The sequence below is a fragment of the Lysobacter enzymogenes genome, from assembly GCF_900106525.1.
GTDB lineage: Bacteria > Pseudomonadota > Gammaproteobacteria > Xanthomonadales > Xanthomonadaceae > Lysobacter > Lysobacter enzymogenes.
This window is the reverse complement of sequence record NZ_FNOG01000004.1, coordinates 221714-334297: the sequence shown is the minus strand read 5'-3', so window position 1 is coordinate 334297 and position 112584 is coordinate 221714. Positions and strand designations below refer to the sequence as shown.

Below are 112584 nucleotides of genomic sequence, written 5' to 3'. Positions count from 1 at the left end.
TACAACGACATGCGGACCTCGAACCGGGGCAGCGCATGGCCAGTTGGAGTCGCGTTTTCGCACGCGCCTTGGCCGACGGTCCTGCGTCGTTCCTGCATTCGGGCGATTGGGTGCTGCTGGGGGCGCATGTGGTAACCGACGACTGGCGCTTCGAGACTGGGCCCCTGCGCGGAATGGAGCCTTATCGCTATCGTTGGGTCGAGAACCTGCGTGAGGCGCTGCGCGAGGATCCCTTGATCTACCTGGACTGGTGGCGTCCGCGCCGCGAAGTACTGAACCTGCGCGCATTGACCGAGGCCGACGAGGGGAGAATCGCATGGTGGCGCAAGAAATCCAGAGAGGGCGCCTTGCCGCCGGTGCTGCTGTGGTATCTCAGTTGCCTGGAGGCTTACGTCATTGTGGATGGACATGCGCGATTGCGGGCTGCGTTGCTGGAAGAGCGTGCGCCGGACCTGTTGGTCGCCCACTCGGTGTACCAGCAGGCTCATGAACGCGATCCCGAGGCCCAGCAACGCGTTCTGGGCACCGTCGCCCGGCACGCGGAGGATCTGGCGCTGGGACTTCCGGGGCGCCGCCCCATCGCCACGGATTCCCTCAACGACCTGCTGATTTCGGCGTTCGATAATCGGCCATTGTTGTTTGCGTGCACCTACGGCTGGGCGACCCGGCGTAGCGAGGCGCAATGGATGGACGAGATCGGCGCGAGACTCCTTGCGCTCGGGCGCGGCGACAGCGTGCAGGATTTCCGCCGCTGAGACGGCGCGCGCCGATCGCGATCTTCTTGAAGAGTCCATGGCGCCGGAGGCTCCGGCGATAGCCGATGGCACGGAACGTCGATGGCGGCTCGGCGCGTGCAGCGTCGGCGCAGCGGGCCGTGTTCCGCTGAATTCACGCTCCCCGGCCCGACACGTTGGAACCGATGTGCACTGTGGCGCCGCGCCATCCGCGGGCTCCATCTCGCGTCCTTCCCAGCGGCCGCCGGCCGCGCCACTCGGAGCGTTCCATGCCCATCGACATCTACCGCGGCGACAGCCGCACGCCGCAGCAGATCCACGCCGCCGGCGGTTTCAATCCGCGCGTGGTCACCACCGCTGCCACCGGCCGCGGCATCATCACCCGTTGCATCGCGCCGCGCACGCCGGCGCCGCAGTTGCCGCCGCCGGCGAGCCAGTCGTCGCTGCAGACGCTGCTGAACACCAACACGGTGAAGCTGATCGACGTGCTGCGCGACATCAAGGTCGAGAAGAACGAGCGCACGGTGCACGTTTCGACCGACAGTTCGCCCCAGTGCGGCGGCTATTCCAGCAGCTATGTCTACCGGATGTCGTTCACGCTCAACGTGCAGGCCGCCGGCACCGGCGCGGTGACGGCGGTCGGGAACAATCCGACCCTGCTGCAGAGCCGGGTCGGCGCCAACGTGTTCTTCGACGGCGCCACGTTGGCGGCCTCGAACCTGTTCGGCATTTGCGGCGGCATGGCCGATCCTGGCGTGGAGCTGGCGTTTCTGACCTCGATTCCGCTGGCCTACATCACCCATTACTGCGTGCCGGGCACCGACGACCCGGGCACCGGCAACCGGCCTTGGGTAGCGTTCTGAGGCGACGGCTGCGGCGGCGGGAAGGCTTCGGCGTTCCCGCCGCAATCGCACGACGAACGCGGCACGGCGCCCAGCGGAAACCCCGGCGAGCGCACTGCGGCCCGCACCGGCCCATCGCCCGCGTCGCGGGCCGTGCGCGAGGCCGCGCGGCGGGCTAGGATGGCGCGCGCCGCAGCGTCGCGGCGCATCGCCACGCCGGAGCGCGCATGCCATCGGATCTGCCCATGCTGGTGTGCAAGGTCGTCCTGCCCGACGGGCCGGTCGCCTATGTGACCCTGACCCCGCAAGACCAACTCGGCGCGCGCGGCATCGCGCCGCAGGAAATCGTCGGCCAGATCATCGATCCCGAGCGCCCCGGCATCGCGCCGGACAACTTCGCCCGCAACCGGTTGTTCGTCGAGTTCCTGCACGCGGTCGTCGCCCGTCATGGGCCGTCGCTGCCGGCGCTGATCGCTGAGGCGCAGCGACAGGGCGACGGTTTGGTGGTGATCGTCGACGGCCGCGCCGAGACGCCGGGTGATGCGGTGCCGCCGGAAGACATCGTCGGCGCGTTCCAGGTTGCCGATGGCCGCATCGTCGCCGACGGTTATCGGCCGAACCCCAATCACCGCATCCTCAACGCGCGCGGGTTCTTCCAGCTGGATCCGCAGTTGCAGCAGCATTTGCTCGAAGATCTGGCGGCGAGCGTGGCGGAAGCGGGCGAGTGAGATTCGCGGCCGCAACTGGCTGACTGACGCCGCTGCGCGCGCTAGCGATGGAAGTCGGGCGCGGCCGTAGTCATCGCCGCCGCCTCGGCCACCAGCCAATCGCGCAGCGCGACAATGCGCTCGTCGTCGTCGCGCTGCGCACTGTGGACGACGCGATAGGCGTAACCGCGCGGCATCGGCACGGCAACGTCGAACAGCCGCACCAGCCGGCCCTGGGCGAGATCGGCGTCGATCAGTTCCAGTTCGACCAGCCCTACCGCATGCCCGTCGAGCGCGGCCTGGACCACGTGCGCCGAATCGGCGAACCCCAGGCAGGCGTGGGCGTCGAACGCTGCGGCGTCGATGCCGGCTGCGGCCAGCCACTGGTTCCAGGCCGGCCAGACCATTTCGCCGCTGCGCCAGACCACGTGGCTCAGGCACAGGCCGCGTTCGAGCAGATCGCGCGGTTGCGGCATTGGCGCGGCGCGCTCAAGCAGGGCGGGGCTGGCCACTGCGACGATGGTCGGCGCGAACAGGCGCTCGCTGCGCAGGCCGGCGTCGTTGCCGGCGCCGAAGCGGATCGCCAGGTCGATGCCGTCGGCGTCGAAGTCGCGCAGCTCGTCGCTGACATCGAAGCTCAGCGCCAGATCCGGATGCGCGGCCTTGAACCGCGGCAACCGCGGCAGCAGCCAGTTGCTGGCCAGGCGCGCGCTCAGCGACAGCCGCAGCGGGCCGTCGCCGCGCTCCAGCCGCTGGGCGCGGCCGAGCGCGCGCTGCAGCGTGCCCAGCGCCTCGACCGCGGCGCGGTGCAACTCGGCGCCGGCGGCGGTGAGCTGGATGCTGCGGCTGTTGCGCACGAACAGGGTCACGCCCAGTTGTTCTTCGATTTCCTTGATCTGGTAGCTCACCGCAGCCGGCGTCAACCCGACTTCCTCGGCGGCGCGAGTGAAGTTGAGATGCCGCGCGGCGGCGTCGAAGGTGCGCAGGGCGCGGGTGCCCGGCAGGGAGCGTGGCATCGATCTTCAAGCGAAATTCAACGGTGGGCCGAGAAGTACTCGTTTCCCTGCGCGCGGTCAATCTTCGATAGTCCACGGCATCGTCCTCCCGGAGTGTTCCGATGTCCGTTTCCACCACTACCGCAACCGCCGGCTTCGCCGCCGTGGCCCAGATCGACGGCCGCGATGCCGATGCCGCCGCGCTGGCGCCGCTGGCCTTCGCCGGCCACGCCCATTTCACCGCGATGCAGGTCCGCGACGGCCGCGTGCGCGGGCTCGATCTGCATTTGCGCCGGCTGCGCGAGGCCTCGCTGCAGCTGTACGGCCGCGCCGTGCCCAACGACGTCGTGCTGGGGTATCTGCGCGAAGCGCTGCGCCATTCGCCGGCCGATCTGTCGCTGACCGCGACCGTATTCCAGCCGGCCGGCGAGTTCACCGCCGGCGACGACGGCGCCGCGCCGCGCGTGTTGGTGCGCACCGCGCCGCCGTCCGACGGGCCGCGCGGGCCGTTGGCGCTGATCGCGGTGGAGCACGAGCGGGTGTTGCCGCAGCTCAAGCACGTGGGCGAAATCGCCAAGACGTATCACTTGCGCCGCGCGATCGCCGCGGGCTTCGACGATGCCGCCTTCCTCGACCGCGCCGGCCGTTTCAGCGAGGCGACGATCTGGAATCTGGCGTTCTGGGACGGCGCGGCGGTGGTGTGGCCGCAGGCGCCGATGCTGGTCGGCACCACTCAGGGCATCGTGCGCCGCCAGCTCGAACGCCAGGGCGTGCCGCAGCGCGAGCAGGCGTTGACGCAGGCCGATCTGCCGGCGCTGCAGGGCGCGGCGGTGATGAACTCGTGGACGCCCGGCGTGGCGGTGAACCGCATCGGCGAGACCGCCTGGGCGCCGGCGCCGGAGTTCCTGCGCCTGCTGCACGCTGCCTTCGCCGCCGAGCCCGCGCAGGCGCCGTGAGCGGCGTCCGCGCCGGCGGGGCATGACCCGGCGCGGCCGCTGCGGTATCGTCGCCGGCATCGCCGCCGTGTCGCGCGGCCGCTTCCGCCACGGGAAACCGCATGCTCCGCGCCGCCTCGCTGTTGTCGCTGTCCGTCCTCCTGAGCGCCGCCTTCGCCGCGCATGCGCTCGAACCGGCGGTGCCGGCGCCGGCCAAGCCCGCCGATGCCGCACCGGCCGCCAGCGCCACCGCGCGCGCGGTGTCGGCGGGCATCCTCGCCGGCATCCGCCAGGGCGCGCAGCAGGATCGCAGCGCCAAGCCGGCGCAGATCCAGTGCGTGCAGGCCATCGCCCCCGACGCGGTGGCCGCGCCGGTGCAGCAGGTGATCGAGGCCAGCCTCGGCGCCGAGGACCGCGCCGCGCTGGAAACCTTCTACGCCAGCGCGCTCGGCGCCAAGTACCAGGCGGCGATGCTGGTCAACGCCGATCCGGACAAGGCTTTCACCCCGGACGAGTGGGCGCGGGCCAAGGCGGTCATGGATTCGCCGGCGTACAAGAAGCTGCGCGCAGCGACGGTGTCGTCCAATCCGCTCGCGGCGCAGAAGATCGGCGGCGTGCTGAATCCGCTGCTGGGCGGCTGTTTCAAGGACTGAGTTCTTCCGGCGGGTTTTTTCCGGCTGGATATTCGCGGGCCGATCCTTCACGGACCGGGCTCGCGACGAACGATCGTGCGAGGACTCATCGCGTTCTCGCCATGGCGCCGCACCGCGCGCCACCGCCCCCGCGGCGCGCGCGAACGTGACGGCCTGTGCGGCTTGGCATTGCATGCGCGTCGCCCTTGCATGCGGCCGCGCCGGCCTCTGGCAGGCTGGCCCTCGGCTCCGGTGCGGGCGCGTCGCGTTCGCAGTGCCGTACTCCCCCCGTCGTACCGAACCGGACAAGGAGGTCGCTCTCAAGCCGCCGCGTTGCGGGCCAGGGACGGTTGCGCGCGGTTCCCATCAGGAGACGCAAATGAAGATCGGTTCGCGGATGAAGTCGGCGCTGCTGGCGTTCGCTATCGCAGGGTCTTTCAGCTTCGGTGCGGTGGCGGTGCAGCCCACCTTCGTCGACGGCAAGTGCGTGAGCCCGGAAACCGGCTGTACGTGCCGGGCCGGTTGCACTTACGGTGGCGACCGCCATAGCTGTTGCATGATTCCGTAAGTGCTGCGGCGCGAAGCGCTCCGCCGCGGCGGAGCGCTTCGTCGCAATGATCGCCAGGACAACGGAAGTCCGACTGTAGGAGCTGCGCAAGCTGCGACCGCGAAACCTCGCTTGCGACGCACGCCGGATGTCGCGGTCGCAGCTCGCGCAGCTCCTACAGTCGGATACGCGGCTTGCGCGGGTCAGTGCGGCGTTTGCGCCAGGCAGTAATCGCGCAGTTCGTCCGGCGCCAGGCCGGGCGCGAACAGGAAGCCCTGGCCGATCAGCACGCCCAGTTCGCGCAGGAACGCGCGCTGGCGCTGGGTTTCCACGCCTTCGGCCACCAGGCCCAGGCCGAGGCTGCGGGCGATGCCGGTCACCGCCTGGCAGACCGCGACATCGGACTGGTTGTCCGGCACGCCCTGCACGAACAGTTGGCTGAGCTTGAGCCCGTGGATCGGCAGGCGGCGGATGTAGTTGAGCGCGCTGTAGCCCTCGCCGAAATCGTCGATCGACAGGCTGACCCCGAGTTCGCGCAAGCGGGCGAAGGTGCGCACGGTGTCGGGCGCGTCTTCGATCAGCACGCGCTCGGTGAATTCCAGCTCCAGCGCGCTGCCGGGCAGGCCGTGCGCGGCCAGCGCGGCGGCGACGGTGTGGCCGAGGTCGTCGCCGAGGAACTGGCGATAGGAGACGTTGACCGCGATGCGCTCGATGGCCAGGCCCTGGTCGCGCCATTGGCGCAGCTGGCGGCAGGCTTCGTGCAGCACCCAGCCGCCGATGCCGACGATGTCGCCGGTGGTTTCGGCGTGGTCGATGAAGCGGTCCGGGCTCATCTCGCCGAGCGAGCGGTTGCGCCAGCGGATCAGGGCCTCGGCGGCGACCACGCGGCCGTCGTGCAGGTTCACCTGCGGCTGGTAGACCAGGTGGAACTCGTCGTTGTGCACGGCCCGGCGCAGGTGGGTTTCCAGTTGCAGGCGATGCAATTGCTGTTCGGCCAGTTCCGGGGTGAAGGCCTGCCAGCTGTTGCGGCCGCGGCGCTTGCTGTCGTACATGGCCACGTCGGCGCTCTGGATCAGCTGCTGCGCGGTGCGGCCGTCCAGCGGCGACTGGGCGATGCCGATGCTGGCGGTGATGGTGAATTCCTCGCCGTCGACGCGGAAGGTGTCGCCGAAGATCGCCAGGATCGCGTCGGCCAGGCGCTCGGCGTGGGTCGGGTCGCCGTCGAGCGAGCACACCACCAGGAATTCGTCGCCGCCGAAGCGGGCGATCTGGGCGCGGTCGCCGACCGCGTGGCGGATGCGGCGCGCGGCCGAGGCCAGCAGGCGGTCGCCGGCGGCGTGGCCGAGGATGTCGTTGACCACTTTGAAGCGGTCCAGGTCGATGTACAGCACCGCCAGCGGCGCGTGCGGGAACGCGTCCAGTCGGCGTTCGAGTTCGTCCTGCACCGCGTCGCGGTTGAGCAGGCCGGTGAGCGGATCGCTGCGCGCCTGGATGCGCAACTGCTCTTCTTCGAGCTTGCGTTCGGTGATGTCCTGCAGGGTGCCGGTCAGCACTTGCCGGACCACGTCGCCGACGCCGGCGTCGGCGATCGCGCGCACCCAGAACACGCTGCCGTCGGCGCGCAGGCCTTGCAGCTCCAGGTCCAGGCTACGGCCGCCGGCGAGGGTGCGTTCGAGCGTGTTGCGCAGGCGGTGGCGGTCCAGCGGCAGCAGGCAGCCGATCAGTTCCTCGATCCGGGTCGGCGCGGGGTCGCGGCCGAGGATACGCTGGGCTTCGAAGGTGAGATACAGCCGGTCGCGGCCGGCGTCCCATTCCCAGCCGCCGATCTGGGCCAGGGCCTGGGCGCGGTCGAACAGGGCGCTGTCGCGCTTGAGTTCGGTGATGTTGGAGAACAGCGCGAACACCTGGTGCGGGCGGTCGCCGCCGGGCGGGAACTGCGGTACGGCGGTGATCGACAGCCAGATCAGTTCGCGGCGCACGCGGTGGTAGAGGCCGAGCACGGTGCTGTTGACCACCGCGCCGCTGTCCAGCGCCAGCCGCGAGGGGTAGTGCTCCGGCGGCAGTTCGTGGCCGCGTTCGTCCACCACCATCCAGTCGCCGGAGCGCAGTTCCTCGGCGATGCTGTCGCCGTTGTGCAGCGACAGCAGGCGCATCGCCGCGCTGTTGGCGTAGACGATGCGCAGCGCGTCGTCCTGCACGATCAGGCCGCGGTCGATGGACTCGACCAGCTCGCGGAAGCGCAGCTCGCTCTCTTCGCGGCTGCTGAGGTCGCGCGCGACCGCGATGATCCGGCGCGCGCCGTCGTGGATGAAACCGGCCGAATGCACTTCCACCGGGAAGCGGGTGCCGTCGCCGCGTTTGTTGGTGACCTCGATGATGTAGCTGCCGCCGCGGTTGAGGGTTTCCCACACCGGCGCGAGGTGGTCTTCGGGCAGCTCCGGGTTGAGCACGTGGATCGGCTGGCCGACGATGTCCTCGCGCAGGCGCCGGTGCGCGCCCATGCCGTTGCGGTTGATCTCCACCACCGTGCCGTCTTCGTCGAGCACGGTGACCAGATCGGGGATGGCGTCGAAGGCTTCGCGGTACAGCGCGGCGTGGTGGCGCTCGCCGCGCAGCGCGTCGGCGGCGCGTTCGAGTTGCGCGCGCAGGTGCGCGGGCAGTTGCGGATCGTCCAGCGCGGCTTGCATCGCGGCCAGCGCGTCGACCGGCGCCGCGTCCGCGGCGCCGCGGTCGCTGTCGGCCGCGGGCGCTTGCGGCTTCACGCCGCCGCCAGGGCCTTGCCGACCTTGCTGCCGGTCTCGCGGCCGAGCAGGGCGGCCAGCCAGCGGCCGGTCTCGGCCAGCGCGGGCAGGTCGACGCCGGTGTGGATGCCCAGGCCGTGCAGCATGTAGACCACGTCCTCGCTGGCGACGTTGCCGCTGGCGCCCTTGGCGTAAGGGCAGCCGCCGGTGCCGGACACGGCCGAGTCGACCACCGCCACGCCTTCTTCCAGGCAGGACAGGATGTTCGACAGCGCCTGGCCGTAGGTGTCGTGGAAATGCACCGCCAGCGCGGCCACCGGCACTTCGCTGGCCACCGCCTTGAACATCGCGCGGGCCTTGCCCGGCGTGCCGACGCCGATGGTGTCGCCGAGGGAAATTTCGTAGCAGCCCATCTCGTGCAGCGCGCGCGCCACCCGCACCACGTCGCGCACCGGCACCTCGCCCTGGTAGGGGCAGCCGAGCACGGTGGAGACGTAGCCGCGCACCGCCACGCCGTCGGCCTTGGCGCGCGCCATCACCGGCGCGAAGCGTTGCAGCGATTCGTCGATGGAGGCGTTGATGTTGGTGCGGTTGAAGGCTTCCGAGGCGGCGGTGAACACCGCGATCTCTTCCACGCCGACCGCGCGCGCGCGCTCGTAGCCTTGTTCGTTGGGCACCAGCACCGGGTAGTGCACGCCGGGCTTGCGCTGGATGCCGGAAAACACCTCGGCCGCGTCGGCCAGCTGCGGCACCCACTTGGGGCTGACGAAGCTGGTCGCCTCGATGCTGCGCAGGCCGGTGGCCGAGAGGCGGTCGATCAGGGCGATCTTGTCGGCGGTGGCGATCTGCGCCTTTTCGTTCTGCAGGCCGTCGCGCGGGCCGACTTCGACGATGCGCACGCTGGCGGGATAGGGCAAGGGCTGGCTCATGGGGAATCCTGGCGGGCGGCCTTGGCGCGTTCGAACACCATGGCCTTTCTGTCGGTGTCGTACAAGAGATCGGGGTGTTGCGCGAGGGTATCGCGCAGCTGCTCGGGATCGCCCTGGACCAGGGCGAAGCGGTCGTCGAGCTTGCGTCCGGCGAGCTCGCCGCGGGCGATCGCGTCGAGCGCGCGTTGCGGGTCGGGCAGCCACGCGTCCAGGCCGCCCTGGGCATTGAAGCGGTACAGCACCAGGAACATCGAACCCTTGGGCGCGGTGGCGGTGAGGCTGCCGGTGTCGGCGCCGATCGCGCGCTGGGCTTGCTCGGGCGTGAGTGCGATGTAGCGGTCGCGGCCGATGGTGAAGCCGGTCAGGTCCAGCGTCGTCGGCTTGTCGCCCATGCCGGGCCAGTCGGTGCTGCGGCAGCGCGCGTCGACGTGCACGGTCTTGTGCGCGTTGCCGCCGGCCTTGACCGTCCAGGCGCCGGCCAGATCCGGGTCGCAGCGCAGCTCGGCCACCGGCGCGCGCTCGAAGGCGACGCAACCGCCGAGCAGGCTCAGGCAGGCGAACACTGCGGCGGCGCCGAGCCGCGGCAGGACGGACGCGCGAAGGCGGAAGGGCGAGGCGTTCATGGCGGGCCGTGGCCGGGAAGAGGGGACAAACGTCCTTAACGGCAAAGAATACTGCGATCCGGTCGCCGCAGGGCCGCCCCGGCGGCCGCCAGAGCGGCCGGGCCCGCCAGCGTCGCGACTCAGCGCGCGGCCGCGGGAATGCGCTCGAACCGGTAGAGGGTCTTGCCGCCCGGGAACAGCTCGGGATGCGCGCGCAGTTGCTTGCGGATGCTGCGGGCGTCGCCGTTGAGGAAGTCGGCAGACTGCTCCGGGTCGCTCGCCTGTTGCTGGTTGCGCTGCGCGACCCAGCGCTTGAGCGCATCGCCGTCGCCGGCGTCCACGGTCAGCGAGCCTGCGTCGGCGCGATAGCGCATCAGCACGACCAGATGCGGAAAGCGCGCCTGGGCCTGTTCGGTGTCGGAATCGCGCGCTTGCTTGGGGCCGAGCATCAACGTGCGCCAATCGACGAGGCGCAGGCCCAGGTAGCGCTGTCCGTCGGCCTTGAACACCGCCAGATCCACTTGGCGCAGGTACTGCTTGGGCGGCAGGTAAGCGCGGCAGTGCGCGTCGATGCGCAGGCGCTGCTCGCCGTCGCGGCCGAACAGCGCGGGGTCGGTGATCGGCGCACGCTCGAAGCCCTCGCCTTCGACCAGGCCCCAGTCGCCGACCAGCGCCGGGTCGCAGGGTTGCGCGGCCGACGGCGGATTCTCCGCGGGCAGGCAGCCGCCGAGCGCCGCGGCCAGGCACAGCGCTGCGAGCGGGGCGCACAGCGCGCTCGCGCAACGGCGCAATCGATCGAAACCTGCTGGGCGACGATGCATGGAGCTTCCCTCCTTAGAAATGCGCGAATCCGCCGCCGGGACTCGGCGGCGGCGTCCGGCGCTTCCGGCCGGTGTGCGAATCGTCCCTGCGCTCAGGCGTTCAAGCGCTTTCCAGCGTCGCCAACACCGCGTCGGCTTCGACGAAGTCGCCGGCGGCGGCGCGGATTTCGGCGATGACGCCGGCGCGCGGCGCCTTCAGGCTCAGCTCCATCTTCATCGCCTCGATCACCATCACTTCCTGGCCGGCCTCGACGCTGTCGCCCGGCGCGGCCTTGACCACCACCACGCGGCCCGGCATCGGCGCGTTGACGCTGTGGCCCGAACCGCCGGCGGCGGCGCTTTCGTGGCGGTACACCGGCACCGCCTCCAGGCGCAGGCGGCGTTCGCCGTCGTGCACGACCACGCGCGCGCCGTCGCCGAGCGTGCGCAGGCGGCGCATGCGGCCGTCGATGCGCAGGCTCAGCTCGTCGCCGTCCAGGCGCGCGCCGCGCACGTCCACCGCGGCCTCGCCGAGGCCGTCGATGCGGTAGTCGCCGGCGCTGCCGTGCGCCGACAGTTCCAGGCGCTGGTCGCGGCGCGCGAACGCCAGGCTGCGGCGGCCGCCGTGGCCCAGGCGCCAGCCGTCGGCGATGGCCCAGGGCGAGGTCGGGTCGTTGGATGCTGCGGCGTCGATGCGGGTGTTGCGCTCCTGGGTCAGCAGCGCCGCCACCGCGGCGCCGGCCAGCAGGTCGGCGTCGGCGGCTTCGTCGGCCGTCGCGGCCGACATGAATTCGTCGAGGTGGCGGTCGAGATAACCGGTGTCGATGGTGCCTTCGACCACCGCCGGATGCCGCGCCAGCCGCTCGAGGAATTCGATGTTCGACTTCGGCCCGGCGATCTCGCTGTCGGCCAGCGCCGCGCGCAGCCGCGCCAGCGCGCGCGGGCGGTCGCTGTCGAACACGATCAGCTTGGCGATCATCGGGTCGTAGAAGATCGTCACCGTGTCGCCTTCGATCACGCCCGAATCCAGGCGCACATGCGCGTCGGCGGCCGGCAGGCGCAGGCGCTCGAGCTTGCCCGAGCCGGGCAGGAAGCCGGCTTCCGGGTCTTCGGCGTACAGGCGCACCTCGATGGCGTGGCCGCGCTGGACGATGGCGTCCTGCGCCAGCGGCAGCGCTTCGCCCGCGGCCACGCGCAGCTGCCATTCGACCAGATCCAGGCCGGTGACCAGTTCGGTCACCGGGTGCTCGACCTGCAGGCGGGTGTTGATTTCCATGAAGTAGAACGCGCCGTCCTGGCCGACGATGAACTCGACCGTGCCGGCGTTGACGTAATCGATGGCGTGGCCGGCCTGGACCGCGGCGGCGCCCATCTGCGCGCGCTGTTCGGGGCTCAGGAACGGCGAGGGCGATTCTTCCAGCACCTTCTGGTAGCGGCGCTGGGCCGAGCATTCGCGCTCGTTGAGGTGGATTACCTGGCCGTTGTTGTCGCCGAAGATCTGGATCTCGATGTGGCGCGGGCGCTCGACGTAGCGCTCCAGCAGCACCCGGTCGCGGCCGAAGGCGTTGCGCGCTTCGCGCTGGCAGCTTTCCAGGTTGGCGGCGAACTCGCCGGCCTCGCGCACGATGCGCATGCCCTTGCCGCCGCCGCCGTGGGCGGCCTTGATCATCAGCGGATAGCCGATGCGGTCGGCTTCGCGCTGGAGCAGGGCGGGATCCTGGTCTGCGCCGGTGTAGCCCGGCACCACCGGCACACCGGCGGCCTGCATCAGTTCCTTGGCGCCGGCCTTGCTGCCCATCTTGCGCATCGAGGCGGCCTTGGGGCCGATGAAGGCGATGCCGGCGGCCTCGACCGCGTCGGCGAAGTCGGCGTTCTCGCTGAGGAAGCCGTAGCCCGGATGGATCGCCTGCGCGCCGCTGAGGCGGGCGACTTCGAGGATCGCATCGCCGCGCAGATAACTCTCGGCCGGGCGCGGCCCGCCGATGGGATAGGCCTCATCGGCCTGGCGCACGTGCTGGGCATCGGCGTCGGCTTCGGAATAGACCGCGACGGTGCGGATGCCGAGCTTGCGGCAGGTGCGGATCACCCGACAGGCGATTTCGCCGCGATTGGCGATCAAGATCTTCTCGAACATGGGCACTTCGCAGGTCGGTGCGCGCACGCGCGCGTGGAAGGGAAGACGAACCGCCGCGACGGCGGACCGGCGCGATAGGGGGATTTTCACCGATGCGGCCGCGGCTGTCGCCTCATGGCGCCGGCGGGGGACGCGGTTTGCGCGACCGAAGCCCCGATTAGGCGGTTTGGTGGCCGCTTGGGCGTGCCATACGGTGCGGTGTTGGGTGGGGCGGTGTTTGGCGCTCGATAGGCCTGCGGCCCCGCACGATCGCTGTTGCCTTTGTTCTTGCCCTTGGCCTAGCTCTTGTCTCTAGCTCCCCCCGCCGCCCCGAACTCGCCACAGGCAAGCGTAGACCCGATAGGGCGGCGCACAGGATGTGCGCCGTGCGCCACCCAGGCCATGGATGGCCTGTGTGGCGCATCCCTGCGAACGCACTGAACCTTAGTGGCTCTTGATTCGAAAACAGGGAAAGCGCCTTTCTTTGGTTACTTTCTTTGGCAAGACAAAGAAAGTGACCCGGCCGCTTGCGGACGGAAGCTGTTGATCTTGGCTTGTCATCACGCGTCGCAACGAGAGAAGCAGGAGCCAAGTCAAAATGGATTCCGGCTTTCACCGGAATGACGGCGTGGGAGCTTCGGGTCTTCGGGCGAGTTCGGCGGAGCCACGTCGCTGCGGTTGGTCGCGACTTGCGTCGCTCCTACAGGGAGATACGAAACTCGCCGGAGACCCTGTAGGAGCGACGCAAGTCGCGACCGCGAAATCACAGCTACGGTCTTGGCTTCGTCGTAGTTGCGTATTCGCAGTCGCGGCTCGCGCCGCTCCTGCAGTCGGATACGAAACCGACCGCAAACCCCGCAGGAGCCGAGCAAGCCGCAACCGCGACAACGCGGCCGCGGCGAAAGCACAACGCCGCGCAAACTCAGCCCACCCACCCCGGCGACCGCTTGTCCAAAAACGCCGACAACCCTTCCTGCCCCTCCGCCGACACCCGCAACCCCGCGATCAACGCCGCGTTGTCGGCATCGAGCCTGGCCCCGTCGCGCTCGCCCGCCACCCGCCGCACCAGCGCCTTCGCCGTCGCCGCCGCATGCGGCCCCGCCTTGAGCAGCAAACCGGTCTGGCGCGCAACCGCCGCGTCCAGCGCATCGGCCGCCACCACCTGATGCAGCAGCCCGATGCTCTGCGCCACCGCGGCGTCGAAGATCTCCGCGCTGGCGAACCAGCGTCGCGCCTGGCGCGCGCCGATGGCCTCGATGACGTATGGCGAGATCACCGCCGGCAACAGGCCGAGCTTGCTCTCGGTCAGGCCGAACTTGGCCTCCGGCACGCCGATGGCGATGTCGCAGCAGGCCACCAGGCCGACGCCGCCGCCGAAGGCCGCGCCGTGGACGCGGGCGATGGTCGGCTTGGGCAGCTCGTTGAGGGTGCGCATCAGCCGCGCCAGCGCCAGCGCGTCCTCGCGGTTCTCGGCCTCGCCGGCGGCAGCCATGCCGCGCATCCAGTTCAGGTCGGCGCCGGCCGAGAACGAGGCGCCTTCGCCCTCGATCACCACCACGCGCACGCCTTCGTCGGCGCCGGCGGCTTCCAGGGCGCCGGTCAGGGCGGCGATCAGCACGGCGTCGAAAGCGTTGTGCAGGTCGGGGCGGTTCAGGCGCAAACGGGCGACGGGGCCGTCGCGCAGGCTCAGCAGCGGATGGTTCATCGGGTCGGGGGAGTTTGTGAGAGTTGGCCGAATGATACCGTTCAGCTTGTTCCCTCCGCCCCTGTACGGCGGTCGGTGCTAGAATGAGAACAATTCCCATTTGGGACGCCACCTTTTTCGTGGAAGCCGCCCCTTTGAAGCTGTCCGAATTGCCGCACCGCACCGCGGCCACGGTCGAGACCGTCGACGACCAAGCGCCGAACGACACCATCGCCAGACGCCTGCGCGAGCTCGGCTTCGTCGCCGGCGAACGGGTGGAAGTGATGGCCGCCGGCCCCGTCGCCGCCGAGCCGCTGCTGGTGCAGATCGGCTACACCCGCTTCGCCCTGCGCCGCAGCGAAGCGGCGCGGGTGCGGGTGACACCGCTGGAGAACGGGGCATGAGCGCCGCCGCCCCCGCGATGAGCGCGCCGCGCGAGGCCGCCGACCAGCACCTGCGCGTGGCCCTGGTCGGCAATCCGAACTGCGGCAAGACCGCGCTGTTCAACCAGCTCACCGGCAGCCGGCAGAAGGTCGCCAACTACGCCGGCGTCACCGTCGAGCGCAAGGAAGGCCGCCTGCACGCGCCTTCGGGCCGCCATTACGCAGTGCTCGATCTGCCCGGCGCCTACAGCCTCAGCGCCGCCAGCCTGGACGAAGCGGTCACCCGCGACGTGCTGCGCGGCTTCTATCCGGGCGAACCGGCGCCGGACGTGCTGCTGTGCGTGGTCGATGCGACCAACCTGCGCCTGCACCTGCGCTTCGTGCTGGAACTGCGCGAGCTCGGCCGGCCGATGATCGTCGCGGTCAACATGATGGACGCGGCCAAGCGCCGCGGCATCGGCATCGACCTGGCCGCGCTGGAAAGCGAGCTCGGCGTGCCGGTGGTGGCGACCGTCGCGGTCAAGCGCGGCGGCGCGCGCGAGCTGGTGGCCACGCTCGACCAGGTCGCCGCCGCTCCGCACGAGCCGCACGCGCGCTTGGCCGAAGGCGCCGACCTGCACGCAGAAACCCGCCGCCTGCTGGATCTGACGGTCAGCATGCCCACCCGCACCGCCAAGATCGACGACGCGCTCGATCGCTGGCTGCTGCATCCGGTGCTGGGCCTGTTGTCGCTGGCGGTGGTGATGTTCCTGATCTTCCAGGCGGTGTACGCCTGGGCCACGCCGCTGATGGACGGGATCGAGGCCGGCACCGCCTGGATCGGCGAACACACCGGCGCGCTGCTGCCCGACGGGCCGCTGCGCAGCCTGCTGGTGGACGGCGTCATCGCCGGCCTCGGCGGGGTGATCGTGTTCCTGCCGCAGATCCTGATCCTGTTCGCCTTCATCCTGGCGCTGGAGGAATCGGGCTATCTGCCGCGCGCGGCGTTCCTGCTCGACAAGATGATGGCCGGCGCCGGCCTGTCGGGGCGCTCGTTCATTCCGTTGCTGTCGAGCTTCGCCTGCGCGATCCCCGGGATCATGGCCACGCGCTCGATCCAGGATCCGCGCGACCGCCTCGCCACGATCATCGTCGCGCCGCTGATGACCTGTTCGGCGCGGCTGCCGGTGTACGCGCTGCTGATCGGCGCGTTCATCCCGCAACAGAAGGTGTGGGGCGCGTTCAACCTGCAGGGCCTGGTGCTGTTCGGCCTGTACATGGCCGGCATCGTCAGCGCGCTGATGGTGTCGTGGGTGATGAAGAAGTGGCGCCGCGACAAGAGCGAGCACCCGCTGTTGCTGGAGCTGCCGTCCTACCGCATCCCGCACCTGCGCGATCTGGCCATCGGCCTGTGGGAACGCGCCTGGATCTTCCTGCGCCGGGTCGGCGGCATCATCCTGGCGCTGACCATCCTGCTGTGGTTCCTGCTGTCGTTCCCCGGCGCGCCGGAAGGCGCGACCCAGCCGGCGATCGACTACAGCTTCGCCGGCCGCATCGGCCACGCGCTGTCGGCGGTGTTCGCGCCGATCGGATTCAACTGGCAGATCTGCATCGCGCTGATCCCGGGCCTGGCCGCGCGCGAAGTGGCGGTGTCGTCGCTGGCGACGGTGTACGCGCTGTCGGCGGCCGACGACGACGCGGCCGCGCAGGCGCTGACCCCGATCATCACCGACACCTGGTCGCTGGCGACCGCGCTGTCGCTGCTGGTGTGGTTCATCTACGCGCCGCAATGCATCTCCACCCTGGCCACGATCCGGCGCGAGACCGGTTCGTGGAAGCAGGTGGCGATCAGCGCCGGCTATCTGTTCGCGCTGGCGTACCTGGCGTCGTTCGCGACCTACCAGATCGCCGTGGCGCTGGGCGCGGGCTGAGGAGGATGCGATGAGCGCCGGTCTGTTCGCGCAATACGTGGTGATCGCGATCGCGGTGTTGGTCAGCGCGGTCGTGGTCGCGCGCAAGCAGTTCCCCGGCGGCGTGCGCCGCCTGCGCATCGCCTGCGCGCTGCCGCTGGTGCGCGACGGGCGGCCGGCGTGGATGCGCGCGCTGGGCAAGCGCATCGCGCCGCCGGCGCGCGCGGGCGGGCCGAATTGCGCGGGGTGCGATAACTGCGGGCCGTCGGACTGAGACGCTTTCGTCGGCGCTGGGATGCTTCGCCGACGATAGGGTGGGGCGGCTGGGGTAGGCGGGGTTCGCGGTCGGCGCAGTGTCGCGGTCGCGGCTCGCGCCGCTCCTACAGTCGCAAACGAGACTAGCCGAAGCCCCTTTAGGAGCGGCGCGAGCCGCGACCGCGACACTGCGATTACGTCGAAACCCGCGGGTCGATTACCGCAACGCTAAACCCCGCGCGCGCACCCGGCCGAACTCACCCCGCGCGGCTTTGCAGATAGCTCAAAGCCTCGCCCAGATAGCCGCGCGCCTCTTCCAGATGCTCCGGCGCGCACTCTTGCTCGAACCGGCTGGCGCCGTCGGCGAAGCGCACATACGCCTCGATCTCCTGCTCCTCTTCCCACAGGAAATCCAGGATCACCACGAAATCGTCCGCGCCGGGATCGTTGAAGCGCGCCGCGCCGCGCAGCGGCGTCAGCAGGCGCAGCATCTCGTGGTAGTTCTCCGAGGCCTGCAGCATGGCGATGCGCAAGGTGCGGCGCAGTTCGTCGTACTCCACCGGCGGCATGCCGGTCCAGGCGTCCTCGCGCCAAGCCTTGATGACCTCGGCCACGCTGGCCGCTTCCAGGTCGGACAGGATTTCCGGCGGGACGTGGCTGCCGCCGCTCATCTGGCGGCGGTCGAACCAGGACTGCCAGTCGGCGAAACCCGAGGGTCGCGCCGGCACGGAGCTCATGAAGGCTTCGTACTGCTCGTGGCTGAGGGTGAAACGGGCGTACAGCGATGCGGGTTCCGACATCGGCGGGATCCTTTCCTATGACACCGGCGCGTCGCCGCTCAGCGGCGCAGCCGGCCTTTGCCGGCGGCTTTGTAGCCGACCGCTTCGAACGCTTCGACCGACAGCGTGAAGGTGCGCTCTTCCCCCGAAAACAGCGCGCCTACGCCGACGACCTGGCGGGTGATCTCTTCGCCGCGGTCGTTCTTGATCGACAACACCATCGAATACTCCCAGGCGCCGTCGCTGGGCGGATGGCGGATGGTGCCTTCCACGCGCAGCGGCGAAAACCGTTTCGCCGCCAGCGCGTTGGCGTCGGAATCGAAGCGCAGGTGGTGCCGGCAGGCCGGGCACACGCTGGCCGATTCCAGGATCGTCGCCTTGCAGTGCGGACAAACGCGCGTCGCCCCGGGCATGCCCTGGCGTTGCGCGCTCATGAGTCGGCGCCGGTCTCCGCCTTGCCGTTCTTGTCGCCCTTGTCGCTCTTGCCGTCGCCCTTGTCGTTGCGCGCGACCGACTTGCCGCTGTCTTCCCAGCCGAACTCGACCTGGCCGCGCACGCGCGCGCCGGCGGCGACGGTGACGGTGCCGGCCTTGACGTCGCCGACCACCACGCCGGTCTCCAGCAGCTCCACGCGCTGGGCCGAATCGATGTTGCCTTCCAGCTCGCCGGCGATCACGACCTTGCGCGCGCGCACGCCGCCGTTGACCTTGGCGCCGAGCTCGACGGTGAGGTCGCCGTCGACCTGCACATCGCCCTTGAAGCGGCCGGCGATGCGGATGTGGCCGGCGCCGTGGATCTTGCCTTCGATGGTCAGGTCGGAGGCGATCAGCGATTCCTTGACCTGCTCGCGCGCCGGCTCGAGCGGACGCTGCGGCGCGGGCTGCGGCGCCGGCGCGCTGATCGGCGCGGGAGCGGCCGCGGCGGGCTGGCCGAAGCTGAACTCGGTGGTCGCGTCGGGCTCTTTCTTGAGCGCGGTTTCCGGTTGCAGCGGCGGCAGCGGCGTGTCGCGCTTGGGTGGGGCGGGCTGGTTGAAAATGGCCATAACGCGGTGTTCCTCAGGTCGGGGGATCAGGTGATGACACGCGTGAACTTTGGAGCCTAACACGCTGATACGAAGCGCCCACTGTGATGAATATCACCGAATCGGCGTGCCTGCGAAGGCTCGTGCGAATTCAGTTTCGAGCCTTCGCGGCAGGCCTTGCGGCGCATGCGTGCGCGCGTTCGCGGCGCGCGCGAGAACGCGCGCACGAACGACAGTGATTAAGAAATATTTCAGATCGATGAATGCGGCGACGCCGGCGCGCGGCGTGCCCGATCAGCGCAGCAAGAAGCCGGCGACGGCCACCGCCGCCAGGATCTGGGCCAGCCGCCACAGCTTGCCGGCGCCGGCGCGGACCTGGGCCATCGGCACGCCGAGGCGGCGCGACAAAGCGAAGTCGTGCAGCGGCAGCACCGTGGCGGCGGCGATGGGGATCAGCGGCGCCGCCGAGTCGTAGGCCAGCAGCGACGACGGCGTCACCGCTATCGTGGCCAGTGCGCCGATCAGGAAACACAGCATCGCCGGCACCGGCGCGGCGCGCGAGCGCGCCTGCACGAAGCCGATCACGCAGGCGATCAAGGCGGCCTGGAACGGCAGCCAGTACGCGCAGGCCGCGCAGGCGGCGAGCAGGACGATCGTGTACGCGACGAACGGATCCCAGCCCATGCGCTGCGTCATCCAGCGGCGCGAGCGGACCAGCCCGATCCAGCCCAGCGCCGCGGCCATCCAGGCGGCGAAGAGCACGGCGATGTTGCGCGGGATGTCCTGCAACGGCGCCGGGTCGTAGGCCATCAGCAGCCACACGAACCAGGCCGCGGCCAGGTAGTACAGCGGAATGCGCACCGCGGCGATGGCGATGCGGCGCGGGTCCAGGCGCTCGGGATCGCAGGCGCGCAGCCAGAAGCCGACGGCGCTGGGGTCCAGCCGCCGCTCCAGCCATTCCGGGCCGACCCGCTGCAGGCGCAGCAACAGGCCGCGCAGGCGGCTGGGCAGCGAGGGGATCAGCGCGATCAGCGCGCGCCGCGGCCAGAACGCCGGCCGCTGCAGTTCGCCGAACAGCCAGCGGTCGACCAGCCGGTCGTGGGCGTTGCGGTACTCGCCGAGGATGCGTTCGAACGCGACGCTGCGCGCGCCGCGATCGCTGGCGACGGCCAGCCAGTGGCGCAGGCGCGGGTCGGGGTCGTACAGCGCGCCCAGGTCGAAGTAGTCGGCGATGGCGTCGGTCGCCGCCGGCGCCAGCGGCGGTTCGTGCTGGGCCAGCGCGTGCGCGACCGGCGCGCGCAGCGCGTGCTTGAGGTCCAGCGAGTACAGCGGTTCGCAATCGCGCAGCCAGCGTTGCAGGTCGACGGCGAGGCGGCGCTGCGCGAAATCGAACAGTTCCTCGAGGAAGGCTTGCAGGTCGAAGTAGCGCGCTTGCGGTTCGGCGGGGTCGGCGTTATGCGGCTCGTGCGAAGCGGGCTGCGCATCGTGGCGCGACTCGGGTGCGGGCTGAGACGGCGCATCGCGCGCGGGCGCTGCGGGCGGCGTCGGCGCAGCAGGGTGGGGCTGTGTCTGCGCGATCGCGCTGGGCGGCGCGCTGTCGTCTTCGTCCGCGGCGGCGAGGGCGAAGGCGACAGCGCGCTGCGCGGCGATGCGCAGGCACTGCTGATACGCCTCGTTGAGCGCCTGGAACCCTTGCGGGTCGTCGTCGGGCCGGCAGCGCTTGAGTTCGCGCGCATAGGCGCGCTTGATCTCGCGCTCGTCGCTGCCCGGCGACAGCCCCAGTCGCTTGAACGGCGTCACGGGCGATCGGTTCCGGCCAGGGCGGCGACGACGCGCACGAGCACGGCGAAGCCCATCAGCAGGAAGATGACCGTGCTCGCATCCAGATCGATCGGGTGGCGGCCGCGCTTGCCGGGCTTGGGATTGGGATCGAACTCGATCTCGCGCAGATCCACGCCGCGTCGGCGGGTCTGCGCGCGCAGTTCGACGATGCGCGCCTGCAGCCCGGCCGAACGCTCGTGCACGGTGTCCAGGTCGAAGAAACGCAGCATCGCGTCCAACTGCGGCAGGTACAGCGGCGCGCGCGCGCTCAGGCAGGCGATCAGCGCCGGCGCCAGCGCGTGCTTGCGTTCGAGCTGGTACAGCGCCGGGTGCTTGGCGAGCCAGTGTTCGAGCTCGGCGACGGTGTCGGTTTCGGCGCGGCGGTAGAGCTCGTCGAGGAAACGCTTGGCGTCGAACTCGGCCTCGCGCGCCGGCTCGCGCGCAGGTGCCGCGGCGGCCGGGACGTGCGCCGGCAGCGGCGCCGGTTCGGGCGCGCGCGGAGCCTTCGCTGCTGCGGGTGCAGGCGGTGCGGATGGCGCGGACGCCGCAGCGGGCGCGCTCGGTGCCGGCGGCTGTGCCGGCGCCGGAGCAGGTGGCGCCGAGGCCACGAACGGCGTCCTGGGTGCGGCCGGCGCGAACGGCGCCGGCGCGGCGGGCGCTTGCGGCGCGGCGGGACCGTCCGTGGGTGCGACCGGGACCGGCGGCGGCCGCGGCGCTGGCGGTATCCGCAGCCGTTGCGCGGTCTCGCCGTCGGCCTCGATTTCGTCCTCGTCAGCGTCCTCGCGCTCGTCTGCGGCGGCATCCGCCGCGAGCGCGAGCGCGGCCGCGGCCGCAGCGCGTCGGCGCGCCCATTCCAGGCAGTGCTGGTAGGCCTCGTTCAGGCGCTGGAAGCCGGCCGGATCGTCGTCGGGCCGGTTCGCGCGCAGCAGCTTGGCGTAGGCGCGCTTGATCTGCGCCTCGTCCGCGTCCGCGGACAGGCCCAGCACGGCGAACGGGTTCACGCGCCGCCGGCCTGCGCCTCGACCGCGTCGAGGAAGTGGGCGAAATCGCGGCGGTGCTCGGCGATCAGCGCGTCGTCCTGCAGGTCGAGCACGCCGCGGAAGCGGACCAGCGCCACCTGCACCTGTTCGCGCGCCCACAGCAGTTCTTCGTACAAGCGCTCGGCGCGCGCGATCAGCGCCACGTTCTCCTGGTGCTCGCGCGGATGCACCTTCAGCGCCGCCAAGGCCTGCAGCCGTTCGCGGATCTGCTCCGCGCTGAGCACGCCGGGGTTCTTCTCCAGGATCACCTCGCGCTTGAGGCCGCTGGCGACCGCTTCGGCCTCGACTTGCAGCAGGCCGTTGATGTCGTAGGTGAAGCGCACATCGATGGGATTGTCCTGGCGCGCCTTGGCCGGCAGCTCGATGGTGATCGCGCCCAGCCGCACGTTGTTCTCCACCCGCGGGCTCTCGCCCTGGTAGATCTCCAGCTCGACCTTGCGCTGGCTGTCGTGCACCGGGAAATAGCGTTCCACCCGGCTCACCGGCACCGTGCTGTTGCGGTGGATGATCGGCGAGAACAGGCCGCTGACGAAGCGCCCGTCGACTTCCTGGCCGGTGCTCACGCCCAGGCTGTGCGGGCTCACGTCGGTCAGCACCACCTCTTCCAGGCTCTGGTCGCGCGCCTTCATCCCGGCCGCGACGCAGGCGCCGTGGGCGATGGCCTCGTCCGGGTTGAGGTGGCGCAGCGGCAGCCGGCCGAACATGCGCGAGACCAGCTTGGCGCACAGCGGCATGCGCGAGGCGCCGCCGACCAGGACGATCTGGTCGAGTTGCGACGGGGTCAGCTTGGCGTCGCGCATCGCCCGCTCCAGCGGCGCGCGCAGGCGCTGCACCAGCGGTTCGCACAGGCGGGCGAAGCCGTCCTCGTCCAGGCGCCAGGCGCGCGCCTGGCCGGCGAGGGCGAGCTCGAGCTGGGCCTCGCCGCTGCCGGCGAGCTGCTGCTTGAAGGCTTCGATGCGCCGTTCCAGCACCGCCAGCTCGCCCAGCGGCAGCGCGCTGGCCGACAGGCCGTGTTCGCGCAGGAAGCCGTCGAGCAGGGCGCGCGAGAAATCCTCGCCGCCGAGGAAGTTGTCGCCGGCGCTGGCGTGCACTTCCATGACCCCGTCGAACAGCTCCAGGATCGACACGTCGAAGGTGCCGCCGCCGAGGTCGAAGATCAGGTAGCGGCCGCCGTCGTCGCTCTGCTGCAGGCCGTAGGCCAGCGCCGCAGCGGTGGGTTCGTTGATCAGCCGCTCGACCTTGATCCCGGCCAGCTCGCCGGCGATGCGGGTGGCCTTGCGCTGGCTGTCGGAGAAGTAGGCCGGCACGCTGACGACCGCCTCGCGCACCTTCTCGCCGAGCTCGGCTTCGGCATCGGCGATCAGCGACTTGAGCACCAGCGCCGACAGTTCCTCCGGACGCAAGCGGTGCGGGCCCAGCGTGGTGACCCGGTCGCTGCCCATCCAGCGCTTGAACGCGGCCACGCTCTGGCGCGGGTGCGAGACCAGGCGCTCGCGCGCGGCCTGGCCGACGATGATGCTGCCGTCGTCGCCCAGGCTCACCGCCGAGGGCGTCAGCAGCGAGCCCAGCGCGTTGCGGATCAGCCGCGGACCGTCCGGCGCGTACACGCCGATCAGCGAATGCGTGGTGCCCAGGTCGATGCCGACGATCATGCGAAGCCACAGTCCCTTGCGATGGAGCGCACAGAATTACATGCGGAACACGCCGAAGCGAGTGCGCTCTTCGATCGGCGCGTTGAGGCTGGCCGACAGACCCAGGCCGAGCACGCGGCGGGTGTCGGCCGGGTCGATGATGCCGTCGTCCCACAGCCGCGCGGTGGCGTAGTAGGGGTTGCCCTGGCTCTCGTACTGATCGCGGATCGGCGACTTGAAGCTGTCTTCTTCCTCGGCCGACCACTGCTTGCCCTGCGCCTCGATGCCGTCGCGGCGCACCGTGGCCAGCACCGACGCGGCCTGCTCGCCGCCCATCACGCTGATGCGCGCGTTCGGCCACATCCACAGGAAGCGCGCGCCGTAGGCGCGGCCGCACATGGCGTAGTTGCCGGCGCCGAAGCTGCCGCCGATCACCACGGTGAACTTGGGCACGTGCGAGCACGCCACCGCGGTGACCATCTTGGCCCCGTCCTTGGCGATGCCGGCGTTCTCGTACTTCTTGCCGACCATGAAGCCGGTGATGTTCTGCAGGAACACCAGCGGGATGCCGCGCTGGTTGCACAGCTCGATGAAGTGCGCGCCCTTGAGCGCGCTCTCGGCGAACAGGATGCCGTTGTTGGCGACGATGCCGACCGGATAGCCGTGCAGGTGGGCGAAGCCGGTGACCAAGGTCTTGCCGTACCTCGCCTTGAACTCCTGCAGCTCGCTGCCGTCGACGATGCGCGCGATCGCCTCGCGGATGTCGAAGGGCTTGCGCGTGTCCTTGGGCACGATGCCGTATAGCTCTTCGGCCGGGTACAGCGGCTCGCGCGCGGGCTGCGCGGCGACCGGCAAGGTCTTCTTGCGGTTGAAGGTGGCGACGATGTCGCGCGCGATCTGCAGCGCGTGGCGGTCGTCCTGGGCGAAATGATCGGCCACGCCCGACACCGAGGTGTGCACGTCGGCGCCGCCGAGCGCTTCGGCGTCGACCACCTCGCCGGTGGCGGCCTTCACCAGCGGCGGGCCGCCGAGGAAGATCGTGCCTTGTTCCTTGACGATCACCGACTCGTCGCACATCGCCGGCACGTAGGCGCCGCCGGCGGTGCAGCTGCCCATGACCACGGCGACCTGCGGGATGTTCTCCGCGCTCAGCCGGGCCTGGTTGTAGAAGATGCGGCCGAAGTGCTCCTTGTCCGGAAACACCTCGTCCTGCAGCGGCAGGAACGCGCCGCCGGAGTCGACCAGGTACACGCAGGGCAGGCGGTTCTCGCGCGCGATCTCCTGCGCGCGCAGATGCTTCTTCACCGTCATCGGGAAATAGGTGCCGCCCTTGACCGTGGCGTCGTTGGCGACGATCACCACTTCCAGGCCCTGCACCCGGCCGATGCCGGCGACCATGCCGGCGGCCGGCGCGGCGTCGTCGTACATGCCTTCGGCCGCGAGCGGGGCGATTTCCAGGAACGGCGAGCCCGGGTCGAGCAGGGCGGCGATGCGGTCGCGCGCGAGCAGCTTGCCGCGCTCGGTGTGCTTGGCCCGGGCCTTGTCGCCGCCGCCGTGGGCGGCGCGTGCCAGCCGCGCGTCGAGTTCTTCGACCAGGGCGCGGTGGTAGGCGACGTTGTCGCGGAAATCCTGCGAGCGCGGGTCGAGCTGGGAAGTGATCGCGGGCATTGCGGGCACGGCCGGAAGCGGGAGACGCGGCATCAAAACACAAAGCGCCAGCGCCGGCCAATGGCCTGTGCGGGCGAAGCCGCGGCAAACGCCGGCGTATGCGCACACAATGCGACATGCGCGCTTGGTTTGCGTGAGCGGCGAGCGCGGCGGAACGCGCGTCGGGCTCGGGTCGCCTCGAAAGACGCGTTTCCAGCGGCGCGGCCCGCGCCGTTGTAGGAGGGGCTTCAGCCCCGACGCTCTTGTTTCAGTTCGCTGCGGCCTGAGCTCATCGGGCTGAAATCGCTCTCACAAGAGCGGGCGCCCCATTCAAGTATTCATTCGGTTCGCGGCGATCGGAACGAAGAGCGTCGGGGCTGAAGCCCCTCCCACACTCGAGCCGCCGCACAAAAAGAAAGGCCCGCACAAGGCGGGCCTTTCAGCGAACGAGAGCGCAAGCAGATTAGTGCTTGGCTTCTTCCTTCTTCGCAGCGTCGGCAGCGGCGCCGGCCTTGTCGGCGACGTTCTGCGCGGCAGCGGCGGTGGCGTCGGCAGCCTTGGCGGCAGCGCCGGCGGCGCCGGCAGCGGCGGCGTCGGTCGCAGCGGCGGCGGCATCGCCGGCCTTGGCAGCGGCGTCGCCAGCGGCGGCAGCGGCGTCGGTCGCAGCGCCGGCAGCGGCGTTGGCGGCGTCGGTCGCGGCAGCGCCGGCAGCGGCGGCGCCTTCGGCAGCGGCGGCGCCGGCCGAATCAGCGGCCTTGGCGGCGTCGGCACCGGCCTGCTCGGCGGCGGCCGAGGCTTCGGCAGCGGCGTCCTTGGCTTCTTCGGTCTTCTGGGCGCAAGCCGACAGAGCCAGAGCGGCAGCGGCGAGCAGGACGTAGAGATGGGTCTTCATGAGCTGTCTCCTGAGGAGTTGTCTGAGAAAAACGCTAGGTGGAGCTGTCAGGCAACGCCAGTGCTCGCAGCGGTCCGGCAAGCCGGCTTCGATCGTTCACTGACCTTACGGAAAAAGCCGCCGGAGAACCGGCGGCTTTCCCGTTCGACGCGGTTGCCCGCGCCGGAACTGCAGTATCGCTTGCGCGATATTACTTCTTCGCTTCTTCCTTGGCCGCTTCCGCCGGGGCGGCAGCGTCCTTGGCGGCGTCGGCAGCAGCGCCGGCGGCGTCAGCAGCGCCCTTGGCGGCGTCGGCAGCGGCGTCGGCAGCGGCCGGGGTCGCAGCGTTGGCAGCGGCGTCGGCCGAGGTGGCGGCGGCGTCGGCGGCGGTGGCAGCGGCGTCGGCCGAAGCAGCGGCGGCGTCGGCGGTGGCGGCGTCGCCAGCGGCGGCGGCGGTGTCAGCGGCAGCCTGGGCTTCGCCCGAAGCGGCAGCGGCGTCGGCAGCGGCAGTGTCGGCCTGCTTCTGGTTCGAGCAAGCGGCCAGGGCCAGGCCCAGAGCCAGGGCGATCAGCGCCTTGTTGAAGTTCATGATTCGGATTCCTCGTCGTTTAGTTAGGCAACGCGCAAAAGCGCGCCGATAACATGATGACAAGCCGGTGACGTGTGTCAAGCGGCCCGCCGGTTTTTTTTGTGCAACGCGTTTTTAACTTTTTACAGCAATTCGATGGCGATCGCCGTGGCTTCGCCGCCGCCGATGCACAGCGAGGCGACGCCGCGCTTGCCGCCGCGGATGCGCAAGGCATTGATCAGTGTGACCACCAGGCGGGCGCCGCTGGCGCCGATCGGGTGGCCCAGCGCGACCGCGCCGCCGTGCACGTTGAGCTTGTCGTGGGCGATGCCCAGCTCGGTCATCGGCGCCATCGCGACCACCGAAAACGCTTCGTTGACCTCGAACAGATCGACGTCTTCGACCTTCCAACCGGCCTTTTCGAGCACGTTTGAAATCGCTTTCACCGGCGCGGTGGTGAACCATTCCGGCGCCTGTGCGTGGCCGGCGTGGGCGACGATGCGCGCCAGCGGCTTGAGCCCGCGCGCGGCGGCTTCCTCGGCGCTCATCAGCGTAGTCGCGGCGGCGCCGTCGGAGATCTTCGAGGAGGCCGCGGCGGTCAGCACGCCGTCCTTGCCGAACGCCGGACGCAGGGTCGGAATCTTGGCCACGTCGATCTTGGCGGGCTCTTCGTCGGCGTCGACGACGACATCGCCCTTGCGGCCCTTGACCGTCACGGAAACGATTTCATCCTTGAAGTGGCCGGCCGACTGCGCAGCCTGCGCGCGCTTCACGCTCTCTTCGGAATAGGCGTCGATGGCGGCGCGATCGTAGCCGTACTTGGCGCAGGTGGCGTCGCCGAACACGCCCATGGCCTTGCCGTCGTACGGGTTGGTCAGACCGTCCCAGGCCATGTGGTCGAGGAACTCGGCGCTGCCGTAGCGGATGCCGGTGCGCGAGTTGTTGAGCAGGTGCGGGGCGTTGGTCATCGACTCCATGCCGCCGGCGACGACGACCTTGGCCGAACCGGCCTGGATCAGGTCGTGGGCGAGCATGATCGCCTTCATGCCCGAGCCGCAGACCTTGTTGATGGTGGTGCAGCCGACCGCGGCCGGCAGGCCGGCGCCGAGCGCGGCCTGGCGCGCCGGGGCCTGGCCGAGGCCGGCCGGGAGCACGCAGCCCATGATCACTTCGTCGACCTGGTCGGCGGCCACGCCGGCCTGTTCCAGCGCGCCGGTAATCGCGGCGCTGCCCAGGGTCGGGGTGGGGACGCCGGTGAACTGGCCGAGGAAGGAACCGATGGCGGTGCGCTTGGCACCGACGATGACGACATCGCTCATGGCGGAACTCCGGAAAACTGTGGCGTGTGAGGGCCGGCGCGGGACAGGGCCCGGGAGGCCGGAACCCGCCGATTATGCGGCGCCGTGTTGCGGTGCCGCAAATGCCCTTTCGGGCAGGGGGAATGGGGCCAGGGCGGATAACGAAAAACCAACAAATTGGGCTGCGAGCCCGGCCGGCGGCTGAATCCGTAGCGGCCCTTGGCGGCCCTTGTAGGAGGGACTTCAGTCCCGACGCCGTCGTCTCAGGCCGCTCTGATCTGCCCGGTGGAAGGCCCTTAAAGGCCGACACCCATGTTCCCGTCCGCTGCGATCCGATCTGTGGGAGGGACTTCAGTCCCGAAGCTCTTGTTTCAGTTCGCGGCGATCCGATCGGAAAGCGTCGGGACTGAAGTCCCTCCCACAGGCTCCCGGCCCGTCCCGCCTGTCCTGGCCGAGCGCTCTGAGGCGATGCGCGCAAGCGCCGAACCCAGCCTTCTGGCGCTTTTGCTTCGCCGCCGCGCGATTCGTTTGTCGGCCGCCGGCGTTTGCATTACAAGGAGCGGGTTCGGATTCGAAAACGCCGGCGCCGCGCGATGCGGCCCGGTGCGGCCGGCCGCCCGGGGGGAGCGGTCGCGTCTTCCTGATCCAGAGCGACTGGGGTGAGCCCATGAAACGATTCGAACCGGCGGTGCGGCGCAGTACGCATTGGGCCTTGGGCGCGTTGGCCGCGGCGGTGTTGACCGCCTGCGGCGGCGGAGGCGGTGGCGGCAACGTCCGCGAACCCCCGCCGCCGTCTTCGCCCCCGCCCACTACGCCGACCACGCCGCCGCCGCCGATCGGCGCGCACCTGGACCTGACCAACGCGCGCTCGGCGCAGGCGCTAGGCCTGACCGGGCAGGGCGTGCGCATCGGCGTGGTCGACAGCGGCGTGCGCCGCGACCATCCCGCGCTCAACGGCCGGGTCGGGCCGATGCTGATCTACACCGATCCGCGCAGCAACAACCACCGCATCGACGACGTGCTCGGCCACGGCACCTACGTCTCGCAGATCATCGCCGGCACCCCGGTCGGCGCCTGGCCGGGCGGGATCGCGCCGGGCGCGAGCATCGTCTCTGCGCGCATCCTCGCCGACACCCGGCCCAGCGACGACGGCTCGGGCATGGGCAACCAGGCCACCGGCAACGGCGGGCTCGACATCGTCAGTCGCGACCTCATGAACGCCGGCGTGCGGATCATGAACAACTCCTGGGGCGGCCTGTACTGGACCGGCGACAACGTCACCCGCAGTTTCATCGACGCCTACAAGCCCTTCATCGACAACGGCGGGCTGGTGGTGTTCGCCACCGGCAACGAGTCCAAGCCGCAGCCGTCCGACAACGCGTCGCTGCCGAGCCAGGGCGCCGGCGCCGACGCGCTCGAGCGTGGTTGGATCGCCGCGGCCGCGCTGGACACGCTCAACCCGACCCGGCTGGCGAGTTATTCCAACGCCTGCGGCATCGCCATGAACTACTGCCTGGTCGCGCCCGGCGACGTGCAGGCCACCGGCGTCAACGACAGCGTCGGCAACCCCAGTTATTGGGTGGTGCGCGGCACCTCGTTCGCCGCGCCGCAGGTGTCGGGCGCGGCGGCGCTGGTGTGGCAGGCGTTTCCGTATTTCAACAACGATCTGGTCCGGCAGGCGCTGCTGGGCAACGCCAAGGACCTGGGCGCGCCGGGCGTGGACCCGGTGTTCGGCCAGGGCCTGCTCGATGTCGGCGCGGCGGTGCGCGGCCTGCACCGGCTCGATTGGGGCAATGCGCGGGTGAGCTTCGACGGCAGCTCGACCTGGACCAACCCGCTCACCGGCGCCGGCGGCCTGATCAAGGACGGCAGCGGCACGCTGCGCCTGGACAGCAGCGCCGCGCACACCTACAGCGGCGGCACCGACGTCGCCGGCGGCACCTTGCGCCTGAACGACGGAGGCAGCCTCGCCTCGGCGGTGACCGTGCGCAACGGCGCGACCTTCGCCGGCGGCAACGGCGCCCGGATCGCCAGCCGAGTCGACAACCAGGGCGCGCTGCGGGTCGAAGGCGCGGGCCTGCGCATCGACGGCGATTACGCGCAGTCGGCGGCGGGGCAGTTGCAGTTCTTCATCAGCTCCAGGCTCGATGTCGGCGGCGCCGCCACGCTGGCCGGCGATGCGCGCGTGCTCGGGCAATTACCGGGCTATGTGCGCTCCAGCCGCGAGGTGTTCCTCAACGCCGGCAGCCTCAGCGGCCAGTTCGCCAGCCTGTCGAGCGCGCCGGGCGTGTTCCTGACCGCGACAGTGGGCTACAGCAGCACCCAGGCCTGGCTCGACATCACCGCATTGAACATCAGCGCGACCGCGCAATCGCTGGGCATGCCGGCCGGCGAGGTGGCGGCGGCCGCGCGCGTGGACGCCGCGCTGGGCGGCCTCGGCGCTGGCGCGGCGATAACCGCGCCCGGCGGCGCCGGCGCGTTCTCGGCCGCGGCCGGCGCGCTGCAGCGCTCGGCCACGGCGCAGGCCGCGCAGCAGTCGCTGGCGAGCCTGTCGGGCGAGCTGCACGGCGCCGACGCCGCGTTCGCGCTGATGACGGTCGAAGGCAACCGGCGCGCGCTGGAATCGCGGCTGGATGCGCAATACCTCGACGGCACGCGTTCCGGCGCCTGGAGCGACCGGCTCGACGCGCGCCGGGCGATGGCCGGGCGCTTCGATCTGGACGCGACCGGCTGGATCGTCGGCCACGACCAGCGCTTCGGCGATTGGAACCTCGGCGCCGCGCTGAGCCAGACCGACGGCTACGCCTACAGCGCGCAGCGCCGCGACCGCGAGCGCAACCGCCAGGTCGAAGGGCAGTTCTACGCGGCCTGGAACCGCGACGGGCATTACCTGCTCGGGCGCGCGGCGTTCGGCCACATGGATCGCTACCTGCAGCGCGAAGTGCAACTCGGCGCGGACCGATTCGGCACCGGCAGCGATTACGGCGAGCGCTATCTGAGCTTGAACGTGCAGGCCGGGCATCGTTTCCGCTTCGGCGAAGGCGTGCTCACGCCTTACCTGGGCGCGCAGAGCCTGCGCCTGGATCGTGGCGGCTTCGAAGAATCGGGAGCGGCCGGCTTCGGCCTGAGCGCCGGCGATTCGACGTTGAGCGCGACCCAGTTGCTTGCCGGCGCGCGGCTGGAGCGCCAGTGGCGGCTGGGATCGGCCCTGCTGAGCCTGAGCGGCCGCGCCGAATGGCAGCGCACGCTGGCGCAGTCGGGCCGCTACATCGATGCGCGCTTCACCGGCATGGAAGTGTGGTCGCCGATCGTCAGCGACGCGTTCGCGCGCGAGGCCGGTGTGTTGGGGCTCGGGTTCAATGCGCGATTCGCGCGCGGCGGGGTGTTCGCGCTGGATTTCGACAATCGTTACGAGTTCGGCCGGCAGTATCCGCGCGCGTTCGCGAGTTGGTCGCTGCCGTTTTAAGCGCAATGCGCGGTCATTGTTTCGGGCTCGCCCTGTAGGAGCGGCGCGAGCCGCGACCGCGAAACTGCGGCGTCCGGCGCAAGCCGCTATCGCGATGGCGCGGGCGGCCGCTGGGTTTGTCGTAGTCGCGGATTCGCGGTCGCGGCTTGCGCCGCTCCTACAGGGAGATCGCGCGGCTTAGAGCAGGTCTTGCGCGACAACGAAAAAGCCCCGCGTTCGCGGGGCTTCTTGTTCCCTCTCCCGCAAGCGGGAGAGGGAGACGAGCGACGCTGCGATCAGCTCTTGCCGTCGAACAACTCCCGCCCGATCAGCATGCGCCGGATCTCGTTGGTGCCCGCGCCGATCGCGTACAGCTTGGCGTCGCGCAGCAGCCGGCCGGTCGGGTATTCGTTGATGTAGCCGTTGCCGCCGAGGGTCTGGATCGCTTCGAGCGCCACTTCGACCGCGGCGTCGGAGGCGTGCAGCAGGCACGAGGCCGCGTCCACCCGGCTCTTGTAGCCGCCGTCGAAATCGCGTGCGACCTGGTAGGCGAACGCGCGGCTGGACTGCAGCGAGGTGTACATGTCGGCGATCTTGCCCTGCATCAGGCCGAAGGTGCCGATCGCCGCGTCGAACTGCTTGCGCTCGCGCACGTAGGGCAGGGCGATGTCCATCGCCGCCTGCATCAGGCCGAGCGGGCCGCCGGTCAGCACCAGGCGCTCGGTGTTGAGGCCGCTCATCAGCACCTTGACGCCCTGGTTGACCTCGCCGACCACATTCTCGACCGGGATCTCGCAGTTCTCGAACACCAGCTCGCAGGTGTTGGAGCCGCGCATGCCGAGCTTGTCGAGCTTCTGCGCGGTGCTGAAGCCCTTCATGCCCTTCTCGACGATGAAGGCGGTCATGCACTTGCTGCCCGCAGCCTTGCCCGCCGTGCGCATGTACACCAGCAGCACGTCGGCCTCGGGGCCGTTGGTGATCCACATCTTGTTGCCGTTGGCGACCCACACGCCGTCGCGCAGCTCGGCGCGGCAGCTCATCGAGCCGACCACGTCGGAGCCGGCGCCCGGCTCGCTCATCGCCAGCGCGCCCTTCCACTCGCCGCTGCACAGCTTGGGCAGGTACTTGGCGCGCTGGTCCTGATTGCCGTTGGCGAACAGGTTGGACACGCACAGGTTGGAGTGCGCGCCATAGGAGAGACCGACCGAGCCGGAAGCGCGCGAAATCTCTTCCATCGCGACCAGATGGGCCAGATAGCCCATCTCGCTGCCGCCGAACTCGCCCGGCACGGTCATGCCCAGCAGACCCATCTCGCCCAGCTTGGGCCACAGGTCCTGCGGGAACGCGTTGTCGTGGTCGATGCGCTCCGCGCGCGGAGCGATTTCGGTTTCGGCGAAACGGCGCACGGCGTCGCGCAGCGCGTCGATCTCTTCACCCAGGGGAAAACTGCGCATATCAGCCCTCGTAACGAATCAGCGGCCGCCCATTGAGCGGTTGGATGTTGCGGTTGTTGCGGCGGTAATGGGACAAGAACCCGTCGATCTGCTGCTTCGACATGGTCACAGGCGCCGGCATCACGTACCACTCGACATTTTCCGTCAGAGGCGGGGTCGTGAGCGAGCCCAGGTAGTGGTAGTAGCCGTGCGCTTTCGGCAGCAGGCCTTCGATGTCGATCTCGGGCTGGGCCGGCTTGGCCTTGCCGGGCTTGAGATCGTCCAGCACTTCCTGCGCGACCGCATTGGCCTTGCCCTGTTCATACATCACCCCGACCACGGCCAGGCGCCCGTCCTGGGCCTTGAACACGAAGTGGCCTTCCAGCGGGAAATGCTTGCCGTCCAGGGTGTGCTCGCTGCGGGCGTGGAAGTGGAACTGGGCCAACTTGAAGTGGCGGCCGCGGATGGTCGCCTCGGTGGCGTGGGTGTCGACCTGCACGGCGTGGCCGTTGTCCTCGACCTTGTCGATGGCGCCGTGGGTGTGGCTGAACTCGATCGCGCGCGGCTCGGCCGGATCGGCCGCGGCCGCGCCGGCGGTGACGATGTCGATCGGCGACTGCGACTTGTCGTGCAGCGCCTGCCAGGCTTCCTGGTGGTCGTAGTCGTAGACCTCGTGATGGCCGGCGGCGGCCGGCTTGGCCGGCCCGTTCGCCTGCGCGGCGAAGGCGAGGGCGGCGGACAGGCCGGCGACGGCGAGCGCGGCAACGGCGGGCACGGCGAAAGCGGACGAACGCATGGCTTGGCTCCAGGGTTGGCGACGCGAACGAAAACGGTGGACGGCGCGTGCGTTTTGCTAAACGCAATGGCGCACGAAAAACCCTACCGCGAATACGACGACGGGGCCGTCGGCCCCGTCGAAGTGTGGTTCAGTGCCCGCTGCGGATGCGTCCGCGGAAGCTCGGGTTGGAGCGGCCGAGCGGCAGCTTCAACTTGCCGATCGCGCTGATGCGCTCTTCGGCCAGGCGGTCGGCGGCGGTGTAGGTCGGGATGCTGTCGCGCTCGGCGATCTCGAAGATGCGGCCGAGGTTGTGATAGATCGTGCGCATCATGCGCATGGCGCGCTCGCGGTTGTAGCCGTCGAGTTCCAGCGCCACGTTCATCACGCCGCCCGCATTCACCGCGTAGTCCGGCGCGTACAGGATGCCGCGCTTGGCCACTTCGTCGCCGATGGCGTTGTTGGCCAACTGGTTGTTGGCGGCGCCGCAGATGATCTTGGCCTTCAGGCGCGGCAGGGTCTGCTCGTTGACGGTGCCGCCCAGCGCGCACGGCGAGTACACGTCGGCGTTGACGTCGTAGATCTCGTCCAGGCCCACCGCTTCGGCGCCGTACTCGGACACGGCCTTGTCGACCAGGCCCTTGTTGATGTCGGTGACGAAGATCTTCGCGCCGCGCTCCTTGAGCAGCTTCACGAACTCCATGCCGACATGGCCCAGGCCCTGCACGGCGTAGCTGTACTTGCCCACTTCCTCGTCGCCGAAGCGCTTGTTCAGCGCCGCCATCAGGCCCTGCAGGGTGCCGTAGGCGGTGAACGGCGACGGGTCGCCCGAACCGCCGTGGACCTGGTGCACGCCGGTGACGTACTCGGTCTCGCGGTAGACGTATTCCATGTCGTTGACGTCGATGCCGACGTCTTCGGCGGTGATGTAGCGGCCGCCCAGCGAATCGACGAACTTGCCGAACGCGCGGAACAGCGCTTCGGACTTGTCGGCGGCCGGATCGCCGATGATGACCGCCTTGCCGCCGCCGATGTTGAGGCCGGCGACCGCGTTCTTGTAGGTCATGCCGCGGCTCAGGCGCAGCACGTCGTTGAGCGCGTCCTGCTCGGTCTTGTACGGCCACATGCGCAGGCCACCCAGGGCCGGGCCGAGCACGGTGTTGTGAATCGCGATGATGGCCTTCAGGCCGGCGTCCTTGTTATGGCAGAACACGACCTGCTCATGGCCGAAGGTGTCGAGGGTTTCGAAAATCATCGGGTGCTCCGAACCGGGCGGGTTGCGCAGCGCTGATGCGAGCGCGGTTTCGCCTGGCTGTGGGTTAAGTCGTTGAAATGAGTAGAAATCGCCTGTGCGCTGGCGGCGAGCCGGCCGGCGCAGGGCCGCTAGTCTAAAGCAATCGGGCAATACGGCTAGGTATGCCGGGCGTATGCCGGGGCGGTTGCGCGAAGGCGGCGCGGGCGCTTGCGGCGCGGGTTTGCCGGGCTTGCCGTTTGGCTCGATCCAAATGGCGCGATGGCGTTCGCGGCGGCGGTCGAAAGGGGCGTCGGCATGCCGCCGATATCGCGAAGACTGGCGTCGTCAAACACAATAACGATGCAAACCGTGTGTCCGGGCCGGCCGCGCGGCGGCGTTTGCCCGGATGCGTACCGCCCGCCCGCGCATCGCACCCGCCCATTCAGGACGCCGCCCCCATGGCCACCGCAAGGACCGCCGCCGCGCGCAAGCCGGCCTCGCCCAAGAGTTCCAAGTCCAAGACGTCCAAACCCAAGGCGTCCAAGCCGCGGGCGTCCACGTCCGCGACGTCCAAACGCAAGGCAGCGGCCCGCGCCCACGCCGGCGTGCGCCAGCTCAACGCGCGTCTGCTCGACGCCCGCCCCGACACCGCCGACTTCCGCGACCGCATGTTCGAACCGACCCTGGTCGACGTGCCCGCGCACAAACCCTTGAGCGAACACCTCAAGCTGCGCCTGCCGATCCTCGACCAGGGCGACGAAGGCGCCTGCACCGCGTTCGGCCTGGCCACCGTCGCCCATGCCCTGCTGCGCAAGCGCAACCCGCGCGCGGTGCTGCGTCCGGTGAGCACGCGCATGTTCTACGACATGGCGCGGCGCTACGACGAATGGCGCGGCGAGGAATACTCCGGTTCCAGCTGCCGCGGCGCGATGAAAGGCTGGCACCACCACGGCGTGTGCGCCGACAAAGTCTGGCCGTACAAGCCCGGCAAACGCCTGGAAACCTACACCGAGCAGCGCGCTCGCGACGCCGCGCAGCGGCCGCTGGGCGCGTACTTCCGGGTCAACCACAAAGACCTGGTGGCGATGCACGCGGCGTTCGCCGAAGTCGGCGTGCTGTACGCCTCCAGCGCCGTGCACGACGGCTGGGACGAGCCCGGCCGGCGCGGCGTGATCGCCTGGGAACAGCAGGAGATCGCCGGCTACCACGCCTTCGCCATCGTCGGTTACGACGAAGGCGGCTTCTGGATCCAGAACTCCTGGGGCAAGACCTGGGGCCGCAGCGGCTACGGCTACGTCAGTTACGACGAATGGCTGGAACGCGGCACCGACGTGTGGGTGGCGCGGCTGGCGGTGCCGGTGCGGCTGCACAGCGCGCAGTCCAGCGCGGTCAGCCATTCCAGCCTGGCCCGCCAGTCCACCGGCTATTCGCAGGCCGACCTGCGCCCGCACATCGTCAGCCTCGGCAACGACGGCGCGCTGCGCGACGACGGCCGCTTCGGCACCAGCGTCGACGACGTGCGCAACCTGATCCGCAACGACCTGCCGCGGATCACCGCGGCCTGGCCGAAAAAGCGCGTGCTGCTCTACGCCCACGGCGGCCTGGTGCCCGAGCAGGCGGCGATCCAGCGCGTCGCCGATTACCGCAACACGATGCTGGAGCAACAGATCTACCCGTTGTCGTTCGTCTGGAAGACCGATGCCTGGACCACGCTCGGCAACATCCTGCGCGATGTCGCCAAGCCGCGCAGCGAAGGCATCGTCGACAGCGCCAAGAATCTGCTGCTCGATCGCCTCGACGACACTCTGGAACCGTTGGCGCGGGTCGCCGGCGGCAAGCTGCTGTGGGACGAGATGAAGGAAAACGGCCTGCGCGCCACCACCGCGCGCAGCGTATTGCCCGGCGGACAAGTCAGCGAAGCCGGCGGCGCCGCGCTGGTGGCGCGGCTGCTGCAGGAATGGCGCGCGCGCGACAGCAAAGTCGAACTGCATCTGGCCGGGCACAGCGCCGGTTCGATCCTGCTGGCGCCGCTGGTGCAACTGCTGACTGCCGACGGCGTCGTGCCCAGCGGGCCCGCGGTCGGCCAGCAAGGGCTGGGCCTGACCATCGAGAGCGTCGCGCTGTGGGCGCCGGCGATCACCGTCGAGCTGTTCCTCGACACCTACGCGCCCGCGCTGCGCAGCGGCAAGATCAAGCGCCTGGCGCTGTTCACCCTGACCGACAAGGCCGAGAACGACGACCACTGCGCCAGCATCTACCACAAGTCGCTGCTGTACCTGGTCGCGCATGCGTTCGAACAACAGCCGCGCAGCTGGATCAACCGGCGTTTGCGCAACGGCACGCCGCTGCTGGGCATGGCCAAGTTCCTGGAAAAAGGCGCCGAGCAAGGCTCAGCGGAGCTGCGCGAGTTGCTCGATCGCGGGCTGATCGACTGGGTCCAGTCGCCGACCTCGGGCCAGGCCGAAGGCTCGCCGAACGCCGCCTTCGCCACCTCGCACGGCGGCTTCGACGAAGACCGCGCGACCTTGGCCGCGACCCTGGCGCGTATCCTCGGCCCCGGGCGCTCCGGCGTCAGCGGCCGCAGCGGTTTCGATCTGCATCGTTCCGAATCCGGCACCGCCGAGCGCCGCGCCAAGATCGTGCGCGGGCTGGCGAAGCGGTAAGCGAACGGCGCTGCAGGGACGCGAAGCCGCCGCCGGATGCGGCGGGCAGGGATGCAGGTGCGTCGCGCGGATACGGTGCCGTGCGCCGCATCGGGCCGCAGGACGCGGCCAGGCGGATGCGCGACGCGCCCGTATCGAGGCGCGTCGCGCTAGCGGACGCGGAATCAGCGCATCGACGCTAACCCGTCGTCATTTCGGAACCCGCCGTCATTCCGAAACCCGCCGTCATTCCGGCGAAAGCCGGAATCCATTTTGCTTCTGCATGGCTGGGTTCTGCACTGCGCCTCCGCCCGCGACCGCTCAGCGACGCACCCAACGCCCGCCATGGAAGCGCCACGCCGGCCCGTACGACACCCAGCGCGGCCCGACATAGGCATACCCCGGACGCGCGACCACGTAGTTGCCGCCGATCCACACGTGGCGGCGGCCGTTCCAGCTCCAATAACCCGGCGTCCACACATAACCCGGACGCACCCGCACCCGCTCGTAACGCGGCGGCGGCGGGGCCACGCGCACGTCCACATCCACGTAAGCGCGCGCCTGCGCCTGCGGCGCATGCACGCCCGCCAGCGTCGCCACACCCAATACCGCCGCCACCATCAAAGGACGCATAGCCATGATCGTTCTCCTCGATCCGGCGGCCACCCGCCGGTTACCGCAGACAACGCCACGCCCGCGCCGCTGTTGACGGCGCGCCTGCGCGCATTCACGGATGCGCCGGATTGCTGAAGGCCGGCTTGCTGGAAAACGGTTGCAGCGCGAAGCGGTTGACGCTCGCGACGTTTGTTGCGCCCGCACACCGACCCGGCAATGCCGGCAAAGCCGCCTGAAATCCCCCTGTAGGAGCGGCGCGAGCCGCGACCGCGACAACGCAACTACGACGCAAGGTTCGACGCGAGCGCAGGCTTCGCGGTCGCGGCTCGCGCCGCTCCTACAGGGGGATTGCATGGGGCAGTGCGGCTTGGCGCCGCGACGTATCGAACCGGCCGTTGTCGCCGCTTGCGACCGTCCAGTCACTTCCGGCGCACCCGCGCCGCACAGCCCCTATTGACGCCCGCCGCCGGACTCCGCTAGCGCCGCGCCTCCCTACGCCCCCGCACGCGCGGGGCAAACCGGGGCGGCGCGCACAGAGCTACAATACGCGCAGACCGTCCTGCGTATCGAGATGCCCATGAGCACCACCGCCGCGAACATCCCCGCCGCCCAGCCCGACGCGACCCCGCTGCGCTTCGTTACCGCCGCCAGCCTGTTCGACGGCCACGACGCCGCGATCAACATCATGCGCCGGCTGATCCAGGGGCAGGGCGCCGAAGTCGTCCACCTCGGCCACAACCGCTCGGTCGAAGATGTGGTGCGCGCCGCGTTGCAGGAAGACGCCGACGGCATCGCGCTGTCGAGCTACCAGGGCGGCCATGTCGAATACTTCAAGTACATGGTCGACATGCTCAAAGAACGCGGCGCCGGCCACATCCGCGTGTTCGGCGGCGGCGGCGGCACGATCACGCCAGAAGAAATCCGCGAACTGCAGGCCTACGGCGTCGAGCGCATCTACCACCCCAACGACGGCATGCACATGGGCCTGGTGGCGATGATCGAAGACGTGGTGCGCCGCGCCAGCGACGCGCGCCTGGCGACCGAATCGAGCCCGCAGGCCTCCAGCATCGGCGATGAAATCAGCATCGGCCGCACCCTCAGCGCGATCGAAGAGGGCGCGTTCGACGAATCCCAGCTCGCCCACCTGCGCAAGCAGTGGCAGCTGGCCGGCGGCAAGACTCCGGTGGTCGGCATCACCGGCACCGGCGGCGCCGGCAAGTCGTCGGTGACCGACGAACTGCTCAATCGCTTCCTCGCCAACTTCCCCGAGATGCGCATGGCGGTGATCTCGGTCGACCCGACCCGCCGCCGCACCGGCGGCGCGCTGCTCGGCGACCGCATCCGCATGAACTCGTTGCGCAGCCACCGCGTCTACATGCGCTCGATGGCCACGCGCCGGCAGAACTCGGCGACCAACACGGTGCTGAAGGATTGCATCGGCTACCTGCGCAGCCTCGGCTACGACCTGGTGATCGTCGAAACCGCCGGCATCGGCCAGAGCGATTCGGAGATCGTCGACCTGGTCGACTTCCCGATGTACGTCATGACCAGCGACTTCGGCGCGCCGAGCCAGCTGGAAAAGATCGACATGCTCGATTACGCCGAACTGGTGGTGCTCAACAAGTTCGACAAACGCGGCGCCGAGGACGCGCTGCGCGATGTGCGCAAGCAGTGGAAGCGCAACCGCGTCGCCTTCCAGACCAAGGATGAGGACGTCCCGGTCTACCCGACCATCGCCAGCCAGTTCAACGACCCCGGCATCAGCTGGATGTTCGCCAACCTGTGCCGCCTGCTGCGCGAGAAGCTGTCGCTGCCGGCCGAGAAGTGGACGCCCGACGTCAACACCGAGCTCAAGGAACCGCGCGCCACCGTGCTGATCCCGGGCGCGCGCGTGCGCTACCTCGCCGAGATCGCGGAGCAGGGGCGTTCGATCAATAAGCAGATCGAGACGCAGTCTGAGATCGCTGATCGCGCGCAGTCGTATTGGCAGTCGCTGCACGACCTCGAAGACGCCGCGTTACCGAAGGCGTTGGATCTCTACGCCGCCGACGCACTGCTGCCCGAAGCCCCTGTAGGAGCGGCGCAAGCCGCGACCGCGCAACTCGCAGGTGTGGACCGCACCCTGCTGACCCTGCGCCAACGCTACAACGACGCCGTCCAGTCGCTGACCTCCGAAGCGCTGAAGCTGCTGCGCGACTGGCCCGCCCGCCTGAAGTCGATCACCGACGAAGTCAACGAATACAAAGTCCGCGACAAGGTCATCCGCGTAGAAAACTACCGCGAGTCCCTGAGCCACCAGCAGATCCCGAAGATCGCCGCGCCGACCTACAAGAGCTGGGGCGAGCTGCTGACCTTCCTGCAGAAGGAAAACCTGCCGGGCTATTACCCCTACACCGGCGGCGTCTACCCGTACCGCCGCACCGGCGAAGACCCGATCCGCATGTTCGCCGGCGAGGGCACCCCGGAGCGTACCAACCGCCGCTTCCATTACCTCAGCGTCGGCCAGCCGGCCGCGCGTCTGTCGACCGCGTTCGACAGCGTGACCCTGTACGGCGAAGACCCGGCCGTGCGCCCGGACATCTTCGGCAAGATCGGCAACTCCGGCGTCAACATCGCCTCGCTCGACGACATGAAGAAGCTGTACTCCGGCTTCGACCTGTGCGCGCCGAGCACCTCGGTGTCGATGACCATCAACGGCCCGGCGCCGATCATCCTGGCGATGTTCATGAACACCGCCGTCGACCAGCAGATCGAGAAGTACCTGCGCGAAGACCAATCGCGCTGGGACGCAGCCCACGACAAGATCGAAGCCCTTTTCGAAGGCCGCAAGCGCCCCGAATACAGCGGCCTGCTGCCGGAAACCAACGACGGCCTCGGCCTGGGCCTGCTCGGCGTCACCGGCGACCAGGTCGTCGACGCCGAGACCTACCAGAAGATCCGCGACAAGACCCTCGCCACCGTGCGCGGCACCGTGCAGGCCGACATCCTCAAAGAAGACCAGGCCCAGAACACCTGCATCTTCAGCACCGAGTTCGCCCTGCGCATGATGGGCGACATCCAGCAGTTCTTCGTCGACAAGAACGTGCGCAACTTCTACTCGGTGTCGATTTCGGGCTACCACATCGCCGAAGCCGGCGCGAACCCGATCAGCCAGCTCGCCTTCACCCTGAGCAACGGCTTCACTATCGTCGAGTATTACCTCGCGCGCGGGATGAAGATCGACGACTTCGCCCCCAACCTGTCGTTCTTCTTCTCCAACGGCATGGACCCGGAGTACACCGTCATCGGCCGCGTCGCCCGCCGCATCTGGGCCCGCGCCATGCGCGAGCGCTACGGCGCCGACCCGCGCAGCCAGATGATGAAGTACCACATCCAGACCTCGGGCCGCTCGCTGCACGCCCAGGAAATCCAGTTCAACGACATCCGCACCACCTTGCAGGCGCTGTACGCGCTGTTCGACAACTGCAACAGCCTGCACACCAACGCCTACGACGAAGCCATCACCACCCCGACCGAAGAAAGCGTGCGCCGCGCGGTCGCGATCCAGATGATCATCAACAAAGAGCTGGGGCTGAACTTCAACGAGAACCCCTGGCAGGGCAGCTTCATCGTCGACAAGCTCACCGACATCGTCGAAGAGGCGGTGTACAAGGAATTCGAAGCGATCAGTGAGCGCGGCGGCGTGCTCGGCGCGATGGACACCATGTACCAGCGCGGCAAGATCCAGGAAGAGAGCCTGTACTACGAGCACAAGAAGCACGACGGCTCGCTGCCGCTGGTCGGCGTCAACACCTTCCTGCCGAAGGACCACGGCGGCGACATCGTCACCGAGATCGAACTGATCCGCTCGACCGAAGGCGAGAAGGGCCAGCAGATCGACAACGTGCAGGCCTATCAGGTCAGCCGCAACAGCTACGCGGCCGAAGGGCTGCGCGGCTTGCAGGCCGCGGCGCGCGAGCGCCGCAACGTGTTCGCCAGCCTGATGGAGGCGGTGAAGACGCACAGCCTGGGGCAGATCAGCCATGCGCTGTACGACGTGGGCGGCGAGTACCGGCGCAACATGTAAACCGTTCCAGGCAAACAGGCCCGCGCATGCGGGCCTGTTTGCGCAGGGCGCAAGCGCAAGGTTTCGGCCCCAGTCGAGAGGAACGCCATGCAGGACAAGGAACGCGTCGCCCCGAACCGTTACCGCTGGCTGCTGCCGGTCGTCGGCCTCGTCGCCGCCACGGTCGGCGGCTGGGCGGTCGCGATCCTCGGCCTGATCCTCAGTCGCTGGCTGCGGCCGTTCGATGTCGCCGCGCGCATCGGCTACGCGCTGTGCTGGCTGACGCTGACCGTGATCCCCGCGGTGTGGATCGCCGGCTCGGGCTATTGGGAATGGTCGTGGCAGCGCGTCGGGCCGCCGGCCGGCTATCTGCTCACCGTCGCGGCGTGGTGGCTGCTGCGGCCGAAACTGTTCCGTCTGCCCAGCGCGCATCGGGCCGCCGCGCTGGGCGTGTCGCTGCTGGGCGCGGTGCTCACCGCGCCCGGCTACATGGGCCTGACGGTGGTAGCGCCGATGCCGTATGTGCTGGCCGCGATCGGCTACGGCAGCGTCGTGCCCCCCGGCGCCGATGGCTACCGGGCGATGCTGTTGGAAGGCGCGGCGTTGATGACCGCGATCTTGTTCGTCGCCCACCTCGCGGTGTACTGGCCCTCGCGCAGGAAGATCGTCGCCGCACAGCGTTGACGCCGGCCGTCGAAGCGGGCGCGGGTTCCAGTTTCCGCCGAACCCGCGCATGAACGCGCAACCGGGCGCGCCGACGTCATCGGCGCGTCACGGCGCCGCACTAGGTTCCTGCGTTTTGCCCCGCAGGCCTCGCCATGTCCGACACCTCCCGCCGCGACTTCCTCCGCCTCGCCGGCCAATCCGCCGCCGCGCTCGCCGCCGGCGCGATGCTGCCGCCGTCGATCGCCAAGGCCTTGTCGATCGCGCCCGCGCGGGTCAGCGGGACGATTCAAGACGTTCAGCACGTGGTGATCCTGATGCAGGAGAACCGCTCCTTCGACCATTACTTCGGCACCCTCAGCGGCGTGCGCGGCTTCAACGACCCGCGCGCGCTGCGCCAGGTCGGCAAGCCGGTATGGCAGCAGAACTACAAGGGCCGCGACTACACCCCGTACCACCTCGACACCAGCAAGACCTGGGCGCAGTGGCTGGACAGCAACGACCACGGCTGGGGCGGCCTGCACGATTGCTGGAACCAGGGCCGCAACGACCGCTGGATGCAGGTGCAATGGCCGCAGGCGATGGGCTACTTCACCCGCGCCGACCTGCCGTACTACTACCCGCTGGCCGACAGCTTCACCGTGTGTGATGCCTATCACGCCTCGATGCTCGGGCCGACCAATCCCAATCGCCTGTACCTGATGAGCGGCCGCGCCTCGGCCAACGCCGACGGCAGCGGCGTGCACACCAGCAACGACATGGCCGACACCGGCGGCAGCGTCGGCTGGACCACGTACGCCGAGCGCCTGCAACAGGCCGGCGTGTCGTGGCGGATCTACCAGAACGGCGCGGCGGGCTCCTACAACGCCGCGCTGAACTTCCTGCTCAGCCGCTACAAGATCGACGACAACAACAACTACGACTGCAACGCGCTGGCCTGGTTCAGCCAGTTCAAGAACGCGCCGCGCGCCTCGCAGCTGTGGGAGCGCGCGATGACCGTGCGCGGCCTCGACAAGCTGCGCGAAGACGCGCTCAACGACAAGCTGCCGCAAGTGTCGTGGCTGGTGCCGCCGTTCTCCTCGTCCGAGCATCCGTGGTGGGGCCCGGCGTTCGGCGAGCTGTACGTGGCCAAGGTCATCGAAGCGCTGACCGCCAATCCCGCGGTCTGGGCCAAGACCGTGTTCCTGCTGACCTACGACGAATGCGACGGCTTCTTCGACCACGTGCCGCCGCCAACGCCGCCGTGGCAACAGGGCCGCGGCGCCTCGACCGTGCACACCACCGGCGAGATCGAGGCCACCTCCGGCCTGCCGATCGGCCTGGGCCACCGCGTGCCGATGCTGGCGATCTCGCCGTGGTCGAAGGGCGGTTGGGTCAGCTCGGAAGTGTTCGACCACACCTCGGTGATCCGCTTCCTGGAAACGCGCTTCGGCGTGGCCGAGCCGAACATCAGCGAATGGCGGCGCGCGGTGTGCGGCGACCTCACCGCGCTGTTCGACTTCGACGGCGCCGACACCGCCGTGCCCGCGACCGCGCGCGACGTCGCCGCCGCCGATGCGCATATGAACGACGCGTACTGGAAACAGTACTACTACGCCAAGCCCGATTACCCGGCCGCCTCGCCGGCACTGCCGCCGCAAGAACGCGGCATCAAACCCGCGCGCGCCGTGCCTTACGACCTCTACGTCACCTCGTGGAGCGAACCGGCGCAGCGCGAGTTCTGGCTGGAGTTCGCCAACCAAGGCCCGCGCGCCGCGGTGTTCCAGGTCTACGCCGACAACGGCGACGCTGGCCCGTGGACCTACACCGTCGAATCCGGCAAACAGCTGAGCGACTACTGGATCGCCGACGCCCAGGGCGCCTACGGCCTTGTCGTGTACGGGCCCAACGGCTATTTCCGCCGCTACGCCGGCCGCATCGACGCGCGCGGCGCGCGCCCGGACGTGATCGCGGTGTACGACAAACCGCGCGCACGCCTGGCGTTGGCGATCGAAAACAGCGGCGCCGCCGCCTGCACCGTGCGCGTGGCCGCCAACGCCTACAGCGCCGAACCCGCGCGCAGCTACCGCCTCGCGCCCGGCCAGAGCGTCGATGTGCACTGGTCGTTCGCCGACAGCGCCGGCTGGTACGACCTGAGCATCACCAGCGACGCACCGGCCGGCTTCCTGCGGCGACTGGCCGGGCATATCGAAACCGGGCGGGTGAGCCGCACCGATCCGCTGTTGAGCGGCGCCGCGATCTGAACGCCCACGGTCGCGGCTCGCGCCGCTCCTACAAATAGCGATCCACCCACGCGATCCCCCTGTAGGAGCGGCGCAAGCCGCGACCGCGCCCCCACAACCTCCGGCGCCCCCAACAACCCCACCGCAACAACCCGCCCGAACCAACGCGGCCCCGCGGACCGCCACCGCTCGCCCAACCCCACCGTCGCCCGGATAATGGCCGCATGACCATCTTCCTCACCGACTTCGCCCGCCCGCGCCTGTTCCCGCGCGAACCGCGCCGCAACACCATCCAGGACATCACCCCCGAGCAGTTCGAGCGCCACCTCAACGAAGTGCCGCCACTGGCCGTGCTCGACGGCTACGCCCCGTTCTGCAAGCTGCACGTGCACCGCAACTGGACCAGCACCCGCTGCCTGGCCGTGCCGATCACCGACGCCAACCGCCACTTGCTGCGCAGCGGCTACGACGCCCGCACCAAGGACGAACTGCCGGTGCTGACGCGCTGGTTCGAAGACATCGACCCGCCGGTGGCCGACTACCTCATCGTCATCCTCTACGACCGCGAACAACTGGCGAAAGAAGGCACGGTCATCGACGCCGACTGGGGCGTGGTCGGCTGCATGTACACCGCCGAACCGATGGAAACGCCGATGGCGCCGATCACGATGATGCGCAATGCGCTGGGCGTGGAGGAGGGCGGGTCGGGGGTGGCGTTGGATCGCGAGGCTTACAAGCGCAGCGTGGAGTTCTGGAGCGCGCACGCCAACTGGCGGGGATAGTCGTTGCTCGATGTCAGGCGTGGGGCCGAAGCGCATTGCCTCGGCCTTTCGTCCTGTAGTTCGGCCTTGTAGTGCCGTGGCCGGAACGGAAGATTTTTCACGTTCGACCATGACGGCGCGCCGGACGCAAAGACCGGCCGCCATCGGATCGAACTGACGTCCCAGTGAAGGGACAACGTCTCGGGGGGAGACGATGCTGAGCCAAGACACAGTCAAGGCGGCCTTGAAGGACACTTCATGGGCGAGCTTGAAAGCGCACATGGATGCGATTGCGACATTCGACGGCGAGAAGCTGGTCGAGCTGGTGCGCATCAACGAGTCGATGCTGTTCAAGCACGGCGGCAAAGGACTCGCCGCCCGCGATGAGCTGCTGTCGCAGCTGGCCGCCTACCTGCGCGCAGCGGGGCAGGGCGACCACGCCTCGGCGCTGGAGGCCCACACCGCCGACCTCGCCCTGGTCGAAGCCGGTTTCGCCGGAATCCTCAAAGAGATCGACACCGGCCCCTGGAAGCCGATGAGCGGGGCTACGCGGGTCGCGAGCATGCTGGAACTGGCGAGCCGCGAATCGCGCTATTTGAACGCGCAGATGGAAAAGGCCATCGTCAGCGGCGAAGGCGTCGCCAACCCGATGATCCAGGCGCCCGACGGCCGCCGGCTCGATCCCGACGTGGCCCTGGGCGCCTTGCTGGATCTGGTCAAGAACACCGTGATGATGGAGGCCTACCGCGGCAAGTGGTTCGACGCGCAAGGCCACGTGCGGGTCCCGGATTGCCCGGCCATCGAAGAGGCCGACGTCCAGCGCATGAACGGCTACGGCCTCTACGCCAACTCATGGCGCAACTGGGACGGCGCACAACAGAAAGTACGGTTCCGGGGCGCCCGGCTGCGGCCGTTGAGCGAAGCGGAAGTGCGGCATCTGGTGGGCGAACGGTACGGCGAACCCGGCGTGAGCCGCTACGGCCACGTCCTGGAACTCGACGGCGAGCGCGAGTTTCCCGATATCTGCGCCAACGAACGCCTGATGGACCGGATCAGCAACGATCTGCGCATCATGGCGCGGGGACTGTCCAAGCGCACCCTCAAGAATTCCGGCGATCACCACCTGCCGCCCGAGACGTATCTGTCCATTGACGAAGCGCTGGCAGTGGAATCGATGGCGCATCTGCTGTCGATCGACGCGACCACCTCCGAGCAGGTGTTCTCCGGCTTGCGCATGATCGAATGGATCCGCGGCTATGCCGCGATCCGGCGGCGCGTGCAGAACGACTCGGCCGGCGCGCAGGAAAACGCGTTCTGGCTGCGCTACGCCCGGGCCGATCTGCTGGCCGAACTGACCGCCTGCGGCCTGAGCGAAGACAAGGCCGAAACCTTCCTGTCGCATGTCACGCTGCACCGCTCCAGCCGCGATCTCTTCGACCAACCGCTGATCGCCACCACGGGCGGCGACCTGATCGTCGTGGCCTATGCACTGGCGACCTCGCTGATCTCGCAGGTGGTGCTGTCGGCCATCGCCTCCAAAGCACGGCTGGACGAACACGAAACGGCGCAGGTCGAAGGCAAGGGCGAGGCTTTCGAGCGCCGCATTCTCGACCTGTTCCAGCGCCTGGGCCTGAAGGCCGGCGCGCCGACGGTCAAGCTCGACGACCAGCAATACCAGTACGACGCGCTGCTGGCCTGGGGCGACTTCCTGTTCGTGTTCGAGTGCAAGAACCACACACTGTCGTCCAACCACCCGGTGGCCGCGTACTACTTCGAAAAGGAATGCCGCGAAAACATCAAACAGGTCAAACGCCTGGCCGATGCCTTGGAGCGCTACCCGCAGATCCTGGAACAGCACCTCCCCGAAGGCATCGGCAAGACCATCGTTCCCTGCATCCTCAACGCCTTGCCCTACGCCACCACGGGCGCGCGGGACGGCGTGCTGTTCGCCGACGAGTCGGCGCTGTCGCGGTTTTTCACCGGCTCGGCCGGGCTGCGTGCGGGCGTCGGCGGCGACTATCTGGTCGAACTGCGTTTGTGGCAGGGGGCGACGCCGACCGCGCTGGACCTGGTGTTCGCGCTGCTGTATCCGTTCCAGATGCATCTGATGGCCGACCAGCTCGAGAGCTCGCACGCCCCCGCGTGGCTATCGCCCGAATGGATGGCGGTGTGCTGGTACTTCCAACGCACCTCGATGACCCAAGCCGAGATGAAAGCGGCGATGGAAAAGTTCGAGGCGTTCCGGAGCGAATGGATGCAAGCGATCGCGGCGCAGGCGGAGGCCGACGAAGCGCAGACAGACAGCGCGTGAGCCGCGAGGCTTCGCGGCGAAGAAAAGATGCGCCGGCAACGCCGCCGGCGCGGCCTTGCCGCCGGATCCGCGCGGATCGTCCGTCACGTCCCGCGCCAAAGGCGGATGACGGCGCAGGCCAGGGCATGTAAGACTCGCACAGCACGGATTCGCAGTCGCGACCGGCGGGGTCGATGGGCACACCCCTGCATCCCGTCGCGCCTCACACCTCGGCGGGGCAGGCAAGGAATGTCGAATACCATCGCACTGATGTTGTCGCAAAGCGGCGGCCCCCCGTTCCACTCCGTCGGCTACGTCAACCACGCCATCGGCCCGATCCTGACCCGCAACGGCTGGGACGTGCGATCGTTCGAACCGCCGCGCAACGACCTGGGCGAAGAGGCCATGCTGCCCTACGGCCTGGCCGGCCAACTGACCCGCTTCGACGCCGACGCGCCCCCGCACATCGCCCTGTTCGACGCCACCGGCACCGCCGCGCGCTCGCCCGCGCGCGGCTGGGCGCGCCACAACGCCGTGCTCTACCACGGCCTGGCCTACGGCGCCGGCGCCTGGATCGCCAACCCCGCCGTCGACCTGCACCTCGCCAACTCGCCGTACCTCGCCGACGTGCTGCGATCGCTGTTCGCCTTCCCCAACTGGCGCCAACGCCGCGTGCTCAACCCGCGCGGCCTGATGCGCACGAAGTCCATCCGCCTGCCGCTGCCCAGCGTCGAATACCCCGACGGCCACCCCGGCTTCGCCCACGGCGCCGACCTGCCGCCCGCGCTGCTGCGCGAACTCGACAGCGGCGCCACCGTCTGGGGCCACGCCCTGCAACCGGGCAAACAAGACTGGCTGGCGACGCTGAGCATCCTCTACTGGCTCAACGAACTGCGCACCGCGCCGCTGCCGCCGATACGCCTGTTCGTCTCCGAGCACTCGCTGACCGAAGACGTCCGTCGCGGCCTGGACGCGATGCTGGCCCCGGCCGGGCGCAGCTGCGCCGATTACTTCGTGCGCGTGCCGCACCTGAGCCAAGCGGCGTTGTTCCGGCTGATGCGCGGGTGTCGGTTTGGGTTGGCCTATAACCGGTTCCCGGAGCCGTTTGGGTTCTATGTGTTGGAGTCGGTGCACCAAGGGTGTCCGGTTTATACCAACGGGGTTGGGAATAACCGGCATTTGTTGCCGCCTGAGCATGGGATCAACGTCTATGAGACGTTCGATATGGTCGAGGACGAGCGAGGGCAGCGAGATCCCGGGGCTTGGCGTGGGGTGGCTGAGCAGGTGCTGCGGGATTTAAGGCGGGGGGAAGTGGTGCAGGGGCAATGTAAGACAGGAGCTCGGATGTCGGAGGCGAACTGGGCTATTACTAACTTCGAGCTTGATTTGGATCAGGCATTGCGTGCTCTCGATGAAGAAGCGAAAGCCGAGTTTGAATTTGAGATGCTGCGAGTGGAATTAGGGCCGACAGTACGCGGGTTAGATGTGCAAACGGGGATATATCTCAGTGATTATGGTAGTGGCCGGTTATTAAGTGCGGCGATCGATGCGGTCGAGTTTCTAAAAAATCGTTTGTGCAGTGATTTTCAAGAAGTGGAAATGCAACGGCTAGAAAAAGAGTTTGGGCTTTTTTCCCGCGGAATTCTGACCGTCGCTGAGAAATGGCCTCGTTAAGGGGATTATTAATGTGCCGTGCTATAAGTTGAGGATTGACTATGACTGGGCCAATAATTCGTAGGTTCAAGATAAATGGCTTGTATGGGTATAAGGATGTCGAAATAAATTTCCATGACAATTTGCTTATATTGATTGCTGGTAATGGATCAGGAAAGACAACCGTACTGAATGCTCTTCATGCATTCTTGCGGCGACGGTTTTATAGGCTGCAATCGTTGGATTTTTTATCAATTGAGTGCGAGTTCTGCACTTTGACTGAACCTGTTTTGCTTCGAAAAGAGTCAATTGGGGGCGTTAAAGGTGATGCACACGAGAGATTGACTAGGTTGGCGGGAGAGTCTGGGATCTCAGAAGAGGATCTTTACGATTTCATACATAATGATTATATGTTAGGCAGGGAGTCGCAAGCGGTTCGCAGTAGTAATATTTTTAGGCAATTGTACTCTGCAACGCCCATGGATTATGGCGATATATATGCGGCCCTTGACAGTATTGTGGCAGGGTTGTCTTTTAATAATACTGTTGAGCTTAGTGCGATTTCTGACTCCGTGGCGGCGGCCTTGGGGGATGCTGACATATTGTATCTGCCAACTTATAGGAGAATTGAGAATCCGCTCTTAAGCCCTCGAACAAGGATGCGAAAGGGGTATGCCACGACTAGCTCAAGGCATGTAGCTGCATCTAGAAAGAGCGTGCCTCTAGATGCGGGAGGGATTAATTTTGGATTAGAAGATGTAGAGCTTCGTCTGGCTCAGCTCTCAGATGATGTGGAAAGAATTTCCAATTTGGAGTACAGAAATGCGAGCGCTACTATCATTGATGACGCGCTTTCCGGAAAGATTAAGTTCGAGTCGGCATCCATAGCGGAATTGCCCGATCTTGAATCTCTGAGGCGTTTTTTGTCGCGAATTTCGCGAGATTCTAAGTTGGGCGTGGAGAGTCATAGAGTTTCTTCTGTTTCTGATGTTCAGAATGAGAAAAGAATATCGGCAATAGCTGCTCTTTACGTTTCTGGGGATATTTCTGCGGAGGATCAGCGGTTGCTTAGATATTTTCTAAGCCGACTCGGAGGTGTGATAGAAAAGACAAAGGAGACTGAGGCAATGCTTCAGCGCTTTGTTGATGCATGCAATAGTTATTTAAGCGATTCGAATGAGGAGAAAGTATTTACCTATGATCAAAATTTAATGCGAGTGGCTGTCATTAACTCCTGGACACGAAAATCAATTCCCCTCAGTCAGCTTTCGTCTGGTGAGAAGCAGATTGTTTCGATACTGGCCAAGTTGTATTTGTATGAGAGACAGAAGCTGGTTTTGGTTGACGAGCCCGAGCTGTCGTTGTCAATTGATTGGCAGAGGCGAATTCTCCCGGACATGATGCGTTCCGGTTCTGTATGTCAATTGTTAGCGATTACGCATTCTCCTTTCGTTTTTGATAATGAACTGGATCCGTATGCGGGGGCGTTGGAGGTAACGAAGGTTCCGCAGGGGTTATTCTGATGACTCGAATAACTAGTGAATATTTGCGTTCTCAGAGGGATAAGCCCGCAGTGCTAAAAACGGCCCTTGCTCGATTGCGGGGGCTCGATAGATGCATGCTTGTGTTTGTTGTTGAAGGGAAGGATGATCTTGTTGTTTATGATATTTGGTTGCGGCGAGTTTCCCCTGATCTGAAATGGGAGCCATTAGTGGCTAGGGGTAAGGGTAGTGCTCTAGAGTTTAGGGAGATGCTCCTCCGAGACCGAACGGGATTGCGCACTTGTACATACTTTATTGTTGATCATGATTACGATGGTTTGCGGGGGGCGCATTCTGATAGCGATATATATATTTCCCCTGCTTATTCTTTTGAAAATTTTTTAGTGCATCCTGATGTGCTTGATTCGCTGTTGAAGGCGGATATTTATTTTTCCGCTGATCCAAGTGCTAGAGCTGGGGTGATAGATAAGTATCTGGCTGCTATGAATGATTTTGTGGCTTGTGTGCTTCCTGCGAGCTTTGTATTGCATGGGGCTGTGGGGCGGGCGGTTGGGGGGGTTAATATATGGGATGCGGCAGTTTCGTCTATTAATATTTCGCTGGATACTGCTGTTGTGCGAGATGCTGAGCGTCTGGAGAGGTTGGTGAGAACTGAAAATCCAGTTCCGGCTGAGGCAATTGAGGAGGCGCGGGATTTTTTCAGTTCGATCAATTCTCGTGAGTGGATTAGGGGGAAGTTTTTGTATCATTTTTTTAAGGTTTGGGTTCATCTTGTTTATAATGATGTCCGTTCTGCTCGGCCCACGCTGCATCATGAGCAGGTGACTGATATGGCATTCACGCCTGCTAGCTTGGATTATCGTAGTCTCGCGGCCAGAGCCCCTCTTCCCGCTGGATTGGCGGAATTTGTATTGGCTTCAGACCGGGAGTGCAGAGCGAACTGTAGTTAGTGTTGCCTACGGCCGCTGATTTTCTGCTTATTTTTATTTTCGTGGTATCTCAGTTCGAATAAGGTTTTATTCTATTTTTGAATTTATCTGATGCGCTGATATCCTCTGGGCTCGTCCAGGAGGGTTCCTAATGCGCGTGAAATGCCATGATTCTGTATGTTTTGGGGCCCTCATAGACGGGCGACTCAAAGAGCTAGTTCGTGTCCGTGATCAGTTGCGGCTCCTCGCTCAGCTGACTGAGCCTCAGGGAGAGGCAGGCGCTGATGTTGTATATTTATCCGCCGAGGCGTTGGCGCAGTGCTTCGATCGATTCGCAGATGATTTGGATGTGGTTGTCGTTGCTATTCGGTCGATGCCCTAAGGAGGTTTGTAGTTGGAATTAAATCGAAATTGCTAGTATGTCTATTGCGCAAGCGGATTGAGTAGCGGTTGCGTTGTGCACACTTTTTCACCCAAGAAATCTCCGACCCCGCAATGCGGCGCTCACCGACTCCCCATCGCGCGCGGCCTCCGCGACGATCCTGTTCGCCGTCGATCCGACGTGCGTCCCAATCGAAATGGAGTGTCGTGATGAGTCAGAACCTGATTACCCTCGAAGTCAGCGACGAGCAGCTCGCTACTGCACACGCGGCCTTGTCCCAGTTGGAGACAGTGCTGTCCGGCCTGGTGTCGCTGTCGCCGGACGATCGCCGCCGCCTGGCCAAGATGGGCCCCAAGTCCGAGACGTTCTGCCGGCAGGCGGTGCGGGTGTTGGAGCAGAACCCGCAGGTGGTCCCGCCCAGCGTGGATTTGGCCGGCGCGCTGTTGGACCTGCGCACGCTCGACCGCCTGAGCCCGCTGCTCGACCGCCTGCAGCGTTTGGCCGAGCGCGGCGACGATACGGAGTTGGCGCTGGGCGCCGACATCATGGCGTTCTCGCTGGAGGCCTACGGGCTGCTCAAGGTGGCCGGCAAGAACCAGGGCCTGGACGGGCTGCGCAAGGAGATGTCGGCGCGTTGGGCGCGCACCCGCCGGGAGCCCGCTGCGCCGCCGGCGTGAGGCGCCGCGATGGGCGCGCCCGCCCGGGGTATCGAATGTCTATGCCGCCTTCGGGCGGCATTTTTTTGCCCCGCAGGTGGCTGGCGCCGGTGAACCGGCCGGGCGGGTGCGGCGGTGCGGGGCAGGGGGCGCGGTTTGTTGCGCCAAGCGCCATCGGCCGAGCAAAACGCTCGGCCGATGGAGCGCGAAGCTCGGGCGTCCGAGCGTTTTGCTCGGCCGATGCAGCGGCGGGCTCGGCCGTCCGAGCAACGAGCCTCATCGATGCCGCTCCGGGCTCGGTCGCCCAGGCTCAGAGCTTCAACCGCCGGGCATTTCGCTTGATCGGCCGAGAAATCCGCTCGGTGCCAGCGGCTAAAAGCCTCGTGGGCCGAGCTACTTGCTCGGCTGCACGAGCTTTTCGCTCCAACGGGCATGGCCTCGATCCGAGCCTCGTCTCGTTTCCGTAAAGACGCGGCACGCCCAGGCACACGGATTGCACAAACGCCCAGGCAGACCGCATCGCCGGTGCTAGCGTCGGCTCGCGCGACTGGCGCGCAAGCTCAACAGGACAAAGGACCATGTCGAAGAAAGACGTTCACGTCGTCCCCCACCCCGAAGGCTGGGCCGTCAAGCGCGAAGGCGCCGAGCGGGCCAGTTCCGTGCACGAGCGCAAAGTCGATGCCGAGGCGGCGGGGCGCGATCTGGCTCGCAAGGATGAGGTGGAACTCGTCATCCATGGGAAGGATGGGAAGATCCAGGACAGCGACAGCTATGGGAACGATCCGCATCCGCCCAAGGATGAGAAGCACTAGTTCCCGATTGATACGAGGGCGCTACGGCGCCCTCGTTTGTCTGTTCCGTTGCGTGTTGACGGCGAGCGACTAGGCGCAGTGAGTTTGGATTGCGCGCAGAGGGATACCAGCTTCCCGGTGGCCGCTCGGAGATCGAAACAATCATCACAAAGGACGATGCGCGTGTGGAGCGAACTACTGAAGGAAGGCGGCGGGCAATGGATAGTGCCGCTTGCCATCGTTGCGGCGGGTTTCATGCTGGTGAAGGGGGTCTTCGGACTCAGCCGTTCCCGCAGTCAGGATCGAAAGGACTTCCTCGATCTTTGGGCGAAGTCGGATAAGGCCGACGATCTGTGGCTCCAAGTGGCGGTACGCCATCTGTTCGGCAGTGTCCTGCCGCCGGCGCTCATTCGCCGCTTTCTCAGCCATCCGCAGGGGGCACGGGCTCTGGGAGATTTGGCCTATGCATGGCCGTTTTTGGATATGGATGAGACCACTGGCGAACTGCGCTGGCGCAGTGAACGGCATTACTCCGCGCGAGTAAGGGTTTGGGAGCGAAGGGGGTTGATCGCCGTTTACATGGTCGCCGCTCTCGCGATGTTCGGCTTCGCGTGGCTGGCTGTTCTTAGTGGCAAAACGTTTTTTGGGTGCGCTTTGTGGATATTGGCGCTGGAGGCTGGATTTTTCGCGGCGCGAGCATTGCTGAAAGCGGGGCGGCTGGAGGATGCCCATGAAACGGTACCGCGTTGGACGAAAGGCTTCCGCTGGAAACATGGCGGTCCCGACGCCAAGCCGACCCTCTCATCAAAGCGGAACCCGAAACCGAGCCGGCGTAATCGATCTGCTTAGCGCAATGCGTGGCGTATCCCACGCCGCGCGAGGGATACCCCGCACTATGGCAGTGGTTTGCAATTCAGCGCTTCGATAGCCCGAGTGGGGCGGGTGGGCGTCAGCTCGAACACGGTGAACCCGGCCGTGTACTTGCCGCCATCTTCTTGTCTGGCTTGCACATAAATGTCGTTGCTGCTCGCCAGCCGGATCGCATAGAAGGCGCCCATTGCGGCACCTTCCGCGGATTCATTGGCCGCGCAGTGTTGAGCGATGGTCGAAATTTCTGCATCCGGTGCGAACTGCCGCTTGAGGACGCCGGCATAGTCGTCGGAGTAAAACGGCTTGCTGATAGAAATCGACTGGACTGTCGTGGCCGTGCCGCCGGCCGTAAGAAGGGACTCGCCTTCGTTGCGCTTGACGGCCGCGTACTCCATTCCAGGCTTGCCGTTGGGGATATCCCTTTCGGAGAACCCCAGCAGTAAGACCTTTCCTTGTCGGGAATAGCGCCCTTCGCGCCGTTGCGGTATCGGATCGATCCACGCGACGTTCGATAGCCGATCGTATTCGGCCCAATCCCGTCCCTTCGGGCTGGCGAACAATTCGGCCACCGCTGCCAAGTCGCTGATCGGGATCGACGCTGGGCGCTGCGACATCAGCCGCAGTTGCCCAGAGGATTCAATGCCCGGGTTGCTTTGTCGGCATGCGGCCAATGCCAGGGTTGCCGCGACTACGATCATCCACGATGGAATGCGCATGTTGCCCTTCCTTGGTTCGCCTTCGAGAGCGAGCATCGGCGCCCATGCGGGAATGGTCAATCGGACTAGTCTTGCTTTTACGCGGATCGGTCTTGCGGCGTGACTGGGGTGGCGTGGTCGCGGCTTGCGCCGCTCCTACAGGGGGCCGGTGTGGGTTGCGTCGTCCCGGCTACAGGAGCGGTGTGAGTTGCGAGTGATAGCTGCTTAGATTTTCCGAGGGATTTTTGTCCGGGGCGCGTCCCTGGATGCGTTCAACTCAGCCTCGATCGACTTGAGGTCTTTCGGCGCGATGCCCGACAACGCCGGCCTGGGGCCGGGGAGCAGGGCGCCCGTGGTGGACACCTCATAGGCCAGATACGGCAGCGCGGTGAAATGGCTCTCCGGCTGTTTTTTCCGCAAGGCTACGTACTGCTCGTACCAGTTCTTCGAGAGCACCAGCAGATAGGTTTTGTCGGGCGTAAACCGTATGTCGGAGAAGTCGACCTCTTCGCTGCCGTTTCCCAGCGGTCCGGAGTTTCGCGGAACAAGGATCACATCGCCGGCGGCTCGCGTTCCTTTGAGGGGTTTCACCACCGTGAAGGGAATTTCCGATAGGAAGCCGTCGACTCGGGCTTTGCCGGTCTGCACCTGCGTGGCCCTGGCGATGACGACGGTATCGGCCAGAAGCATCTGTTCGGACGGGGTGGTCGTGGTTCCTTCGAAGAACCGGTGGGCTATGTCGAACAGGTCCGTGTTGTTGCGGCGTAACGCGTTCACCTCGGACGCCGTGAGTCCCAGGGCCGCCAGGTCGATGGCTGCATCGCGCGAGGTGCCGGCGGTGGAGGCTGCTGCTTTGTTGGCATCGACTAATTGGCGATAAGCGTCGAGGCGTCCGCGCCGGGTCAGAGCTTGCAGGCGCTCTTGTTGATCCGTTTGTACCTGTTGGCGCCTGACCTCGGGGGGCGGGTCTTTGAGTTGCGCTTGCGCTGGGGTAGTTGCGACCAAGCCACCGATGACGGCGGAGAGCATTAGATTTCGCCACATTTCACTTTCTCCATGTGAACGGTTGCGTGTGCTTATGCAGTCGCGTCGAAATCGACTTGGATTCGCGAATGCGGCCGCATCGCGCGGGTCCTTATAATTCGGTGTCGCTATTGCAGGTCTTTCGATGGAGACCTGCTGCGCGTGGTTGGTGCTTGAGTTGCTGCGGGCCGCGCGACGTATCGTGCAACGACAGTTTTTGCTGCGCCACCTGGGCTGCCTTGCGAAAGTCCGAAAGTGTGCAATCCATTCGCAGCGTATCGCTGCGGCTTGAGCCGCTTCTACAGAACTGCGTTGGCGTCGCACAAAAAAAGCGCCCCGCAGAAGCGGGGCGCTTAGGGGGAGGTTCGGTTACGAAGTTACGGGCTGGTGCGCAGCGTCAACCCATACGTGCTCAGAATCGAATTGATCGGCGTGTAGTAGCTGTTACCGCCACCGTTGTTGCCCTGGCTACCCTGGCAGCTACCGCTACCCCCCGACAGCACACCCTGCGCCTGCCCAGCGCTGGTGATGAAAGAACCACCCGAATCGCCGCCCTCGGCGCAAGCAGTGGTGCGAGTCAACCCAGTCACCGTGCCATCGGGATTGTTGTTGTCGTCCACATACGAAACGGTGACGTTCTTGGTGCGGATCGCACCGCAATGCCAGCCGCTGGTGCGGCCCGAGCGGCACAGCGCGGCGCCGACGGCGGCTTCGGTGCTGCCGCGCACGGTGACGTCGCCGTTGCCGTAGCCGTAGACGCTCGGCGACAGGGTGTGGGTGGTGTCGACTTTCACCCAGCCGCGGTCGGGGCCGCTGTTGGTGCCGCTGGGCATGGTCGAGGCGGCGAAGGTGCCGACGCGGACGCCGACGTTCCACTGGCCCACTTCCTGGTAGACGATTTCGCCGACGGTGCCGCAGTGGCCGGCGGTGGCGTAGCCCGGGGTGCTGCCCTTGGTGACGGTGAAGCCGACCGAGCAGGCGTACAGGTAGCCGTCGCCCGGGTCGCGCAGCATGCCGCGGCCGCCTTGGACGGCGATGCGGCGCTGCGGGCGGTCCTTCATGGTTTCGAAGCGCACGGTGCTGGCGTCCAGGCCGCTGCGCGCGGCGAAGTCGACGCCGGCGTCTTCCGCGCCCGGGGCCACGCCGATCACCACGGTGTTGCTGGGCAGATCGACCGCCCAGCTGTACACGCCTTTGGGCGCCTTGCCGTTGCGCGCCAGTTGGCTGTCGAGCTGGCCCTTGGCGCTGTCGAGCGCGGCCAGGCTGTTGCGCACGCGGCGGGTTTCTACGCCCGGCACGGCTTTGGCGGCGGTGTTGTCGATCGCGGTGCTGGCGGCGACCAGGGCGAAGGAGCCGTCGCTCTTGCGCTCCAGCCAGGTGCCGGCGAAGTTGCGGCCGAGTTTGCTCTGCAGGGTCTGCGCTTGCGTCGCGGCGACGCTTTCGAGCTTGAGGTATTGGCTGAGCTGGGTGTCGCTCAGGCCCAGGTCGCGCTGCATGGCCGTCTTCAAGGCGGGGGAGAGGTCGTCGGCGGCGAGAGCCGAGCCGGACACCATCAGGGCTGCGGCGGCAGCGAGAACCGACGTGCTGAACTTGCGCATATCCGAAAACTCCTTAAGCAAGGGTAGGGATGCGAACGATGGATGCGGCAGGTCTGGCGAGTCGTTGGTTCGCGCACGTGCCTGTGCAGGGTGCGCCGTTGTGCCGCACTGTTCGAAACGGGCACCGGCGAAGGCGCCCCTACCTGCGAAATGAGACGATCGTGCTACTTCGGAAGATCGGCTTTTTGGCGGCGATCGGATGAAAAGAATGAACATCAAGCGCGTAGCGTGATGCGCATTCGTAGTGTTTCTACGGCCGCGCTTCCGCACGCTTGGCTGGCTTAGCGCGTGCTGAAGCCGGGCCGCAAAACGTGATGCGCGCTGCGTGGCTTTCGGTACGAATACAGAAAACGCAAAGGCCTGCCGGAAGCCCGGCAGGCCTGTTTGCCGCGTTTGGCCGATGGCGTCGGCGCTCGCGCGCCGGCGCTTAGACCGTGACCTGGATCGTCTTCGACCACACCACGCCGACCGGCGCGTTCTGGTCGCTATAGGTGTAGGCGGTGCCGCCGACGTTGACGTTGAATCCGGCCGGGCCGCCCCAGTTGATGCCGACCAGGGTCAGGTCGTACTTGCCGGCGGGCAGGATCGAGTTGAGGTTGACCGAGTAGCTCACCGGGTCGTTGTAGCCGGAGCTGAGGTGGCAGACCTCGGCCGAGCCGGCGCCGGTGGAGGCGATGATGTGGAGTTCGTTGTCGCACTGGCTGACTTTGATCGCGGTGGCCATGAGTCGTCCCCTGATTGGTGATGGTCGGTTGCGTGGAGTGCGGCGGAGCGGTGCGCGGTCGCGGCGGTCGCGAGGCTTTGACGTCGCGGTGCGGGCGAATGCGCGGCTTCGCTGCCCGGGCAGTATTCGCGTTCGCTATGCGGCGCATAGGCTCAGTGCGGGCTCAGCGCGGGATCACTTCGGTGATGCGACGTGAGCGCTCACGCCGGCGTCGCGCGCACGAGGCGCATCACCGGGACGCCGAAGCAGCGCGCCAGTTCGTGGGCGATGCGGAAGCGCACGGCGCGGCCGGATTCGGCGCGTTTTATCGTGGCGACCGAAACGCGGATGTTGCGGCGCCAGCAATCGTCGGCGAGGTCTTGCTGGCTCAGCAGGCGGCTTTGCCGCAGCCGTCGCAGTTCGGCGCTGTCTAGCGTCACCTGGCCGCGCAGCGGCGGTGCGTCGGCGTGGGGCGCGTCGCCGGGCGATTCGCGTGCGGCGACGGCGTTGGGAACGGGAAGGGGCGAGGCGTGCATGGCGCGCGGTCCTGGTGGGCGATACGGCGGAGTGCCGCGTTGTTCGAACGCGCGCGTCGTCGGGTCGTGACGGGCGGATCGTGCAGCGGGTCGGCGCGCAGGATGGCGTTGCCGCGCGCGCGGCGCCTTTCGGGAACCTGCCGGTGTTGGCGGTTGCGTCGTCGCAGTCGCAGTTGTCGCCGAAAGCGGTGGGAACTGCGCGCATCGGCAGTGATCGAGTGAGGCCTGCATCGCGCCGATACGGTGCGTTCGGACGAGCGCGGCTAGCTGCGGCTAGACGCAGTGAGCGCTGCGATGGGCGCGTGTGATCGGCGCGCGGCGTCGATAGCGCCGATGCGACCGTCGCATGACGACGGCGTTGCGCTTGCGGGCGCCGGATGCGGCCCGCAAAACGCGGGCGAAGGGCGCCGGCCCTTCGCCCGCGTACGCTCAGCGCAGCGCGCCGAGCTGCGCGATCGCCGCGCGCAGGTTCGGCAGCGGGCCGATGTTGCCGCCGCCGGTCTGGGCGGTGCCGGTGGTGCGCAGCAGGTCGCGCATCTGCCGCGGGGTGAGGGTGATGCCGCGCTGCTTGGCGATGCCCGACAACGCCACCACCGCCGAGGCGACGATGGGCGAAGCGCTGGAGGTGCCCGAGAACACCTTGGTGTAATAGGCGTTGGCGCCGCCGTTGTAGAGGTTGCCGTAGCCGGTGGTGGTGACGCAGCGGCCCCAGGCTTGCACGTTGACGCGCGAACCATAGGTCGAGAACGACTGCTTGGCGCGCTCGGCGGTGCCGTCGCTGCACCAGGTGTTGGAGCGCGGGCCGCCGGCGCCGACGATGATCGAGCCCGAATCGGCACGGCCGCCGGGGAAGGGCGAGCCGAAGCAAGCGGTGTTGTCGAGATTCATGTTGCCGTTGCCGCCGGCCTGGACCACGTGGATGCCCTTGTTGGTCGCGGTCACGATGGCCGCGTGCACCGAGGCGATCCATTCCACCGGCACGTAGCCGTTGCAGGCGCTGGGGCCGGCGGCCTGCTGTTCGATCAGGATCACGTCGCCCGCGCTCAGCGCATTGGCCGCGGTCAGGATGGCGTTGGCCGGGTCGTAACCGCGTTCGGTGTTCATCGCGTTGGTGACGTGCGCGCGCGCGCCGTCGACCAGGCCGGTGACGCCGATGCCGTTGTTGTCGGCGACCAACTGGCCCATCACCGCAGTGCCGTGGTTGTTGTCGTTGAACGGATCGCTCGGCGTGCCGTTGTTGATGCGCGCGCCGGCCGCGCGCAGCTTGGACAGGTCTTCGTGGTTGGTGTTCCAGCTGTACTCGATGTCGAGCACGCGCACGCCGGCGCCATTGCCGCCGGGCTGGGTGCGGGCGTATTCGCTGTCGATGCCGTTCTGCGCGGCGGGCAGCTTGTAGTACTGGTTGCTCTCGTAATTGGGCGAGGCCGGCAGCGGCAGCGCCAGCGGCGCGGCGTAGGCGGTTTCGACGATGCCCATCGCGTTGAGTTCGTCGATGACGCGGGCGATGTTCTGGCCCGGCTTCACCCGCAGGCGGAACCATTGGCTCAGGTCGGGCGCGCCGGCCTGCGCTTGGGTGTCGGCGGCCAGCGACTGCAGGGTCGCGGCGTCGGCGCGGAACAGCGGTTCCAGCGCGGCCACCGGGCCGGCGCCGCTGGTGAGGCTGTCGAGCGCGGCGAGGCCGCCGAGCTTGGCCGAGCTCAGGCGGCCGTTGTGCGCGGCGATCTGGCTGCCGTCGACGAACTTGACCTCGATGAACTCGCGCGAGTCGTAGCGGCCGAGCTGGGTCTTGATCGGCTTGGGCAGGATCTGTCGCGGCGCGGCCGGGTCGGCGCCGGCCGAAGGCGGTGCGGCCTGGGCGGCCAGCGGCATCGCGGCGAGCGCCAGGCACGGCAGCAGGGCGCGCAGCAGCGCGGTGGGAGCGTAAGAGGCGATAGAACGCATGAGGGGTTCCTGTCGGGTGGGGTGTGTCGTCGTGCGAAGCCGAATGGATGCGCTGGGCGGGCCTCGCGGTCGGTGCGGCGGGCGGATCGGCGGGCGATCCGCAGGCGAGGGTAGGCAGGCGGCGCGGGGCCCGGACGGCGCGGCATCACGGTTTCGCCGATGCGTCGGGCGAGCCTGTTTTTGTTGCACAAACCCTGATCGCGCACACGGCTTGCGGGTTGCGCCGGTGCATGAACCGGTGCCGCGGCGTGCGCGGACGTGGCACGGTTTGAGGTTTTCCGCGCCGCCGCGACCGGGCGCCGCCGCGGCGCCCAGTACTTCCGCCACGGGCCGCGCCGCGCGCCGCGGCTATAGTGGCCGGACTATCCCAGCGGGAGTCGTGCCGTGGCCAGGTCCAGCGTTGCGCTGTTCGCGTTGTTGGCAGTTTCCACCGCGTCGCTGGGCGCCGTGCACGGCATCCAGCCGGACGATATCGATCGCAACGCCAAGCCTTGCGAGGACTTCTTCGCTTACGCCAACGGCGCGTGGCGGCAGAAGAATCCCATCCCCGACTACATGGACCGCTGGAGCCGGCGCTGGCAGTCGGGCGAGCTCAACAAGGAGCGGGTGCGCGACATCCTGGCCGAACTGTCGGCGCGGAAGGATTGGCCCCAGGGCAGCGCCGGGCAACTGGCCGGCGATTTCTATGCGGCGTGCATGGACGAATCGGCGGCGAACGCGCGCGGCGTGGAGCCGTTGCGGGCGTGGCTGGCGCAGATCGACGCGATAACCGACCGCGCCGGATTGCAGCGCGAGATCGCCCGCTTGAACGATGCCGGCATCGCCGCGCCGTTCGCGATCCTGGCCGCCGAGGATCCGCGCGAGCCGACGCGCACCATCGCGCATATCAACGCCGACGGCCTCGGCTTGCCGGATCGCGACTATTACCTCAAGCCCGAGCCGCGTTTCGTCGAGGCGCGCACGCGCTACCTCACCCACGTCGCGAAGGTGTTCGAACTGGCCGGCGCGCCGGCCGCGGACGCCGCGCGCGACGCGCAGACGGTGTTCGAGTTCGAAAAGCGCCTGGCCCAGGCATCGCTGGACAACGTGCAACTGCGCGATCCCAGGCGGCAGGACAACCCGACCACGTTCGCCGGCTTGTCCAAGCTGGCGCCGGGATTCGACTGGGGCGCGTATTTCGAGCACGCCGGGCTGCCGCGCGTGGCGCTCAACGTGGCCGAGCCGGCGTTCCTGCGCCAGTTCGACAAGGAAGTGACCGGCGCGCCGCTGGCGCAGTGGAAGGCCTATCTGCGCTGGCATGTGCTCAATACTGCGGCCGATACGCTGTCGCAGCCGTTCGTGGACGAGAACTTCGCCTTCAACGGCCAGTTCCTCACCGGCGCCACCCAGATCAAGCCGCGCTGGAAGCGCTGCGCCGAACTCGCCGACGCCCAGCTCGGCGATGCGCTGGGGCAGAAGTACGTGGAGAAGTACTTCCCGCCGCAGGCCAAGGCGCGCATGCAGGAGATGGTCAAGAACATCCTCGCGGCGATGGACGACACCATCGGCGAACTGGACTGGATGGACGCGCAGACCAAGCGCAAGGCTTTGGAGAAGCGTTCCACCTTCGTCGCCAAGCTCGGTTATCCGGACAAGTTCAAGGACTACGCCGGCGTCGAAGTGAGCCGCGCTTCGGCCTGGAACAACCTGGTTGCGACCTCGCGCTGGAACGTCGCCGACGAGCGCCGCCTGGTCGGCAAGCCGACCGACCGCGGCCGCTGGGGCATGACCCCGCCGACCTCGAACGCGTACTACAACCCGCTGCAGAACGAGATCGTGTTCCCCGCCGGCATCCTGCAGCCGCCGGCGTTCGACGTGGACGCCACCGACGCGGTCAACTACGGCGCCATCGGCGTGGTGATCGGCCACGAGATCAGTCACGGCTTCGACGACCAGGGCGCGCAGTTCGACGCGCAAGGCCGTTTGAAGAACTGGTGGACGCCGGCCGACGGCAAGCAGTTCGCCGCCAAGGGCCAGTGCGTGGTCGACCAATTCGAGGGCTATTTCATCGAACCCGGCCTGCACCACAACGGCAAGCTGGTGCTGGGCGAATCCATCGGCGACCTCGCCGGCGCCAAGATCGCCTACCGCGCGTACTTGAAGTCGCGCGAAGGCAAGGGCCCGGAACCGACCCTCGACGGCTTCACCCCCGAGCAGCAGTTCTTCATCGCCTGGGGCCAGTTCCGCGGCGACGAAACCCGCCTGGAAACCCAGCGCACGATGATCCAGGGCGACCCGCATCCGGTCGCCAAGTACCGCGTCAATGGACCGCTGTCGAACCTGCCGGTGTTCCAGCAGACGTTTCAGTGCAAGGCGGGGGATGCGATGGTGCGGGCGCAGGCGTTGCGGTGCGAGGTATGGTGAACAATGAATTATGAAGTTCGAGCCTCGGCTGCGATTTGCTCCAGCTAGGGCGGCTACTTCACGGTCGGATCTTTTGCTTGCTTTATTATTTGAAGCAGAAGCTCGTGCACATTTATGAGGCCGAGATCATTTCCTGGTTGCATGGTTGTGTTGACGAATAGTTTTTTTGCCATCTCAGCCTTTAAAGCGTGCTGTTGCTCTGGCGGCAACGAGGCAATGTAGGGGGTTAGCGCCTTTAAGTTCAAAGATGTCTGTAGGTAGTTGTGGTGATGCTCACGATGCCGAGCTGCTTCGCGGGCTAAGTATCCCGCTGGAATAGAGAAAGCCAAGGCAATCAGAAATCTAATTGTAGCCGTTTGCCAGGTTAGCTCAGCAGATTCGTGGTCAATCCAAGTCAAGGTCAGGACGAGAATTGTGGCGACCATAAAGGCTAAAGATAAATTTCTCATGGTGTTCGCTGATCTAAGTTCCCGTTCGGCGCTGCTTCTGTAATCACTATTTAGTAGGGTTCCGGTCGAATCGCTGAGTAGCTCCGTAAAGTCGGCTTTTGCGGCTTCTACCTCAGTTTTTCCTCTTTCATATGCGCTGCGTACGTTCTTTATCTCTTCAGAGACTTTATCGGTGAGGCCGTTTACTTGTTCTTCTAGTCTGGATGCGTTAGCGGATGTACTTTTTACTTGGTCTTTCAGTTTTTGATACTGTCTTTCGATCTCTTTCTTTGGTGCGCTTGAGATGTCGCCTGCGGTTTCTTTGGTGGTACTGTTGAGCGAAAATCGAACGGGTCGATTTTGAGTGTCGGCCAGTATTTTATTTGCTAGGGATTGGCTGTCCTTGGCTAAAGCTTTGCTCTTTTCGGTGATGTCATCCAGTTTTTGTACTTGCACAAAAAACTGAGATGCACTGAATACGGCAGCAATTAACATCGACAAATTTTCACCGCTTCCGGATTTGGAATTTCCGGTGAATAGCTTGTATTGGATATTGAATCCACGATGGGATTCTAGTAGCTGTTGAGGTACCTCCTTATCTTGGAGTTCCGCGCTAATTTCCTCAATGGCGTCAGCGAGGTATTCGACCTCCGCTTCAATATCTTCCATATATGCATTCCAGCTTTGTTAGAAGTTGGCTTGTTTTTCGGCTATATACGAGGGCCAATCCGGCGTATCCATCACCTCGCTCAACACCGCGAAATACCATTCGTTCTGCTTCGGCGACGAGTCCGTGCCTTCGGAGGTCTTGCCTTGAGCGCTCCAGCAAGGAACTCGCCGTCGCTGGTGATCTTGATTCCGGCGTGGAAGTGCTTGGTTTCCAGCACGTAGATCTCCAGCCAGCGATTGATCAACAGGTGATCGATCTGGGCGACGCGGCCGTCGCGCTCCAGGCGCAGGTCATGGATGACCGCCCAGTTCGGCGAGCGCTCGAAATGGAAGTCGATGTGGTACGCGGAATCGCGCTCACCCTTGAGGCCGGCCTGGCGGATGCGCAGTTCGGTGGCGGCTTGGCGCGCGGCCGTTCCGGTGCCCGCCGCACGCAGCTCCAGTTCCTTGAGCAGGGCCGAATCGTCGTCCTTGATCTTGATCAACACAAAGGTATCCCCCCTTTGGGCGCGAGGATAACGCCTGAAGCGGTGGAAACGAAGGGTAAGGGCTGCCGGCGCTTGGATCGGCGCCGGCCACCGTGACGGTCTTCACGTAGCCCGCGACGTTCGCCGTTCGTGAAGAACTGCGCCGATGCAGGCAACCGGGCGTTAACCGCTTCGGCAGCAGTCTGCGCAGGCGCCGGGCACGAATGTGGTTGCGCGGCAACGAGGAGCACCCGATGAATACGCGTACTTCCGATCCAGATCGCGACGATTCCAAACGCGATTCAGGTAAAACCGACGACGCCGATACCAAACCGCCGCACGGGCAGGGCCATCAACCTTTGCCCGGAGAGACGTCGCCCCACGGGGTGGGCGCGCAGCGCAAACATGTGCAAAACGCCGATCTGCCACCGGGGCAGGGACACCAGACCTTGCCGGGTGAAGATCCGCCGTCCAAGCGCGGCGATCGCGACGATTGAACCATCGGACGCGGCGACTTAATGCGCTGAACGCGCACGAGACGCCGGTGTCTGCGCGAGCGTGCGCCGGTTCGCCGTTCGCGTACGCAGCGGGATTTGCGCCAGATCGGCGCCACCCACCGCTAACGCGATCACAACCAGCGCCCCAACGGTTTTGCCACAGTGCCGATCACACAGGCGGCCATCGCGCATTCGCGCCGGCCGCCTTCCATGGAGCCAGATCACAAGGAACGTAGTGCATGAAAGCGAAATGCTTTGTCGTTGCGGGTGCGTTGGCGGGCGTGGCGCTGGGCGCCCTGCCGATGTCTTTCGCGCAGACCGCGCCGCCCACGAGCGGCTTATCGAATGCGGCTGCTGCGGTTCCGATGCAGCGCTCGCTCGGATTGTCCGCGACGCAATTGTCCAGCGCCTGGCAGGCGCAGCGGATTCATGCCGGCCAGGGCGAGGCCTTGCGCGCGCGCTTGGGCCGCGATTTCGCCGGCAGCTGGATCGAGCCGGATGCGGACGGCCGCTATCGTTTGGTCGTCGCCAGCAGCGGGGCCGGCCGCGCGGCGCTGCCGGCGGGCGTGGAGTTGCGCCATGTGCGCCATCGCCTGGCGACGTTGGAGGCGGCCAAGGCGCAGCTCGATGCGGCGGCGGCGGGCAAGCGCGTGGCGGGAATCTCGCGCGATCTGTCGAGCCTGCAATCGTGGTATGTCGATCCGCGCAGCAATGCCGTGGTGGTGCAGGTCGCTCAAGGCAGCGAGCGCGCGGCGGCCGATCTGATCGCTGCCAGCGGAGCCGATGCTTCGGTGCTGCGCGTGGAATTCTCCGCGCTGCGGCCGCAGACCAATGTTTCGATCTTCGGCGGCATGATCTATTTCCGGCATCCCTCGTGGTGCTCCGGCGCTTTCGCGGTCAGGCAGGGCACGGTGCCGGGCTTCCTCACCGCCGGCCATTGCGGCCAGCCGGGCAAGGAGGTGTGGGAAAAGGACGGCGAGAGCGCCTGGGTGGGCATCTTTATGGCCTCGCAGTTTCCGGGCAAGGATCAGGCCTGGGTGCGCACCTCGGTCTTCTGGACGCTGTACGCGCTGGTCGCCGACTATCAGGGCAATTTCCTGCCGGTGCGCGGCAGCGTCGAGGCGCCGCTGGGCTCGCCGGTCTGCCGCTCCGGCGGCGGCAGCGGCTATCAGTGCGGCTGGGTCACCGCGACGCAGGTCACCGTCAATTACCCCGAGGGCGCGATCTACGGCCTGACCCAGAGCAATGCCTGTTCGGCCGGCGGCGATTCCGGCGGCGCCTGGATCGACGGGCAAGGGCAGGCGCAAGGCGTGCATTCGGGCAATGCCTCTTCGCGCGCCGATCGGAGCAATTGCGATATTCCGCAGGACCGCCGGCAAAGCTGGTTCCAGCCGATCAATCCGATCCTGCAGGAATACGGCCTGGGCTTGGTGACTCAGTAGGCCGCGCAGTCAGCGGGCGATGGCGCGCATGCGCGCCGCGACATCTGCGGCGTGCGCTCGCGCTCAGCGCTTGACCGCGAACACGCCGTCCAACGCCAGCTCCGCCTTGAACCCGGATTTCTCCAGCCGCTTGGCCACTTCGCGCGGCACATCGCGCCCGGTGGTCAGCTTGTTCGGGCTGCCGGTGTAGTGGAACAAGCGGCCGCCGCGGCGCAGCACGCGCGCGAGGTGGTCGTAGAAGGTCTGCGAATACAGTTCGCCGGCGATGCCGAAACGCGGCGGGTCGTGCAGCAAGGCCTCGAATTCGGCTGCGGGCAGGCCGGCGATGGCTTGGGAGACGTCGCCGTGGTTCAGGCGCAGGCGGCCGGCGTGCTCGGGCGCGTCGGGATCGGGCGACCACGGGTTCAGCGTGCGCAGCCACAGCACGCTGGCGTTCTTCTCGAACGATTCGATGCGCGCGGCGCCGGCGTCGAGGCAGCAGGCGGCGAAATAGCCCAGGCCACCGCAGGTGTCGAGCACGGCCTTGCCGCGCGGTTGGATCAACGCGACCTTGGTTCGCGCGTCGTCGAGCGGCGAGGTCTTGGACGTGGGCAGCATCTTGATGCCGTCGATCTCGAAGGTCGGCGCGCCCCACGAGGTCGGCACCAGCTTGATCAGCGAGGCGGCGAAGCGCGAGACCGCGGCGAAGTCTTCGCCGTCCCAGTAATAGACGGTGCGGTCCTTGAGCGCGGCCGGATAGGGATAGCGCTGGCCGCGCCATTCCCAGGCCTCGTCGTGCAAGTGCGCCTGGCCCTGGCTGCGGCCCAGGTCGAGCGAACCGCTCCACGCGGGCTGGCCGGCCGCGCGCGCGGCGTGCAGGGCCTCGGCGTCGGGGCGGGTGAGCAGGGGGCCTGAGTAATGCGGCACGGCGGACGGTCCGGTTCGGCGGTTGGCGCGGAGGCGGAAGCATAAAGGCCGCGGGCCGATATCTCGACCCGCGGCGGTGCAGCGGCCGCGCAACCGGCGCGGATCAACCGGGCAAATCGCCGAACACCTCGCCGATGCGGCGGGCGATGTGCGCGCCGTGGGTGGCCAGGGCGAAGTGGCCGGCGTCGAGCAGTTCCACCTGCGCGTCGGGGTTATCGCGGCGCCAGGCCTGCGCGCCCGGCGGAATGAAGAACGGATCGTGCTGGCCCCAGATCACCAGGGTGGGCACGCGGCGTTCGCGGAAGAACTGCTGGAAGCGCGGATACAGCGGCAGGTTATTGGCGTAGTCCAGGGTCAGGTCGAGCTGGATGTCGGCATTGCCGGGGCGCTGCATCAGCAGGTAATCCAGGTGATAGGCCTCCGGCGCGACCAGGCTGGGGTCGGGCTCGCCGTTCTCGTACTGCCAACGGGTCGCCTCCAGCGACAGGAAGTGGCGCAGCGCTTCGCGGTTCTCGGCGCTGGGGTCGGCCCAATAGCGGCGCATCGGGTCCCAGGCATCGCCCAGGCCTTCCAGGTAGGCGTTGCCGTTCTGCGAGATCAGTCCGGCCACGCGCTCGGGCTTGGCCAGGGCCAGGCGCAGGCCGGTCGGGGCGCCGTAGTCGAACACGTACAGCACGTAGCGCTGCAGGTTCAGGGCATCGACGAAGGCTTCCAGGGTGCGACCCAGGTTGTCGAAGTTGTAGACGTAGCCGCGCTGTTCGGGGACTTCGGTGAAGCCGAAGCCGGGCAGGTCCGGGGCGACGAGGTGGAAGCGGTGGGCGAGCTTGTCGATCAGCTCGCGGAACATCAGCGAACTGGTCGGGAAGCCGTGCAGCAGCAACAGGGTCGGGGCGTTCGGATCGCCGGCCTCGCGATAGAAAACGCGCACGCCGTCGGCGTCTATGTGGCGGTGGCGGACGGGGAAGTGGGTGGACGACATGGGGGAGGCTCCTGGGAATTTGGTAACCTCAATTCGATATGAATAAAGGTTACGAAAAGCCTAGGCCTGCCCTATGTAACTTGTCAACAGTTATTTTTATGGTTACATTGGCGGCTCAGAGGACACCGCCCGATGACTACGCCGACACCGACCGACTGGCCGCCGCTGATCGCCGGCCAACCTGCGCTGGATCTGCTCAACACGCTGACCCTGGAGGACGGCGCGCTGGTCGAGCACCTGGGCGACGATGCCGCCGCGGCCGTCTGGTTGAGCCGCCTGACCGGCGCCGCGCAGGCGCCGCAGCCGCAGTTGGCCGAGCGCGCGCGCGAACTGCGCGAGGCGATCCGCGCCGCGGTGCAGGCGCGCAAACAGGAACAGCCGCTTGAACTGGCGCCGCTCAACGCGCTGTTGGCGCGCATGCACAGTCACTTGGTGCTGGAGCCGGGCGAAGGCGGTCCCGCGCTGCGGCGCGCGGCGGTCGGCGATCCCGCGTGGCTGGCGCTGGCGCCGTTGGGCGAAGCGGCGGCGCAGTTGTTGGCCGAATTGGATTTCGGCTTGGTGCGGCAGTGCGAACACAGCGAGTGCGTGCTGTGGTTCCACGATACGACCAAGTCGCACCGGCGCCGCTGGTGCAGCATGGCGCTGTGCGGGAACCGGCATAAGGTCAGCGAGTTTCGCAAGCGGCGCGGTGGGTGAGCGGCGTGGGATAATGCGATCGGCAGCGCTTGGCCGTCGAAGGGGATCTCATGGAATCGCATTTCTCGCCGCAGAACATCGAGGTCGTGTCGGCGATGGCGGCGGTGCGTCGCCGCCAGCATATGTACTTCGATACCGGCAAGGCGGATATCGCATCGGAGCTGGCGATGCAGGCGCTTTGCCATGCCGCCGACGAGGCCATGGACGGACGCTGCAACACCGTGTCGGTGCGCGTGTTCGGCTCGCGCGTCGAGGTGCGGTACGACTGCGGCATGCCGCTGACTCCCGATCCGTACGATCCGCAGTGGACCGTGGCCGAGATGTTCCTGCTCACCTTGCGCGGTTGCAGTTCGCGCAAGAAGCACATCGAGATCGGTTCGGAATTCTGCGGGATCGGATTGGGCATCCTGAACGCGGTATGCAGCGAAATGGACGTGGATACCGTCGATGCCGGGCAGGGCGTGCACTTGCGCTTCCAGCGCGGCGAACAGATCGGAACCTGCGTCGTAACGCCGAGCGACCGCCCCGACGGCACTCGAATCGAATTCGAACTGGACAACAGCGTGTTGGCCGAGACCGCCCTTAGCGAAACAGCGCTCGGCGCGGCCTTGGAGCGCCTGGCGGCGCGCTTCCCGGGGATGGCCGTTTCTTTGGATTTTCGCCGCTGACTGCCACGCTTCTGACGTTCGACCTTGCCGCGGTTTGCCGGAAACCGCCACTGACCCTGCCGGGCCGGGCCTTTCCTGGTCCCAACCAACGGCCCACGACACCATCCGGCCGCCTGCGCTAGTCTCGGCGGTTTCCACCGGGGACCGCACCACCCATGAACCTTTCCCGCCTGAGCCTGACCCTGGCGCTCGCCGCCGCGCTGGCCGTTCCTTCCGTTCACGCCGCCGGCGCCGCCGCGGCCAAGGCCAAGCCTGCCGCCGCCAAGTCCGCCGCCGGCAAGCCCGTGCTCGGCGACTTCGGCGTCGACCTGAGCGCGCGCGACACCAGCGTCAAGCCCGGCGACGACTTCAACCGCTACGTCAGCGGCCATTGGCTGGCGACTTATCAGTTGAAGGACTACGAGACCTCGTACGGCTCGTTCAACAAGCTGCGCGACGACTCCGAAGCCGACGTGCACGCGATCATCGAAGAACTGGCCAAGCAGCAGAACCTGCCGGCCGGCAGCGAGAAGCGCAAGCTGCGCGACTACTACGCCAGCTACATGGACCGCGCCGCGCGCGACGCCGCCGGGATCGCGCCGCTGCAGCCGGTGCTGGACAAGATCGCCAAGATCGACTCGGCCGGCGCGCTGATCGCCGCCTTCGGCGACACCGACCTGGACGGCACCAGCGCGCCGCTGCGCTTCGGCGTCGACCTGGACCGCAAGGATCCTGACCAGTACTTGGTCGGCCTGCGCGTCGGTGGCCTGGGCCTGCCGGACCGCGATTACTACCTCAACCAGGACGCGCGTTTCGTCGGCATCCGCACTGCCTACCTCGCCCACATCGAGCGCATGCTCGGCTTCGCCGGAGTCAAGGACGCCAAGGCGCGCGCGCAGGCCGTGCTGGACCTGGAAACCGCGCTGGCCAAGCCGCAGTGGGAGCGCGCGCAGCTGCGCAACCGCGACAAGACCTACAACGTCTCCAGCTTCGCCGAGCTGAGCAAGCAGTACCCGGGTTACGACTGGGCCGCGCAGCTCAAGGCGCAGGGCATGCCGGTGGTCGACAAGGTCAACGTCGCCACGCCGAGCGCGGTGCAGCCGGTGATCGAGGCGGTCGCCAAGACCCCGCTGCCGGTGTGGCGCGATTACCTGACCTTCCACGCCGTGCGCAACAACGCTGGACTGCTCAGCCGCGAGATCGACGACGCCGCGTTCGCCTTCAACGGCACCGTGCTCAGCGGCCAGAAGGCCCAGCGCGACGACTGGAAGCGCGCGGTCGCCACCGTCACCGGCAGCGACGGCCTGGGCGATGCGATGGGCAAGCTGTACGTGGAGCGCCACTTCTCGCCGCAGGCCAAGGCGGCGATGCAGAAGTTGGTCGAAAACCTGCGCAAGGCGCTGCGCGCCAACATCGAGAAGATCGACTGGATGGGCGCGGACACCAAGGCCGAGGCCTACCGCAAGCTCGACAGCTTCCGGCCCAAGGTCGGCTACCCGGACAAGTGGCGGGACTATTCCAGCGTGACCATCGTCGCCGGCGACCTGATGGCCAACACCCAGCAGCTGCGTCGCTACCAGCGCGCCGACCAGGTGCGCCGGATCGGCACCCGCACCGACCGCGACGAGTGGTTCATGACCCCGCAGACGGTCAACGCTTACTACAACTCGACCTTCAACGAGATCGTGTTCCCGGCCGGCATCCTGCAGGCGCCGTTCTTCGACCTCAACGCCGACGCGGCGGTCAACTACGGCGGCATCGGTGCGGTGATCGGCCACGAGATGGGCCACGGTTTCGACGACCAGGGCAGCAAGTCCGATTACGCCGGCATCCAGCGCAATTGGTGGACCGACCAGGACCGCAGCCGCTTCGAGCAGCTGACCAAGGCGCTGGGCGCGCAGTACGACGCGTTCTGCCCGCTGCCGGGCCAGTGCGTCAACGGCCAGCTGACCATGGGCGAGAACATCGGCGACCTCGGCGGCGTGTCGATGGCCTATACCGCTTACCAGCTGAGCCTGGGCGGCAAGCCGGCGGCGAAGATCGACGGCTACACCGGCGACCAGCGCTTCTTCCTGTCTTGGGGCCAGATCTGGAAGGGCAAGTACCGCGACGAGGCGCTGCTGAACCAGATCAAGACCAACCCGCATTCGCCCTCGCAGTTCCGCGCGAACGGGCCGCTGCGCAATTTCGACCCGTGGTACCAGGCGTTCGATGTGAAGCCGGGCGATGCGATGTATATCGCGCCGGGTCAGCGCGTGCGGATTTGGTGATGCGGATGAGATGAGGCGCGCTGTCCGCAGCGTGCCGGTAGGTTGAAGCGCGCGGTCGGCGGTTGTGGTCGTGCGTGGATGAGGGGCGGGTGCTTCGGTCGATTCGGCCGTGGACCCGCCCTTCGTTTTTGCGGGGCCTCGCGGGGTGGCGGTTGCGTCGTGGTCGAGGTGGCGCGGTCGCGGCTCGCGCCGCTCCTACAGGTAGCCCATGTAGGAGCGGCGCGAGCCGCGACCGCGAAAACCAAATGCCGGTGCGACCGCGAGGCCGCGCCGGTGTTTGGCCTGCATCACCCGCGTATCAGGCCGCCGCTGCCTGCGGCGCCGCATCCGGCCGCGCCGCGCGCGGCGGCTCGCGCCAGTCGAAAGGATTGTCGGTGGTGCAGTAACGCACCGTCTCCACGTGCTTGATGCCGAGGAAATTCATCACCGCCTCGCGATGGAACAGCCCGTCGGCGTTGATCACCGAGTTCGGCGTGCTGTCGATGAACAGATAGCGGCAGGCGTCGTCGTTGAGGTAATACCAGTTGTTCGTGCCCTTGCGGCAGACCACGTACTCGTTGGCGCAGATGAAATGGAACGGCGGCTCGTAACCGCCCTGGTAGTCGTAGTAGCAATAGAACACGTAGGGGTAATAGCCCATCCGGTAGCGCGCCCATTCCAGCGGCAGGGTTTCGTAGTTGCCGTCCTCGCCCTGGCCGCGGTGGTACCAGGTGTAGTACGGCGCTTCGTAGTGTTCCTGCAGCATGCTGCGCCACAGCGACTGGTCTTGCGAGAACACCACGCCGTCGACCATGTCGTCGAAGCGGTTGCTGTCGACTTTCGACGGCAGGCCGGAGCTGGACAGGGCGGAGACGGTCGAGGTCTGGCCGTTGAACTGGATCTGGGTGTTCCAGGCCTTTTCGACCGTGGCCGGGTCCTTGCTGCCGAGCTGATCGTTCAAGCTGTCGAGCTGGTGGTTGAGCTCGCGCCAGGTCGCGTCGTAGCGGGTGGCGTAGGAGGCGAACGCGCCGGCCAGCGACGGCGGCGTGTTGTCGATCCAGCCGGCGATCATGCCGCCGAACAAGGTCGCGGCGGCCTTGCCGGCCGGCCCGAAGGCTTCGCCGGACAGGTAGGAGAACACGTTCTCGAACACGCCCAGCACGAACGGCAGGCCCGGGTCGGCGGTGTCGGATTCGCCGACCAGCAGCGCGTAGGCGTTGACGATCTTGAGGGTGTGGTGCTCCGCGGCTTCCTGGTTGAGTTCGCGCAGGATGGCGAGGTTGTTGCGCGCGGCGTCGATCTGCGCTTGGGTCGGTGCGGTCATGGCGAGTCTCCTGCCGGAGGTGGCGGCGCGCCGGCGCGCGGTGGCGCTGCGGCGGGTGGGATGCGGGAAGCGAATTGAACAACGCTGCGTGGCTGCGGTTCCGGCCACGAGAGCGGTTGGGGTGCGGTCGGAGCGGTTGGTCGGACTTCGCGGTGGCGGCGTGAGTGCGTTTTCGCGGTCGCGGCTTGCGCCGCTCCTACATGGGCTCCCTGTAGGAGCGGCGCGAGCCGCGACCGCGAACACCAAACGCCGGCGCCGCTAAAATCCCGCGATGGTTTACCTCGGCCTGTTCCTGATCGCCTTCATCGCCGCCACGCTGCTGCCCGCGCAGTCGGAAGCCGCCCTCGCCGGCGCGATCGTGCAGGGCTACGCGCCGTGGCTGTTGGTCGCGGTCGCCACCGTCGGCAATGTGCTCGGGTCGACCGTGAACTGGTGGCTGGGCCGCGAACTGACCCGCTTCGGCGATCGCCGCTGGTTTCCGGTCAAGCCCGCGCAACTGGCGCGGGCGCAGGCGTGGTACGCCCGCTACGGGCAATGGAGTCTGCTGCTGAGCTGGGTGCCGGTGATCGGCGATCCGCTGACCTTGGCGGCCGGGGCGATGCGCGAACCGCTGCGCAGGTTCTTGCTGCTGGTGACGCTGGCCAAACTCGCGCGTTACCTCGTCGTCGCAGCGGTCGCGTTGCGCTGGGTGTGAGTTCGAGCCGGGCGGCGCGCGCCGAGACGTGAGCCGCGCGCGCTCCCGTAGATTCGCGCCGGCGGCTTAGTCCACGTCGAGCTGGAAGGATCGGCGCTCGATCAGTCCGCCGGGCAGGAGCACGGTGACCGTCACCTGCCCGCGGAAGTGTCGGTCGACCCGGCCGCTGAGTACCAGTCGGTCGTCGAGCGGGGGCGCCGCGCGCGTCAGGGACAGGCCCGCGGGCAAGCCGTCGACCCTCACCTCGGGGTGTGGGAAGCCTTCGGTCGTGCAAGTGGGCTCTTCGTGAATCGATTCGCCTGCGACCATATACACGGAGTGGGTGCACCTCAGTCTCTGCTTGGCGGGCGGCGGCGCGCTGGTCAGCGGCCCCAACCGCAGCCTGGGCGTGACTTGCTTGCCGAGCTTGGCGATCTGGATGTCCGAGCCGCCCACGCAAGCGAGGTCCTTGGCGAAGTGGCACTGAACTTCGGCGTAGTGCGCGCCCGCGTTCGCCGACCCGGTCATGATCCGGATGTTGACGCTGCCGGTGGCGCCGTCCGGCGCGGTCGCGGTGATGTTCCAGGAGCCGTAGGAGCGCTCGTACGCGCACGAGTCCCACATCGAGCCGGCGACGGCGGTGAACATCAGGCGCGAACCGTAGTCGCCGCCGCCGGCGGTTTCTTCCCAGTCGCGCCAGTCGCGCACGCAGTTGCCGGCGGGGCGGTCGTAGACGTAGCGGACCTTGGTGCCTTCGACCAGGACGTAGTCGACCTGCATGTAGACGCCCCAATCCGGGGTTCCCTTGAGCAGCGGTCGTTCGACCTCGGACTTGTCGTGGCAGACCAGGGTCTCGTCGGCGCGGATGCCGTGCAGGCGGTCTTCGTCGATCCGCACGCGTTCGCAGATTTCTTCCTCGATCCGCGGCGGTGCGGCGGACGCCGCGGGCGTTTGCGCGATGGCGGGCGCGGCGGCCGTCAGCACGGCCATGGCCAACGGCAACGGATGCAGCCTGCGGCCGGTGCGGCCGATAACGTAGCGTTTCATGGTGCCCCCTGTGTAGGCGAAGGGGAACCGGCGCCGACGGCCGCTGTGCGACCCCTGCGCTGTCCGGGCTCCCCGTGAGCGCAAGGCCGCCCCGCGCGGTGAGGGCGAGAGCGGACGATGCGGCGCGGACGACAGAACAACGCCATTCGTCCGCCGGGGCGGCCAGCGCCGCTGGGTGCCGGTGATCGGCGATCCTTCGACCCGGGCGGCGGGGGCGATGCGCGAGCGCTTGCGCGCGTTCCCGATCCTGATGTCGGCCGCCAAGCTCGGCCGCTACCTTATCGCTGCGGCGATCGCCCTGCGCTGGCTGTGAGGGCGCCGGCGCGAACGCCAGCGGTCAACGCGCGACGGTGCAACTCACGTCCAGCGACACCGAAGCGCCGTCGGCCAGTTCGCCCAGCACCACGCCCTGGCCCATGAGCTCGGCGATCGGCACGGTCGCCGCAGGGCAGGCGGCACCGGTGCAGGGCACCGGGTCGGCGCAGCTCAGCCCGGCCAGCGCGCTGTCGCGCACCCTGGCGCCCGCGGCCGCGTCGGGCCCGTGATTGCTGACCTGGATGCGATAAGTGGTCAGGGCGCCGGCGACCACGCCGTCGTCCGCCAGATCGTTCGGCCCCTGCGCTGGCGTATTCGTCACCGCGACCGCCAGGTCGGAGTTGCTCAGTCGGGTGTTGGTGAAGGTGCAGCTCAGGTCGTCGTTGTCGGCCAGGGTCAGGGCGAACGACGCGCCGTCGCCCTGCGGCGCCTGGCCGCCGGCGAGGGCGTTGGTGCAGGCGTAGGTGCTGCGGTAGCGGCGCAGGTCGGTGCCTGGAGCGCTGGCGGCCGCGGTTTCGCTCAGCACATAGCGTCCCCCGCCGTTCGCGGCGACCAGCAGCGCGGGCGGCGAAGTCACTTGCGCGCCGCTGCCGGCGGTGGTTGCGCTCACGGTGCCGGCCGGCGCCGGCGGCGCGATCGCGAGTGTGAACTGATCGCCGGCATCCGCGCGGCCGCTGGGCGCGAACGCCTTGTTCAAGCGGATGCGCGCGGCGGGCAGGGCGGTCACGGAGATTTCGTCGTGCAGGGCGATGCGGGTGCGCGCGGAGCCACGGGTCGAATTCGAATCGGGACGGTACAGGCCCCATTTGGGATAGCCGAAGGCGCCGGTGGCCGTAGGATCCAAAGTGACGATGCCGGAGGCCGCGGCTCTGCGGGTGAAGCCGCTTTCGCCGGGCAGGCGCAGGTCGGCGGTGAAATATCCGGTCGGGGTATCGGTCCAGAGCACGTCGAAGCGCAGGTCGATCCAAGCGTTGTCGTAGGGACGTATGTCGTTGATCAGGACCGACTGGCTGTTGCCATAGCGCAGTATCAGCTGATTGCGCCTGACCCCGACGAACATGTCGGGCCCGCCCTGGGTGTGCTTGAACTGCCACACGACGTCGACCGACGCGATGCTGCCCGCCGTGTAGTCCTCCCAGTCCTTCAGCATCAGGCTGAACGCGTAGCGGCGATGGTCGCCGCTGCGGTATCTGGTCGGCAGCGTTCTCAATGCGGCGCTTTCGCTGCGCGGCTTGCCTTCGGAGACGTAGGCCGGGTCGTCGAGCACGACCTTATGGGCGATGGCGTAGCGGCCCGCGCGCGCCGTTTCGCTGACGAAGATGGCATCGGCCGCGCTGGCGTCGCTGGTGCTGAGATCGGGGATGCCGGAGTCGATCGTGCCCGATTCGTAGTCGACCCGGAGCAGGGGCGTCTGCGCCTGGACGCTCGAGAACGCGCAGGCGAACGCGAGCGCAAGCGCCGCGGCGGTGCGGCGCGACGCGCTGCGTGCGGGCACCGGGGACGAGGCGGGACGGGGAGGCGACATGGCTCGGCTTCGCTGCGAAAGGGGCGGTTTGCGGCGGGCGCCATGCCGGTCGCGGTGGACGCAGATTAGCAAAACGGGCGCCCCGGGCAAGTGCGGAAACACTTGTTTTTTTCGCTGTTTTCGCTGTTTTTCGCTGTGCTGGCGGATGCCGGGCGCCGGGGCGATGGTGATGCGTGCATCGAGTGCGCATCGATGCTTCATCGCGTACGCAGGCCGTGGCGGCCGGCGGCGTCCGGCCGGCCGGTCCCGCGTGCGGCCGGGCACGCGCATGGGTGCTAAAATCGAGACCTTCGCTGCAACGACGAGCCGCCGCCATGAGCACCGCCACCGCTTTTTATCCCATCGGCACCCCCGGCCAGCCCTGGGGTCCGGCCGAAGTCGCGCAATGGCGTTCGCGCCAGGTTCGGCATCGCAGCTATTTCGAGGAAGTGGCCAGCGTCATCGAGCGACTGGGCGAGCGTTACGAAAAGATCCAGTACGGCGAGCTCGACTACGGCGACGACGGCCGCTTCCCGCTGTTCGCGCTGAAGAGCCGCAACTGGAACGACGCGCTGCCGACGATGCTGGTCACCGGCGGCGTGCACGGCTACGAAACCAGCGGCGTGCACGGCGCGCTGCTGTTCCTGGACCAGGACGCCGGCGCCTATGCCGGCCGCATCAACCTGCTGGTGGCGCCGTGCGTGAGCCCGTGGGCGTACGAGCGCATCCATCGCTGGAATCCCGAGGCGATCGATCCCAACCGTTCGTTCCGCGACGATAGCCCGGCCGGCGAATCGGCCGCGCTGTGGGCGCTGGCGACGCCGCTGCGCGACGCCACGGCGATGCACATCGACCTGCACGAAACCACCGACAGCGACGAGACCGAGTTCCGCCCGGCGTTGGCCGCGCGCGACGGCAAGGCCTGCAAACAGGGCGAGATTCCCGACGGTTTCTACCTGGTCGGCGACAGCGAAGACCCGCAGCCGGAGTTCCAGCAGGCGATCATTGCCGAGGTCGAAAAGGTCACCCACATCGCCCCGGCCGACGCCAGCGGCGAGATCATCGGCTCGCCGGTGGTCGCGCGCGGCGTCATCGATTACCCGGTGAGCGAACTTGGCCTGTGCGCCGGCATCACCCGCGCGCGCTACCGCACCACCACCGAGGTCTATCCCGACAGCCCGCGCGCGACGCCGGAGCAGTGCAACCAGGCCCAGGCCGCGGCGGTGCGCGCGGCGATCGACTTCGCCCTGGCGCGGGGTTGAGCCGATGAAGGCGCGCGCGCTCGCTGCGATGCTCGCGTTGGCGATGCTGGCTGGCGCGAGCGCTTGCGCGCCGCAGCCGCCCGACGGGGCGGCCGACTCCTTGCGCAACGCCAAGCCGGTGCGCGGCGACGTCGCCTTCTATCTGGCGGCCGACGGCGACACCGCCGGCGCGCGGACGTTTCCGGTGCTGCGTCCTTACCCGGGCCAGCCGGCGCAAGTGGCGGTGAAGCCCGTGCCGGTGATCGCGCGCGGCCAGGTCGCCCTGGTCGCGTTGAGCGTCGACGAAAGCGGCCAAAGCGCGCTGGATCTGCAATTGACCGAGCCCGGCGCGCAGCGCCTGGCCCAGGTCACCCGCGACAACGTCGGCAAGCGCCTCGCCGTGGTGGTCGGCGCGATGGCGGTGAATGTGGCGACGATCCAGGGCGAAATCCCCGGCGGGCGCTTGCGCGTGAGCGGCTTGAACATGGCCGATGCGGAGGCGTTCGAGCGCGAGTTGGTGGTCGCCAAGTAATCGGTGCGAGCCAGCTACGCGGCCTGAGCGGTCAGGCGGCTTCCAGCACCTGTCTGACGTTCGCGATCGCGTTGCGGACTCGTTCGACCATCGGTGCGGGCCGGTGATGCAGTATCACCAGCCGCCCCAATGCGCGCGTCATGCCGACGTAAAGCAACCGAGCTTCCCGGTTCAAAGCCTCTGCGTCTTGTGAATGAGGCGTCGCGCACAGGCTGGGAATGAAGATAGTGTCGAACTCCAGGCCCTTGCTCGAATGCAGCGTCATGATTTTCGCGCTGGGCGGGCCGTCGAAAAGATGACGACGCTTATCGGCTCCTGCCAGGGCATGGGATACGCCTGCTTGCGACAACTTGCTGGCGACGCGTTCGGCGATGTGAGTGGTCCGGCAAACGATGCCGAAATCGTTGGCGCTGGCGCCTTGGGCGACGGCGGTACGGATGTGTTCTGCGATCAGCGCGGCTTCTGCCCACGGATCTGGGCACTGGACCAGCTCTGGCATCGGCCCGCGCCGGCCCGCGCTTTCGGGGGCGATCAATGGTACGTGGTCGTCGTCGCTTTCTTGTTCGCTCACCACCTCCTGCGCGAAAGCCTTCGCGGTGGCCAGGATTTCCAGAGTGTTTCGGTAGTTCAGGCGCAAGATTGTGGTCCGGCCTGGAGCTTGGATGCCGACGCTGGCGAAGCTGAATTTTCTGCGCGCTTGCCCTTCGTAAATGTTCTGGGCATCGTCGTAGAGCAGCAACAAAGAGTTGGTGTCCGGGTCCACCATCTGCACGACGAGTTTGAGCCATTCGGGCTTGAAGTCGTGACCTTCGTCGATCAGTACCGCGGCATACTGCGCTCGCGGGATCGCATTGCCGTCGACGCTTCGAATCACCGACTCGACCAGCGCGTCGGCGTACTGGGCGATCGACAGGTTCGACGAGGGTCTTTTTATCGCGTAGGCCGAAAGTTGCTGGCTGCACCACCCATGGAAATGGGCGACGAAGATCTTGTCGTCGATGCCGGAGCCGCGGACCATCTGTTCCAGGCGCGCGGCTAGGGTCTTGTTGAAGCACAAGACCAGGATCGGCTTGGCATAGCGCTTGGCTAGTTCGATGCAACGGTAGCCCAGGATCATGGTTTTGCCCGATCCGGCCACGCCGTGGATGACCCGGTGGCCATCGCCCATCGAGCGTGCGAGCTGCTCTTGCTGCAAGTCCATCACCCGAATCAGGTCCGGCACGCGTGCAAGATCCGGTTCCGATTCGGCGCGGGATTCGAACATTTTTCCTTGCTCGGGCACGCGCAGTTCGGGGAACAGCGCCCAGCGGAAGCGATCGATCTGCGGCGGGGTCAATGCGCAGGCGAACGGCATCATGAACATGTCCGCTAAGGCCTTGTGGAACGCGTCGGGATCCGCCGACTCGGCGATCTCGTCCTTGCACAGAACCAAGTGTGCCGGCATGACGTCCTCGAGGCCGGCTTCTTCGAATTGGCGCCGGGTAATGTTGGACAGCACGACGCCCCAGCCCCAAGGGGAGACGAGTTTTCCGGCGTAACGGTGGTCTTCGGGGTGGCGCAAAGCCTGATCGCGCTCAAGCAGCGCCTTGACCTCCAGCGCGCAACTGCGCGCCTGTACCAGCGGATTCTCGACAACGGATCGCCCGCGTTCGGTGTGCAACGTGACGCTGCTGCGGTCGATTGCGGCAATGGTGTCCAGTTTCCAGTCCTTCACTTCCAGGATCAGGAAACCGCTGTTGGGGTGCAGCACGATGAAGTCGGGATGGCGCTGGCGCGGGCCTATCGGAACGTCGTACCAGCACAGATGGGCCTCGTCGAGCTTGTCCTCCAGGCGCTGGGCGAAGCGTCGTTCGCCTGGGGTCATTCGCGGCAGGCAAGCATTGCGGCTGGGAATGAGTTTGCCCATGGGCCCGTCCTCCTTGGTCGCGGCCTTCCTGATGGCTGCCCCTACCTTAGCGCCTAATACGGAGCGTCGGGAGGAGGGGCATTCGAAACCGCGAAGTCGAGCGGGGCTTCGTCTAAGCGCCCGGCTGCACGCTCTGTACGGCATCGACGGCTGCGATCGTTTCTTCGAGCCACTGCGGATGCGTCAAATCGGTGCCAAATTGCGGCTCTGCCGTCTGACGTCTTTGCAACTGCAGCGGCCAGTAGCGGTAATCCACCGCTTGCGCGATCGCTTCGAGCTCCTCGAGTTCCAGGTCGTCTTCGTACAGCGCATCGAACAGCCGCGCCCACAGCCCGGCTTCGGTGCGCGCCAGGCATTCGACTTCGTCCGGCATTTCGATATCGAAGCGGACGAACTCCAATCCGTCGGGCCGCTCGCGCACGCCCAGCACCCAGTCGTTCCAGTCCCACAACGGAATCAACACCGGCCCCGCCGGCACTTCGGCGCCGCGATACACATAGAACGGCGTGCCCGTCTGGCAGCGCCACAACTGCGGATGCGGCAGTCGGCCCTCGGCCATCGCCCGCAGGGCCGGCGACAGCGGCAGTGCGCGCAGGCGCGCGAGGCGTTCGGATTCGGCGACGACGTTCATGGCGGCGGGCGGGAGGCGGGCCACGACTATAGACCGCTGTCTTGCGAGCGAACCAGCGCATAGCCAAGCCGCGTTCGCGCCGCACATCACCGCGCGAACGCGGCGACGCGCGGCGCGGGTGCGCTCATCCGGCGGGACGCACCGACACGCCCTGCACCTTGACCGGCTCGGCTGCCAGCGGGCCGGCCGGCACCACGCGGATGTTGAGTTGCGCCGCGCTCTTGGCGTTGGCGGCCTGGGTCAGCGCGCGCAAGGTCTTGGGCAAGGGCAGGGCGAAGGTGGTGTTGTGCGACATCTGCATGCCCGGCATGGTCGGGCCGAAGAAGGCCAAAGTGCCGGCGTAGTAGGGGCTGTCGGCGCTGGCGCCGGTCACGTCGTCCGGCGCGTTGACCAGCACGTCGAACTCGCGCGTCAGCGCCAGTTCGTCGGGACGTTCCATGGTGATCTCGGCGATCAGCGGCGCGGCGTCGTCCTGATGGTCGCGCACGGTCGCCGCCGGCAGCGCCAGCGAGGCGGCGCCGGCGTGCAGTTGCCCGTCGATCTCGGCGCTGGCGCCGAGCCGGCGGCGGTCCGCGGCGTCGAAGGAAAAGCCTTCGTAACCGCCCGGGCCGTAGTCGTAATCGAACCTGCGCTGGTCGACGTATTGGCCGGCCGTGGACGGCCCGACCGGCTTGCCGTCGGCGTCGACGTAGAACAGGAACGGTTCGTCCATGAACGCCTTGGCCTGATCGCCCTCGGGCAGGATCGGCCGGCCGTGGGCGAGCTGCTTGCGCGTCCACACGTCCCACAGCCGGTCCATGTTGGCGTGGTGGAGGAAGAAGATCGGATCCACCGGCGACAGGAAGTTGGTCATGTTGCCGTAGGGGCCCGGGTCGATGGCGTGCACGCCGCCGATGTAGTTGTGGACCTTGTTGTGCGGATAGCCCTCCAGGATCGAGAACTTCTGTCCCGACGCCGGCTGGACCAGATGCGAGGGCGCGACCGGGCTGGTGAAGCTCTGCGCCATCGACTCGGCCTGGAAGTGGGTGGGCAGCAGGCCCGCGCCGACCACCAGGCGCGACACCGCGAACTGGCTGCGCCAGTCGAGCCTGGCGTTGGACTTGCTCGGATAGCGCGCCGCGCAGGTCACCGCGAAGGCCTGGTTGCCGGTCAGGCCGGTCTGCTTGGCCGCGTAATAGCCGTTGACGTCGCACCAGGCCTCTTCGAAGGTGGTGTAGCCGCGCAGCTTGAGTTGCGCGCGCTGGTCGTCGTCGAGGCGCTCGAAGTAGCCGGCCATGGTCGGCTTGATGTAGTCGGTGAACAGCTTGAGGTTGCCGGTGAACGGCGCGTAGGCGCGGTCGGTCGGCGAGAGCACGCCGTCGAACATGCCCGCGGGCAGCTCGGGATGGCGGGTCCAGTCCCAGTACGGCAGGGCGAACTCGGGATCGCCGCTGAGCTCGCGCACGATCTTCTCGAAATAGCCGATGTAGCCGCGGTGCCAGACGTAGAACCACCAATTGCCGTGCGGGCAATCGAAGAAATGCACGAAGGCGTAGCGGAACCAGTTGCGCGGGTCGTCGACCGGCAGCTTGAGCATCGCCTCGATGCCGCGCGCGTAGCTGACGAGCATTTGCTGCCCCTCGGGGCTGGCGACGTCGTAGCGGCGCCAGCGCGCCGGCTCGGCGGCGCGGCCGGCGCCGGTGGCGGCGGCCAGGGCCGAGCCCAGCGGCAGCATCGCGGCGCCGGCGGCGCTGGCGGCGGTGGTCAGAAACTCGCGGCGGGTGTAATGCATCCTGCGCTCCTCTTGGGGGTGCGGTGCGGACGCGTCGCTCGGCCGCGGAGGGGGGGCGGGCGCACGACCGGTCGGACCTGAGCGGCCCGATGCGAGACGTGCGTGGCGATGTCCCCTGTCCGGTCGGCCTGGGCGCTGCGCCGGCCGCAACGGTGCGGCGTAGCAATGAACGCGGCGGCCGAGCGGCGACGGACAGCGCGGCGGCGGCAATCACGCGATTTGCCGCAGGCTTCACAAAAGCCTGAATGCGCGCACGCCGGCGGTGGCTTCTGGGGGCCTCTGCGGCCACGGTGGCGGTGGACTCTGGCCGACCGATATCATCGCGCCCAGTAACGGGCGGACCGGCGCGTTGTCGTCCGCCATTGTGCGCACGGCGGCGCCGGCTGCACCGGCCGCGACAGCACAGGGGGAAGTAAGGATGCGTGGCTTGATCTGGAAGATTTGGGCCAGCGGCGGTTTCGTGGCGCTGTTGGCGATGCTGTCGTGGACCCGCGCGCCGGCGCCCGGGCCGGCGCCGCAGGCGGCATCGGCCGCCTCCTCGGCGCCCGTAAGTGCGCCGGTTGGCGGCGCTCCGACACCGGCGCGCGCCGCCACTGCCGGCAGCGCCAGCGGCGCGCCCCAGACGGCGACGGGGGCGGGCGTGGCCGCGAGCGGTGGCTATGCCCTGATCGAAGGTACGCGCTACCGCCCGACCGTCGCCGACCCGGCGCTGGGGCAGGACGGCTATCAGATCTTCGGCTCGGTCGCGGTCGGCGACGTCAATGGCGACGGCCGCGACGATCTGGTCGCGACCACCGAAGACGGCACGATCCAGATGTTCCAGCAAAAACCCGAGGGCGGACTGAGTTTCCCGCCGCAGGTCTGGGCCTATCCCAACGGCGGCGTCCTGCAGCCCAACATGGCGATGTTGATCGATCTCAACCGCGACGGCGCCAAGGACATCGTCTCGCCGCGCCCGTACGTGCACGGCGAGCCGTCGGGCGTACTCGAGGTGCTGCTCTCCGACGGCCACGGCGGCTTCGCCAAGCGGCAGTTGCAGGGCCTCTCCCCGGAGAGCGGCATCGGCTACGTCATGGACATCGACCAGGACGGCATCGAGGACATCGTCGGACTGGTCAACCGGCCCGGCGCGGCCGGCGATTGCGGCCGTCCGGCCGGCGATCTGTGCCGATGGCTGCGCACGATGTACGGCGACGGCAACGGCGGCGTGCGAGCGATCGATCATCGGGTGCTGGGCGAGCCCCTGATCGTCGTGGTGCAGGCGCTGGATTTCGACGGCGACGGCCGTCGCGACCTGATCTATCGCGAAACCGCCATCGCCCCCAGCACTCGCGGCCTGTTTTGGCGGCGGCAACTGCCGCAAGGCGGGCTAGGGACGGCTGTGAGGCTGGGCGAGTTGCCGGTGTGGCCGTCGATCAACGTGGCCGTGGGCGACTTCAACGGCGACCGCCGGCTCGACTTCGCCACCGGCAGCCGCCAGGCCGGCGGTTCGACCCTGTCCCTGCGCTTGCCGTCGGGCGGGTTCGCGGCGCCGCAGCCGTATCCGGCGCATGAGGTGGAGTCGCACATGCTGGTCGCCGATTTCGACGGCGACGGGCGCGACGACATCGTCTCGGTGCAGCATCCGCCGGAGGCGCCGGACAACGTGGATGTGCTGGCTTACCAGCTCCAGCGCGACGGCGGGCTTAGCGCGCCGCAATACAACGGCCAATCGCATGCGCTGACCCAGATGCGCGGCGGAGAAGATCTGGCCCACGGCGATTTCAATGGCGACGGTTGCCTCGATGTGGCGGTGGCGGCCAATTACGAAGGCTTGGCGATCTACTACGGCAGCGGCTGCGGTCGAGCGCAGATGAGCTCGCAGGATTGCCGGATCGAGCAAAGTACCGTCGTCCAGGGCGCGGGTGCGCAGAGCGCGACGCTGGACGCTGCAGCGGCGACGCGGGCCGAATCGCCGGCGCCTCAGGCGCAGGCGCGCGAGTGGGCGCACGCGCAGGTTCGCGCGCGGATGCGCGGGCAGGCGCAAGGCTCGCGGACGGCGGCGTATTGACGCTGAGGCACGGCGATCATTTCACAGGGGGCGGTATTTATGCGTGGGTTGATCTGGAAGGTTTGGGCGAGCGTCGGCGTGGCCGGACTGGCGGCGGCGTTGTCGTCCGCGCGCGCGCCGGAGGCCCGGCCGGCGCCGCCGGTGGCTCAGATCGCCGCATCGGAGCAGGGCGCGCCGATCGGCGGCGCGCCGGCGCCGGCACGGTTGCGCGACGCCGCAGCGGCGGCGACGGGCGCGAACGCGAGTGCGTCCGGCGGCTATGCCTTGACCGAAGGGCCGCGTTATCGCCCGACGATCGCCGAGGACGCAATGGGATACGAGGGCTATCAGATCTTCGATCAAGTGGCGGTCGGCGACGTCAACGGCGACGGCCGCGACGACCTCGTCGCCACGACCCAGGACAACAGCGTCCACGTGTTCCTGCAGCAGCCGCAGGGCGGCCTGGCCTTGCCGCCGCAGGTCTGGCGTTTTCCGCACGACGGCCGCTTCCGCCAGATGACCTTGCAGCTGCTCGATCTGAACGGCGACGGCGCGCTGGACATCGTCGTCCCGCGCGCGCGATATACCAACGATGCGCCGGCGGCAGGGTTCAACGTACTGCTGTCCGACGGCCGCGGCGGCCTGAGCTTGCGCCAGTGGTTCGGCGAGACCCTCGTCGGCCGCACCATGGGTATGGACATCGACCAGGACGGCCACGACGACATCGTCGGCATCGTCGCGCGCACCGCCGCGCCGGGCGAATGCGTGCGCGAGTCCGGCGGCACGAGCTGCGAGCGTCTGCGCGTACTGTACAGCGACGGCCAGGGCGGCATCCGCGGCACCGCGGAACTGCCGCTCGGCCGCTCCGACGTGCGGGTGGCGGGCGTGCTGGACTTCGACGGCGACGGCCGGCGCGACATCGTCTACAGCGATGCCGACAAGCCGTTCGGCCCGCGTCGCCTGATGTGGCGGCGGCAGTTGCCGCAAGGCGGCCTGGGCGAGGCCACGGTGATCGGGGCGTGGCCGGGCTGGCTGCCGCTGGAAGCCAGCGTCGGCGACTTCAACGGCGACGGCCGATTGGACATCGTCACCGGCGGATACTACGAGGGGTCGGCCAACGTCTACACGCAGTTGCCCGGCGGCGGTTTCTCCGCGGCGCAACCGTTCCCGGCGAATCCGATGAAATCGCAGTTGCTGGTGGCCGACTTCGATGGCGACGGCCGCGCCGACCTGGTGTCGGTGCAGCAGGCGCCGGGCCTGCCCGAGGACCAGGTGGTGCTGGCGTATCACCTGCAGCGCGACGGTGCCCTGGCCGCGCCGCAGTGGAACGGAACCTCGCACGGTCCGACCCAGATCGGCGGACATCAGGGCGAACTCGCCTATGGCGATTTCAACGGCGACGGCTGTCGCGATGTGGCGGTGGCTGCGAATTACGAAGGCGTGATGTTCTACTACGGCAGCGGCTGCCAGCAGGCGGCGATCAGCTCGCAGGATTGCCGGACCGAACAGAACCAGCCGCTGACCGCGGCGTCGGCGGCGATGATCAGCCCGCCGACCGCGCAATCGCCGCTGCCGGTGAACAAGCCGGTGCAGGTGCCGCGGCAGGTGCGGATCCTGGACCCGGCGCGCAGCGAGCGCCAGGGCCAGACGCAGCGGCAGACGCAGTGGCAACGACGGCAGATGCTGCAGCGCCGGCAGGCGCTGGCGCAGCAGCGGCAGTTCCAGAGCCAGAATCGGCGCGGCGGCCTGTCGCGGCGCTTCACCGCGGCGCCGGCGCGCACGCCGATGCGCTTGTTGCGCTATTGGCGCAAGCGCTGACCGCGCGTTGAAAGACGCACGTGTCGACGCCGGTCGACACGTGTCGAAATGGGGAACGCCCATTCGTCGTGTCGGTAAGGGCCCGCTCCGCCGGGCCCGACCGACCCCGAACCGATGGAGCTGCCCATGCGCTTTTTGTCCCTGATCCGTATTGACGAAACCACCGCCCGCCCGCCGGACGAGCCGCTGCTGGCCAAGATGGGCGAGCTGATGGAAGCGATGACCCGCGAAGGCGTGCTGATCGAAACCGCCGGCCTGATGCCGAGCGCGAACGGCCGGCGCCTGCGCCTGCGCGGCGGACGCGTCGCCGCCACCGACGGCCCGTTCGCCGAGAGCAAGGAAGTGATCGGCGGCTACGCCTTGTTCGAAGCGCCCGACCTCGACGCCGCGACCGCACTGACGCGCCGCTTCCTCGACGCCCACGGCGACGGCTGGGATCTGGAATGCGAAGTGCGGCCGCTGATGCCGGACAACGCCTGCGGCTAAGCCTCCGTCAAGCCTCCTGTAGGAGCGACGCGAGTCGCGACCGCGACAACGCAACTGCGCCGAAACTTTCGTCGTACCGGTGTTGTCGCGGTCGCGGCTCGCGCCGCTCCTGCAGGAAGCTAACAGCGCGCAACCGCAGCGGTGCGGATGCTAGTCTGTCGCGCCCCGATAAGGAGATCGCGCCGCATGAAACGTCCCGTCGCCCTGGCCCTGCTGGCCTGCGCGCTGTTGCCGCTGGCCGCGTTCGCTGCCGACGAAGCGGCCCTGGAAAAAGGCCTCACCGACGCGCTGCGCTACGACCGCGCCAAGGGCGAACGCGTCGCGCCGTCGGGCCCGGCGTTGCAGGCCTACATCCAGGCCGGCTATCTCGACCTCAAGCCCAGCGTGCGCGCCGACTACACCGACTACCGCGTGCTCAAGAAGCCGGCGCCGTTCATGGGCCAGAGCCTGGTGCTGGTGGAAGAGGAATACATGAGCCAGTACATCGGCTGCTGCGTCGACGAAGGCGTCAGCGCGGTGGTGCGGGTGGCCGGCAGCACCGCGGCGATGGAAAAATTCGCCAAGGCCAACGCCTGCACCTTCCAGCCCAAGTACGACCCGGCCGAAGAACTGACCGGCCGCAACCTCGGCCTGTCCCTGCCGGTGGGCCGCTACGCCAAGCTCAGCTGCCACGAGAACGACGCCAATCGCTGAGCCTGCGCGAAACCCCTGTAGGAGCGGCGCGAGCCGCGACCAACCGCAGCGACGCACGCAAGCGATCGATCCGAAGTCCGGTAAAGCAGAAAAGCCGAAGCCCGATTGTCCGGGCTTCGGCGAGGAACGTGGTATGGCGTCGCTGCGGTTGGTCGCGGCTCGCGCCGCTCCTACAGGGAGATACCCGGCAACTCAGCGGTTGGTCGCCGGCCCGTTGACGCCGACGTAGCCGTTCGCGCACCCGGTGGTGCAGGTGGTGGCGAGCATGTTGTAGACGATGCGCCCGGCGTTGGTCTTGGAGCGGAAATGGCCGACGCCGCTGCTGGTGTCGCCGCCGCCGATGTTGTACGGGCTGCCGTCGCTCCAGTCCCAGTCGTAGGCGTACGCGGACGAACCGAAGCCGATGTCCACCTGCGCCTTGAGGTTGCTGGCGGTGGCGAACAGCGCGCTGTCGGCGCAGCCGGCCGAATAGCTGGTGGTGAAGCACTGGATCTGGTCGTAGCGCCCGGCGGTGATGGTGTAGAACGCGATGCCGCTGTAGAACGCCGGCATCGCCCGCAGGCTGTTGCTGCCGCTGCCGGTCCAGCGGTTGTAGCCGTAGAAGGCCACGCCGGTGCTCGGGTACAGGCCGAAGGTGTAGTAGTCGTAGGGGAAGGCGTAGGCCTCGGCGTTGCAGGTCGGCGCGTACGGCGACTGGTAGCCGGTGCTCAGGCAGGTCTGCAGGCCGCGCAGGCCGCCGCCGATGTTGACGAAGCGGCGCACGCTGGCCTGGTAGCCGTGATAGCGCAGCATCGCCAGCGCCATCGACGAGCCCAGCGAATGGGCGACGATGTCGACCTGGCTGCGGCCGGTGTAGAGCTTGACCTTGTCGATGAAGGTCTTGAGCACCTGGTACTTGGCCGGCTGGTGGTAGTTGTACTGCGGCGCGGCGCGTTCGTCGGCGTCGAGGTAGGTGATGCCGAACAGTTCGCAGTCGTTGTAGCCGCGCGCCTTGAGCTCGTCGTAGACCGAGTTGGCCGGCGTGGCGTAGCCGGTCACTGCGGCCGGCGGCATGTCGAAGCTGATCGCGCTGTCGCCGTTGCCGGCGATGAACACCACCGGCGTGCGCGTGGCGACGCAGTCGCCGCCGCCGAAGCCGCCGCTGCCCACGCCGGGTGCGAAGCCGCCGGCGTATTGGCTGGCCGCGCCCTGGCAGGTGTAGCCGTTGTTGGCGCCGCAATCGAGCGCGTAGGCGTTGCTGGGCGCCAGTGCGGCGAAGCCGCCGGCGGCGGCCAGGGCCAGCGTCGCGGCGCTGGCGGAAAACCATCGGAGCGTGCTGCGGAACATGCGCGTTTCCCTCCCCAGGGCGTGTGCGCGGCCGCGGCGGGCGCCGGGCCGTCCGGACAACGCATCGATGCTGGACCCGCGCGGCAGGCTTGGGTATTGCACCAAAGGGCGGGGGCAGGAGCGGCCGCGGGCATGCCGCAAGCGAGCGCGTCGGTCGCAGCGACCCGCGCACCGGCGTTGCGAACGCTCGTATCGGCCCGCATCGCCGCGCGGTCGCCAATCCCGGCGCCATCGCCTACCATGACCGGCGCGCCACCGACCGCGGCGCGTCCAGGACTGTGAGCCGCATGACCACTTCGCTGATCGTCGTCGACGATTTCTTCGGCCACGCCGAAGAACTGCGCCAGGCCGGCCTCCGGCTGACCTATCCCGACCAGCAAGGCGCGTTCCCGGGCCGCAATTCGCAGGAGCGCATCGAACTCGACGGCCTGGACCAGCACGTTTCCAGCATCGTCGGCGAACGGGTCAAGACCATCTCGCCGCTGGGCTCGCACGCCAAGTTCCGCATCACCCAGGCCAGCGACGAAGGCCGCGGCAAGGTGCACGTGGACCCGGGCTATTGGTCCGGCGTGCTGTACCTGAGCCGGCCGGAGGATTGCCGCGGCGGCACCGAGTTCTTCCGCCACCGCCGCACCCAGACCGACCGCCGGCCGATGAACGACCAGGAGCTGGCGAAACTGGGCTACGCCTCGATCGACGAAGCGCACCAGGACATCATCGAACGCGACGGCATGGACGACAGCTGCTGGGAGCCGACCATGACCGTACCGATGCGCTTCAACCGCCTGGTGCTGCTGCGGCCGTGGCTGTGGCACACGGCCGGCCCGGGTTTCGGCGACCGCCCCGAGAACGCGCGCTTCGTCTATCTGATGTTCTTCGCCGCGGGCTGAGCGCGGCGCTCACGGCGCCGTCGCGCGCTGGCCGATCTGGGCGGCGAATTCGTCCAGATCGACGCTGTCGGTATTGGCCAGGATCACCACGGTCAGCTCCGCGTCGAGATCGCGATAGAGCTGCGCCTGCGCGCCGGCGATGGCGCCCGGGCGCCGGGCGATGCGGTGCGCGCCGTCGGCGCTTTGCACGGTGTAGCTCCACAGCCCGTAGCCGTAGTGGTCCAGCCCCGGGCTCAGCATCAGCGCCAGCGATTCGGGCCGCAGCAGGCGCCCGCCGAACAGCGCCTCGGCGAAGGCCAGGGTGTCGTCGGCGCTGGAGTACAGCGCGCCGGCCGCATACCAGTTCTCCGGATACATCGGCGGGTCGCGGCGCAGCGGGCCGCCGGGTTCGAGGTGGTAGTAAGTGTCGGCCAGCCGCGCGACCAGCGCCTGCGAGCGCAACACGCCGGTGTCGCGCAACCCCAGCGGATCGAGGATGCGCTCGCGCAGGATCTGTTCGTAGCTGCGGCCGTAGGCGCGCTCGAGGATCTTGCCCAGGATCACGTAGTCGCCGTTGTTGTAGTCGAAGACCTTGCCCGGCGCGTGCACCAGCGCGCCGCTGCAGAATCGGTCCAGCAACTGCTGGCTGGTGTAGGGCTTCTGATACGGCGGCAGGCCTTCGCGCAATGCCTGCTCGGCGGTCTTGACCTGATCGAAGTTGCTCAGGCCGGAGGTGTGGTTGAGCAACTGCCGCAGCTCGACCCGGTCGCGCGCGGGGCCGCGGTAGTCGGGCAGGTAACGGCCGATGCTCGCGTCCAGGTCGAGGCGCCCCTGCTCGTGCGCCTGCAGCACCAGCACCGCGGTGAACAGTTTGGTGATCGAGGCGATCTTGTAGCGGGTGTCGGCCGCGTTGGGCGCCGCGAACGCGCGCTGGGCGAGGCCGAAGCTGCGCCGATAATCCGGCTGGCCGCGCTGGCGGACCAGCAGGGTGCCGCTGAAGTCGTGGGCCTGGGCGTATTCGGCGATGAAGCGTTCCGGAATCGCGGCGGCCGCCGCGGCGGCGTGCAGCAACGACAGCGACAGCAGCAGACGCGGCAGCAACGAGCGATGCATGGCGGATTCTCCGTACCGGCTCGGGCGATCGGACTTCGTCGCGCCAGGGCGGGGCGAAGCGGGTGGGCCAGGACAGCGATGCGCCGGCTCGGCGCGCGGTTGCGGCGGCGAACACCGCTGCGCTCGGCCCGGCGCGAGGCCGGGCCGAGCGCTCAGTGCGATGCGGCTTCAGCGCGCGGCGGGCGGCTCCTGGGTCAGCGGCCGCACATAGGTCAGCAGGCTGGTCAGCAGCTTGCCGGGCTCTTCCCACTGCATCATGTGCGAGGAGCGCTCGAACCAGACGCCGCGCTTGTACGGCGCCTTGACCCGGCCGAGCCAGGTCTCCACCGGCTGCGCCGGCGTGGTGTAGTCGTGGCGGCCCATGAACATCACCACCGGGATCGGGAATTCGCGCACCCCGCTCATGTCCACCGCCAGGAACTCCGGCAGGATCTTGCCGAGGGTGAACACATTGCCGGCGTCGACCGCGGCGCGTTCGCAATCGTCGCTGTAGTCCGGCGACAGCTTCGGTGCGCGGTAGTAGTACGGCGATTCGTCGCGGTAGGCGGTCAGCCCGCCGTAGTACTGCGACCACTTGCGCGCGGTGATGATGCGTTCGCGGGTCACCGGCTGGTCGCCAGGGTAGGGCGCGATGGTCTTCATCTCCTCGACCGCAGCGGTGTTGCCGCGGGCCAAGGCCTGCTGCATGCCGAAGTCGAAGCTGAGCTGCTCGTTCTCCATCACCTTGATCGCCTGGCCGATGCCGACGTAGGCGTAGAACAGGTCCGGACGCTTGAGCGCGGCCTGCATGCCGACGATGGTGCCCCAACTGTGGCCGGCCAGCACGATCTTGCGCTTGCCGTAGCGCTTGCGCACGTGTTCGGCGACTTCGATGGCGTCGTCGACGTAGGTGGCGATGTGGATGGTGTCGGCGTAGCTCTGCGGATCTTGCAGGGTGTAGGTCTTGCCGGCGCCGCGCTGGTCGTAGTTGACCACGGTGAAGTATTCCTCCAGCGGGCGCTGGAACTGCCACAGGGCCGGGATCAGCGGCGAGGCTGGGCCGCCGTGGACGAACAGCAGGATCGGATTGTCGCGATCCTGGCCGCGCACGTTGATCCACTGCTGGATGCCGCCGATCGGCGCGGCATAGGCTTCCTGCACGCCGCTGGGCGCGACGATGCGGTCGAGATCCTCGATGACTGCGCGGGCTTCGGCGTATTTGCCGGTGTCCTTGCATTCGGTGGCGGCGGCCGGCGCGGCGGCGCAGGCGGCGGACAGCAGCAGGGCGAGCAGGGCGGGGGTTGTGCGCATGGCGATGGTCCTGGCCTGGGTTTACGACCTTGGATACGTCCGCCGCGACGACGGTTGCAATCCCCCTGTAGGAGCGGCGCAAGCCGCGACCGCGACAACGCAGCTACGACGAAGGTTGCGGCGCAGTCGGGTTGTCGCGGTCGCGGCTCGCGCCGGTCCTACAGGGGCTTCGGGACGCGGCGCGGCATTGCGCTGTCCGCCCGCGCGGCGGCGGCGCGTTGTACCCGTTTGTCGCTGCGCGGCGTCGGGGCGATCCCGATGCCGCGGGCCTGGACTGGATAGCGAAGGACTGCCTATGACCGGATCCGCATTGCGCGCGGGACTCGCCCGCGCCTGAGCGCGCGGCGCTCGCCGCCGCCCGCCCGTTTCCCGCCGATATCGCTTCCCACCGATATCGCGCGACCCGTCTTGCGGGCCGCGCGCGGACGGCTGCGGCCGTGCGCGCGGCCGCAAGCCCGGCGCAGGCCGCGACGCGGCGCGCCGGCGTCAGTGTGGTCTCACTCAACTCAAGGAGCCGAACATGAATCGCCGCACTTCCCGTCATGCCCTGATCCGTTGCGCGCTCACCGCCGTGCTCGCCGCCGCCGTGCCGGCCGCGACCGCCGCGACCCTGGACTGCGCCAACTACACCTCCGCTGTCACGCCCGCGCCGTTCAACACCTGGACCGCGGTGGATGCGTACTGTCCCTCCGACCGCACCGCCACCGGCGGCGGCTACTACTTCCACGAGGGCAGCCTCGGCGTGCCCGGCATCTGGGTGATGCATATCCCGCTGAGCAACGGCTGGCGGACATGGGTCGACAACCAGAACAGCACGCCGCGCAACGTGCAGACCTATGTGCGTTGCTGCAAGGTGATCTGAGCGCGCTCGCGCGATGACGAAAAAGGCGGCCGCACGGCCGCCTTTTTCTCAGGCTTTTTCTCAGGCGCCGCCGCGCTCAAGGCAGACGCGTGCCCTGGTCGGCCACCGCCAGCCACTGCCAGCCGTCGTGGGTGTAGGTCACCCCGGTCATCGCGCGCTGGCGATAACCGATGCGCGGGATTTCGTACACGGTCTCGTACACGATGTAGGCCGAGCGGCAGCCGTCGACCACCCGATAGCGCTCGCTCCAGCTCCACTTGGCCTCGCGGTTCTGGAAGTGGCTGGCCAGCGCGGCCATGATCGCGTCGATGCCGGTGCGCACCGCGCCGCTGTCGAACACGGTCACCGCGCGCGCGTCGTGGCCGGCGCGGAAGGTTTCGGCGTCGTAGTCGCGGAAGGATTCCATGTCCACGCGCTGGGCAGTGTCGAACTGGCGCGCGCACCAGCGGTGCAGCGGGTTCTGCGGCGCGTTCGCGCTGATGTTCGCGCTGGCGCCCGGCCCGGCGGCGCAGGCGGCGGCGCTGGCGCCGCCCAATGCGATGGCGCTGGCGAGAACCAAGGCGATGCGGCGGAAACGATAGTGCGAGAGATCCATGGCGCGCTCCTGTCTACGGCGGAAGGTGCGCACACGCTAGCGGCGCGGCGGCGCCGACGTTGTCCCGCGATCGCGGCGTCGCCTGCCCGCGAGCGCGATTGCGCCGCTTGCGCAAAGCGGGGCCGGCGAACGCGCAACTGCGGACCATTCGTGCCATCGCCGGTACGCGACCGCGATCACAGCCTGGAGGGGAGGTGACAGCCTCCACTGTTGCGTCATGACGCGCTCGGCTGCAATCCACGAGCGCGCCGCACTCGTCTGGGGAGTGTTTGCGAGGCCGTTGTTGCGACCGCGCGCCGCCACGAACTTTCAGCAGGGGAACCGCGCCGTGAGCCACCCGTCCGAAGCTTTCCGCAACCGCCGCCCGCAGTGGTGGGCGGTATTGACCTTGACCGCCACGTTGACCGCGCCGGCGCTTGCGCTGGCCGCCGCGCCCGGCGCCGCGCGCATCGGCGGCGAAGGCCAGGCCCACGCCGGCCTCGCGTGGCCCGCCGAGCCGGCCGCGCGTTACTGCGAAGCGCTGCGTCCCGGCCCGACCCAGGCGCCGTCCGGCGCCATCGTGGTTCCGGCCGGCGACAACAGCGGCTTCGATTTCGCCCGCACCGGCGTCACCTTCTGGTTCGAAACCGGCGAACACACCCTGGGCGACCACATCTACAGCCAGATCATCGCCCGCGCCGGCAACACCTACCTCGGCGCGCCCGGCGCGATCCTCGACGGCAAGAACAAGAACCTCTACGCCTTCACCGGCGACGTCCCCAACGTGACGATCCGCCACCTGACCGTGCGCAACTTCGGCCGCGGCCGCGACAACTTCGACCAGGGCGTGGTCAACCACGACGCCGGCGAGCACTGGATCGTCGAAGACAACGCCATCGTCGACAACGACGGCGCCGGCGTGTTCCTCGGCAGCCGCAACGAAGTGCGGCGCAACTGCCTGAAGAACAACGGCCAGTACGGTTTCAGCATGTACCGCCCGCCGCTGCAGAGCGAGCCGATCAGCGAAACCAACCCGGTGCCGGGGCGCTCGGCCATCGTCGACATCGTGCTGGAAGACAACGAGATCGCCGGCAACAACACCGACGACTGGGAAGCCTCGACCAAGTGCGGCTGCACCGGCGGCGGAAAGTTCTGGGACGTGCGCGGCGCGCGCGTGCGCGGCAACTACGTCCACGGCAACCGCGGCACCGGGCTGTGGGCCGACACCAACAACATCGACTTCCTGTTCGAGAACAACTTTGTGCGCGGCAACGACGGCGTCGGGCTGTGGTACGAGATCAGCTACAACGCCACCATCCGCGCCAACACCTTCATCGGCAATGGCTGGGTGTCCGGCGGCGCCGACCGCGGCGCGCCGGCGCCGGCGATCTACCTGTCCGAATCCGGCGGCGACGCGCGCCTGCCTTCGGCGATCAGCGGCTCGGACAAGCTGCGGGTGTACGACAACTACTTCGAGAACAATTTCTCCGGCGTGTCGATCTACGAGAACGCCAACCGCTTCTGCAACTCCCACGGCAACACCAGCACCGGCTACTGCACCCCGTTCGTGCACCCGGCGCTGATCGTGCGGCCCGACCCGCAGCATCCCAGCAGCTATCCCGATCCGGTCAGCAACCAACACCCGTGCTACACCCAGATCGGCACTAACCCGACCCTGCAGCGCGATTGCCGCTGGCGCGCGCAGAACATCGAGGTGACCGGCAACGAGTTCTACTTCGATCCGGCCGCGGTGCCCTGCGGCAGCTCCAGTTATTGCGGTGCGCAGGCGCTGTACGCGACCGGCACCGACAACATCGCCTGGTCGCCGTACACGGTGCGGCAGGTGCAGAACGATGTGATGTTCAACAACGGCAACCGCTTCGCCAACAACCACTACTACGGCCCGTGGCGCTTCGCCAAGCGTTACGGCGAGGCGATCGGCTTCAAGGCCTGGCAGGCCGCGCCGTACCTGCAGGATGCCGGCAGCACCACCGACGGTGCCGCGTTCAATCTGATCGACGCGCAGACCGCGACGTTGGAGCAGTCCATCGGCTTGTGGTCGGCGTGGTACGGCAGCGCGGTGGATCGCGCGAACGAGGGTCATGCGAGCGGGTACAGCCTGCGCGTGGTGGCGCAAGACAATTACTGGGGCGTGTCGGTGGCCAACCACCCGGGCTATCTGGCCGACGGCGGCGCCAAGCGCCTGAGCTTCTGGGTGCGCCATGTCGCCGGCACCGCGCCGCTGCCGGCCAACGCGCGCGTGCGCTTGCGCTGGCTGAAAGAGGACGGCACCGCCGCGACCGGCGACGACGACACCTCCTACAGCGACGTTGCGCTGGGCGCCGACAGCGACGACTGGCGTCAGGTCGTGGCCAACGTGCAGCCGCCGGCGCAGACCGCGAGCGTGTGGGTGCTGCTGATCGGCTCCAGCGATTCGGGCGCGCACGCCGGCGCGAGTTTCCTGCTCGACGATGTGGTGCTCGAAGACGCGCCCTGATCCTGTTCATTCGATCCCAGACCCCGTCCTTGGCGGGGTTTATGGCCGCGCTCAGCGCGGCCTTTTTTTGCGCGCGGTTTTCCTGCGATTTTTTGCGACGGCTTTCGCGCAATGTTCTTCCGCTCGATTTTCTTCGCCGCTGCAGGCCGGACCGCTGTCCGCTGTCGCCGCCGTTGCGCGTACTTATGGATGCCGCGCGGACGGCAAGCCCTCGCCGATCCGCAAAATCCGTCACAGGACGTGGCTTGTCGCGCGCCGCCCGCCGGATTGCGGGTCGCGGCCGGCGCGCGTTCGCGACTGCATCGATCCGCGTTGTTCCGATCCACCTCCCCAGCCGGAACCCTTCCATGAATGCGAGCAATGCCGCTGTCCGCGCGATCCCCGAGGCAGGGGCGTACGCCGCCAATCCGGTGCTCGACACCGATCTCACCTTGGCCCTGGCGATCGCGTCCAAGGCCGCGTACGCCTACTTCCAGGATCCGCAGAAACCCGTCGTCGCGCCCAGCGGTTATCGCATGGTCGACAGTTGGACCGGGTGGGACGCGATCGCGCTGTCGGGCGCGGTCGAATCGTTCGGCCTGGTGTTCCAGTCGCTGAGCGAGCCGGGCACCTGCATCTTCGCGTTCCGCGGCACCGATTCGGATCTCGACGCCTGGGAGGACGTGCATTTCATTCCCACCGAGTTCGTGCCGACCAAGAACAGCATCAGCCCGACGCCGTGGGTGTCTTCCGGCTTCTACGGCATCTACGACGGCACCGGCGGCGGCATGAGCGCGTCGATGCGCCAGCAACTGTTCGCGCTGCTGGCCAAGTATCGGCCGACCCAGCTCTACATCACCGGCCACAGCCTCGGTGCGGCCCTGAGTCAGTTGTTCTCGCTGGACGTCGCGGTGAGCCAGCCCATCACGGCGCTCAACATCAACTTCGCCAGCCCGATGGTCGGCACAGACAGTTGGGCCAGCGCCTACGCCGGCCGGATCGATGCCAGCCAGAGCATCCGCGTCTACAACTACTGGGACTACGTGCCCTCGCTGCCGCCGTCGGCGTTCGACTACCGCGCGGTCGGCACCGGTTTTCGCACCTCGTTCTACGTCGACAAGGAATGGTTCCCGCACCTGCTGGCGCGGCATGCGCTGCTGAACTTGACCGTGGTGCTGGAAAACGCGCTGCCGCTGTCGCCGCAGCAGTGGCAGGGGCGCTTTGCCGACCAGGTGGACGGCGAAACCCAATGGACGATGCTCAGCACCTATCCGCCGAGCGGCGCCGATGTGCGTTGGGCCGATCAGGCGCAGACGCTGATGCAGGCCGAGGCGGCGGTAGCGGTCAAGGCGGCCTGAGGCGAGCGGCGCGGCCGCTTGCCGCGCTCGTGCGGGCGGGGCGTCGCACCTTCACCCGGGCATCAACGCGCGCCGCCGTATAGTGGCGGCCGTTTTCGACCGCCCCCAAGGACGCCGCCATGATCGCCCGCCCGCTCGCCGCCCTCCTGCCGTTCGCACTGCTGACCTTGAGCGCCTGCAGCACGCCGTCCGAACCGGCCGCGCCGAAGGCGCCGCAGGCCGAGGCCGCGCCCAAGGGCGTGGGCATGGCCAACCCGGCCTCGGTGCACTGCCAGAAGCTCGGCGGCACCTTGGAGATCCGCACCGGCAAGGACGGAGGCCAATACGGCCTGTGCCATCTGCCCGACGGCCGCGTCTGCGAAGAATGGGCGCTGATGCGCGACGGCAAGTGCGAGAAGCCGGCGGAGTAAGCGCCGCGCACGGTCTCGGCGGCGTGGGCGCGGCGAGGCCGCGCCGATGTCGGACGCATCGCCCGGGCGCGGCCCGGGCGGCGTCAGCGCAATCCGATCGCGCCTGCTTGGCGCGTCGTTAGTTTAGTCGCTGGCTTCAGTCGCGGCCCAGCGCCACGCGCAGCCCGACCACTTCCAGCTTCAGCGCTTCGTTCTCGGCCGTCAGCTCGGCCACGCGCTGGCGCAGCGCCTGCAATTCTTCGCTCTCGTCGGCGTTCGCCACGAACTTCGCCGGCGCGGCTTCTTCCTCGATTTCGACCTCGGGCTTGGCCTCGCGCGGCTTGCGCTTGGACTCGCGCACGCGCTTGGCCGCCTGCTTGAGTTCGGCGCCGCCGGCCAGGGCCGCGGCGCGCTGCTCTTCTTCCGGCAGCGTCGCCACCGCGGCGGCGGCGTTGATCGAAATCGCGCCGGACTTGACCGCGGCCACCACTTCCGGCGCGGCCTGCTTGTGGATGGTCTCGATCATGCCGACCTGGCTGTTGCTCAGGCGCGCGGCCTTGGCCAGCGCCTGACGGCTGTCCAGCACCGGCGCCTTGAACGCGGCATCGTCCGACCACGGCGGCGCGTCGCCTGCGGCCTGCGCGCTCGCGGCGGCGGCTTCTTCGGCCTCGGCCTGGGCCGCGCGTTCGGCCTCGGCGCGCGCGCGCCGCTCGGCCAGGATCTCGCGCTTGCGCAGCGCCAGCACGCCGCGCTGGAAGTCCGAGACGCTGCGCCGGCCCAGGTGCTGGTCGATCATCCACAAATGAACGTCGTCGAGGGTTTTGAAGCGCTTGTTCTGCACGGTCTGGAACGGCAGGCCGTGCTGCTTGCAGATGCCGTAGCGGTTGTGGCCGTCGACCAGCACGTCGCCCCACAGGATCAGCGCGTCGCGGCAGCCCTCGGCGAGCAGGCTGGCCTCCAGCGCTTCGTGTTCCTCCGGGGTCAGCGGGTCGATGTAGGCCTTGAGCGATTCGTTGATGACGATATCCATGCGGCGTGCGGCGTTCCGAACGGGTTGGGGGGCGGGCATTGTAGGCAGTCGCGGCGGCCGCGTCAGGCCGCCGGCGGCGGCGCGGCCGGATATGGCCGGATCGGCGATACTGCACGGGCCGCGCCTTCGCGGCGCCACGTCGGGGGACGGATGCGGCAAAGTCGGATCGCATGGGCGGCGGCGTGCGCGCTGGCCGCGGGCGCCGCCAGCGCCGCCGGCGCGCCGGGCGCCTCGGTCGGCGTCGGCGAGGTGCCCAAGGGCTGGGCGGCGATCGCCGCCCCCGAAAACCCCGCACAGTGGCAATGCGCGGTCGACGCGCTGCATCCCTGGGACGTGCGCGCCGACGCCGGCGGCCGCGTGCGCATCGCGCCGCCGCAGCCGTCGCCGCCGTTGCGAGTGGAACTGGCTGACGGCGCGATGAGCTTCGGCGACGACGGCCGGGTCGAATGGACGCCGCGCCAGGCCGCGGCCGGCTTCGTGCTCAGCAACGCCGACATCCGCCCGCAGGCCGCGACCGAATTCGGCGGCGATGTGTTCGTCGCAGAAGGCCGCGAGCGCGGCGGCCGCCACGAGGGCGCGATCCTGCGCTTCGAACGGCGCGACGCGCAGCGCTGGCGCATCCACCGCCTGTTCGAACTCGACGCGATGCCGGTCGCGGCCGCGCGCAGCGGCCGCCGCGACTGGGTGGTGCTGACCCGCACCGGGTTGGTCCGGATCGACCTGGCCGCGCAGCGCCCGCAGCCCTTGCACCGCAATGCGCAATGGCCACGGCTGCAGCCGCAGACCCTGCAACCGTCGGGGACGGGCTGGCTGATCGGCAGCGGCCACGGCGTGATCCGGCTGATGGCGTTCGGCGGCCGCTTCAGCGAGCAATGGCTGGTGCCCGAGCGTTGCCGGCGCCTGTCCGCGCCGCAGTGCGAGTGCAGGCCGCAGCGGTTGGAGCGTTAGCGGCGGCAGGGAGCGGGTATTCCCACAGGAGAAAACGATGGCGGCGATGGCATGGATGCTGGCGGCGATGGGCGCGGTGACGGTGGGCGCGGATGGCCGGCCACCGCCGGGATGGGTCGCGATGGATCCGCCGATGAGCGAAGCGGGGCAGTACTGCGCCAATCGTTCGCTCGAGGACTGGAGCGTGAACGCGGCGGCCGATGGCACGCTGGTCCTGCGGTCGGAACGTCGCCGCCATCGCTATCTCGCGGTGCGCGAAGTGTTGGCCGACGGCGCCTTGCTCGGCTACAACCGCGGCGAATTCGGCGGCTGGATCGAATGGCTGCCGCGCGACGGCGGCGCGCGTTTCCAGGTCGAGTACGTTAATCCGGTGGCTTCCACGCGGTATCGCGGCGAGGTCCTCGTCGCCGAAGGCTTGGCGCACTTGGGCACCAACCAAGGCGCGGTCCTGCGATTCGAACGCCGCGACGCACGCCGCTGGCGCATCCATCGCCTGGCCGAGCTCGACGCCGCCCCAATCGCGGCGCTGCGCAGCGGCGAGAAGGATTGGCTATTGCTGGTCGTCGACGGCGTGGTGCGGGTGGATCTGGACAGCGGCCGCGTGCAGCGCCTGTACCGCAGCCGCGACTGGTGGCCGGTGACGCCCTATTCGATCCAGCCGCTCGGCCAGGGCTGGCTGCTCGGCGCGGCGCGCGGTGTCGTCCATCTGCAGCCGACGGCGGACGGCGGTTATCGCCAGCGGTGGTGGGTTCCGGCGCGATGCGCGCAGCTGCACCCCAGTTGCAGTTGCGCCGATCCGCCGCCCTGAGAGACCACGCCGGAGTCGGCACGGTTGCGCGTCTCAGGCGATGCGCCGATAACGCGAAACCCAATTGGTCTCCCAGATCTTGCCGCCATCGGCCGAGTAGGCCTGTTCCCACTGCAGCCCGTCCGCGCGGATGTCCTTCCACAGCCCGCGCACCTTGACCTTGGCGCCGCGCCATTCGTCTTCGCCGTAGAAGGTGCCCACGCCGCCGGCGAAGCCGCCGATCATCGGCGGGTCGAGGCGCTGCGGGTTGCGCGTGTCCAGCCACCAGTCCGCCCAGGTGCGCGTGGCCGGGTCGAAACTGCGCAGGCCCAGGCCGTGGTAGGGCAGGCCGGGGCGGTTGACGGTGCTTTCGTCGAAGTTGGCCAGCCCGGCGAACAGCGGCTGGGTTTTGCAGATGCCTTCGAATTCTTCCCAGTCGTGGTTGTCGGCGAGCCGTTCGCGCAGCCGGCGGTAGCGCACCTGCCAGGTGCCGAGGAAGAAATCGAAGGCGTGCGCGGGATCGTCGGGGTGGGTTGCGTCGCTCGCCGCATCGGACGCGGCGGCGACGGCCGGCGACGCAGGCAGGACACCGGCGACGGCGGCGAGGAAGGGCGCGCGCAGCAGCGTGCGGCGCAAGGCGTCGTGCGGGGTGGTCATGAACGCTCCTGAGGGCGATGAAGGCGGTGGGCGCGCCGGGGTGGGGCTATCGGCTGGCGGCGTCGGCGATGCGCGTATCGACGGCTTGCCAGTTGGTTTCCCAGTGCCGGCCGCCATCGGCGGAGAAGGCTTGATCGAACAGGCAGCGATCCGCATGCGGGCAGTGGATGCGGAAGCGCACCTGGATCGGCCGGCCGTCGAAAGTGTCGGCGCCGAAGAATTCGCCGCGCCCGCGCGCGAAACCGCCGGCGAGGGGCGCGGTCAGCGCGCCGTCGCGCAGGCTGGCGTAGTGGATGCGCCAGCGGCGCGTGGCCGGTTCGTACAAGCGCAGGGCGACGCCGTCGATGCGCCCGGCCGGGCCGGCGACGGCCAGTTCGGCGAGGTTGGCGCGGCCGCCGTGCAGCGGCACGACGTGGGTCGTGCCGGTGTAGTCCAGCCATTGGCTCGAACCGCTCAACGGCTTGGCCAGGCGCCGCACCTGGGTGCGCCACAGGCCGGTTTCGAAATCGAAATCGTGTTGTCCTGGCGAAGCGGCGGCAGATGGTTGCGGCGCGGAGGTTTGCTGCGCGGTAGCTTGCGGCGCCGCCGAAGCGGCGCGTTGCGCCTGCGTCGGCGCCAACGCCAGTAGCGAGGCCAACGCGCCGGCGCACAGGGACGCACTCAGGCAACGGGAGGTGGCGAAACCGTGCATAGCGCGCTCGCAGGAAGTCCGCGGCGACTGTGCGGCGCCGCGCGGCGCGGCGACAGGGCCAGTTTGGCCGGCGCGGGCAGGCCACTTCGCGGCCGCCGCAGCGCGGGTTAGGCTGGCGGCGGGAACGCAAGGAGAGGCGTATGCGGACGAGGCTCGGGATGGTGGCCGCTGGAGGGATGCTCGCCGCTTGCGCGCTGTGCGCGGCGTGCTCGGGCCCGGAGCGCGGCGTTGGGTCGGCGCCCAAGCCCGCGGCATCCGCGCCGGCCGCCACGCCGTTGCCACCGCAGGCGCGCGAGTACCGCACCGACCACTTCGTCATCTTCAGCGCCGCCACGCCGCGACAGACCGTGCAGGTGGCGACCGCGGTGGAAGCCCTGTACCGCGCCTATGGCGAATTCTTCGCCCTGCCGCCGGCCGCGGCCGATGCGCGCCTGCGCCTGATCCTGTATCGCGACCGCGCCCAGTTCAGCGCCTTCAACACCGCCATGCCCTGGGCCGAGGCCTACTACCGCCGGCCTTACTGCCACGCCTATTTCGCCGCGGACGCCGCCAATCCGTACCACTGGATGCTGCACGAGGCGACCCACCAACTGCATGCCGAGCGCGCCGGCTTCTCGCGCGCCAAATGGATCAACGAAGGCGTGGCCAGCTACTTCGGCGCCAGCCGCCTCGACGGCGCGCAACTGCGGCCGGGCACGATCGACCCGCAGGCCTATCCGATCTGGTGGCTGGACGAGCTGCCGCTGACCGGCTCGCTGGAGCGCGACCTGAGCTCGGGCCTGTTGATTCCGCTGCGGCAACTGATCGACAACAGCGGGCCGCCGATCGGCGGCAAACATCTCAACGTGTACTACCTGGAGTACTGGAGCCTGACCCACTTCCTGTTCCACTACCGCGACGGCGCCTACGCCGCGGCCTACCGCCGCCTGCTGCGCGGGCGCGGCGGCGTAGCCGAGTTCGAAGCGGAACTGGGGCCGATCGAAGCGGTGCAGGCGCAGTGGTATCGGTATCTGCTGGAGAAACGTATCGAGGTCGTGGCGGGCGGCGAATCGACGCCGGCGCAAGGGTGAATCGCCGCTGAGCTACGCAGGCGCAGAACTACACTGCATCCCACCTCTCGAAACTCACCTGGGCTACCTGTAGGAGCGGCGCAAGCCGCGACCGCGCTCCTTCGACATCCCGCGACTCAACCTTATTCCGCGTATTCGCCCACGGCCGGCTTCCGGCGAACGACATTCTTGCCACGCCGACTGCAACCGTCTCGCAACGCATCGCGCGCGCCGACGATCCGCGCTGTTCGACCGAAACAACACCGTTGCGCCGGCCACACCTCTGTAACGGCAATAGCGGCGCCCATCCACAACCGCATATCCCACCGTGCCAGCCCCAGCACAAGCGTGCACAATGCGGCGAACGCGCCCGAAAACGCCCGCATCACGTTGACAGCCCGGACGGCGCGGCTTTGAATTCCTGCACTCCCGCCGCTGCGCGCGCGCCGCGACGATTTCTTGGGCCAGCCCCAAATTTTTCTTGCACCGGTCTCTGACGACCGGCGTTTCCCGGAGCGGCGATGGCCCACACCCGTATCAATCTCGGCGCGCTCAAGGCTTTCGAAGCCGCCGCGCGCGCGCTCAGCCTCACCCGCGCGGCCGACGAGCTCAACGTCACCCAGGCCGCGGTCAGCCATCAGGTGCGGCTGCTGGAGAATCAACTCGGCGTGGAGCTGTTCCGCCGCCTGCCGCGCGGACTGGCGCTGACCGACGAGGGCCTGAGCCTGCTGCCGGCGATCCAGGAAGCCTTCGACCGCATCGACAACGCGCTCGACCGGGTCGGCGATGGCCTGGCGCGCGAGGTGGTGCACGTCGGCGCGGTCGGCACCTTCGCTTGCGGCTGGCTGTTGCCGCGGCTGGCCGAGTTCGCGCGCCTGCACCCGTCGGTCGACGTGCGCCTGAGCACCCACAACAACCGCGTCGACCCGGCCGCCGAAGGCCTCGACTACGCCGTGCGTTTCGGCCGCGGCACCTGGCCCGGCATGGAGAGCCGGTTCCTGATGGGCGCACCGCTGGCGCCGCTGTGCACGCCGGCGATCGCTCAGCAATTGCGCGAACCAGCCGAACTGGCGCGCTTCGCTCTGCTGCGCTCGTACTTCGTCGACGACTGGCGGCTGTGGTTCGAAGCGGCGCAGGCGGTGCCGTGCGGCCCGATCAACGGGACCATCTTCGACTCGTCGCTGACCATGGTGCAATGCGCGCTGCAGAATCTGGGCGTGGCTCTGGCGCCGCCGTCGATGTTCGCGCGCGAGATCGCGCAAGGGCTGCTGGTGCAGCCGTTCGCGACCACGCTCGACGCCGGCGGTTACTGGCTGACACGGCTGGCGCTGAAGCCGGCCGGCGACGGCGCTTCGGCGTTCGCCGCCTGGTTGCATCGGGCCTGCGCGGAGTGAGTCCGCACGGGTAAGCGGTGCGGGCTGCAGCGCTGCGGTTAGCGCGAAGGTTGCCAGCGCGGCAATCGCTTTTTCGCATTCGCCGTTGTGGCCAAGGCTGGCCTGCATCGGTCCGGCGCTTCGCTTCTGCGGGCCGTCCGCGTCATCGACGACGCGGACGCGGCGCCGGTTTTTTCATTCCGGCGCAGGCGAGAACACCCGCAGGCGATGCCCGTCCGGATCGAGCGCGACGAAAGTCCGGCCGAAGTCCAGTTCTACCGGAGCCTGCGCGATCGGCCAGCCGCGGTCGCGCCAATCGGCGTGCATCGCATCGACCGCGGCGTAATCGGCCACCGGGAAGCCCAACTCGACCCCGCCAACAGCCGCCTGCGCCGCAGGTTCGACGGTATGCCGCGACCACAGGCCCAGGCGCATGCTGGATTCGAGCTTGAACAGAGCGAACGTCGGCGAGACCTCCAGCGGCTCGCGCCCGAGCAATCCGGCATAGAACGCCGCGCTGAGGTCGGGGCGGTCGACGTAGAGCAGAACGAAAGCGCAATCGGGCATGGCGGATTCCTGTCGGCGAAGCCGTGGGTTCGGGTCGACAGGAGTGTGGGGCGGGGGTGCTGACAGGGCTTGTCAGCAGGTTTGCGGCGGTCGATGTTCGCTGCCGCGATTGTCGCCCCTTTGTTTGCTGAGCGAGGGAGCGCCGGGCATCGGAACCGGATCGATTGGTGCGAATCGCGGCTGGGCGCTACGTCTTACTCGAGGACGATCGATTGCGCCTGCGGCGCCCGTGAGTAAGCGCCATGCAGCCGGTGGGGCCGCGAAGTCCTCACGTAACCAACTTGCGCACCAGCCACACCATCGTGTGGTGCATCCGCACCGCGTCGGCGCCGGCGTCGATTTCCAGCGCGGCGCGGTCGAAGGCGGACGAGAGCAGGCGGGCGAGGGCGTCCAAGTCGACGTTCTCGTTGCCCAAGGCGTCGGCCAGGCCTTCGCGCAAGGTGCTGCCGGCGTTGGCCTGATCGATCGCCAGCGATTGCTCCAGGCCCAGCGCCGCCGGGCCTTCGACCAGCAGCAGGCGGGTGCGGCCGGGCATGGTCATGGTCCGCAGATAAGCCTGCGCGCCACTGATGAGCGCGGCCTGCGGGCTCAGGTCGGACTGGGTGGAGGCGAGGATGTCCTCGCGGACGGCCTCGGCCTCGGCTTCCAGCACCTGCCGGAACAGGTCGCGCTTGTCGGTGAAGTGGTGATACAGCGCACCGCGGGTGATCCCGGCGAGCGCGGCGACTTCGGGCGTCGAGGTGTCGCCATAGCCTCGCTCGACGAACAGCGAACGCGCGGCCTCGAGCAAGGTCCGGCGGGTGCCCTCGCTGCGTTCGCGATTGCTGCGCACGGCGCGGGCCGACGAGCGGCGGGGATTGGGCGTTTCCATACATGCAGCCTGTATGTTAATTTGAAGTCCTACATACAGACTGTATGTAAAAGCCCCGGACCCGACAAGCACAGGCCGCTCCCATGAAGATCAGCAGCTACTACCCCGTGATCATGACCGCCGACGTAGCCGGCACCGCCGCCTTCTACCAAGCCCATTTCGGCTTCGTCGCCCTGTTCGCCGCCGACTGGTACGTACACCTGCAATCGGCCGACGACCCGTCGATCAATCTGGCCGTGCTCGACGGCGCCCACCACACCATCCCCGAATCCGGCCGCGGCCGGGTCGGCGGCTTGCTGTTGAACTTCGAGGTCGAAGACGTCGACGCGGTCCACGAACGGCTCGTCGCCGCCGGCCTGCCGATCTTGCTGGGCCTGCGCGATGAAGCCTTCGGCCAGCGCCATTTCATCACCGCCGATCCCAACGGCGTGCTGCTGGACATCATCAAGCCGATCCCGCCGAGCGCGGAGTTCGCCGCGCAGTACGAAGCGAGCGCCTTGCCGACCTGAGCGATCCGGGCCACGGTACGGTCGATGCGGGAGCGCGGCTCAAGCCGCGCTCACCACACCCGTCGCCAGCGCGCCGGCTTCATCGGCGAACATCCCCATCGCCGTATTCATGCGCTTGAAGCCGAGCCGCAGATAAAACCCTTCCTTGCCGGGATTGGCGTACAGCAGGATCTTGCGATGCCCCTGCGCGCGCTGGACCAGAGATTCGACGATGGCCTTGCCCAGGCCCGTGCCCTGGTGCTGTGGATGCACAGCGATGTCGCTGATATAGGCGCAGTCCACGCCATCGGCCAAGGCGCGGCCGGCGCCGATCAAGCGGCCTTGCGCGTACACCAACGCGACATAACGGCTGTTGCCGAAGGCAGTGCGCAGGTAGTCCGGGCTCTTCTCGCCCAAGGGCGCGATCCGATACAGCTCGGACAATTCGTCCCAATCCACATCGCGAAGATGGTCGATCCATTGCATGGCGGGTACTCCAGAGAGTTGGGTCGCTATCGGCCTGCGCCGAAGAGGTCTGCGGGAAAACGCGCGCGTCCGCGTCAATGCGTCTCGCGCCGCGCCAGCCACACGCCGGCCAGGATCAGCGCGCCGGCCGCGGCCATCGAGGCGGTCACCGGTTCGTCCAGCAGCAACCACGCCCAGGCCACGCCGAACAGCGGGATCAGGTAGGTGACCAGCGAGGTGCGCGCGGCGCCGATGCGCGCCACCAGGCGGTAGAACAGCAGGTAGGCCAGGCCGGTGCACAACAGGCCCAGTATCAGCGCCGCGCCCCAGGCGCGCGGGGCGATCGCATGCGCGGGCCATTGCGCGAGCGCCAGCGGCAGCATCAGCAACGCCGCGCTGAGCAGGGTCGAACTGGCCACCGCCGCCGGCGACAAGCCGCCCAGGTGGCGGCGTACCAGATGCAGGCCGACGCCGTACAGGAACGCCGCCGCGCAACCGGCCGCGACCGCCCAGCCGATGCCGGTGCCCGCGGCCTTGCCCGCCGCCAACACGCTCACGCCGGCGAAACCGCCGAGCAGTGCCAGCGCACGCCGGCCGCCGATCTTCTCGCCGAAAAACGCGAAGCCCACCAGCGCGGCGAACAACACCGTCATCGCGCTGGTGATCGCGCCGATCCCGGCCGGCGCGCGTTCCGCGCCCCAGGCGAACAGCGCGAACGGCACCGCCGAATTGACCGCGCCGACCAAGGCCAGCTTCGGCCACAGCCGCAACGGGAACTGCGTCCGCGCGCGCCACAGCAGCGGCGCCAGCACCAATCCGCCCAAGGCCAGGCGCAGCTCGACCAGCGGCACCGGGCCGAACGCCGGCGCGGCGACGCGCATGAACAAGAACGAGATGCCCCAGATCGCCGCCAGGACCGGCAGTTCCAGCGCGTCCAGGCGCAGGCGGGCGGCGAGGCCGGTCGGAGTGGGGGCGAGGGCGGAATGGGCGTTCATGGCGGGCGTCTCCTGGGGACGGCTGCCAGTTTGGGATTTATCTGGACTTACTATCGATCCAGAATTCGGAAAATTTATGGAGCCAGTTTGCGGCCGCGACGCTGGCGCGGATGCGCCTGTGCCGAGCGGATCGAGGCCGTCTCCGCTATCTCACGGCGCGATGCCCCGCATCGATCAACTCCATGGAGCCAGTTTGCGATCCCAGGATCGGCCGGGCTGCGGATGCCGAGCGCATCCGAATCGCTCCAGCTTCCTACTGCTCGGCGTATCGCGGCTCGTCGTCTTGGTCCTGCGCATTGCGACAGGAACAGGACACCTGTCGTCGCTTGGCGGCTGCGTGCAGTCATCGGACAGGCGAGAGGCGGACGCACGATCATCCGATGCGTAGCCTTCAGGCGTGCATCTGCCAGATCCATATCCAAAAAATCGCGCGTAGCCGCCACCGCAGCCGCCACCGCAGCCGCGTTCGCCGACGCGCGCGGCATGCATCCCTCGACCGCGCTCGCGCAACGCAAGCCGATGGCACGCAGCCCCTTCGCGTGACGCCTCGGCCGCGCAAGACGCGCCGGCGGTTCCGACCCGCGTCGCCGCTCAGCTCCCCGGCGGATACTTCTCGCCGTACTTCAACTCCACCGGCACATAGGTGGTCAGGTTGATCGGACAGTTGTAGTAGTCCGAATGCGCGCACAGGAAGCTGTAGAGCATGTTGAGGTTGAGGCTCAACGCGCTCGGCGGGCGGCCGGCGGGGAAGTGGGTCTCCAGCACCCGGCCACCGCCGTAGCTGGTTTTCTTCGAGGTCTTGTCGGTAAAGAACAGCAGCAGGTGGTCGATCTTGTTCCAGTCGTTGCTCTTGTTGAACGCGCGCAGGGTATAGGTCTTGCCTTGCAGCGGCAGTTCGACGTCGCCGATCCAGTACATCGTGCCGGTGTGGTTGCGCGAATCCAGGTGGCTGACCGGCTTGGGCGCGTCGCGGCGGACGAATTTCGCTGCGACTATGCCTTTGGGATCGTAAGGAAAGAACGACAGCCCCTTGAAGCGCTGCGCGACCCGCGCGGGGTTGTACAGCCAGGCCTTGACCGAGTCGTCGTAGACCGTGGCGCGCACGCTCAGGCCGCCAGGCAGCGCTTGCTTCTGATCGGGCGCCTTGAGCAGGTCGAGCGTTTGCAGGCCCGGTCCTTCGATCAGCGCGCGGCCGTCGCGGTAGCCGACCCGCACGTCCTTGTCGCTGCCGGCGCCGGCGGCCCAGCGCAGCGCCGATGCGTTCGCGTTCGCGGGCACGTGCGCGGACGCGCCGGCGGCGATCACGGCGACGTCCTGGATCGCATACATGCCGGTCGGGCCGCTGGCCTGCTGGATCAGCGCGGCGCGGAATTCGTCGTAGTCCTCGCGCGGACCGGCCGCGGCGGCGCAGGGCAGCGCGAGCGCGGCGGCCAGCAACGCGGCGGCGGCGGGCGGGAAGGGCAGCAGGCGCATCGGACGCTCCGGAACGGCGGACGGTAGGCGCAGGTTAGCCAATGCGCGCGCGGCGCGCGCCGGTCGCAAGTCGGCGCAGCGGGGTGACGTTTGTCAGATATCGGAGGGTTCCTGCGCGAGTTGCCCGTGCCGGATCCGCCCGATCGCCTCGATCGCCGCCAGCATCCGCCGCCGCGCCGCCGGATTGGCCGAGTGCACCTGCAGGCGCGGCGGCGCGAAGCCTCGTTCGGCCACCGCGCGCTCGATCCACAGCAGCACGTCGTAGCCGGTGCCGCGCGCGTCGTCGCCCAGGTCGTGGTCCAGGCTCAGCTCGACGACCGTCCCGGTTTCGAGCAGGGCGATGGCTTCGTCGGGCCAGTACACCCGCACCCAGCCGGGTGGAGTGTCGCGTTCGTCGTCCAGATAAACGCGCATGTTCGGGCCGTCCTTGGTGGTCGCCGCCGATGCTGGCAGCGCGCGCCGGCAGCGGCAAGCGCCCGGCAAGGATCGTGCCCAGGGCGCGGTTTGCGCGCGCGGTTCGCATGCTAGTGAGCCGGCCGCCACGGATCGCGATATCCGCGCGCGATCCATGTCCTCCGCGCCGCGCCCGCGGGCGTTAGACCTAGCGAATGCCGCTGGGGCGGCATCGTGCGGGGCGACGGCGCAAGTCGCGCACGCAAGCGACAAAACGCCGTTTCAAGCGCCGTCGCGGCGGTCATCGGAATTTCGCAGGTTCTTCATGTGCACAGCGCTCGCTCTTGCCGAACCGGCCCGGTATTCGACCGGCCGCTTCTGCGTTCGCCATCGCGATCGGTCCGTCGGCGGCGGCGGCTCGTGGGCGTCCGGGCGGCATCGCCTGCGAATGGCTCGACGGGCGCTGTTGCTGCGCGGCGGCGCGGCACGGCCGCGGCGGCGCCCGGTTCGGCGGCGTCACGGCGATGCCGGCCGCGCTGCATCCATCGGCGCGTTCGTACGTATTCCCTATAACCGGTTCGGCCCGGGCGGCGTGCGCCTGAGCCGCCAGCCGCAGCGAGCCCACCATGCGAATGACGATCCACCGCCAGGTTTTGCCGCGCAGGCCGTCGCAATGCGCCGCGTGCGCGGTCACGCCGGCCGCGTCGCGCCGTTGTCCGGCATGACGACGCGACCGGGCCGAAGGAGGCGCAGATGACCCGTTACTGGATCCAGGCCGGCGACACCACCAGCGGCGGCGGCCGCGTGCTCGGCGAGACCGGCCCGAGCGCCGGCGGGCGACGGCGTTGGGCGCGGATCGGCGATGCGGTGCAGTGCGGCCTGCACGGCGCCACCGTGATCGTCACCGGCGACAGCGAGCAAGCCATCGACGGCCGCGCGGTGGCGCGCCACGGCGATTTCTGCGCCTGCGGCTGCATCCTGATTTCGTTGAGCCAGATCCAGTCGATCGTGGAGCTGGGCACCGACTTGATCGCGCAACCGCAGGTGCGGCGCGGCTGAGTGCGGGCGCGCGGCGCTACACTGCGCGCAGGCCGGCTCGGCCCGCACGCAGGATGTCGCAAGGCATGGATCTGGCACTGTTCGATTTCGATGGCACCATCACCGAACGCGAGACCTTCGCTGGTTTCGTCCGCGCCAGCATCGGCCGACGCCGGCGCTGGCTCGGCGGTGTGGCGGTGGCGCCGCACTACATCGGCTACAAGCTCGGTTGGCTCTCGGGCGAACGGGTGCGCCGCCGCGTGGTCGCGGTGGCGCTGCGCGGCCGGCCCGAACGCGAAGTGCGCGCGGCCGCTGCGCGGCACGTGCGCGAGGTGGTGTCGGCGCAGGTGCGCCCGCAGGCGCAGGCGCGCATCGACTGGCATCGCCAGCGCGGCGACCGGGTCGTGGTGGTGACCGCGAACCTGGACGTGTTCGTGGCCCACTGGTGCGAGCAGCAGGGCCTGGAATACATCAGCTCGCTCCTGGAAAGCCGCGACGGCGTGCTGACCGGCCGCTACCTCGGCCGCGATTGCTGCAACGAGGAAAAGCCGCGGCGGGTGCGCGAACGCATCGCGCTGGAGGACTACGCCAGCGTCTACGCCTACGGCGACACGCCCGAGGACCGCGATCTGCTGGCGCTGGCGGACCGGCGTTTCTACCGCTGGCGCGAAGTGGAGTAACGCAGACAGGAAGGCGCGCGCGCCATCGGCGTCCGCGTGCCGCCGCGCTCAGAACGGCAGCGGCCAGGCCTGGTTCCAGCCGGCTTTGCCGGCCTTGTCTTGCGGGGCGGTGCCGGGCACGGCGTAGAGCCAGATCTGCGCGTCCTTGCGCAGCCGCTGCAGGTCCGCGGCGAACGCTCCTTCGAAGAAACGGATGGTCTGGCTGCCGTGGATCGGGCAGACCGCGACGTGCACCTGCTCGTATTGCGCCGGGTCGATCTGGTGCGCGAGCGCGGCGCGGTAGCTGTTCCAATCGCGATGGCCGCTGAGTTCGTTTTGGTCGGCGCTGCCGACCAGGACCAGCACCGACATGGTCTCGGCCGCTTCGTCGAGCACATGGGTCTCGCCGGGCCACCACAGCTCGCAGCGGCCACTCGCCGCCGGCATCGGGCTGGAGTCTTCCAGGATCAGCTGGATCGCGCGTGTCGCCGTGGGGTGCTTGGGTTCGAGGGTGGCGATGACGTACATGGCGAGCTCCGCGGGGTCGCGGTGGTGACAACGCGCGATGGGCGCTGCTGTGAACGCTTCGGCGCGGTCGCTGCACCGGCCTGTGCGGAAGCCG

Annotated in this window: 101 protein-coding genes (1 of these 101 running past the window's edge); 49 read left to right on the top strand and 52 right to left on the bottom strand. The window is 68.1% G+C overall.

What is annotated here, in order from left to right; translation table 11 throughout:
• The 3 genes from BLU84_RS12335 to BLU84_RS12325 form a co-directional block, all read left to right on the top strand.
• Nucleotides 1–755 carry the 3' portion of a hypothetical protein gene (locus tag BLU84_RS12335; protein ID WP_074867232.1) on the top strand. Its footprint begins 274 nt before the window's first position, so the window shows 755 of its 1029 coding nt (coding positions 275–1029); the start codon falls outside the window, past its left edge; it ends in the stop codon at nucleotides 753–755.
• 248 nt (nucleotides 756–1003) lie between these two features.
• On the top strand, nucleotides 1004–1597 hold the full coding sequence (locus BLU84_RS12330; RefSeq protein ID WP_074867230.1) for a hypothetical protein: 594 nt from the start codon (nucleotides 1004–1006) through the stop codon (nucleotides 1595–1597).
• A 206-nt stretch (nucleotides 1598–1803) separates the two neighbouring features.
• Entirely contained in the window at nucleotides 1804–2304 is a 501-nt protein-coding gene (locus tag BLU84_RS12325; RefSeq protein ID WP_139174959.1) for a hypothetical protein, read from the top strand.
• 41 nt (nucleotides 2305–2345) lie between these two features.
• Here BLU84_RS12325 and BLU84_RS12320 read toward each other — a convergent pair whose 3' ends face one another.
• On the bottom strand, nucleotides 2346–3299 hold the full coding sequence (locus BLU84_RS12320; protein ID WP_074867226.1) for a LysR substrate-binding domain-containing protein: 954 nt from the start codon (nucleotides 3297–3299) through the stop codon (nucleotides 2346–2348).
• 101 nt (nucleotides 3300–3400) lie between these two features.
• Between BLU84_RS12320 and BLU84_RS12315 the strand changes: the two genes are divergently transcribed.
• The 3 genes from BLU84_RS12315 (at nucleotide 3401) to BLU84_RS12305 (ending at nucleotide 5413) form a co-directional block, all read left to right on the top strand.
• A complete protein-coding gene (locus tag BLU84_RS12315; protein ID WP_074867224.1) occupies nucleotides 3401–4234 on the top strand; it encodes an aminotransferase class IV family protein in 834 nt (277 codons plus the stop codon).
• A 101-nt stretch (nucleotides 4235–4335) separates the two neighbouring features.
• Nucleotides 4336–4866, top strand: a complete 531-nt coding sequence (locus BLU84_RS12310; RefSeq protein WP_074867222.1) for a hypothetical protein — start codon at nucleotides 4336–4338, stop codon at nucleotides 4864–4866.
• 358 nt (nucleotides 4867–5224) lie between these two features.
• Nucleotides 5225–5413, top strand: coding sequence for a hypothetical protein (locus tag BLU84_RS12305; RefSeq protein ID WP_074867220.1), 189 nt, complete (start codon nucleotides 5225–5227; stop codon nucleotides 5411–5413).
• 182 nt (nucleotides 5414–5595) lie between these two features.
• Here BLU84_RS12305 and BLU84_RS12300 read toward each other — a convergent pair whose 3' ends face one another.
• From BLU84_RS12300 to BLU84_RS12275, 6 genes are all read right to left on the bottom strand, one after another.
• Nucleotides 5596–8154, bottom strand: coding sequence for a sensor domain-containing protein (locus tag BLU84_RS12300; protein ID WP_074867218.1), 2559 nt, complete (start codon nucleotides 8152–8154; stop codon nucleotides 5596–5598).
• Complete coding sequence (locus BLU84_RS12295; protein ID WP_074867215.1) at nucleotides 8151–9062, bottom strand: hydroxymethylglutaryl-CoA lyase; 912 nt, start codon at nucleotides 9060–9062, stop codon at nucleotides 8151–8153. The genes BLU84_RS12300 and BLU84_RS12295 overlap by 4 nt, the downstream gene beginning before the upstream one ends.
• Nucleotides 9059–9685, bottom strand: a complete 627-nt coding sequence (locus tag BLU84_RS12290; protein WP_074867213.1) for a hypothetical protein — start codon at nucleotides 9683–9685, stop codon at nucleotides 9059–9061. The genes BLU84_RS12295 and BLU84_RS12290 overlap by 4 nt, the downstream gene beginning before the upstream one ends.
• A gap of 119 nt (nucleotides 9686–9804) precedes the next feature.
• Complete coding sequence (locus BLU84_RS12285; RefSeq protein WP_139174958.1) at nucleotides 9805–10485, bottom strand: hypothetical protein; 681 nt, start codon at nucleotides 10483–10485, stop codon at nucleotides 9805–9807.
• A gap of 100 nt (nucleotides 10486–10585) precedes the next feature.
• Nucleotides 10586–12598, bottom strand: a complete 2013-nt coding sequence (locus BLU84_RS12280) for an acetyl/propionyl/methylcrotonyl-CoA carboxylase subunit alpha (RefSeq protein ID WP_074867209.1) — start codon at nucleotides 12596–12598, stop codon at nucleotides 10586–10588.
• Nucleotides 12599–13499: 901 nt separating this feature from the next.
• A complete protein-coding gene (locus BLU84_RS12275) occupies nucleotides 13500–14282 on the bottom strand; it encodes an enoyl-CoA hydratase-related protein (RefSeq protein WP_074867207.1) in 783 nt (260 codons plus the stop codon).
• Between the two features lie 134 nt (nucleotides 14283–14416).
• Between BLU84_RS12275 and BLU84_RS12270 the strand changes: the two genes are divergently transcribed.
• From BLU84_RS12270 to BLU84_RS12260, 3 genes are read left to right on the top strand one after another with little or no spacing between them, the layout of a single operon-like run.
• Nucleotides 14417–14665 carry a FeoA family protein gene (locus tag BLU84_RS12270; protein WP_074867205.1) on the top strand — a complete coding sequence of 83 codons (249 nt, stop codon included), beginning with the start codon at nucleotides 14417–14419 and terminating at the stop codon, nucleotides 14663–14665.
• Nucleotides 14666–14682: 17 nt separating this feature from the next.
• Entirely contained in the window at nucleotides 14683–16554 is a 1872-nt protein-coding gene (gene feoB, locus BLU84_RS12265; RefSeq protein ID WP_074867891.1) for a ferrous iron transporter B, read from the top strand.
• A 10-nt stretch (nucleotides 16555–16564) separates the two neighbouring features.
• Nucleotides 16565–16807 carry a DUF6587 family protein gene (locus BLU84_RS12260; RefSeq protein ID WP_074867203.1) on the top strand — a complete coding sequence of 81 codons (243 nt, stop codon included), beginning with the start codon at nucleotides 16565–16567 and terminating at the stop codon, nucleotides 16805–16807.
• Between the two features lie 238 nt (nucleotides 16808–17045).
• Here the strand turns inward: BLU84_RS12260 and BLU84_RS12255 are convergent, their stop codons facing one another.
• From BLU84_RS12255 to BLU84_RS12210, 10 genes are all read right to left on the bottom strand, one after another.
• Nucleotides 17046–17588, bottom strand: a complete 543-nt coding sequence (locus BLU84_RS12255) for a hypothetical protein (protein WP_074867201.1) — start codon at nucleotides 17586–17588, stop codon at nucleotides 17046–17048.
• A 38-nt stretch (nucleotides 17589–17626) separates the two neighbouring features.
• Nucleotides 17627–18001 (bottom strand): hypothetical protein, encoded by a 375-nt coding sequence (locus BLU84_RS12250; protein WP_074867199.1) that lies wholly within the window; start codon nucleotides 17999–18001, stop codon nucleotides 17627–17629.
• Nucleotides 17998–18609, bottom strand: a complete 612-nt coding sequence (locus tag BLU84_RS12245) for a bactofilin family protein (protein WP_074867197.1) — start codon at nucleotides 18607–18609, stop codon at nucleotides 17998–18000. Before BLU84_RS12245 ends, BLU84_RS12250 begins: the two co-directional genes overlap by 4 nt.
• 273 nt (nucleotides 18610–18882) lie before the next feature.
• Nucleotides 18883–20388 (bottom strand): J domain-containing protein, encoded by a 1506-nt coding sequence (locus BLU84_RS27505; RefSeq protein ID WP_074867195.1) that lies wholly within the window; start codon nucleotides 20386–20388, stop codon nucleotides 18883–18885.
• Complete coding sequence (locus BLU84_RS12235) at nucleotides 20385–21410, bottom strand: J domain-containing protein (RefSeq protein ID WP_074867193.1); 1026 nt, start codon at nucleotides 21408–21410, stop codon at nucleotides 20385–20387. Before BLU84_RS12235 ends, BLU84_RS27505 begins: the two co-directional genes overlap by 4 nt.
• Nucleotides 21407–23101 (bottom strand): molecular chaperone HscC, encoded by a 1695-nt coding sequence (locus BLU84_RS12230; RefSeq protein WP_074867191.1) that lies wholly within the window; start codon nucleotides 23099–23101, stop codon nucleotides 21407–21409. Before BLU84_RS12230 ends, BLU84_RS12235 begins: the two co-directional genes overlap by 4 nt.
• Nucleotides 23102–23137: 36 nt before the next feature.
• On the bottom strand, nucleotides 23138–24748 hold the full coding sequence (locus tag BLU84_RS12225) for a carboxyl transferase domain-containing protein (protein WP_074867189.1): 1611 nt from the start codon (nucleotides 24746–24748) through the stop codon (nucleotides 23138–23140).
• A gap of 442 nt (nucleotides 24749–25190) precedes the next feature.
• A complete protein-coding gene (locus tag BLU84_RS12220; RefSeq protein WP_074867187.1) occupies nucleotides 25191–25619 on the bottom strand; it encodes a hypothetical protein in 429 nt (142 codons plus the stop codon).
• A 190-nt stretch (nucleotides 25620–25809) separates the two neighbouring features.
• Nucleotides 25810–26187 (bottom strand): hypothetical protein, encoded by a 378-nt coding sequence (locus BLU84_RS12215; RefSeq protein WP_074867184.1) that lies wholly within the window; start codon nucleotides 26185–26187, stop codon nucleotides 25810–25812.
• A gap of 122 nt (nucleotides 26188–26309) precedes the next feature.
• Complete coding sequence (locus BLU84_RS12210) at nucleotides 26310–27485, bottom strand: thiolase family protein (RefSeq protein ID WP_074867182.1); 1176 nt, start codon at nucleotides 27483–27485, stop codon at nucleotides 26310–26312.
• A gap of 291 nt (nucleotides 27486–27776) precedes the next feature.
• Here BLU84_RS12210 and BLU84_RS28620 point away from each other — a divergent pair, with 291 nt between their 5' ends.
• Both BLU84_RS28620 and BLU84_RS12205 read left to right on the top strand, forming a co-directional pair.
• On the top strand, nucleotides 27777–28127 hold the full coding sequence (locus BLU84_RS28620; RefSeq protein WP_425479365.1) for a DUF6053 domain-containing protein: 351 nt from the start codon (nucleotides 27777–27779) through the stop codon (nucleotides 28125–28127).
• 4 nt (nucleotides 28128–28131) lie between these two features.
• Nucleotides 28132–30930 carry a S8 family serine peptidase gene (locus tag BLU84_RS12205; RefSeq protein ID WP_083382530.1) on the top strand — a complete coding sequence of 933 codons (2799 nt, stop codon included), beginning with the start codon at nucleotides 28132–28134 and terminating at the stop codon, nucleotides 30928–30930.
• 275 nt (nucleotides 30931–31205) lie between these two features.
• On the opposite strand, the gene BLU84_RS12200 is transcribed toward BLU84_RS12205, so the two are convergent.
• From BLU84_RS12200 to BLU84_RS12190, 3 genes are all read right to left on the bottom strand, one after another.
• On the bottom strand, nucleotides 31206–32363 hold the full coding sequence (locus tag BLU84_RS12200; protein WP_074867178.1) for an isovaleryl-CoA dehydrogenase: 1158 nt from the start codon (nucleotides 32361–32363) through the stop codon (nucleotides 31206–31208).
• A 1-nt stretch (nucleotide 32364) separates the two neighbouring features.
• A complete protein-coding gene (locus BLU84_RS12195; RefSeq protein ID WP_074867176.1) occupies nucleotides 32365–33138 on the bottom strand; it encodes a carbonic anhydrase in 774 nt (257 codons plus the stop codon).
• 130 nt (nucleotides 33139–33268) lie between these two features.
• On the bottom strand, nucleotides 33269–34372 hold the full coding sequence (locus BLU84_RS12190; protein ID WP_074867174.1) for a Glu/Leu/Phe/Val dehydrogenase dimerization domain-containing protein: 1104 nt from the start codon (nucleotides 34370–34372) through the stop codon (nucleotides 33269–33271).
• A 437-nt stretch (nucleotides 34373–34809) separates the two neighbouring features.
• Here BLU84_RS12190 and BLU84_RS12185 point away from each other — a divergent pair, with 437 nt between their 5' ends.
• Nucleotides 34810–37014: a C1 family peptidase gene (locus BLU84_RS12185; RefSeq protein ID WP_083382529.1), complete on the top strand. Its 2205-nt coding sequence runs from the start codon at nucleotides 34810–34812 to the stop codon at nucleotides 37012–37014.
• Nucleotides 37015–37314: 300 nt separating this feature from the next.
• Here the strand turns inward: BLU84_RS12185 and BLU84_RS12180 are convergent, their stop codons facing one another.
• Nucleotides 37315–37632: a YXWGXW repeat-containing protein gene (locus BLU84_RS12180; RefSeq protein WP_074867170.1), complete on the bottom strand. Its 318-nt coding sequence runs from the start codon at nucleotides 37630–37632 to the stop codon at nucleotides 37315–37317.
• Between the two features lie 553 nt (nucleotides 37633–38185).
• Here BLU84_RS12180 and BLU84_RS12175 point away from each other — a divergent pair.
• From BLU84_RS12175 to BLU84_RS26435, 12 genes are all read left to right on the top strand, one after another.
• Nucleotides 38186–41674 carry a methylmalonyl-CoA mutase family protein gene (locus BLU84_RS12175; protein ID WP_074867168.1) on the top strand — a complete coding sequence of 1163 codons (3489 nt, stop codon included), beginning with the start codon at nucleotides 38186–38188 and terminating at the stop codon, nucleotides 41672–41674.
• Nucleotides 41675–41761: 87 nt separating this feature from the next.
• A complete protein-coding gene (locus tag BLU84_RS12170) occupies nucleotides 41762–42337 on the top strand; it encodes a hypothetical protein (RefSeq protein WP_074867166.1) in 576 nt (191 codons plus the stop codon).
• A 134-nt stretch (nucleotides 42338–42471) separates the two neighbouring features.
• Complete coding sequence (locus BLU84_RS12165; protein WP_074867164.1) at nucleotides 42472–44559, top strand: phosphocholine-specific phospholipase C; 2088 nt, start codon at nucleotides 42472–42474, stop codon at nucleotides 44557–44559.
• A gap of 203 nt (nucleotides 44560–44762) precedes the next feature.
• Nucleotides 44763–45320 carry a DUF3228 family protein gene (locus tag BLU84_RS12160; RefSeq protein WP_074867162.1) on the top strand — a complete coding sequence of 186 codons (558 nt, stop codon included), beginning with the start codon at nucleotides 44763–44765 and terminating at the stop codon, nucleotides 45318–45320.
• Nucleotides 45321–45579: 259 nt separating this feature from the next.
• Nucleotides 45580–47610, top strand: coding sequence for a hypothetical protein (locus tag BLU84_RS12155; RefSeq protein ID WP_074867161.1), 2031 nt, complete (start codon nucleotides 45580–45582; stop codon nucleotides 47608–47610).
• Nucleotides 47611–47838: 228 nt separating this feature from the next.
• On the top strand, nucleotides 47839–49263 hold the full coding sequence (locus BLU84_RS12150) for a hypothetical protein (RefSeq protein WP_139174957.1): 1425 nt from the start codon (nucleotides 47839–47841) through the stop codon (nucleotides 49261–49263).
• A 41-nt stretch (nucleotides 49264–49304) separates the two neighbouring features.
• On the top strand, nucleotides 49305–50765 hold the full coding sequence (locus BLU84_RS12145) for an AAA family ATPase (RefSeq protein WP_074867157.1): 1461 nt from the start codon (nucleotides 49305–49307) through the stop codon (nucleotides 50763–50765).
• Between the two features lie 95 nt (nucleotides 50766–50860).
• Nucleotides 50861–51694, top strand: a complete 834-nt coding sequence (locus BLU84_RS12140; RefSeq protein WP_074867155.1) for a DUF4435 domain-containing protein — start codon at nucleotides 50861–50863, stop codon at nucleotides 51692–51694.
• Nucleotides 51695–51824: 130 nt separating this feature from the next.
• On the top strand, nucleotides 51825–52055 hold the full coding sequence (locus BLU84_RS28615; RefSeq protein WP_425479364.1) for an XAC0095 family protein: 231 nt from the start codon (nucleotides 51825–51827) through the stop codon (nucleotides 52053–52055).
• Nucleotides 52056–52264: 209 nt separating this feature from the next.
• On the top strand, nucleotides 52265–52732 hold the full coding sequence (locus tag BLU84_RS12135; protein WP_074867154.1) for a hypothetical protein: 468 nt from the start codon (nucleotides 52265–52267) through the stop codon (nucleotides 52730–52732).
• A 557-nt stretch (nucleotides 52733–53289) separates the two neighbouring features.
• On the top strand, nucleotides 53290–53523 hold the full coding sequence (locus BLU84_RS12130; protein ID WP_074867152.1) for a DUF2188 domain-containing protein: 234 nt from the start codon (nucleotides 53290–53292) through the stop codon (nucleotides 53521–53523).
• A 162-nt stretch (nucleotides 53524–53685) separates the two neighbouring features.
• Nucleotides 53686–54351, top strand: coding sequence for a hypothetical protein (locus BLU84_RS26435; RefSeq protein ID WP_139174956.1), 666 nt, complete (start codon nucleotides 53686–53688; stop codon nucleotides 54349–54351).
• A gap of 44 nt (nucleotides 54352–54395) precedes the next feature.
• On the opposite strand, the gene BLU84_RS26430 is transcribed toward BLU84_RS26435, so the two are convergent.
• The 6 genes from BLU84_RS26430 to BLU84_RS12095 form a co-directional block, all read right to left on the bottom strand.
• Nucleotides 54396–55088 (bottom strand): hypothetical protein, encoded by a 693-nt coding sequence (locus BLU84_RS26430; protein ID WP_139174955.1) that lies wholly within the window; start codon nucleotides 55086–55088, stop codon nucleotides 54396–54398.
• A gap of 204 nt (nucleotides 55089–55292) precedes the next feature.
• Nucleotides 55293–56096 carry a hypothetical protein gene (locus tag BLU84_RS12115; RefSeq protein WP_139174954.1) on the bottom strand — a complete coding sequence of 268 codons (804 nt, stop codon included), beginning with the start codon at nucleotides 56094–56096 and terminating at the stop codon, nucleotides 55293–55295.
• A 371-nt stretch (nucleotides 56097–56467) separates the two neighbouring features.
• A complete protein-coding gene (locus BLU84_RS12110; protein ID WP_074867143.1) occupies nucleotides 56468–57688 on the bottom strand; it encodes a S1 family peptidase in 1221 nt (406 codons plus the stop codon).
• 427 nt (nucleotides 57689–58115) lie between these two features.
• Nucleotides 58116–58412, bottom strand: a complete 297-nt coding sequence (locus tag BLU84_RS12105) for a hypothetical protein (protein ID WP_074867141.1) — start codon at nucleotides 58410–58412, stop codon at nucleotides 58116–58118.
• Nucleotides 58413–58612: 200 nt separating this feature from the next.
• Nucleotides 58613–58927 (bottom strand): helix-turn-helix domain-containing protein, encoded by a 315-nt coding sequence (locus tag BLU84_RS12100; RefSeq protein ID WP_083382526.1) that lies wholly within the window; start codon nucleotides 58925–58927, stop codon nucleotides 58613–58615.
• Between the two features lie 429 nt (nucleotides 58928–59356).
• On the bottom strand, nucleotides 59357–60868 hold the full coding sequence (locus tag BLU84_RS12095; RefSeq protein WP_074867139.1) for a S8 family serine peptidase: 1512 nt from the start codon (nucleotides 60866–60868) through the stop codon (nucleotides 59357–59359).
• A gap of 384 nt (nucleotides 60869–61252) precedes the next feature.
• On the opposite strand from BLU84_RS12095, the gene BLU84_RS12090 reads away from it, so the two are divergent.
• Complete coding sequence (locus tag BLU84_RS12090; protein ID WP_083382525.1) at nucleotides 61253–63271, top strand: M13 family metallopeptidase; 2019 nt, start codon at nucleotides 61253–61255, stop codon at nucleotides 63269–63271.
• A 53-nt stretch (nucleotides 63272–63324) separates the two neighbouring features.
• Here the strand turns inward: BLU84_RS12090 and BLU84_RS26425 are convergent, their stop codons facing one another.
• Entirely contained in the window at nucleotides 63325–64368 is a 1044-nt protein-coding gene (locus BLU84_RS26425; protein ID WP_139174952.1) for a hypothetical protein, read from the bottom strand.
• An 80-nt stretch (nucleotides 64369–64448) separates the two neighbouring features.
• Complete coding sequence (locus BLU84_RS12085) at nucleotides 64449–64856, bottom strand: nuclease-related domain-containing protein (RefSeq protein ID WP_139174951.1); 408 nt, start codon at nucleotides 64854–64856, stop codon at nucleotides 64449–64451.
• A 233-nt stretch (nucleotides 64857–65089) separates the two neighbouring features.
• Here BLU84_RS12085 and BLU84_RS26420 point away from each other — a divergent pair, with 233 nt between their 5' ends.
• Both BLU84_RS26420 and BLU84_RS12080 read left to right on the top strand, forming a co-directional pair.
• Nucleotides 65090–65332 (top strand): hypothetical protein, encoded by a 243-nt coding sequence (locus BLU84_RS26420; RefSeq protein ID WP_139174950.1) that lies wholly within the window; start codon nucleotides 65090–65092, stop codon nucleotides 65330–65332.
• Nucleotides 65333–65715: 383 nt separating this feature from the next.
• Entirely contained in the window at nucleotides 65716–66774 is a 1059-nt protein-coding gene (locus BLU84_RS12080; RefSeq protein WP_170849154.1) for a S1 family peptidase, read from the top strand.
• Between the two features lie 63 nt (nucleotides 66775–66837).
• On the opposite strand, the gene BLU84_RS12075 is transcribed toward BLU84_RS12080, so the two are convergent.
• Together BLU84_RS12075 and BLU84_RS12070 are read right to left on the bottom strand one after the other, a co-directional pair.
• Complete coding sequence (locus BLU84_RS12075; RefSeq protein ID WP_074867135.1) at nucleotides 66838–67680, bottom strand: class I SAM-dependent methyltransferase; 843 nt, start codon at nucleotides 67678–67680, stop codon at nucleotides 66838–66840.
• 103 nt (nucleotides 67681–67783) lie between these two features.
• On the bottom strand, nucleotides 67784–68659 hold the full coding sequence (locus tag BLU84_RS12070) for an alpha/beta fold hydrolase (RefSeq protein WP_074867133.1): 876 nt from the start codon (nucleotides 68657–68659) through the stop codon (nucleotides 67784–67786).
• A gap of 132 nt (nucleotides 68660–68791) precedes the next feature.
• Between BLU84_RS12070 and BLU84_RS12065 the strand changes: the two genes are divergently transcribed.
• The 3 genes from BLU84_RS12065 to BLU84_RS12055 all read left to right on the top strand — a co-directional run bounded on the left by BLU84_RS12065 (nucleotide 68792) and on the right by BLU84_RS12055 (nucleotide 72272).
• Nucleotides 68792–69355 carry a CGNR zinc finger domain-containing protein gene (locus BLU84_RS12065; RefSeq protein ID WP_074867131.1) on the top strand — a complete coding sequence of 188 codons (564 nt, stop codon included), beginning with the start codon at nucleotides 68792–68794 and terminating at the stop codon, nucleotides 69353–69355.
• Between the two features lie 50 nt (nucleotides 69356–69405).
• Entirely contained in the window at nucleotides 69406–70023 is a 618-nt protein-coding gene (locus BLU84_RS12060) for a DNA topoisomerase IV subunit B family protein (RefSeq protein ID WP_074867129.1), read from the top strand.
• A gap of 155 nt (nucleotides 70024–70178) precedes the next feature.
• On the top strand, nucleotides 70179–72272 hold the full coding sequence (locus tag BLU84_RS12055; protein WP_074867127.1) for a M13 family metallopeptidase: 2094 nt from the start codon (nucleotides 70179–70181) through the stop codon (nucleotides 72270–72272).
• Between the two features lie 298 nt (nucleotides 72273–72570).
• On the opposite strand, the gene BLU84_RS12050 is transcribed toward BLU84_RS12055, so the two are convergent.
• Nucleotides 72571–73575, bottom strand: a complete 1005-nt coding sequence (locus tag BLU84_RS12050; RefSeq protein ID WP_074867125.1) for a hypothetical protein — start codon at nucleotides 73573–73575, stop codon at nucleotides 72571–72573.
• 271 nt (nucleotides 73576–73846) lie between these two features.
• Between BLU84_RS12050 and BLU84_RS12045 the strand changes: the two genes are divergently transcribed.
• On the top strand, nucleotides 73847–74269 hold the full coding sequence (locus tag BLU84_RS12045) for a YqaA family protein (protein WP_074867123.1): 423 nt from the start codon (nucleotides 73847–73849) through the stop codon (nucleotides 74267–74269).
• A gap of 66 nt (nucleotides 74270–74335) precedes the next feature.
• On the opposite strand, the gene BLU84_RS12040 is transcribed toward BLU84_RS12045, so the two are convergent.
• Together BLU84_RS12040 and BLU84_RS12035 are read right to left on the bottom strand one after the other, a co-directional pair.
• Nucleotides 74336–75295 (bottom strand): hypothetical protein, encoded by a 960-nt coding sequence (locus BLU84_RS12040; protein WP_074867120.1) that lies wholly within the window; start codon nucleotides 75293–75295, stop codon nucleotides 74336–74338.
• Nucleotides 75296–75632: 337 nt separating this feature from the next.
• Nucleotides 75633–77405 (bottom strand): heparin lyase I family protein, encoded by a 1773-nt coding sequence (locus tag BLU84_RS12035; RefSeq protein ID WP_083382523.1) that lies wholly within the window; start codon nucleotides 77403–77405, stop codon nucleotides 75633–75635.
• A gap of 44 nt (nucleotides 77406–77449) precedes the next feature.
• Here BLU84_RS12035 and BLU84_RS12030 point away from each other — a divergent pair, with 44 nt between their 5' ends.
• Both BLU84_RS12030 and BLU84_RS12025 read left to right on the top strand, forming a co-directional pair.
• Nucleotides 77450–78376, top strand: a complete 927-nt coding sequence (locus tag BLU84_RS12030) for a M14 family metallopeptidase (RefSeq protein WP_074867114.1) — start codon at nucleotides 77450–77452, stop codon at nucleotides 78374–78376.
• 4 nt (nucleotides 78377–78380) lie between these two features.
• Nucleotides 78381–78887, top strand: coding sequence for a SecDF P1 head subdomain-containing protein (locus BLU84_RS12025; protein WP_074867112.1), 507 nt, complete (start codon nucleotides 78381–78383; stop codon nucleotides 78885–78887).
• A gap of 31 nt (nucleotides 78888–78918) precedes the next feature.
• Here the strand turns inward: BLU84_RS12025 and BLU84_RS12020 are convergent, their stop codons facing one another.
• From BLU84_RS12020 to BLU84_RS12010, 3 genes are all read right to left on the bottom strand, one after another.
• Nucleotides 78919–80793 (bottom strand): DEAD/DEAH box helicase, encoded by a 1875-nt coding sequence (locus tag BLU84_RS12020; RefSeq protein WP_233431125.1) that lies wholly within the window; start codon nucleotides 80791–80793, stop codon nucleotides 78919–78921.
• Nucleotides 80794–80905: 112 nt separating this feature from the next.
• On the bottom strand, nucleotides 80906–81424 hold the full coding sequence (locus BLU84_RS12015; RefSeq protein WP_074867108.1) for a hypothetical protein: 519 nt from the start codon (nucleotides 81422–81424) through the stop codon (nucleotides 80906–80908).
• Nucleotides 81425–81548: 124 nt separating this feature from the next.
• The gene (locus tag BLU84_RS12010; protein WP_074867106.1) at nucleotides 81549–83195 is read right to left on the bottom strand and encodes a tyrosinase family protein; all 1647 of its coding nucleotides are present in this window, start codon (nucleotides 83193–83195) and stop codon (nucleotides 81549–81551) included.
• A 427-nt stretch (nucleotides 83196–83622) separates the two neighbouring features.
• On the opposite strand from BLU84_RS12010, the gene BLU84_RS12005 reads away from it, so the two are divergent.
• From BLU84_RS12005 to BLU84_RS11990, 4 genes are all read left to right on the top strand, one after another.
• A complete protein-coding gene (locus BLU84_RS12005; protein WP_074867104.1) occupies nucleotides 83623–85245 on the top strand; it encodes an FG-GAP repeat domain-containing protein in 1623 nt (540 codons plus the stop codon).
• Between the two features lie 39 nt (nucleotides 85246–85284).
• Nucleotides 85285–87042, top strand: a complete 1758-nt coding sequence (locus BLU84_RS12000; protein WP_139174949.1) for an FG-GAP repeat domain-containing protein — start codon at nucleotides 85285–85287, stop codon at nucleotides 87040–87042.
• Nucleotides 87043–87168: 126 nt separating this feature from the next.
• Nucleotides 87169–87528 (top strand): YciI family protein, encoded by a 360-nt coding sequence (locus tag BLU84_RS11995; protein WP_211664530.1) that lies wholly within the window; start codon nucleotides 87169–87171, stop codon nucleotides 87526–87528.
• Between the two features lie 186 nt (nucleotides 87529–87714).
• Nucleotides 87715–88221, top strand: a complete 507-nt coding sequence (locus BLU84_RS11990) for a hypothetical protein (protein ID WP_074867100.1) — start codon at nucleotides 87715–87717, stop codon at nucleotides 88219–88221.
• 192 nt (nucleotides 88222–88413) lie between these two features.
• On the opposite strand, the gene phaZ7 is transcribed toward BLU84_RS11990, so the two are convergent.
• Entirely contained in the window at nucleotides 88414–89547 is a 1134-nt protein-coding gene (gene phaZ7 / locus BLU84_RS11985; RefSeq protein WP_083382521.1) for an extracellular native short-chain-length polyhydroxyalkanoate depolymerase PhaZ7, read from the bottom strand.
• A 278-nt stretch (nucleotides 89548–89825) separates the two neighbouring features.
• Between phaZ7 and BLU84_RS11980 the strand changes: the two genes are divergently transcribed.
• On the top strand, nucleotides 89826–90437 hold the full coding sequence (locus BLU84_RS11980; protein WP_324610480.1) for a DUF6445 family protein: 612 nt from the start codon (nucleotides 89826–89828) through the stop codon (nucleotides 90435–90437).
• A gap of 9 nt (nucleotides 90438–90446) precedes the next feature.
• Here the strand turns inward: BLU84_RS11980 and BLU84_RS11975 are convergent, their stop codons facing one another.
• Together BLU84_RS11975 and BLU84_RS11970 are read right to left on the bottom strand one after the other, a co-directional pair.
• Complete coding sequence (locus tag BLU84_RS11975; protein ID WP_074867096.1) at nucleotides 90447–91529, bottom strand: serine hydrolase domain-containing protein; 1083 nt, start codon at nucleotides 91527–91529, stop codon at nucleotides 90447–90449.
• Between the two features lie 168 nt (nucleotides 91530–91697).
• A complete protein-coding gene (locus tag BLU84_RS11970) occupies nucleotides 91698–92819 on the bottom strand; it encodes an alpha/beta fold hydrolase (protein WP_074867093.1) in 1122 nt (373 codons plus the stop codon).
• Nucleotides 92820–93339: 520 nt separating this feature from the next.
• Between BLU84_RS11970 and BLU84_RS11965 the strand changes: the two genes are divergently transcribed.
• Nucleotides 93340–93681, top strand: coding sequence for a hypothetical protein (locus BLU84_RS11965; protein WP_074867090.1), 342 nt, complete (start codon nucleotides 93340–93342; stop codon nucleotides 93679–93681).
• A gap of 76 nt (nucleotides 93682–93757) precedes the next feature.
• Here the strand turns inward: BLU84_RS11965 and BLU84_RS11960 are convergent, their stop codons facing one another.
• Nucleotides 93758–94276: a hypothetical protein gene (locus BLU84_RS11960; protein ID WP_074867088.1), complete on the bottom strand. Its 519-nt coding sequence runs from the start codon at nucleotides 94274–94276 to the stop codon at nucleotides 93758–93760.
• A gap of 328 nt (nucleotides 94277–94604) precedes the next feature.
• Here BLU84_RS11960 and BLU84_RS11955 point away from each other — a divergent pair, with 328 nt between their 5' ends.
• The 3 genes from BLU84_RS11955 (at nucleotide 94605) to BLU84_RS11945 (ending at nucleotide 98499) form a co-directional block, all read left to right on the top strand.
• Entirely contained in the window at nucleotides 94605–96752 is a 2148-nt protein-coding gene (locus tag BLU84_RS11955; protein ID WP_170849153.1) for a right-handed parallel beta-helix repeat-containing protein, read from the top strand.
• 347 nt (nucleotides 96753–97099) lie between these two features.
• Nucleotides 97100–98089, top strand: a complete 990-nt coding sequence (locus tag BLU84_RS11950; protein WP_074867084.1) for a lipase family protein — start codon at nucleotides 97100–97102, stop codon at nucleotides 98087–98089.
• A gap of 119 nt (nucleotides 98090–98208) precedes the next feature.
• The gene (locus tag BLU84_RS11945) at nucleotides 98209–98499 is read left to right on the top strand and encodes a putative hemolysin (RefSeq protein WP_074867082.1); all 291 of its coding nucleotides are present in this window, start codon (nucleotides 98209–98211) and stop codon (nucleotides 98497–98499) included.
• 136 nt (nucleotides 98500–98635) lie between these two features.
• Here BLU84_RS11945 and BLU84_RS11940 read toward each other — a convergent pair whose 3' ends face one another.
• Entirely contained in the window at nucleotides 98636–99508 is an 873-nt protein-coding gene (locus BLU84_RS11940; RefSeq protein ID WP_074867079.1) for a ParB N-terminal domain-containing protein, read from the bottom strand.
• Nucleotides 99509–99658: 150 nt separating this feature from the next.
• Between BLU84_RS11940 and BLU84_RS11935 the strand changes: the two genes are divergently transcribed.
• Together BLU84_RS11935 and BLU84_RS11930 are read left to right on the top strand one after the other, a co-directional pair.
• Nucleotides 99659–100456 (top strand): hypothetical protein, encoded by a 798-nt coding sequence (locus tag BLU84_RS11935; protein WP_074867077.1) that lies wholly within the window; start codon nucleotides 99659–99661, stop codon nucleotides 100454–100456.
• Nucleotides 100457–100493: 37 nt separating this feature from the next.
• The gene (locus tag BLU84_RS11930; protein WP_074867075.1) at nucleotides 100494–101264 is read left to right on the top strand and encodes a hypothetical protein; all 771 of its coding nucleotides are present in this window, start codon (nucleotides 100494–100496) and stop codon (nucleotides 101262–101264) included.
• 33 nt (nucleotides 101265–101297) lie between these two features.
• On the opposite strand, the gene BLU84_RS11925 is transcribed toward BLU84_RS11930, so the two are convergent.
• Both BLU84_RS11925 and BLU84_RS11920 read right to left on the bottom strand, forming a co-directional pair.
• Nucleotides 101298–101900: a hypothetical protein gene (locus BLU84_RS11925; protein ID WP_211664529.1), complete on the bottom strand. Its 603-nt coding sequence runs from the start codon at nucleotides 101898–101900 to the stop codon at nucleotides 101298–101300.
• Nucleotides 101901–101946: 46 nt separating this feature from the next.
• On the bottom strand, nucleotides 101947–102591 hold the full coding sequence (locus BLU84_RS11920) for a hypothetical protein (RefSeq protein WP_074867073.1): 645 nt from the start codon (nucleotides 102589–102591) through the stop codon (nucleotides 101947–101949).
• 140 nt (nucleotides 102592–102731) lie between these two features.
• Here BLU84_RS11920 and BLU84_RS11915 point away from each other — a divergent pair, with 140 nt between their 5' ends.
• Both BLU84_RS11915 and BLU84_RS11910 read left to right on the top strand, forming a co-directional pair.
• Nucleotides 102732–103661, top strand: coding sequence for a hypothetical protein (locus BLU84_RS11915; protein ID WP_139174947.1), 930 nt, complete (start codon nucleotides 102732–102734; stop codon nucleotides 103659–103661).
• 500 nt (nucleotides 103662–104161) lie between these two features.
• A complete protein-coding gene (locus BLU84_RS11910; protein ID WP_074867069.1) occupies nucleotides 104162–105034 on the top strand; it encodes a LysR family transcriptional regulator in 873 nt (290 codons plus the stop codon).
• Between the two features lie 174 nt (nucleotides 105035–105208).
• Here BLU84_RS11910 and BLU84_RS11905 read toward each other — a convergent pair whose 3' ends face one another.
• Complete coding sequence (locus tag BLU84_RS11905; protein ID WP_074867066.1) at nucleotides 105209–105580, bottom strand: VOC family protein; 372 nt, start codon at nucleotides 105578–105580, stop codon at nucleotides 105209–105211.
• Between the two features lie 268 nt (nucleotides 105581–105848).
• Nucleotides 105849–106451, bottom strand: a complete 603-nt coding sequence (locus BLU84_RS11900; protein ID WP_074867064.1) for a TetR/AcrR family transcriptional regulator — start codon at nucleotides 106449–106451, stop codon at nucleotides 105849–105851.
• 83 nt (nucleotides 106452–106534) lie between these two features.
• Here BLU84_RS11900 and BLU84_RS11895 point away from each other — a divergent pair, with 83 nt between their 5' ends.
• Nucleotides 106535–106960 carry a VOC family protein gene (locus BLU84_RS11895; RefSeq protein ID WP_074867062.1) on the top strand — a complete coding sequence of 142 codons (426 nt, stop codon included), beginning with the start codon at nucleotides 106535–106537 and terminating at the stop codon, nucleotides 106958–106960.
• Between the two features lie 39 nt (nucleotides 106961–106999).
• On the opposite strand, the gene BLU84_RS11890 is transcribed toward BLU84_RS11895, so the two are convergent.
• The 5 genes from BLU84_RS11890 to BLU84_RS26415 form a co-directional block, all read right to left on the bottom strand.
• Complete coding sequence (locus BLU84_RS11890) at nucleotides 107000–107425, bottom strand: GNAT family N-acetyltransferase (protein WP_074867060.1); 426 nt, start codon at nucleotides 107423–107425, stop codon at nucleotides 107000–107002.
• 74 nt (nucleotides 107426–107499) lie between these two features.
• Nucleotides 107500–108399: a DMT family transporter gene (locus BLU84_RS11885; RefSeq protein ID WP_074867058.1), complete on the bottom strand. Its 900-nt coding sequence runs from the start codon at nucleotides 108397–108399 to the stop codon at nucleotides 107500–107502.
• Nucleotides 108400–108990: 591 nt separating this feature from the next.
• Nucleotides 108991–109872 (bottom strand): DUF1684 domain-containing protein, encoded by an 882-nt coding sequence (locus BLU84_RS11880; RefSeq protein WP_074867056.1) that lies wholly within the window; start codon nucleotides 109870–109872, stop codon nucleotides 108991–108993.
• A 93-nt stretch (nucleotides 109873–109965) separates the two neighbouring features.
• Entirely contained in the window at nucleotides 109966–110286 is a 321-nt protein-coding gene (locus BLU84_RS11875) for a cyclic-phosphate processing receiver domain-containing protein (protein WP_074867054.1), read from the bottom strand.
• 280 nt (nucleotides 110287–110566) lie between these two features.
• Nucleotides 110567–110959 (bottom strand): hypothetical protein, encoded by a 393-nt coding sequence (locus BLU84_RS26415; RefSeq protein WP_139174946.1) that lies wholly within the window; start codon nucleotides 110957–110959, stop codon nucleotides 110567–110569.
• Nucleotides 110960–111018: 59 nt separating this feature from the next.
• Between BLU84_RS26415 and BLU84_RS11870 the strand changes: the two genes are divergently transcribed.
• Together BLU84_RS11870 and BLU84_RS11865 are read left to right on the top strand one after the other, a co-directional pair.
• On the top strand, nucleotides 111019–111324 hold the full coding sequence (locus BLU84_RS11870) for a PAAR domain-containing protein (RefSeq protein WP_074867052.1): 306 nt from the start codon (nucleotides 111019–111021) through the stop codon (nucleotides 111322–111324).
• A 65-nt stretch (nucleotides 111325–111389) separates the two neighbouring features.
• On the top strand, nucleotides 111390–111983 hold the full coding sequence (locus BLU84_RS11865; RefSeq protein WP_074867874.1) for an HAD-IB family hydrolase: 594 nt from the start codon (nucleotides 111390–111392) through the stop codon (nucleotides 111981–111983).
• Nucleotides 111984–112031: 48 nt separating this feature from the next.
• On the opposite strand, the gene BLU84_RS11860 is transcribed toward BLU84_RS11865, so the two are convergent.
• Nucleotides 112032–112490, bottom strand: a complete 459-nt coding sequence (locus BLU84_RS11860) for a hypothetical protein (protein WP_074867050.1) — start codon at nucleotides 112488–112490, stop codon at nucleotides 112032–112034.
• Between the last annotated feature and the right edge of the window lie 94 nt (nucleotides 112491–112584).

Excerpts from the sequence above, each read along its gene's own strand:
- BLU84_RS12330 (WP_074867230.1), top strand. The coding sequence starts at position 1,004 with ATGCCCATCGACATCTACCGCGGCGACAGCCGCACGCCGCAGCAGATC.
- BLU84_RS12325 (WP_139174959.1), top strand. The coding sequence starts at position 1,804 with ATGCCATCGGATCTGCCCATGCTGGTGTGCAAGGTCGTCCTGCCCGAC.
- BLU84_RS12320 (WP_074867226.1), bottom strand. The coding sequence starts at position 3,299 with ATGCCACGCTCCCTGCCGGGCACCCGCGCCCTGCGCACCTTCGACGCC.
- BLU84_RS12315 (WP_074867224.1), top strand. The coding sequence starts at position 3,401 with ATGTCCGTTTCCACCACTACCGCAACCGCCGGCTTCGCCGCCGTGGCC.
- BLU84_RS12310 (WP_074867222.1), top strand. The coding sequence starts at position 4,336 with ATGCTCCGCGCCGCCTCGCTGTTGTCGCTGTCCGTCCTCCTGAGCGCC.
- BLU84_RS12305 (WP_074867220.1), top strand. The coding sequence starts at position 5,225 with ATGAAGATCGGTTCGCGGATGAAGTCGGCGCTGCTGGCGTTCGCTATC.
- BLU84_RS12295 (WP_074867215.1), bottom strand. The coding sequence starts at position 9,062 with ATGAGCCAGCCCTTGCCCTATCCCGCCAGCGTGCGCATCGTCGAAGTC.
- BLU84_RS12290 (WP_074867213.1), bottom strand. The coding sequence starts at position 9,685 with ATGAACGCCTCGCCCTTCCGCCTTCGCGCGTCCGTCCTGCCGCGGCTC.
- BLU84_RS12285 (WP_139174958.1), bottom strand. The coding sequence starts at position 10,485 with ATGCATCGTCGCCCAGCAGGTTTCGATCGATTGCGCCGTTGCGCGAGC.
- BLU84_RS12280 (WP_074867209.1), bottom strand. The coding sequence starts at position 12,598 with ATGTTCGAGAAGATCTTGATCGCCAATCGCGGCGAAATCGCCTGTCGG.
- BLU84_RS12275 (WP_074867207.1), bottom strand. The coding sequence starts at position 14,282 with ATGAACCATCCGCTGCTGAGCCTGCGCGACGGCCCCGTCGCCCGTTTG.
- feoB (WP_074867891.1), top strand. The coding sequence starts at position 14,683 with ATGAGCGCGCCGCGCGAGGCCGCCGACCAGCACCTGCGCGTGGCCCTG.
- BLU84_RS12260 (WP_074867203.1), top strand. The coding sequence starts at position 16,565 with ATGAGCGCCGGTCTGTTCGCGCAATACGTGGTGATCGCGATCGCGGTG.
- BLU84_RS12255 (WP_074867201.1), bottom strand. The coding sequence starts at position 17,588 with ATGTCGGAACCCGCATCGCTGTACGCCCGTTTCACCCTCAGCCACGAG.
- BLU84_RS12250 (WP_074867199.1), bottom strand. The coding sequence starts at position 18,001 with ATGAGCGCGCAACGCCAGGGCATGCCCGGGGCGACGCGCGTTTGTCCG.
- BLU84_RS12245 (WP_074867197.1), bottom strand. The coding sequence starts at position 18,609 with ATGGCCATTTTCAACCAGCCCGCCCCACCCAAGCGCGACACGCCGCTG.
- BLU84_RS12230 (WP_074867191.1), bottom strand. The coding sequence starts at position 23,101 with ATGATCGTCGGCATCGACCTGGGCACCACGCATTCGCTGATCGGCGTG.
- BLU84_RS12225 (WP_074867189.1), bottom strand. The coding sequence starts at position 24,748 with ATGCCCGCGATCACTTCCCAGCTCGACCCGCGCTCGCAGGATTTCCGC.
- BLU84_RS12220 (WP_074867187.1), bottom strand. The coding sequence starts at position 25,619 with ATGAAGACCCATCTCTACGTCCTGCTCGCCGCTGCCGCTCTGGCTCTG.
- BLU84_RS12215 (WP_074867184.1), bottom strand. The coding sequence starts at position 26,187 with ATGAACTTCAACAAGGCGCTGATCGCCCTGGCTCTGGGCCTGGCCCTG.
- BLU84_RS12210 (WP_074867182.1), bottom strand. The coding sequence starts at position 27,485 with ATGAGCGATGTCGTCATCGTCGGTGCCAAGCGCACCGCCATCGGTTCC.
- BLU84_RS28620 (WP_425479365.1), top strand. The coding sequence starts at position 27,777 with ATGTTCCCGTCCGCTGCGATCCGATCTGTGGGAGGGACTTCAGTCCCG.
- BLU84_RS12205 (WP_083382530.1), top strand. The coding sequence starts at position 28,132 with ATGAAACGATTCGAACCGGCGGTGCGGCGCAGTACGCATTGGGCCTTG.
- BLU84_RS12200 (WP_074867178.1), bottom strand. The coding sequence starts at position 32,363 with ATGCGCAGTTTTCCCCTGGGTGAAGAGATCGACGCGCTGCGCGACGCC.
- BLU84_RS12195 (WP_074867176.1), bottom strand. The coding sequence starts at position 33,138 with ATGCGTTCGTCCGCTTTCGCCGTGCCCGCCGTTGCCGCGCTCGCCGTC.
- BLU84_RS12190 (WP_074867174.1), bottom strand. The coding sequence starts at position 34,372 with ATGATTTTCGAAACCCTCGACACCTTCGGCCATGAGCAGGTCGTGTTC.
- BLU84_RS12185 (WP_083382529.1), top strand. The coding sequence starts at position 34,810 with ATGGCCACCGCAAGGACCGCCGCCGCGCGCAAGCCGGCCTCGCCCAAG.
- BLU84_RS12180 (WP_074867170.1), bottom strand. The coding sequence starts at position 37,632 with ATGGCTATGCGTCCTTTGATGGTGGCGGCGGTATTGGGTGTGGCGACG.
- BLU84_RS12175 (WP_074867168.1), top strand. The coding sequence starts at position 38,186 with ATGAGCACCACCGCCGCGAACATCCCCGCCGCCCAGCCCGACGCGACC.
- BLU84_RS12170 (WP_074867166.1), top strand. The coding sequence starts at position 41,762 with ATGCAGGACAAGGAACGCGTCGCCCCGAACCGTTACCGCTGGCTGCTG.
- BLU84_RS12165 (WP_074867164.1), top strand. The coding sequence starts at position 42,472 with ATGTCCGACACCTCCCGCCGCGACTTCCTCCGCCTCGCCGGCCAATCC.
- BLU84_RS12160 (WP_074867162.1), top strand. The coding sequence starts at position 44,763 with ATGACCATCTTCCTCACCGACTTCGCCCGCCCGCGCCTGTTCCCGCGC.
- BLU84_RS12155 (WP_074867161.1), top strand. The coding sequence starts at position 45,580 with ATGGATGCGATTGCGACATTCGACGGCGAGAAGCTGGTCGAGCTGGTG.
- BLU84_RS12150 (WP_139174957.1), top strand. The coding sequence starts at position 47,839 with ATGTCGAATACCATCGCACTGATGTTGTCGCAAAGCGGCGGCCCCCCG.
- BLU84_RS12145 (WP_074867157.1), top strand. The coding sequence starts at position 49,305 with ATGACTGGGCCAATAATTCGTAGGTTCAAGATAAATGGCTTGTATGGG.
- BLU84_RS12140 (WP_074867155.1), top strand. The coding sequence starts at position 50,861 with ATGCTTGTGTTTGTTGTTGAAGGGAAGGATGATCTTGTTGTTTATGAT.
- BLU84_RS28615 (WP_425479364.1), top strand. The coding sequence starts at position 51,825 with ATGCGCGTGAAATGCCATGATTCTGTATGTTTTGGGGCCCTCATAGAC.
- BLU84_RS12135 (WP_074867154.1), top strand. The coding sequence starts at position 52,265 with ATGAGTCAGAACCTGATTACCCTCGAAGTCAGCGACGAGCAGCTCGCT.
- BLU84_RS12130 (WP_074867152.1), top strand. The coding sequence starts at position 53,290 with ATGTCGAAGAAAGACGTTCACGTCGTCCCCCACCCCGAAGGCTGGGCC.
- BLU84_RS26430 (WP_139174955.1), bottom strand. The coding sequence starts at position 55,088 with ATGCGCATTCCATCGTGGATGATCGTAGTCGCGGCAACCCTGGCATTG.
- BLU84_RS12115 (WP_139174954.1), bottom strand. The coding sequence starts at position 56,096 with ATGCTCTCCGCCGTCATCGGTGGCTTGGTCGCAACTACCCCAGCGCAA.
- BLU84_RS12110 (WP_074867143.1), bottom strand. The coding sequence starts at position 57,688 with ATGCGCAAGTTCAGCACGTCGGTTCTCGCTGCCGCCGCAGCCCTGATG.
- BLU84_RS12105 (WP_074867141.1), bottom strand. The coding sequence starts at position 58,412 with ATGGCCACCGCGATCAAAGTCAGCCAGTGCGACAACGAACTCCACATC.
- BLU84_RS12100 (WP_083382526.1), bottom strand. The coding sequence starts at position 58,927 with ATGCACGCCTCGCCCCTTCCCGTTCCCAACGCCGTCGCCGCACGCGAA.
- BLU84_RS12095 (WP_074867139.1), bottom strand. The coding sequence starts at position 60,868 with ATGCGTTCTATCGCCTCTTACGCTCCCACCGCGCTGCTGCGCGCCCTG.
- BLU84_RS26425 (WP_139174952.1), bottom strand. The coding sequence starts at position 64,368 with ATGGAAGATATTGAAGCGGAGGTCGAATACCTCGCTGACGCCATTGAG.
- BLU84_RS26420 (WP_139174950.1), top strand. The coding sequence starts at position 65,090 with ATGAATACGCGTACTTCCGATCCAGATCGCGACGATTCCAAACGCGAT.
- BLU84_RS12070 (WP_074867133.1), bottom strand. The coding sequence starts at position 68,659 with ATGTCGTCCACCCACTTCCCCGTCCGCCACCGCCACATAGACGCCGAC.
- BLU84_RS12065 (WP_074867131.1), top strand. The coding sequence starts at position 68,792 with ATGACTACGCCGACACCGACCGACTGGCCGCCGCTGATCGCCGGCCAA.
- BLU84_RS12060 (WP_074867129.1), top strand. The coding sequence starts at position 69,406 with ATGGAATCGCATTTCTCGCCGCAGAACATCGAGGTCGTGTCGGCGATG.
- BLU84_RS12055 (WP_074867127.1), top strand. The coding sequence starts at position 70,179 with ATGAACCTTTCCCGCCTGAGCCTGACCCTGGCGCTCGCCGCCGCGCTG.
- BLU84_RS12050 (WP_074867125.1), bottom strand. The coding sequence starts at position 73,575 with ATGACCGCACCGACCCAAGCGCAGATCGACGCCGCGCGCAACAACCTC.
- BLU84_RS12045 (WP_074867123.1), top strand. The coding sequence starts at position 73,847 with ATGGTTTACCTCGGCCTGTTCCTGATCGCCTTCATCGCCGCCACGCTG.
- BLU84_RS12040 (WP_074867120.1), bottom strand. The coding sequence starts at position 75,295 with ATGAAACGCTACGTTATCGGCCGCACCGGCCGCAGGCTGCATCCGTTG.
- BLU84_RS12035 (WP_083382523.1), bottom strand. The coding sequence starts at position 77,405 with ATGCGCGTGCCCGGCCGCACGCGGGACCGGCCGGCCGGACGCCGCCGG.
- BLU84_RS12030 (WP_074867114.1), top strand. The coding sequence starts at position 77,450 with ATGAGCACCGCCACCGCTTTTTATCCCATCGGCACCCCCGGCCAGCCC.
- BLU84_RS12025 (WP_074867112.1), top strand. The coding sequence starts at position 78,381 with ATGAAGGCGCGCGCGCTCGCTGCGATGCTCGCGTTGGCGATGCTGGCT.
- BLU84_RS12020 (WP_233431125.1), bottom strand. The coding sequence starts at position 80,793 with ATGGGCAAACTCATTCCCAGCCGCAATGCTTGCCTGCCGCGAATGACC.
- BLU84_RS12015 (WP_074867108.1), bottom strand. The coding sequence starts at position 81,424 with ATGAACGTCGTCGCCGAATCCGAACGCCTCGCGCGCCTGCGCGCACTG.
- BLU84_RS12010 (WP_074867106.1), bottom strand. The coding sequence starts at position 83,195 with ATGCATTACACCCGCCGCGAGTTTCTGACCACCGCCGCCAGCGCCGCC.
- BLU84_RS12000 (WP_139174949.1), top strand. The coding sequence starts at position 85,285 with ATGCGTGGGTTGATCTGGAAGGTTTGGGCGAGCGTCGGCGTGGCCGGA.
- BLU84_RS11995 (WP_211664530.1), top strand. The coding sequence starts at position 87,169 with ATGCGCTTTTTGTCCCTGATCCGTATTGACGAAACCACCGCCCGCCCG.
- BLU84_RS11990 (WP_074867100.1), top strand. The coding sequence starts at position 87,715 with ATGAAACGTCCCGTCGCCCTGGCCCTGCTGGCCTGCGCGCTGTTGCCG.
- phaZ7 (WP_083382521.1), bottom strand. The coding sequence starts at position 89,547 with ATGTTCCGCAGCACGCTCCGATGGTTTTCCGCCAGCGCCGCGACGCTG.
- BLU84_RS11975 (WP_074867096.1), bottom strand. The coding sequence starts at position 91,529 with ATGCATCGCTCGTTGCTGCCGCGTCTGCTGCTGTCGCTGTCGTTGCTG.
- BLU84_RS11970 (WP_074867093.1), bottom strand. The coding sequence starts at position 92,819 with ATGCGCACAACCCCCGCCCTGCTCGCCCTGCTGCTGTCCGCCGCCTGC.
- BLU84_RS11965 (WP_074867090.1), top strand. The coding sequence starts at position 93,340 with ATGAATCGCCGCACTTCCCGTCATGCCCTGATCCGTTGCGCGCTCACC.
- BLU84_RS11960 (WP_074867088.1), bottom strand. The coding sequence starts at position 94,276 with ATGGATCTCTCGCACTATCGTTTCCGCCGCATCGCCTTGGTTCTCGCC.
- BLU84_RS11950 (WP_074867084.1), top strand. The coding sequence starts at position 97,100 with ATGAATGCGAGCAATGCCGCTGTCCGCGCGATCCCCGAGGCAGGGGCG.
- BLU84_RS11945 (WP_074867082.1), top strand. The coding sequence starts at position 98,209 with ATGATCGCCCGCCCGCTCGCCGCCCTCCTGCCGTTCGCACTGCTGACC.
- BLU84_RS11940 (WP_074867079.1), bottom strand. The coding sequence starts at position 99,508 with ATGGATATCGTCATCAACGAATCGCTCAAGGCCTACATCGACCCGCTG.
- BLU84_RS11935 (WP_074867077.1), top strand. The coding sequence starts at position 99,659 with ATGCGGCAAAGTCGGATCGCATGGGCGGCGGCGTGCGCGCTGGCCGCG.
- BLU84_RS11930 (WP_074867075.1), top strand. The coding sequence starts at position 100,494 with ATGGCGGCGATGGCATGGATGCTGGCGGCGATGGGCGCGGTGACGGTG.
- BLU84_RS11925 (WP_211664529.1), bottom strand. The coding sequence starts at position 101,900 with ATGACCACCCCGCACGACGCCTTGCGCCGCACGCTGCTGCGCGCGCCC.
- BLU84_RS11920 (WP_074867073.1), bottom strand. The coding sequence starts at position 102,591 with ATGCACGGTTTCGCCACCTCCCGTTGCCTGAGTGCGTCCCTGTGCGCC.
- BLU84_RS11915 (WP_139174947.1), top strand. The coding sequence starts at position 102,732 with ATGCGGACGAGGCTCGGGATGGTGGCCGCTGGAGGGATGCTCGCCGCT.
- BLU84_RS11910 (WP_074867069.1), top strand. The coding sequence starts at position 104,162 with ATGGCCCACACCCGTATCAATCTCGGCGCGCTCAAGGCTTTCGAAGCC.
- BLU84_RS11905 (WP_074867066.1), bottom strand. The coding sequence starts at position 105,580 with ATGCCCGATTGCGCTTTCGTTCTGCTCTACGTCGACCGCCCCGACCTC.
- BLU84_RS11900 (WP_074867064.1), bottom strand. The coding sequence starts at position 106,451 with ATGGAAACGCCCAATCCCCGCCGCTCGTCGGCCCGCGCCGTGCGCAGC.
- BLU84_RS11895 (WP_074867062.1), top strand. The coding sequence starts at position 106,535 with ATGAAGATCAGCAGCTACTACCCCGTGATCATGACCGCCGACGTAGCC.
- BLU84_RS11890 (WP_074867060.1), bottom strand. The coding sequence starts at position 107,425 with ATGCAATGGATCGACCATCTTCGCGATGTGGATTGGGACGAATTGTCC.
- BLU84_RS11885 (WP_074867058.1), bottom strand. The coding sequence starts at position 108,399 with ATGAACGCCCATTCCGCCCTCGCCCCCACTCCGACCGGCCTCGCCGCC.
- BLU84_RS11880 (WP_074867056.1), bottom strand. The coding sequence starts at position 109,872 with ATGCGCCTGCTGCCCTTCCCGCCCGCCGCCGCCGCGTTGCTGGCCGCC.
- BLU84_RS11875 (WP_074867054.1), bottom strand. The coding sequence starts at position 110,286 with ATGCGCGTTTATCTGGACGACGAACGCGACACTCCACCCGGCTGGGTG.
- BLU84_RS11870 (WP_074867052.1), top strand. The coding sequence starts at position 111,019 with ATGACCCGTTACTGGATCCAGGCCGGCGACACCACCAGCGGCGGCGGC.
- BLU84_RS11865 (WP_074867874.1), top strand. The coding sequence starts at position 111,390 with ATGGATCTGGCACTGTTCGATTTCGATGGCACCATCACCGAACGCGAG.
- BLU84_RS11860 (WP_074867050.1), bottom strand. The coding sequence starts at position 112,490 with ATGTACGTCATCGCCACCCTCGAACCCAAGCACCCCACGGCGACACGC.